Consider the following 115,343-nt stretch of genomic DNA (forward strand, 5'->3'; position numbering starts at 1 on the left):
GAGCGCGATCTTGCCGAACCAGCTCGGGACTGCCAGCAGGATCGCCGGCAGCGGTGGGTAGATGAACTCGAAGTACTGGTGGATATCGCCGGGATAGAGCGGCCCACCCTTCAAGACCTGCTGCCCGGCCCAGTACCACAGGCCGTAGTCCTTGGTCTTGCCGTGCCCGAAGATCTCGGGACCAAGGACATCGGCAGCCAGGATGAAGCAGCAGAGCAGGAAGAGCAGGTCGAGTGGCGCACGCAACGACAGGGTTCGGAGTGCGCCGGATCGAACGAAAGATTTAGGTGAGGTCACGATGTGGTCCAGTCAGGGGCCATAGCACCTAGCAGACCAACGAACGCTTGGAGAGTCCTGATCACCCGAATTTGTACCCGCCGCGCACAAGCGGCGGGTTTGCGGAGGAGTTGCCTCAAACGAGGCTTTCTGCCTACCTGCGCAGCAAGCCGCCGAGCGCGCCGCGGACCAGCGTGCGGCCGATCGAGCCACCAAGCTGGCCGGCGACGGACTTGCCGATATTGGCCGCCATCCCCCCGATTACCTGATTGGTGACCGATCGGGTCACGTCGCGGGCGATGACCTGGCCCGTCGAGAGGCGGCCGCGCTTGACGTTCGTGCCGAAGATGGTGCCGACCATCGAGCCGATCTGGCCGAGGATGCCACCGCCTCCAATGCCGCCGGCCGCGCCGGGATCGGCAGTCGCCGCCGTGCCGGCAATGCGCTTCTGGATGATCTCGTAGGCGGACTCTGCATCAACGGCGGTGTCGTATTTGCCCTTCACCGGGCTTGCATCCATGATCGCCTTGCGCTCTTCCGGCGTGATCGGTCCGATCCGGGCCGATGGCGGCCGGATCATCACCCGCTCGACCATCGCCGGCGTGCCGTTGCCTTCGAGAAAGGACACCAGCGCCTCGCCCTTGCCGAGCTCCATGATCACCTTGGCGGTGTCGAGCTTCGGGTTGGGGCGGAAGGTCTGGGCCGCAGCGGCGACCGCCTTCTGGTCGCGCGGGGTGAAGGCGCGCAGCGCGTGCTGCACCCGGTTGCCCAATTGTCCGAGCACGCGGTCGGGCACGTCGACCGGGTTTTGAGTCACGAAATAAACGCCGACGCCTTTGGAGCGGATCAGGCGCACCACCTGCTCGATCTTGTCCATCAGCGCCTTGGGCGCGTCGTTGAACAACAGATGCGCCTCGTCGAAGAAGAAGACCAGCTTCGGCTTGGGCAGGTCACCGGCCTCGGGCAGCTCCTCGAACAATTCCGACAGCATCCACAGCAGGAATGTCGCGTAAAGCCGTGGGCTCTGCAGCAGTTTGTCGGCGACGAGGATGTTGACCATGCCGCGGTCGTCGCGGTCGGTCTTCATGAAGTCCTTCAGCGTCAGCGCCGGCTCGCCGAAGAATTTGGTGGCGCCCTGGTTCTCGAGCACCAGAAGCTGGCGCTGGATGGTGCCGACCGTGGCCTTGGTGACATTACCAAAACCCTGCGCCGCCTTCTTGATCTCGGCAAGCGGACTGTCCTCGGCATCCGTCCCCTTCTTGCCCGCATCGGGCACGATGGCATCGAGCAGCGCGCGCAGATCCTTCATGTCGATCAGGGTCAGCCCGTTGTCGTCGGCGACGCGAAAGGCGACGTTGAGCACGCCTTCCTGCACGTCGTTCAGGTCCAGCATACGTGCGAGCAGCAGCGGGCCCATTTCTGTGACGGTCGCACGGACCGGGTGGCCCTGCTCGCCGAACACGTCCCAGAACACCGTCGAGAACTGGTCGGGCTCGAACGTCAGTCCCATCTCGGTGGCGCGCTTGACGATGAAATCCGCGGGCACGCCGACCTCGGAGATGCCCGAGAGGTCGCCCTTGATGTCGGCCGCGAAGACCGGAACACCGGCGCGCGCAAATCCTTCCGCCATAACCTGCAGCGAGACCGTCTTGCCGGTTCCGGTTGCACCTGTGACGAGGCCGTGGCGATTGGCGAACGCCAGCGTCAGCCAAGCCTGCTCGTTTCCTTTACCGACGAAGATTTTGTCGTCGGTATCACCGAGCTTGCTGTCCTGTGCGGTCATTATTCCCTGATCTCTCTGCCCTGTTTCGCATATCGAAACTCGAATGCACAGTTCCGTAGTTTAACGCATGTCGCGCGCTGATTGAAACCATTCGACGCGCTCCGGGCATGCGACATCGTCGGAAATATGCAGGTGGACATCCGCCGAAAGTAGGAAGGACGCATTCGCATCGCGGCATTTTTTTGCCGATTTCATCTCCGCTCTTGCATCACTGCAACACTTCTCGCGCGTTCGAGAATGAATCGGAACGTTGATGGCGTTCATCGCTTGTATTTCACACCACACCGGCTCAAGATCATTTTCGAAAGCAATACTCCGGCATGTGAACCGGCTGAGGGGCGGCCATATGGACGAGCTAATCGGGCGGCTGGCGACAAACGCCAGCATAGATAGTGCTGTCGCCGAAAAGACCGTCGGCATTATCTTGGGCTTCCTCCGCAACGAGGGTCCTTCCGACAGCGTCCAGGTCCTGATCGACCAGATTCCAGGTGCAGAAGCGGCAATCGAGGCATCCGGCACCGGCGGAGGACTGTCGCGGCTGATGGGCGGCGGCCTGATGGCGGTCGGCACGCGCCTGATGGGCCTGGGACTTGGCATGTCCGAGATTCAGAACATCGCCCGTGAACTTTTTCGCTTCGGCCGAGACAAAATCGGAGCGGATCAGATGGGCAAGATCATCGCGGGGACCCCGGGCCTCAGCCAGTTCGCCTGACGCCTGCGCATTTCACATCGAGTATCATGACATATCCGATCTCCGAGATTGAGGGCCTGTCGGCCTTTGCCGCCAACAAGTTGAAGGCGCAGGGTATCCGCACCACCGACGCGCTGCTTGAGGCGGCTTCGACCGTGAAGGGCCGCAAGGCGCTCTCCGTGAAGACCGGCATCAGCGAGCAGTTGCTGCTGGAATGGGCCAACGTCTCCGACTACATGCGCATCCCCGGCATGGGCAGGGCCAAGGTCGGTCTGGTCCGCGCCGCCGGCGTCACCACCGTGCGCGAGCTCGCCTACCGTAACCCGGCAAGGCTCGCCCAGAGCATGCGGGACGCCAACGAGAAGAAAAAGCTGCTCCGCATCCTGCCCTCGGAGAAGTCGGTCGGCGACATCATCGCCAAGGCGAAGAAGCTGCCGCCGAAGATTTCGTATTAGGACTGCTGCTCTCCGCATACGGGTGGGCGCTACTCTCTCGGCATTGTTTTGCCCGATGAGCAACAATGCATCCCAACTCTGCCGTCATACCCCGCGAAAGCGGGGTATCCAGTACGCCGCGGCTCCTCCGTATCGCGGCACTGTCTCTGGATACTGGATTGCCCGCTTTCGCGGGCAATGACAGCGAGGGTGTGCGACGCCCTGTCCAAACGCTGGCAACCCACGCCTTCCCGTCTTGACTCCCCCTCCCCGACCGCTAAAGCGGGCCGCATGAATGCCTCGCCCTCCCCATCCGTCCCGGCGGCCGGTTCAGTCGGGCTTGACGTGCTGCGGACGTTACTGGAGCGGCCGATCCCGGCGGTGATGGGCGTGCTCAACGTCACCCCGGATTCATTCTCCGACGGCGGCGAATTCATCGCGCCCGAGCAGGCACTCGCGCGGGCGCGGGCGATGATCGAGGTGGGGGTCGACATCATCGATATCGGTGCCGAGTCCACCCGGCCCTACAAGGGCGCCCGGCCGGTCACCGCGGCAGACGAACTGGCCCGGCTCAAGCCGGTGCTATCGGACATCGTGGCGCTCGGCGTGCCGGTCTCGATCGACAGCATGAAGGCCGAGGTGGTGGCCTTTGCGCTCGATCAGGGCGCTGCGATCGCCAACGACGTCTGGGGCCTGCAACGCGACGCCGGCATGGCGCCGCTGGTGGCCGCGAGGAGCGTCCCTGTCATCGTCATGCATAACCGCGACAGGGTCGATCCCGCCATCGACATCATTGCGGACATGAAGGCGTTCTTCCAGCGCTCGCTGGATATCGCGGCACAAGCCGGCATCGCCCGCGACAAGATCGTGCTCGATCCCGGCATCGGCTTCGGCAAGACGGCAGAACAGAGCATGATTGCACTGGCACGACTTCGCGAGCTCGACATGTTCGGCCTGCCGATCCTCGTTGGTGCCTCGCGAAAACGCTTCATCGCCTCGGTGTCGCCGTCGGAGCCGACCGAGCGGCTCGCCGGCTCGATCGCCGCACATCTGCTCGCCGCACAACGCGGCGCGAAAATCATCCGCACCCACGACGTCGCCGAGACCTTGCAGGCCCTGCGAGTGGCGCACGCAATCGAGAGCAAGCCATGACCGATACGATCTTCGTAACCGGCCTGTCGATCCATGCCCGCCACGGCGTGATGGAGCACGAGACCGAGGTCGGCCAACGCTTTGTCATCGACCTCGAGCTCTATACCGACCTGTCGGAGCCTTCCCGCAGCGACCGGCTCGCCGACACCGTGTCCTACGCCGACGTCGTGGCGACCACCACCGCGGCCTTCAAGAACACCAATTACAAGCTACTGGAGCGCGCGGCCGGCGCGGTGGCCGACGCCATCCTGTCGCACTTTCCGCGCATCCGTGCGGTCAAGATCACCGTGCACAAGCCGCATGCGCCGATCGCCGCGATCTTCGACGACGTCGGCGTCATGCTGACGCGCTCGCGGCACCCCTGACATGGCGAGCGTCCTGATTGCGCTCGGCGGCAATGTCGGCGATGTCCGCGCGACCTTCCAGAAGGCAATCGCCCATATCTGCGGCATGGCGCAGGCCGCTTTGATCGCGCGCTCGTCGGACTATGCGACGCCGCCCTGGGGCGACGAGGACCAGGCTCCCTTCATCAACGCCTGCATCGAGATCGAGACCAGCCTTGATCCGCATGCGCTCCTGTTCGTGATGCAGAAGGTCGAGCAGAAATTCGGCCGCACGCGCGATAAAGAGCGGCGCTGGGGCCCGCGCACGCTCGATCTCGACATGATCGCCTATGACGATGTGTCGATGCAGAAGCCTGACCTGACCCTGCCGCATCCGCGCCTATTCGAGCGCGCCTTTGTGCTGGTGCCGCTGGCCGAGATCGCGCCCGACCGCGTGATCGCAGGCATTCGTGTCCATGACGGTCTCGCCAGCGTCTCGACACAAGGCATTGAGCGGCTTCCGGATACCGGTTAACCAAAAACAACCGTTTGCAGGGACGGCCGGCCGTGGCAATTTCGCCTGCGAACAACAAGATTTTCGGGAGCCCTTCGCCGCATGACCTCCGCGACTGACGACCTGCCGCTGGCGGCGGATTTTCCCAAGGCGACCGTCGACGACTGGCGCAAGCTGGTCGATGGCGTGCTAAAGGGCGCGCCGTTCGAGAAGCTGGTCGCCAAGACCTATGACGGACTCAAGATCGATCCGCTCTATCCGCGCGCCAAAGGTGTTGCGCCCGTGGTGGGCCGGCCGGCGGCGGCGCCCTGGCGGATCATGCAGCGGATCGACCATCCCGATGCAAGTGCGGCGAATGCGCAGGCACTGACCGATCTCGAAAATGGCGCGACGGGTCTGGCGCTGGTGTTCGCCGGCGGCAATGCCGCTCACGGTTTCGGGCTGGAACCGACCGCCGACGCAGTCGCAAGGATCTTGAAGGACGTCCATCTCGATGCCGGCATCGGCCTCGAGCTCGAGATCGGTCCGCAATCGCGGATGGCGGCGATCCACGTCGCGGAATATGTGAAGAGCAAGGGCATCGATCCCGGGGCCTGCGACATCCGCTTCGGGCTCGATCCGCTCGCGGCCTGCGCGGTGTGGGGCCACAGCCCCTATACCTGGGATGAGATCGTTCCGGCCATCACCGGCGGCGTCAAGGGCCTCTCCGCGCTCGGCTTCAAGGGGCCGTTTACATCGGCCGACGGACGCGTGATCCACGATGCCGGTGGCTCGGAGGCGCAGGAGCTCGCCTTCGCGCTCGCCTGCGGCGTCGCTTATTTCCGCGCGATCGAGGGCGCGGGCGTTCCTCTGGAGCAGGCGCAGGGCATGGTCTATGCGCGGCTTGCCGCGGATGCAGACCAGTTCCTCACCATGGCAAAATTCCGCGCATTGCGGCTGCTGTGGGCGCGTATCGAGACGGCGTGCGGGCTCACGCCAAAACCGCTGTACATCGCCGCCGATACCGCTTGGCGCATCCTGACGCAGCGCGATCCCTATGTGAACATGCTGCGCGCGACCATGGCGACGTTTGCGGCCGGACTTGCCGGCGCCAACGCGGTCACCGTGCTGCCGCATACGCTGGCGCTCGGCCTGCCCGATCCATTCGCACGGCGCGTGGCGCGCAATACTCAGCTCGTGCTGCTGGAAGAGAGCAACCTCGCCAAGGTCAGCGATCCCGCGGCAGGCGCAGGCGGCATCGAGACGCTGACCGGCCAGCTCTGCGACGCGGCTTGGGCGCTCTTCCAGGAGAGCGAGAGAGCCGGCGGCGCCTTCGCTGCGCTTCAGCAGGGCCTGTTCCAGAGCAAGGTCGCGGCTGCGCGAAAAGCCCGCGACGCCAACATCGCAAAACGCCGCGACGTGCTGACCGGCGCCAGTGAGTTTCCGAACCTGCACGAGAACGAGACTGCGGTGCTGAAGGCGACGCCGATCGCGCTGGCGCCCTATGGCGAGCAAAAATACAAGTTCGACCCGCTGCCGCCGATCCGGCTTGCGGAACCGTTCGAGGCGCTGCGCGACAAATCCGATGCGGCCTTGAAGGCACACGGCGCGCGGCCGAAAGTCTTCTTGGCCAATCTCGGCACGCCCGCTGATTTCACGGCGCGCGCGACCTTTGCCAAAAGCCTGTTCGAGACCGGCGGCATCCAGGCTGTCGACAGCGAGGGCTTCGCTGATCCGGCCCAGCTAGCTGCGGCCTTCAAGGCCTCCGGCGCCGGGCTCGCCTGTCTTTGTTCCAGCGACAAGGTTTATGCGGAACACGCCCAAGCCGCGGCGCAGGCCCTGCAAACCGCCGGGGCCCGACTTATCTATCTGGCAGGCCGCCCGACCGATGTCGAGGCGGCGCTGCGTGCAGCCGGCGTCACCGGCTTCGTCTTTGCCGGTGCCGATGCGCTTGCGACGCTGCAAGACACGTATCGACGGATGGAGCAGCCATGACGGAAGCAGGCAAACCCGTTCTCACCGGCGGCTGCCAATGCGGGGCAGTGCGCTTTGGAGTCATGACGGCGCCGAACAGGGTTTCGATCTGCCACTGCCGGATGTGCCAGAAGGCCAGCGGCGCGCCGTTCGCCTCTTTTGCCGACATCAACAAGACGGACTTCGCCTGGACCAAGGGAAAGCCGTCGTTCTTCCGCTCCTCCTCCATCGCCGAGCGCGGCTTTTGCGCCGCCTGCGGCACGCCGCTGAGCTTTGGCCGCATCGACGGCGATCGGATCGAGATCATGACCGGCGCGTTCGACCGCCCGGACCACGTGGTGCCGACGCGGCAGTTCGGCACCGAGTCCCGTCTCGGCTGGGTGGTCGGGATCGCCAATCTTCCAAGCCAGACCACGCAGCAGAATTACGGACCGGAGAAGATGGCGACCATCGTCAGCCATCAGCATCCGGACCATGATTGAGGCGCCGCCATGTTTCAGCTGCTCGGACAAACGTTGCTCGGTCTGGCAGAATGGAAGATTGGGAAGCTGTTCGCGCGGCTGCTCTGGGTTGGGACCGGCCAAATTACTCAGAGCCGCTTGGACGATCCCGTCTACAAGAAAAATGTGCAAAAGCTGATTGAGCGCAATCGCAGGTTTGAGGATCCCAAGGAATGACCCGCATTCCCAATTTCGCCGACGTCGCCTTCGAGCGCGCCGCCGCCGGCGCCCCGACCGGCAGCGCCGAGCCGTGGCTGACGCCCGAGGGCATTCTGGTGAAGCCCGCTTATAGCGAGGCCGATCTGGCCGGGCTCGACTTCCTCGATACCTATCCGGGCATCGCGCCTTATCTGCGCGGCCCCTACCCGACCATGTATGTCAACCAGCCTTGGACCGTCAGGCAATATGCCGGCTTCTCCACCGCGGAGGATTCCAACGCGTTCTACCGCCGCAATCTCGCGGCCGGACAGAAGGGCCTCTCGGTCGCGTTCGATCTCGCCACCCATCGCGGCTATGACAGCGACCATCCGCGCGTCGGCGGCGACGTCGGCATGGCCGGCGTTGCCATCGATTCCATCTACGACATGCGCACGCTGTTTGCGGGCATTCCGCTCGACCAGATGAGCGTGTCCATGACCATGAACGGCGCGGTGCTGCCGATCCTCGCGCTCTACGTTGCGGCCGCCGAGGAACAGGGCGTGCCGCCGGAGAAGCTCTCAGGGACCATTCAGAACGACATTCTGAAAGAGTTCATGGTGCGCAACACCTACATCTATCCGCCCGCGCCTTCGATGCGGATCATCTCGGACATTTTTGCGTATACCTCGCAAAAAATGCCGAAATACAATTCGATCTCGATCTCCGGCTATCACATGCAAGAGGCCGGCGCGACGCAGGACCTCGAGCTCGCCTATACGCTGGCCGACGGCGTCGAATACCTTCGTGCCGGCCTTGCGGCGGGCCTCGATGTCGACCGCTTCGCGCCGCGGCTGTCGTTCTTCTGGGCGACCGGGATGAACTTCTTCATGGAAGTGGCCAAGATGCGCGCCGCGCGGCTGCTCTGGGCGAAGCTGCTGAAGCCTTTCAATCCGAAGGATCCGCGCTCGCTGTCACTGCGCACGCATTGCCAGACATCCGGCTGGTCGCTGACCGCGCAGGACGTCTTCAACAACGTGATGCGCACGACTGTGGAAGCGATGGCGGCGACGCAAGGCCACACCCAGTCGCTGCACACCAATGCGCTCGACGAGGCGCTCGCTTTGCCGACCGACTTTTCGGCGCGCATTGCCCGCAACACCCAGCTCTTCCTGCAGCACGAGAGCGGCACCACCCGCATCATCGATCCCTGGGGCGGCTCGTATTATGTCGAGCGTCTCACCCGCGACCTCGCCGCCAAGGCCTGGGGCCACATCCAGGAGGTCGAGGAGCTCGGGGGTATGGCCAAGGCGATCGAGGCCGGCGTACCGAAGCTGCGCATCGAGGAAGCCTCGGCCAAGACCCAGGCCCGCATCGACGCCGGCAAGCAGGCGGTGATCGGCGTCAACAAATACAAGCCGACGGACGAAGCTCCGATCGATATCCTCAAGGTCGACAATACCAATGTCCGCCGGCTCCAGATCGACAAGCTGACGCGGCTGAAGTCCGAACGCAACCAAAAGGACGTCGAGGCCGCGCTCGCCGCGCTGACGCGCTCGGCGGGCGAAGGCAACGGCAATCTGTTGGCGCTGGCCATCGACGCTGCGCGCGCGAAGGCAACCGTCGGCGAGATCTCGGACGCGATGGAGAAGGTGTTCGGCCGGCACCGCGCCGAGATCAAATCCATCACCGGCGTCTACAAGCGGGAGGCGTCCAGCATGGGTAACCGGGTCGAGAAGGTTCAGGCGCTGATCGACGCCTTCGAGGAGGCGGAAGGCCGCCGTCCGCGCATCCTGGTCGCAAAAATCGGTCAGGACGGTCACGACCGCGGCCAGAAGGTGATCGCGTCGGCCTTCGCCGATATCGGCTTCGACGTCGACATTGGGCCGCTGTTCGCGACCGCCGACGAAGCCGCGCGCCAAGCGGTCGAGAACGACGTCCACATCCTCGGCGTCTCCTCGCTTGCCGCCGCCCACCTCACCGCAGTGCCGGAGCTCAAGGCCGCGCTGAAGAAGCAGGGCCGCGACGACATCATGATCATCGTCGGCGGCGTGGTGCCGCCACAGGATTACGATGCGCTCTACGCGGCCGGCGCGGAAGCCATCTTCCCGCCGGGCACGGTGATCGCGGACGCGGCCGAGGAGCTGATCCGCAAGCTGAACGCCCGGCTCGGGCATAGCGAGGCGGCAGAGTAATTCGGCCGCCGCTCGGCAATCCGCCCATTCTTCACCGAGACCGCCGACAACGACGCCGCCATGACCGCAATGGTGAAGGGGGTGACTGCATCGCTCATGGTCGCAAAGATGAAGCGCGATGCGAGCGCGACTGCGACGACTGGTTCGCGGAATTGAAGCGGAGCCTGCTCAGATGGGCGCGGTGACGTTTGCGTCCTCAACCGAGGCGGGCAAGACTCCCGGCCTCGCCTTCCACTATTCCACGCATGAGGGCCGCGTTGCCCGCAGAGCGCTGGTAGCGCTACCTTGCAGCCGCGCTGCAAAGCCGACTAGAATGTCGCCATAGACAAGAGCGCCCGACGTCGTGGGCGCCGCTGGGAGGCATTGATGTCCAAGATTACGCGCCGCAGCTTTGCGGCTTCATCTGCCGCAGTCGCGGCATCCGCCGCATTCGGTCTCACACCCGTACGCGCGCAAGCCTATCCAGCGCGGCCCGTCACCGTGATCGTTCCCTGGGGCGCGGGCGGCGGCACTGACGCGACCGCGCGCATTGTCGCAGCGCTTCTGGAGAAGGATCTCGGCCAGCCCTTCAACGTGGTCAATCGCACCGGCGGCTCCGGCGTCGTCGGCCATACCGCGATCGCGACCGCGCAACCTGATGGCTACACCATCGGCATGCTCACCGTCGAAATCTCGATGATGCACTGGCAAGGGCTGACCGAGCTGGCGCCGAAGAGCTACACCCCGCTGGCGCTGATGAACGAAGACCCCCCGGGCATCCAGGTCTCCTCCTCCTCGCCCTACAAGACGGTGAAGGAGCTCGCGGAAGCCATCAAGGCGGCCCCTCCCGGCAAGTTCAAGGCCTCCGGCACCGGCCAGGGCGGCATCTGGCATCTGGCGCTGGTCGGCTGGATGCAGGCGATGGGCCTGCCTGCCAACCAGGTCGCCTGGGTGCCGTCCAACGGCGCCGCACCCGCGATGCAGGACCTCGCCGCCGGCGGCCTCGACCTCACCACCTGCTCGGTGCCGGAAGCCCGCGCCATCATCGAGGCCGGCAAGGCCAGGAGCCTTGCTATCATGGCGCCGGCGCGCAATCCCATCTTCAAGGACGTGCCGACGCTGAAGGAGGCGATGGGCATCGACTACGCGACCGGCGCCTGGCGCGGCATCGCCGGGCCGAAGAACCTGCCGCCGGAGATCGCAACGAAGCTCACCGCGGCGCTGCAGAAGGTCTACGACTCCGCCGAGTTCAAGGACTTCATGAGCAATCGCGGCTTCGGCACCGTGTGGGGCGATGCCGGCCAGTTCGCAAGCTTCATGGACAAGGGCGACGCCCAGATGGGCGAAGCGATGAAGGCGGCGGGTCTGAGCAAGGCGTGATCTTGTCACCTCTCCCCGCTTGCGGGGAGAGGTCGAATTTGAGCGCAGCCCAAATTCGGGTGAGGGGGAGTCTCTCCAAGTCCAGCTTTCACCGCCAGCGCGGACGCAGCCCCGGACTCCACCCTCTCTCCGTAAGAACGGGGTGAGGGATAAGAAATCTCATAGGATCCTCCCATGCGCCTTCCCGACTCCGTCACGGGATCGTTTCTCGTCGTGCTCGGCACCGCAGCCGCCTATGGCGGCTGGCTGCTGCCGCCGGTACCCGGGCAGCCGGTCGGCCCCAACGTATTTCCGCTCGTGATCGGCATTGGGCTTGCGCTGTGCGGGCTCGCGATCGTGTTCGGGATCGGTCACACCTTCGAAGAGGCGGAAGAGCTGATCCCGCTCGAGGATGGCCAGGCAGCGGCTGCCCCGCCGCCTCAGGGAAAGTTGTACGGCCTGCGCGCGCTGCTGCCGCCGGCGCTGTTGCTGTTCTACGTGGTCGCGGCCGACCGGCTCGGCTTCATCATCACCGCGGCGATCATGGTCTACGTCACCTCGACCGCGTTGGGGGCAAAGTGGAAGCTGGCGCTGCCGCTCGCAGCGCTGGCGCCGTTCGCCATCCACCTCATCTTCGGCAAGCTGCTGCGCGTGCCGCTTCCCGCCGGCCTGTTGCCGACACCCTGGTGACCCCATGCTGAAAACCCTGATTGAAGCGTTCGCACTGATCTCCACCTGGGAGGTCATCATCGCGATGTTCGCAGCCTCGGTGTACGGGCTCGTGATCGGCTCGCTGCCGGGCCTGTCGGCGACGATGGCAACCGCCCTGCTCGTCCCCGTCACCTTCTATCTCTCGCCGATCGCGGCGATTGCGACCATCGTGGCGGCCTCCTCGATGGCGATCTTCTCCGGCGACATCCCCGGTGCGCTGCTGCGCATCCCCGGCACGCCCGCCTCCGCCGCCTATGCCGACGAGGCTTACGCCATGACCCGGAAGGGACAGGCCGAGTTGGCGCTCGGGGCCGGCGTGTGGTTCTCGGCCGTGGGCGGCATCGCCGGCGTGCTGTCGCTGATGATTCTGGCGCCGCCGCTAGCCGAGATCGCGCTCTCGTTCTCGACCTTCGAGTATTTCTGGCTGGCGCTGCTCGGCCTGATGTGCGCGACGCTGGTGGCGCGCTCCTCGCCGGTGAAGGCGATCGCCGGCATGTTCCTCGGTCTGCTGGTCTCCTGCGTCGGCATCGAAAATCCCGGCGGCGTGCCGCGCTTCACCTTCGGCCTCACCGATCTGTTCGGCGGCATCGAGCCGATCCCCGCGCTGGTCGGCGTGTTCGCGGTCGCCCAGGTGATGCGCGCGATGCTGACGCCCGAGCCGCCGCCGCTGCCGCGGCGCAAATTCGGAAGCATCATGGCCGGTCAGTGGAAGCTGACCAAGAAATACCATTGGCAGATGACGCGCGGGAACATCGTCGGCATCATCATCGGCGTGCTGCCCGGAGCCGGCGCCGACATGGCCGCCTGGGTGTCCTATGCGATGTCGAAGCGCTTCTCCAAGGAACCGGAGAAATTCGGTACCGGCCATGTCGAGGGCCTGGTCGAGGCCGGCGCCAGCAACAATGCCAGCATCGCCTCGGGCTGGGTGCCATCATTACTGTTCGGCATTCCCGGCGACACCATCGCTGCGATCGCGATCGGCGTGCTCTACATGAAGGGGCTCAACCCCGGACCGACGCTGTTCACCGAGAAAGCGTCGAGCATGTACGCGATCTATCTGATGTTCATCATCGCGAACATTTTGATGATCCCGCTCGGAATCGCCATGATCCGGGTTGCCGCCTACATCCTGCTGGCACCGCGCTCCGCCATCATGCCCATCATCATGCTGTGCTGCGCAGTCGGCTCGTTCGCTATCGGCAACAACATGTTCGGCGTCGTCACCGTCGCCGCCTTCGGCGTGATCGGCTATGTCATGGAAGCCAACGGTTATCCCGTCGCCGCGATGGTGCTCGGCATCGTCATGGGCACCATGGTCGAGCAGGCCTTTGTCACTTCGCTGATCAAGTCGGACGGCAGCATTTTGCCGTTTTTCGAGCGCCCCGTGGCCGCGATCCTCGCCGCCATGGCGATCGGGGCGCTGCTGTGGCCGGTGATGGTCTGGGCGTGGCGAAAGCTGAAACCGGTGCGGACCGGAGTGGCGGCGACATCCCGGTGATATCGGGCGGGCGGCCCTCGCCTGCCCCACGCGGGCGTTGTAAAGCAGGGCATGGTTGAGAAAAAGCCTTCACTGGACATCAAATCCCTCGCCCATGACCTTCGCGCCGGCAGCCGCGCGGCGCTGGCGCGGGCCATCACGCTGGTCGAGAGCCGGCGCAGCGACCATCAGGCGCTGGCGCGCGAGCTGGTGCAGATGCTCTTGCCTGACACCGGCAGAGCGCTCCGCGTCGGCATCACCGGCTCGCCCGGCGTCGGCAAATCCACCACCATCGACGCGCTCGGCATCCATCTGATCGAACAGGGTCACAAGATCGCGGTGCTCGCAGTCGATCCGTCCTCAGCCCGCAGCGGCGGCTCGATCCTCGGCGACAAGACGCGGATGGCCCGGCTCTCGGCTTCCGACGATGCCTTCATCCGACCCTCGCCGTCCTCGGGCACGCTCGGCGGCGTCGCGGCCAAGACACGCGAGGCGATGCTGCTGTGCGAGGCGGCCGGCTTCGACGTCGTGCTGGTCGAGACCGTCGGCATCGGCCAGTCCGAGACCGCGGTCTGCGACATGACCGATTTCTTCCTGGCCTTGATGCTGCCAGGCGGCGGCGACGAATTGCAGGGCATCAAGAAGGGCCTGGTCGAACTCGCCGACATGATCGCGATCAACAAGGCCGACGGCGACAATCTCAAGCGCGCCAACATCACCGCCGCCGATTATCGCGGCGCGCTGCATATCCTGACGCCACGCTCCGAGCACTGGCATCCGCCGGTCGAGACCTATTCGGCGCTGACTGGCGACGGCATTGCGAAGATCTGGCAGAAAGTCCTCGATCACCGCAAGGCGATGAATGCCTCCGGCGACTTCGCCGCACGGCGGCGCGAGCAGCAGGTGAAATGGATGTGGTCGATGCTGGAGCAACGCATGCTGGCGCGGTTGCGCAGCGAGGCGTCGGTGCGAACCAAGGTCCGGAAGATCGAGACCGAGGTGGCCGACGGCCATCTCACGCCGGCGCTCGCCGCCGAAAAGATCCTGGAGTTGCTGCAATGAGCGACAAGCTCCGCGTTCTCCTCACCGCCTTCGGCCCGTTCCCCGGCGCGCCCTACAATCCGACCCAGCCGCTGGTCGCCCGGCTGGTGCAATTGCGCCGTCCCGCACTCGACGATGCCGCGATCTCCAGCCACATCTTCCCAGTCACCTATGCCGCGGTGGACCGGCAATTGCCGGAGGTGCTCGCGAAAGAGAAGCCCGACGCGCTGCTGATGTTCGGCCTCGCCGCACGCACGCCCTATCTGCGCATCGAGAGCCGCGCGCGCAACGCCGTCACCATGCTCTGGCCCGATGCCGCCAACACCCGCTCGAGCAAGCGCGGCATCGCCGGTAATGCGGACGCGCTGATTTTCGGCCCGCACACCGCAAGGCTGCTGCGCGCCGCCCGCCTCACCGGCATCGACGCGCGGCCCTCGCGCGACGCCGGCGCCTATCTCTGCAATTACCTGAGCTGGCGCGCGATCGAAAACGTCAGGGGCGGCGGGCCAAAGCTCGCCGCATTTATCCATATTCCCCTGCTCGCGCGCAGTGGCGCCGTGCGCCGCAAGGGCGCGCCGCGGATCACGCTGGAGGAACTGGTGGACGCCGGGGAAGCGATGCTGATGGAGATGGTACAGTTGGCACGGAAGGCTCGGAACACGACTGTGTAAACATTTAACCCTACCGCGAACAATCCTCACGGCCCCAGCCGCGCGGTCCCGTTTTTGCGCTACCTAACCGCTGCGGACCCCCGCGTCCGCCGGAGGACGCGTCATGGACCTCAATCGCCGCCATCTCATTGGAGCATCGACCGCAGGCCTCGCCGGCGCGCTCGCGATACCAGCCGACGCCGCGCGTGCGGCGCCGCTGACGTCGCTGCTCGGCCGCGATGCCACGCAATATGGCGTGCGGCCCGGCAGCAGCGAGGATCAGACCCGCGCGCTCCAGCGGGCGATCGACGAGGCTGCGCGGGCGCAGATGCCGCTAGCGCTGCCACCCGGCATCTACCGCAGTGGGTTGCTACGCTTGCCAAACGGCGCGCAACTGATCGGCGTGCGCGGCGCGACAAAATTCGTCTTCACCGGCGGGGCCTCGGCGATCCAGAGCGACGGCTCCGATGCAATCGGCCTTTCCGGCATCACCTTTGACGGCGGCGGCATTCCGCTGCCGACGCGGCGCGGGCTGATCCAGATCCTCGGCGGACGCGACGTCCGCATCACCGATTGCGCGATCACCGGCTCCGGCGGCAGCGGCATCTGGCTCGAGCAGGTCTCCGGCGACATCTCGGGCAACATCTTTACCAACATCGCGGTGACGGCAGTGGTGTCGTTCGACGCCAGGGGTCTCAGCGTCTCCCACAACACCATCACCGGCACCAACGACAACGGCATCGAGATCCTGCGCACGGCCATCGGCGATGACGGCACGCTGGTCACCGATAACCGCATCGAGGACATCAAGGCCGGCCCCGGCGGCTCCGGCCAGTACGGCAACGCCATCAACACGTTCCGCGCCGGCAACGTCATCGTGCGCGGCAATCGCATCAAGAACTGCGATTACTCCGCCGTGCGCGGCAACTCGGCCTCGAACATCCACATCACCGGCAACAGCGTCAGCGATGTGCGCGAGGTCGCGCTCTATTCGGAATTCGCTTTCGAGGCCGCGGTGATCGCCAACAACATTGTGGACGGCGCCGCGGTCGGCGTCTCCGTCTGCAATTTCAACGAAGGCGGCCGCATCGCCGTGGTCCAGGGCAACATCATCCGCAATCTGATCCCGAAGCGGCCGATCGGCACCGCGCCGGATGACGATGCCGGCATCGGCATCTACATCGAGGCGGATTCATCTGTCACCGGCAACGTGATCGAGAACGCGCCGTCCTACGGCATCGTCGCCGGCTGGGGCAAATATCTCCGCGACGTCGCGATCACGGGCAACGTGGTCCGCAAGGCACTGGCCGGCGTCGGGGTGTCCGTCGTGCCCGGCGCCGGCACCGCGCTCGTCAACAACAACATGATCTCGGAAACCCCGCGCGGCGCCGTGGTCGGGCTCGATCATGCGCGCGCCGTGACGTCCGATCTGTCGGTGGACGGCGCCCAGCGGTTTGCGCAATTGGTGGTCGGCGGGAATGCGGTGCGGCGATAGCTGCCGCTGCTCGCCTCCTCCCGAACGCTAGAACGCGTTCCGCAGCAGTGGATACTTCGCTTCGAGCCCGTCGAGGCTGAAGGTGAACTCAACCAGGCGCTCGGGGGCTGCGACAATTTCGGCTGCCGGCGGAGAGAACTGCGGCAGAAGCGCCGCCATCGCAGCCAGCGCCTTGGGCGCTGCCGTCGCGGCCGGCACCTTGGGCCCCGTCATCGCGACGGGCGCGGTGGGCGGCGCCATGGCAGCCGGCACTTGGAGCGGTGCCATCGGGGCAGGCGCGGCGACCCGCGCGGCCGGGGCTTCGGAGATGTCGGCGAGAACGCCCGGCTTGGGATCGAGCCTGACCGGCACGGCGGTCTCCGGGACGATGTGCACGGCCTTCGGTTGCACTGTCTGCGCCTGCTGCTCGCGCGGAAACATGCGGGGCATGGTCGCCGGCGACCAGCCGAATGCGGGCGACACGCTCGCGGCCGCCGTGGCGACGTCAGCGCCGGTGGCAAGGGCGCGCCAGGTCTGGACGGCGAGCTTCGCTTCCTGGATGTTTTCGAGAAATGCGATCTCGGAGTGATAGCGGCGCCAGCGCCCGGTCTCGAACATCTCGGAGAGATGCACCAGCCGCTGCTCGGCGAGAGCGCACCAGCGTGCCGCAATGTCGCGGCCAATAGCCACGTCGCGAATAGCCTCTTGGCGATGTGTCATAAATCAGCCCGTCAGGAGAAAATACGGACGCGACGCAACGCACACGAATCAATTTAGACGCGACGTGAATATTTTGTGGAAAAGTTTTGACTTGTCCAGCAACGACGATGTTTTCGTCGCCAAACTCCGTAGTCGTGCGGAGATTCAAGCGGTTTTGGAGTCAAGCTTCGCACAAGCATAGCGCGCTTGCGGCGTGCCGGCGGAGCAGTGGCGATGAGTGAGCCACGATCTCTCAACCGGAAGCTGATCTCGCGCAGGCTTCGAGGGATTGGACGCCCAAAAAGAAAAGACCCGTCCGGGGGGACAACCGGACGGGTCGAGCCATATGGGCGCTTGGGGTGGATGGGCGCTCGCGCCTGATATGACTTATGGGGAGGGATAACCGCTCCCACATAATTTGGTCGTGGCAGCGGGCCGAACGTTCAATGCGGCGTTTGATTTTTCAACCTTCGCGCCGCGCGCAAAGTTGTCGCAGCCGCTATCGCGTCGCCGGCCTATCCGCCTGAGAAACCGTGGCTTTATCCTCGGTGCTCGACAACGAGGGTTGCTCTAATGCGCGGATGCCAGGCTCGTCGCGACGCTTCTCGATATCTTCACGTTTTGTTGTACCGGATGCGGCCGCGACCGGCGTCGCGCCGGCGGCGGGAACGGCCATGACCGCGGCAAACGCGTCGGCCCCGCCATCGCCGAACAGATCATCACGCCCGGGTGAACCGAGGTCACGCGCCGTCTTCGCCAGCGTCGTGCGCAGCGCTTCCGGCTTCAAGGCGGAGTTGCGCTCGAGCAGCAGCGCTGCGACGCCGGAGACATACGCGGCCGAGAACGAGGTGCCCGACGTCATCTGGTATTTGCCGTCAGGCGCTGGCAGGAAGATATCGACGCCGGGAGCCGCGACCGCGATGTAGTTGCCACGGTTGGAGGCGGTGAACAGCCGGTCCTGCTGGTCGGTTGCGCTGACCGCGATCACGTTGGGATTGGCGGCCGGATAGAGCGGCGGCGACTTCGCGCCGGCATTGCCGGCGGCTGCGATCAGCACCAGGCCACGCGCGGCGGTCGCCGCGATGGCCCGCTCGATCACCGCGTCTTTGGGACCGGCAAAGCTCATGTTGACGATCTGCGCGCCGTGCTCGGCGGCATAGTTCAGAGAGCGCAGGATGATGTAGGACGAGCTCTCGGCCCCGCCGGTGGTGCCGCCGAAGGCGCGGATGGCGATGATGCGCGCCTCGGGCGCGCTGCCCATCAGCTTGGCATGCGCCACGATGGCGCCTGCAATGCCGGTGCCATGAATGTGCGGGCCTTCGGCGCTACCGAGCGCATCGAAATTATCGGCAATGGAATTGGCAAGTTCCGGATGTCGGGCGTCGATGCCGGAGTCGATCACAGCAACCGTCACATTGGCGCCATGCGCGAGAGTATGTGCCTGCGGCAGGCGGAGCTTGGCCAGCGCATATTGCGCGGGATCTCCCTCGGTCGGCACCGACGATTTCTGGTCCTGAAGCAGGTAGCGGAAGTTCGGCTGGACCGAACGCACGCTGCCGTCGGCCGCGAATTCACGCCGCACCGTCGCGGAGGGCCGGCCGTCGGTGATGCGGAACAGTCCGAACGTCGCCCCGATCAGCGGAAAATTCTCGGAGGACACGCGCGTCAGGCCATGGCGACGCGCAAGCTCGTCGGCCTCGGTCGACGACAGCCCGCCATCGATCTCGGCGACGAATTCGTCGGCGAAGGTACGCAAATCCGCGGCGACGGGCGCGTTGTTGCCGCGCCGCTTTCCGGCGGTCTTCTTGCCCGATTTGCCCGAGCCATCGCCGCCTGCGTTCTGCTGCGCCAGGCATTCGCCGGCGGCGTCGCGATCGGGCGCGGTACAGGCGGGATAGAGGTTCGGGGAGTAGCGCGCATAAGGCAGCACCGGCGTCGGCCCCATCCGCGCCGAAATCCTCGTCGTCACGATCGGACCGGGACCGCGGCCGACGGCCACCGCTCTGGCTGCAACGCCCGGACTGACGCGTGCGGCGATGCCAGGAGAAATGGTCGGCATTCGGGAGGGGACGCTGATCGTCGGCGTGCGCATGATCGCCTGCGCCTGCGCAACCTCGACGCCGAGACAGGCGGCGAGCAAAAGCGCGGCTGCGACCGACGAAGCGCAGACCCCGGCTCTTACTCCACTTTCGGACTTGCGCGTCATCAGCTTGGAAGCGCCTTACGGCGCCGCGACGGCGAGGTTGACGAACTTCTCGCGCTGCATCTTGCCAAGCAGCGAGTTGAGTTCGTCACGGCTCATCGCCTTGTCGAACTGGAGGCGGAACATGCCGCCCTTGGCATCACCGATGATCGAAGCCTGGTAGCCGTCGAGCAATGCGGTGATGTCGGCGACGCGCGCCTCGGGCGTGAAGCGTACCAGCGCGCGCGCTGGCGGGACGGTCGTGCCGAGGTCGCGTGTGATCGGAGCGCTGGTCGAAAGCGAAGCAGTCTGGAAGGTCGCAGTCTGGGTCTGCGTCAACACCGCGCCGATGATTCCGGCTTGCAGCACGAGGGCCATGGCGCCAAGGCTCGCCGACCAGGCGAGAGTGCGCGGCGACAGGCTCGCAAAGAAGGTGGCGATGCGCGCCGACAGCGGCAGCGAACCGGCCGCCCGCGCGGGCTCGGCGTCGATCGCCGCGAACAGCTTCTGCATCGCGCGCGCCGACGGAGCACCCAGGCTCTCGTTCAGATGAATGGTCTCTTCATACTCGCCGCGGATCGCGGCATATTGCTTCGCGAGCTCGGGATCGCGCGCTAGCGCCTCGTCGACGCGGCGCGCATCGCGCGGGTTCAGCGTGCCGGCGGCGTGCCACGGCAGCAGCAGTTCAATTTCACCGGGCTCTTGCTCCAGCATCTTCTTGCTCAAAGCCATCATGGCCAGCCTCGCTCAATGCCGGCTGCCTTCAGCAGTTCGGCCAATTTCTTGCGCGCATAGAACAAGCGCGTCTTCACAGTGTTCTCCGGGATGCCAACGATTTCGGCCACCTCTTCCACGGATTTCTCGTGGTAGTAGACGAGATCGACGATTTCCCGATGATCCGGCGAGAGGCCCGTCAGACACTCCCGCAACGCTTCACTGGTATCCTTCTTCTGCACCGCCGTTTCCGGATTGTCGGACGTGTCCTCGATCGCGTTCGCGGCGTCGTCGTCCAACTCAAAATCCTTCCTGCGCCGAAGCGCAGACAGGGCCTTGAATCGGGTAATGGCCAGCAGCCAGGTGGAAACGGCGGATCGGCCCTCGAACTTGCCGGCTTGACGCCAGACGTCGAGAAATACCTCACTGATGAGGTCTTCCGCCGCCTGCTCGTCCCGCACGAGCCGAAGGCCGAACCGATACACCCTTACATGGTGCCGCCCGTACAGCACCTGCATGGCGAGCCGGTCGCCTTGAGCGATCCTGGCGATCAGGATCTCGTCCGAAGCCGCTTGTGTCACGCTCAAAGGCCGTCTCGCAAGATTGGTCGGGTCGATGCGGCAGACGGTTCGACGGGAGGGGTAAAATTGTTCAGCCTACCGCAGTCATACGGGAGGCTGTGTGATCTACCCCACATACGCGAAATTTCCTTTTGCCACCCGCGGCTGGGCGCCGCGCTCAAGAACGGTAACATAGTAATGAAGCACTTTCCTGAGCAATGCCGTCCAGCATAGAGAAGCCGACGTGCATGGAACCTTAGCAGCCTAGCACGACATATGTCTTCCGAAGCCCTGCTTTGGCTCGACCGCGTCGCACACGACGCCTCACGGCCGGCAAATTCCTCGGCCGCTCGACGTCCCCGCTCCTGCGCTGCACAGCGTGGATTCGGTTTCGAAGGATACCAAACCTAAAGGCTTGCCACGTAGATTTTTGGGCTGACATCCACCATTGGGCGGGACCATGAGCACGGCTGCGACGTCCTTTCCCGAGAGGAATGCCGCTGAGGCCGCGGATCTCGCCCTGACGACCGCGGCTGCGGCACCCGAGGTCCTGGCGCGCCGGATCCGGCAGCGGCGCCAGATGTATGTCGGCCAGGTGGCGAGCTACTCGCTCGGCGCCTCCGTCCTGCTGCTCTACGCCTATGACGGCGTCATCTCCATGGGCGTTCCGTCACTGTTCTGGCTCGGCGGCCTTCTGACCATCGGAACCTTCACCGTGCTGTCGGAAGCGGGCTTCGGCGACCGGTTCGAGGATCATTACCTCACCGTCTTCCAGATCTCGGCGCATATGTCGCTGCAGCTGCTGTTCCTGCTCGCGGTGCCGACAGTCGGAGTTGCGTTCCTTGCCGTGCTGTTTCTGATCTTCGCCTTCGGCACGCTTCGTATGACATCGAGCCAGGCGATGCTCACCTGGGGCCTCGCCACTTGCGGGCTCGCCTTGGTCTTCCTCGCCTCGGACTTGCCAATCGGACTGCCGGTTACGACCCAGCTGCAACGGGCCGCCTCGATGCTGTGCTTCGTGCTGGTGATTGGCCAGTGCGCCTTCCTCGGCCTGTTCGGCGCCACGCTGCGCAAGATCCTGTACCGGCGCAGCATCGAGCTGAAGGCCGCCTATCAGCGCATCGAGGAGCTGGCGGAGCTCGACGAACTCACCGGCTCCTACAACCGCCGCTGCATCATGCGGCTTCTCGACGCCGAGATCGAAAAATCGCGGCAGACATCGACCCCTTGCGCGATCGCACTCATCGATCTCGACTGGTTCAAGCGCATCAACGACGCCCATGGCCATCCCGTCGGCGACGAGGTGCTGCGCACCTTCGCAATCACCATTTTCGCCAACATCCGCCCGGCCGACTGCTTCGGCCGCTACGGCGGCGAGGAATTCTTGCTGCTGCTGCCGGCGACGGACGGCGATGCGGCATCGCGCACGCTCGATCGGCTGCGCGGCATCGTCGCCGATCTGGACTGGAGCGCATTCTCCCCGGGCATGCGCGTGACCATTTCCGCGGGCGTCGTGACGCTGCGCGACAACGATACCGCCGACACGTTTCTCGTGCGCGCCGATAGCGCGCTCTATTCCGCCAAGGCACAGGGGCGCAACCGCATTGCAACCAGCTGATCAATCCATTTTCTCCCGGCGCGACCGAAGCCGCTGCCGGGCCGAACGCGCCAGGACAGGGCAATGAGATCTAAATCCGCCAAATCATCCGAGAATCTGCTCGAGGAATTGCAAACCGCGCTCTCGCACGGCACCGTCGCGCACCGGGTCGAGACGCTGCGCCGCGTCACAGATCTCTTCGTGGGCAACGCCTCGGACTATTCCGACGACCACGTTCGTGTGTTCGATGACGTGTTCCAATGCCTGATCGAGCAGATCGAGACGTCCGCCAAGGCGCTGCTCGCCGACCGCCTCGCACCGATCGCGGCTGCGCCGCCGAAGATCATCCGCACGCTCGCGCTCGACGAGGTGATTGAGGTTTCCGGCCCGGTGCTGTCGAAATCCGAACGGCTGGACGAGGAGATCCTGATCGAGATCGCGCGCACCAGGGGTCAAGCCCATCTCAAGGCGATCTCGCTACGGCGGGTGCTGTCGGAAGCGCTGACCGACGTGCTGGTGACCCGCGGCGACGAGGACGTGGTGCAATCGACCGTCAGCAATCCGGGTGCGCAACTGTCGGAGGGAAGTCTCGCCGACCTCGTGACCCGCGCCGAGCGTGACGACGACCTCGCCAGTTGCATCGGCCTGCGGCCCGACTTGCCCCGCCATCATTATTTGAAGCTGGTCGCAAAGGCCTCCTTGGCCGTGCGCAGGAAGCTGGAGGCCGCGCACCCCGAGTTCGCGGACGACGTGTCCAGCGTGGTCCAGGAAGCGGCCCAGCGAATCCGCGCCGCCAGCATGACCAGGCAGACCGAGAGGGCGCGCGCGCTGGTGAAGTCGCTGCATGAGGACGGCCGCCTCACCGAGCTCCAGGTCGCCACCTTCGCGGAGCAGGGCAAGTTCGACGAGACCAATGCGGGGCTCGCGGCGCTTGCGGGCGTCGCAGTCGAGACCGCCGAGACCATGATGATCGAAAGCCGGATCGAGGGCGTGATGATCCTCGCCAAGGTCGCGGCCATGCAATGGTCGAGCGTCCGCGCCATCATTGCCCTGCGCGAGAAGCTCTCAGGCGGCTCGCAGACCGACATGCTGACGCTACGCGACGCTTACGAGGCGCTGCGCAGCTCGACCGCGCAGCAGGTGCTGCGCTTCCACCGCATGCAGCAGGGCGCGACGCCGGCGGCGTGAAGCCGGCGAGCTAGTAGCGTAGGACCCTCGCCCCCACGAGCGCGCCAATTGCCGCCACCAACGCGGTGGCGAGCGTGTACCAGGTCGCGACGAACAGCGGCGAGTCGTCGGTGCAGTGTGAAGCGTACAGCGTCGCGGCGAGCCCGGCCGACACCAGGCCGGCGAGAGCCCCGGCGAGCGCCGGATGGGACGGCGCGCCGTGACGCAGGCCGAACAGGGCCCCAGCAAGCAGCGGCAGCGACATCGCAGGGATTGCGAACAGGCATACCCTGGAATTCTTGCCCACCAGTCGCATCGTCATCGGCATGGCCGGCGCCATCATCGCCTCGCTGCCGATCGCCACCGCGAGCAGCCCGACCGGCAGCAGCAGTAGCCAGCCCCAGCCACGCAGCAAGGCCTCGGGACGCGACAGATGCAGGCTGACGATGATCGCCGGGATCGCGAGCGACAGCGTGACCGCGAACTTCATGTCGAAGAACGGGTTGTGCATCGCGCTCATCACGTCGTGACGCACACCGAGAAAGGTGGCGAAGATCAGGATCGACAGCGGCGCAGCGACCAGCAGCGCCATGGTCAGCACCGCGCCGACGCGCGGCGGACGATGGGCGTTGTCGGCCGCGAGCGAGCGAATGAGTTGATCGGTGTCCATGACTACTGGTCCCGCAGTTTGGCAGTCAGCGCGGCAAGTCCGCGATGTAGCGCGACCCGCACCGCGCCCTCGCTCATCGAATATTTCACCGCCGTGTCCTTGATCGACGTGCTGTCGACCGCGATCGACTGCAACACGTCGCGCTGGCGCTGCGGCAGCGTATTGAGCTGGCTGGCGACTTCGCCGGCCGAGACCGTCTCCTGCGGCGCCTCGCCCGGCAGGGTCTCGGCGAAATCGTCGATGTTGACGAAGATCCGCCTGCCCCGTCGCCGCAGCATGTCGATCAGCTTGTTGCGGCCGATCGCAAACAGCCACGGGGCGAAGGGGGCTTCGCTGTCCCAAGTGTGCCGCTTCAGATGCACCGCCAACAAAATCTCCTGCACGATATCCTCGGCCTGGTCGGGAGGCTGCCCGGCCCGAGCCAGGCCGCGCCTCGCGGCAGCGCGCAGCACAGGCGTGACCGCCTTCAACAGGCGCTGATACGCCGCGTCATCGCCTGCCATGGCCGACCGCATCAGGCCGGTCCACTCGTCCTCACGTCCGCGCACGCGCGCCCCTCACCATGCAATTCGGCCGCTCTTTCAGTTTGTTACGCTGGCATCAGCCAGATCACGAATTCGTGATCTTGCTTGGCCACGCGACCGATGCGGCCGTCAGGATCTGCGACGGCTCATAACACCGATCGGTCCAGTCCGCACCCCGCGGCCGGCTGCGAAGGCAGCGGTTTTGCCGCGCTTTTGCCCGGTGTGGCCCGAAGATTCCCATTTTCTGCCCCGCTGTGGTCACGCCCCAGGGTCTCTGTTCAGTCCCGGGACGGGCGGAATTTGGGGAGATCGTCAACATGATGAAAGCCAGCGGGCGCGCGGCCCTGATTCTCCTGGCCGGGCTTTTCTTGCTGTTCGGGGGCGTTGCACAGGCGGCGCCGAATTCAGCCGCAAGCAGCAAGTCGGACAGCGCGGGCAAACAGGCCGACACGGTCAAGCCGACCAAGCAGCGGCATCACACGTCGCGTCACCGCGACAACACCAAGACGGCAGAAAAATCCGACGACAAGGCCGACAAGAAGGACGCCGCGGCAACGGCCGATGAGACGAAGGCCGACAATCGTGACGCGCCGACCTCGAGCCAGATGCCGCCGGAAATCGCCAACGCCAACGCGCAACTCGCCGCCGCCGATACGCCGACCGCGGCTGCCGCTTCCGCAATGACGGGCCGGGCCAACGACAACGTCCAGGCCGCGGCCGATAATACCGCCGCCCCGAACGCCGAGAGCCAGGTCGTCGCACCCGATCAGCTCAACGACATCGACCGCGCCCTGCAACAGGACAACACGCCGGCGCAGAGGGCGGTGATCGACGCGCAGCCGCGTCCGGCGCCGGTGATGGCAAGCAGCCAGCAGAGCTCGGCCTGGGACCAGAGCTCCCTGATCGGAAAAATCTTCATCGGCGTCGGCACGCTGCTGACGCTGGCCTCCGCCGCGCGTATGTTCATGGCGTGATTTTGGCCTGATCGCCGGCCCGCGGGACCTGGTCCGGAACGCGCATCTGGCCGCGTGTTCCGGCCGTCCTCGCGCCGATGGCTTTGCGGCCTCTTGAAGCCCACCGCGCGAGCGGGCACATTGCCCGCTCAACCAAAAGCGTGGGTGGAGCATGAGCACGTTCGAACACATCATCGTCGAAAGCAAAGGCGCGGTCGGCATCATCAAGCTGAACCGGCCGAAGCTGCTCAACGCACTCTCCTTCGGCGTCTTCCGCGAGATCGCCGCGGCCGTCGACGATCTCGAAGCCGATAACGCCATCGGCTGCATCGTCGTGACCGGCAGCGAGAAGGCGTTTGCTGCCGGCGCCGACATCAAGGAGATGCAGCCGAAAGGCTTCATCGACATGTTCTCGGAGGATTTTGCCGCGATCGGCGGCGATCGGGTCGCGCGCTGCCGCAAGCCGACGATCGCCGCGGTCGCAGGCTATGCGCTCGGCGGCGGCTGCGAGCTCGCGATGATGTGCGACTTCATCATCGCCGCCGACACCGCCAAATTTGGTCAACCCGAAATCACGCTCGGCACCATCCCCGGCATCGGCGGCACCCAGCGCCTGACCCGTGCGATCGGCAAGTCCAAGGCGATGGACCTTTGCCTCACCGGCCGCATGATGGATGCGGCCGAAGCCGAGCGCAGCGGCCTGGTCAGCCGCATCGTTCCCGCCGACAAGCTGATGGACGAGGTGATGGCCGCGGCCGAGAAGATCGCCGCGATGTCGCGGCCCGCGGTCGCGATGGCCAAGGAAGCGGTCAACCGCGCCTTCGAGACCACGCTCGCCGAGGGCATGAGCGTCGAGCGCAACCTGTTCCACTCGACCTTCGCACTGGAGGACCGCTCCGAGGGCATGGCGGCGTTCATCGAGAAGCGGAAGCCGGTGAACAAGAACAGGTAAAGGCAGGCGAGCGGTCAGCCTGGTGTAAGGCTCTGCCGCTTTCCCGCAGAATCCCTGTGACGTGCCTGCAACAAGCACGGAATACATGGGGGTTTCCCCCGCGGCAGTTTGCCTGCGGGACCTCGGCTGGTTAAACAGCTAAGAGAGCCGCCGTCGGCGGGGGCGGACAGCCGGGATTTGCGGGATTACATGATTGGGCGTGCCGCCAGAGCTGGTCGCGTGATGACGCGGCATCGATCGGGCGTGGCTCCTGTGCTCGCGACATGGACCACGCTGGCGCTGTGTTGCGCCCTGCCCTCGGCCGCACGGGCGGAAGCGCTGCCGGAGGCGCTCGCCAAGGCCTACCAGACCAATCCGCAACTCAATGCCGAGCGTGCGCGGCAGCGCGCCACCGACGAGAACGTGCCGCAGGCGCTCGCCGGCTACCGGCCACAGATCGTGGCAAGCCTCAGCGCCGGGTTGCAGTCGGTGCGCAACCTGCTGCCCGACAACACCATCCAGACCGCCAATCTGAAGCCATGGATCATCGGCGTCACCGTGTCGCAGACCCTGTTCAACGGTTTCCGCACCGCCAACAACGTGCGCGCCGCCGAACTCCAGGTGCAGTCTGGCCGCGAGGCGCTGCGCAACGTCGGCCAGGGTGTGCTGCTCGACGCGGTCACCGCCTACACCAATGTCCTCGCCAACCAGTCGCTGGTCGAGGCGCAGCGCTCCAACGTCGCCTTCCTGCGCGAAACGCTCTCGGTCACCCAGCGGCGCCTCAACGCCGGCGACGTCACGCCGACCGACAGCGCCCAGGCCGAGGCGCGGCTCAACCGCGGGCTTTCCGATCTCAACGCCGCGGAAGTCGCGCTGGCGGTGAGCCAGGCGATCTACGCGCAGGTGATCGGCAATGCGCCGTCGCAGCTTCGGGCCGCCGAAGTCGTCGACCGCTATCTGCCGAAGAGCCGCGAAGACGCGCTGACGATGGCGATCCGCCAGCACCCAGCGGTGATGGCGGCGGGCTTCGACGTCGATGTCGCCTCCACCAACATCCGCGTCGCCGAAGGCGCGCTGCTGCCGAGCGCCAGCGTCCAGGGCAGCGCCAGCAAGAGCCGCAACAACGACCCGACGCTCGGCACCTTCGCCGAAGATCAGGCCTCGATCGTCGCCAATGTCACCGTGCCGATCTACGACGGCGGCCAGGCCGCCGCACAGACCCGGCAGGCCAAGGAAATCAGGGCGCAGAGCCGGCTCGTGCTCGATCAGGTGCGCAACCAGGCGCGCACGGCGGCGGTCAGCGCCTGGGTTGCCAATGAAGGCGCCAAGATCGCGGTCTCGGCTTCGGAGTCCGAAGTGAAGGCGGCGACCGTCGCGCTCCAGGGCGTGCAGCGCGAGGCCGCCGGCGGACAGCGCACGACGGTGGATGTGCTGAACTCGCAGGCCGATCTGATCCAGGCCAAGGCCCGCCTGATCGGCGCCAATCGCGACCGCGTGATCGCTTCCTACACGCTGCTCAGCGCCGTCGGCCATCTCGACGTCAAGACCTTGAGCCTGAACACGCCGGACTATCTGCCCGAGGTGCACTACCAGCAGGTCCGCGACGCCTGGCACGGCCTGCGCACGCCATCGGGGCAGTAGTTTCAATCGTCTGGCTTGGTGCCGATGAAAAGCCGCCGCATCCATCTGATGGGAGCCTCCGGCTCCGGCGTGACGACGATCGGCCGCGCGCTCGCGAGCCGGCTTGCGCTGCCGCATCACGACAGCGATGATTATTTCTGGCTGCCGACGGCGCCGCCCTACCAGACCACGCGCCCCGCTGCCGAGCGTCTGCGCCTGATGCGCGAGATGTTTCTGCCGCGGCTCGATTGGGTGCTGAGCGGAACGGTCACCGGCTGGGGCGACGAGTTCATCCCATTCTTCGATCTCGTCGTCTTTGTGACGACGCCGCGCGAGCTTCGCTTGCAGCGCCTGCGTGACCGCGAGGCTACGCATTTCGGAGCGGATGCCGTCGCACAGGGCGGCTGGCGTCATGAGGAGGCGGAGTCGTTCGTCGACTGGGCCTCGCACTACGAAGCCGGCGATCGCGAGGGTCGCAGTCTCGCAAGAGATGAGGCGTGGCTCGCGAAGCTGCCCTGCCCGGTCGTGCGCGTCGACGGCTCACGCCTGCTTGCGGACCTCGTCGAGCAGCTATGCAGCGAAGCGCAGCGGCTGCCGGGCTGATGTGATACTGTCACGATGCCACTGCCAAATAATAATACAGGGAGAGAAACCATGCTCAGCCGACGCAGCGTCCTGCTTGCCTCCCTTGCCGCCGGAGTTGCCATGTCGAACAAAGCCCACGCACGTGCCGCGCAGCCCGCCACTCCGGTCAATTTCGACGTCCCGGCCCATGCCTGCGACTGTCACACCCACATCCATGGCGATGTCGAAAAATTTCCGTTCTTCGCGGGCCGCGTCTACACGCCGGAACCGGCTTCGCCGGAGGAGATGGCCGCGCTGCACAAGGCGCTGCATATCGAGCGCGTGGTGATCGTGACGCCGAGCGTCTACGGCACCGACAACTCGTCGACGCTGTTCGGCATGAAAGCGCGTGGCGCGGCCGCGCGCGGGGTGGCCGTGATCGACGACAAAACGACCGAGGCCCAGCTTGACACGATGCAGGCAGACGGCTTTCGCGGTGTCCGCCTCAATCTCGCGACCGGCGGCGTCAACGACCCCAATGTCGGCCGGCCGCGCTTCACCGCCGCAGTCGAGCGCATGAAGGCGCGCGGTTGGCACGTGCAGCTCTACACGACGCTTCCCATGATCTCGGCGATCAAGGACCTCGTCGAGACGGCGCCAGTACCCGTTGTATTCGACCATTTCGGCGGCCTTGAGGCCTCGCTTGGGCTGGAGCAGCCGGGATTTTCCGACCTGGTCGCGCTGGTGAAATCCGGCAAGGCCTATGTCAAGATTTCCGGCGCCTATCGCTCCTCGAAGCTCGCGCCCGATTATCAGGACATGGTGCCCTATGCCCGCGCACTGATCGCGGCGAATGCGGACCGCATCGTCTGGGGCACGGACTGGCCGCATCCGGATTCGAGCCGTGTCGAGGGACGCAAAGCCACCGACATCGCGCCGCTCTACCAGATCGACGACGGCCGCCTGCTCAACCAGCTTCCGGTGTGGGCGCCGGATGCAGATGTGCGCAAGAAGATCCTGGTCGACAACCCGGCGCAACTCTACGGGTTCTGAGTCGCGCCAAGCGCAATTCGGTTCAACGACCGCGACACGGTTCCACAATGAGGCGTGGAACTGTTGTCGCGAAGGCACAAACTCGTTGGACTCACACGAACGTGTTTGTGCTCTCGTCCGTTTCTCACCCTTCTGGTTGAGGCGGCGATTCTTTTTCGGGGCTACGCACACGCACAGATTTCATTTGTTCGTGCGGGTGCATGCCTTTATCGCATTATCTTGCCGCGCTTTTTTCCGGCATTGGAATTGGTTTCACCGTGGCCGCCCCCATCGGACCGATGGGCATGCTGTGCATACAGCGCACATTGGCATCCGGCATGGCCACGGGCCTCGCAACCGGCTTCGGCGCCGCGACCGTGCATCTCACCTACAGCGCTCTCGCGGTTTTAGGACTGGGCTCGCTGGCACAGCCCCGGGTCGAGGCCAATGCCGCCGGCTTCGGCACCGTCTCGGCGCTCACGCTGCTGTGGTTCGCGATCCGGACCCATCGCGGCTCGGTCGCGCTCCAGACGACCGACGTCGTCGACAACGTGCATCTGGCGCGGGCCTATCTCAGCGCCATCGCGCTTGGGTTCACCAATCCGCTGACCGTCATCCTGTTTCTGGCTGCGCTGCACGCCTTTTCAATGCAGACCGCGGCAGCCCCGCTGATCGCCGGTGTCTTCGTCGGTTCCGCGATCTGGTGGACCGTGCTCAGCACGATCGTGGCAATGGCGCGGTCACGGCTGACGCCGCGCATGCTGTCGATGAGCAGTCGGTTGGCCAGCTTGATGCTGCTGGGCCTCGGCACCATGATGCTGGTGCGGATCGCGCAGCGGATGCTGTGATTGGCGGCGTCAGCGTGCGCGGCGGGAGAAGAAGGAGATCAACACCGGCAGCGTCACCAGGATCACGATAGGGGCGAGCATCATGCCTGTCACCACGACGACCGCAAGCGGCTTCTGCACCTGCGAGCCGATGCCTTCCGACAGCGCGGCCGGCAACAGGCCGATGCCGGCGACGACGCAGGTCATCAGCACCGGCCGAAGCTGCAATTCGCCGGTGCGTATCACCGCGGTCATGCGGTCCATGCCCTCTTCGATGAGTTGGTTGAACTGCGACAGGATGATGATGCCGTCCATCACGGCGATGCCGAACAGCGCGATGAAGCCGATCGCCGCCGAGACACTGAAGGCGGTACCTGTGATCAAGAGACCGAGCACGCCGCCGAAGATGGCCATCGGAATCACGCTCATGGCGAGCAGCGTGTCGGTCATCGAGCCGAAATTGAACCAGAGCAGGACGCCGATCAGCGCCAGCGAGATCGGCACCACGATCGACAATCGCCGGATCGCGTCCTGGAGATTGCCGAATTCGCCGACCCAGTCCATGTGCGCGCCGGGCGGCAGTTGCACCTGAGCGGCGATCTTCTGCTGCGCCTCGCGGATGGCGCTGCCGAGGTCGCGTTCACGTACCGAGAACTTGATCGGCAGATAGCGCTCCTGCTGCTCGCGATAAATGTAGGCCGCACCCGAGACGAGGCTGATGGTGGCGACCTCGCTCAGGGGGATCTGCGTGACGGTGCCGTTCGGTCCGGGCGCACCGATCCGCAAATTCTGGATCGCCTCGGCGCTCCTGCGGAATTCCGGCGCAAGACGAACGATGATCGGGAAGTGGCGGTCGCTTCCTGCCTCGTAGATGTCACCGGCGGTGTCGCCGCCGATCGCGACCTTGATGGTGGCGTTGATGTCGCCCGGCGCGAGGCCATAGCGCGCGGCCTTGGCACGGTTGATATCGATCTGGATGGTCGGCTGCCCCAGTGAGGTGAACACGGCAAGGTCGGTGACGCCCTGCACGGTTGATAGCACCGACTTGATCTTGTTGGCGGTGTCGGTCAGCGCCTGGAGATCGCTGCCGAACAGCTTGATCGAGTTCTCGCCCTTCACGCCGGAAACGGCTTCGGAGACATTGTCCTGGAGATATTGCGAGAAGTTGAACTCGACGCCGGGGAAGCGATCGTCAAGCTGCTTGAGCAGTTGCGCGGTCAACTCTTCCTTGTCGCGGGTGCCGGGCCATTGGCTGGCGGGCTTGAGGGGCGCGAAGAACTCGGCGTTGAAGAAGCCGGCGGCGTCGGTGCCGTCATCGGGGCGGCCGTGCTGCGACACCACGGATTCCACTTCAGGCCGCGCGCGGATCACCTTGCGCATTTCGTTGACGTAGGAGTTGCCTTCCTGAAGCGAGATGGTCGGCGGCAGCGTGGCGCGGATCCAGAGATTGCCCTCCTCCAGCTTCGGCAGGAATTCGAGGCCAAGCAAGCGGCTGAGCGCAACCGTCATCAGTACGAGGCCGAACGCGCCACCGAGCATGATGCCGCGGTTGGCGACCGCCCAATGCAGCACCGGCATGTAGATCCGATGCAGGATCAGCATCACCCTGGTCTCGGTCTCATGAACATGCGCCGGCAGAATGATCGCCGACAGCGCAGGAGTGACGGTGAACGTCGCAAGCAGACCGCCGGCCAGCGCGTAGGCATAGGTCCGGGCCATCGGTCCGAAGATGTTGCCCTCGACGCCGGAGAGCGTGAACAGCGGCAGGAAGGCCGCGATGATGATGGCCGCGGCGAAGAAGATCGAACGAGAGACATCGGCCGCCGCGCTGAGAATGGCGTGGCTTTTCATGCCGAACAGCGTCTCGGACGACATCTGCTCGGATTCCGACATCGGCGTCGTCTGCGTCAGGCGCCGGAAGATCGCCTCCACCATGATGACGGTGGCATCGACGATCAGGCCGAAATCGATCGCGCCGACCGACAACAGGTTCGCCGATTCCCCCCGTAGCACCAGGATGATCACCGCGAAGAACAGCGCGAACGGAATGGTGGCGCCGACGATCAGCGCACTGCGGAGATCGCCGAGGAATATCCACTGCAGCAACACGATCAGCAGAATTCCGATCACCATGTTGTGGAGCACAGTGTGGGTCGTGAGGTCGATCAGGTCGCCGCGGTCATAGATGCGCTCGATGCGCACGCCGGGCGGCAGGATGCTGGAGTCGTTGATGGTTTGAACGAGTTGGTGGACGCGCTTGATGGTTGGCGAGCTCTGCTCGCCGCGGCGCATCAGGACGATGCCTTGCACGATGTCGTCGGACTCATCGAGGCCGGCGATGCCGAGACGGGGCTTCTGGCCGACGGTGACGGTGGCGACGTCCTTGACCAGCACCGGATTGCCGTTGGTCTGCGAGACCATGGTGTTGGCGAGGTCGTCGATCGAGCGGATCAGGCCGACGCCGCGCACCACGGCCGATTGCTGACCGATATTGACGGTGTTGCCGCCGACATTGACGTTGGAATTGCCGACCGCCTGGAGCAATTGCGGCAGCGTCAGGCCGTTGGCGACCAGCTTGTTGAAGTCGACCTGGAGCTCGTAGGTCTTGCTCTTGCCGCCCCATCCGGTGACGTCGATCACGCCGGGCACGGCACGGAAGCGCCGCTGGAGGATCCAGTCCTGGATGGTCTTGAGGTCGAGCACGCTGTAGTTCGGCGGGCCGACGAGACGGTAGCGGAAGATTTCGCCAATTGGACTGAGCGGCGAGATCTGCGGCTGCACATTGCCGGGCAGCGGCGCGAGCTGCGCCAGGCGGTTCAACACCTGCTGCAATGCCTCGTCATAGGTGTAAGCGAACGAGAACTGCAGTTTGACGTCGGAGAGGCCGTAGAGCGAGATGGTGCGAATGGTCGTCACGTTCTTCAGACCCGCGACCTGGGTCTCGATCGGAATCGTGATGTAGCGCTCGATCTCCTCCGCCGACAGGCCCGGGCTCTGCGTCACGATGTCGACCATCGGCGGGGTCGGATCCGGATAAGCCTCGATGTTGAGCTGGTTGAACGCAATCAGGCCGCCGATGAGCACGGCGACGAACATCCCGACCATCAGGAAGCGCCGGTTGACGGCAAGGGCGACGAGGCGATCCATTCAGGTCTTCAGCTTGTCTTTTTTTCCCGGCCCGTCGATCAGCTGCCGGACGCCGCGCGGTCGATGAACAGGCTGCCTTTGGTGACCACCTGCTCGCCGGGCTTCAGATTGCTGGTGACCTCGACGAGATTGCCATTGATGAGACCGATCTTGATCTCCCGCAGCTCGACCGACTTGTCCTCGCGTGCCACCCAGAGCCGGACCTTGTCGGCTTCGTAGATCAAGGCCTGCTTCGGTACCGCCGGCGCGGCGCGGTCGCCGGACGAATAGATCGTTACGTTGGCGAACATCTCCGGCTTCAGCAGACCGTCCTTGTTGTCGATGGTGGCGCGGACCAGCAGGCGACGGGTGTTCGGATCGATCGCGGCGGCGACGTAGTTGACCTTGGCGGTCAAGGGACGGCCCGGGAGCGCCATCACGTTGACGGTGATGTCCTGCCCGATGCACACGGCAGCCGCATCGCTCTCGCGCACGAAGGCGGTGAGCCAGACCGTGGAGAGGTCGCCGACGACGAAGACCGGATCGCTGGCGCCCGAATTGACGTACTGGCCGGGGCCAATTTTACGCTGCACGACCGTGCCTGCGATTGGCGAATAGATCGTGACTTCCGGATTGATGACGCCCTTGTCCTGGAACGCCTTGATGGTCTCGTCGGTGAAGCCGAGGATCCGCAGCTTGTTGCGCGCGGCTTCCAGCGCTGTCGCCGAGGAGCGCATGTCGTTCAGCGCTTGAACCTGGGTCGCTTCCGCCTGCTGATAGTCCTTCAGTGGGATGGCATGGCCCTCGTAGAGGTCCTTGGCGCGCTTGAACTGGATATCGGCAAGATCGATCGCCGACTTGGCCTTGTTCTGCGAGCTCATCGCCGCAATGAAATCGTTCTGGGCCTGCACGGTGTCGGCGGCCTCGATCGTGAACAGCGGTTGGCCTTGCTTCAGCACCTCGCCTGGCTTGGCGAGCAGCTTGGTCACCCGGCCTGCATAGGGTGAAAACACCGGCGTCGAACGGTCCTCGTCGACTGCGACCTTGCCCTCGGTGACATACTCGGCGCGGAAGGTCTTGGCCTTGACCGGCTCGATCGTCAGCGTCGCCCATTCGGACGGCGTCGGCGTGAAGTTCTGCGCATTTCTGCGCGATTGGCTGGAGATCTCGGAGTGGCTCTTCTCCTTGGCTCCCGCATAGAGGAAGCCGTAGGCCCCGGCACCGGCAAGAGCTAGTAAAACTACGGATGTAATTACCCGTTGTTTTGTAAGCACCTGCAAACGCTTGGTATTTTCAACTACCATGGGGCCCGGTCATGTCTGCGATGATACCAGCGGATGCCAGCGTCATCGGTCGCGCTAATAGTGCCGAATTGTGATTTCAAACAACCTAAAAAACGCCGGCCGCCTTTCGGTTTGCGTTAAAAATTTGCGACACGTCAGCTTCACGTCAGTTTGTCACCGGCCACTCTGCCGGATGACTGCCGAGCGGCATCGCCGGACGGCTCCATTGCGCAGGCGTCTTCGACAGCAGCGCCGAATGGCGCACCGCCTTCAACGTGCCAAAGCCAGATGGCATGCTCTCGATGAATGCAGCGTGTACGGCCTCGCCCGTAATATCCGGGGTATTCAGGCCCTTTTCGAGCCGTCCGAGATTCCACAGCCAGCGCCCGGTCTGCGCCAGCGACACGCGCACGTGCCAGCTGCCGCCTTCGCGGGCCTGGCGGGCCTTGGCCATCATCGCGCCGAACGCCATCAGATAGCCGGTGGCGTGGTCGAGCATCTGCGCCGGCAATTCCTTCGGTCCATCGATGCCGGCAGCCTGTCCTTCGGCATGGTTGAACCCGGTCGTGGTCTGCACCAGCGAATCGAAGCCGCGCCGTTCAGCCCAGGGACCGGCATGGCCATAGGCTGACAGCGTTAGGTAGACGATGCCGGGGTTGATTGTCGCTGCGTCCTCCGGCGTGAAGCCGAGAGCGGCAAGCGCGCGCGGGCGATAGCCTTGCGAGAAGATATCGGCGTCTCTCAAGAGCTCGCGCAACTGCGCACGCCCGGCCTCGCTTTTCAGCTCGATGAAGGTGGTGAGCTTGCCGCGCCCGGTGTCGATGGTCAGCCACGGAATGGCCGGCAGTTCGGGGCCTGACACGAGCAGCACATCCGCGCCATGCGCGGCGAGCGTGCGGCCGGCGACGGGCCCCGCGATGACGCGAGAGAGATCGAGCACGCGCAGGCCTGCGAGCGGGCGATCGCCTTTTGGCAATCGTTGCGGCCATGGCTTCGGCGGGGCCTCGCCGATCTTCTCGATCGAGACCAGCGGCAATTCGGCGAGCGCGCGGGCCTGCGGCAGCGCCGACCATTCGTCGTACGAACGCATCAGGGCAACGACGCCGCCCGCGGCGTAGGTCGCAGTCTCGAAATCCTCGCTCTTCCATTGCATCAATGCGGCCTGCACCTTCTCGCGCTCGGGTTCGCAGCCGAGCACCTTGCAGACGGCGTCGCGATGATGCGGGAAATTGGTGTGGCAGCGGACGAAGCGGTTGTCGCCGGTTCTGTAGACGCCGGCGATGGCGTCCCAAGCGGGCGGCGGCGGCTTGTCGTCGACGCGCAAGTAGCGCTCGGAGCGGCATTCGGCGACGGCATGGCGCAGGTCGACGCTGACGTCCTGCGCTTCGCCGCTGCGCAATCTCCAGATTTCGGCGGCGGCAAGGCCGGCGGCGGCGATCGTTGTCTGGCCGGCAATTGCGACGCGAAATGAGGACGGGATCTGCGGCTCCTCGCCCGTCAGCCGGACGCGCGCGAGCGCGGCGGCGTCACCGCCAGCGGAGGTCCAGATGTTGCTGAGAATCTCGGTGGGGCTTTGCATGACCCTTCTCTCCCTTTAGTTTGCGACCATCGCATTAGCACACAAGGACATGCAATGGCCGCCATCGATCCTCTCACCGCAGGCGCCGTGTTCATCGCAACGGCGGCCACCGACGCGGTCTATGTCATGTTTACCTCGGCCGTGATCGCGCGCAAGCGCGTGCCCGCGGCGAACTGGAGCGCGGTCTGGTACATGCTCTCCTCCTATGCGGTGATCAGCTACACCGAAAACGCTTTCTATGTGGCTTTCGCGGCGATCGGCTCCTGGGCCGGCGCCTACGTCTCACTGACATTCCTGCACCGCCCGCCCGGCGGCCCGCCGGTGGGGGCGGCACCGGAGTGAGGGCCGCTGTTTCCACACGGTCATTGCGAGCGAAGCGAAGCAATCCAGAGTCTTTCCGCGGTGGCAGTCTGGATTGCTTCGTCGCAAGAGCTCCTCGCAATGACGATGTGGAGGCTTTTGGGCATCTCTCGAAACAGCTACACTAGCTGCGACCAACAAAAAAGGAAAACCAACCAATGGATCTCGGTCTCAAAGGCAAGAACGCCATCGTACTTGGCGGGACGCGCGGCATCGGGCGGGCGATTGCGGCGACGCTGGCCGGCGAAGGCAGCAATGTCGCGGTGTGTGCACGCAACGCGGACCAGGTTGCCGCCACGGTTACGGAGTTGAAGGCCAGCGGGATCCGCGCGACCGGCGGTCCGGTGGATGTCACGGACGGCGCGGCACTGAAATCCTGGATCGAGAATGCTGCAAAGGAGCTTGGCGGCATCGACATGCTGTTCTCTAACGCGGGCGCAATGGCACAAGGCCATGATGCCGCGTCGTGGGAGCAGAATTTTCGACTCGACCTGCTCGGCGCCGTGCACGCGTTCGACGCCGCGCGGCCGTTCCTCGAGGCTAGTGGCGACAAGGGTGGCGACGCCGCCTTCGTGATCATCTCATCGATCTCCGCGGCGCAAGCGGACACGGCGAGTTCCTACGGCCCGATCAAGGCTGCGTTGATCCACATGGCCAAGGGGCTGGCACGGCAGTACGCGAAGAAGAAGATCCGCGTCAACGTGGTCTCGCCAGGCACGGTCTATTTCAAGGGCGGCGTCTGGAATACGATCGAGCATAACATGCCCGAGCGCTACAATGATGCGATGAAGCGTAACCCCACCGGCCGCATGGCGACGCCGCAGGAGATCGCGAGCGCAGCGGTGTTTCTGGCGAGCCCGGTGTCGGGGTTCACCACGGGCTCCAATCTGGTGGTGGACGGCGCGATCTCGAACCGGGTGAATTTTTAGAACAAACTCGTCATTGCGAGCGTAGCGAAGCAAATCCAGTATTTCTCCGCGGTGACAGTCTGGATTGCTTCGCTGCGCTCGCAATGACGGGGCGAGAGGGGCGCGGCCCCCACCCTCAATGAAAATCCCGCGACGGCGGCAGGATGCGGACATTGCGGGGATGACGGATTTTTTGCGCGGGCGCATCCGTGTGGGCGCGGGGGTCGTCGTTGAGCGGTTCGACCACGGTGGCGCCTGCCGGCACCGGATGCTTGCGGCCGAGGGCGTCGTTGGCAAGGCCGACCAGATCGTGCGAACGGTCGATCATCCGCTGGGCGATCAGATGCGTCACCTTTTCGGGACTGCTCTGGATGTAGCCCTCGACCAGGATGAGGCGTGCGCCCATCACCTCCTTCCGGTACTGCTCCATGATCTTCGGCCACACCACGACATTGGCGATGCCGGTTTCGTCCTCCAGTGTCATGAACACGACGCCGCTGGCGCTGCCCGGCCGCTGCCGTACCAGCACGACGCCGGCACAGCGGACACGGCGCCGCTCGTTGTCGTGATTGATGTCCTTGCAGGCGACGATGCGCTCGCGCGTAAACATCTCCCGCAAAAATTCAATCGGATGGCCTTTGAGCGAAAGGCGAATGGTCTGGTAGTCCGCGACCACCTGTTCGGCGCGCGGCATCACCGGCAACGGCCTGGCGTGCTCGTCCGGCTGCTCGCGTGCGGTGGCCACCTCGAACAGCGGCAGCGGCACATCGTCGGGCAGGCGCCGCACCTGCCACAGCGCCTCGCGGCGATCGAGCCCGAGCGAGCGAAACGCGTCGGCATCGGCAAGCAGGATCAGCGCGCGCTTGGGCAGTCCGGTGTCGCGGGCGAAATCTTCCAGCGAGGTGAAGGGCCGGCGGTTGCGCGCGGAGACGATGCGGTCGGCCCAGTCGGGCGCTCTCTCCACACGGTCATTCCGGGACGCGCCTCTTTTCAGCCTTTCCTCATCCTCATCGAGCCAATGAAAACCGTCGATCTGGCGGAAGCCCAGGCGCACGGCGCAATATTTGCTACTTCCTTCTTCCAGCGTGTTCTGCGCAAAACTGTAGGACACATCGATATCGCGCACCTCGACGCCATTCTTGCGAGCGTCGCTGACGATCTGCGCCGGGGCGTAAAAACCCATCGGCTGCGAGTTCAGGAGGCCGCAGCAGAATGCATCAGGGTGATAATGCTTCAGCCATGAGGAGATATAGACAAGCTGCGCGAAGCTTGCGGCATGGCTCTCCGGAAAACCGTAGCTGCCAAAACCCTTGATCTGTTCGAAACAGTTCCTGGCAAAATCAGGCGCATAACCGCGTGCGATCATGTTGCCGATCATCTTGTCTTCGAACTTGCCGATGGTGCCGACATTGCGGAACGTTGCCATCGCACGGCGCAGGCCGTTGGCCTCCTCGGCCGTGAACTTCGCGGCCTCGATCGCGATCCGCATCGCCTGCTCCTGGAACAAGGGCACGCCGAGGGTCTTGTGCAGCACCCTGTAAAGCTCGTCCTTGTCGCCATGCTCCGGTGACGGCGATGGATAGTTCACTTTTTCCAAGCCGTTCCGCCGCCGCAGATAAGGATGCACCATGTCGCCCTGGATCGGACCAGGCCGCACGATCGCGACCTCGATGACGAGATCGTAGAAGGTCCGTGGCTTCAGCCGGGGCAACATGTTCATCTGGGCGCGGCTCTCGACCTGGAACACGCCGAGCGACTCCCCGTCGCACAGCATGTCGTAGACTTTGGAATCATCCTGCGGGACGCTCGCCAGCATCCAACGTTCGCCCTTGTGCTGCTCGATCAGATCAAAGCACTTGCGGATGCAGGTCAGCATGCCCAGCGCGAGCACGTCGACCTTCATCATGCTGAGTGCGTCGACATCGTCCTTGTCCCATTCGATGAAGGTGCGATCGTCCATCGCGGCATTGCCGATCGGCACATAGGTGTCGAGCCGGTCCTGCGTGAGCACATAGCCGCCGACATGCTGGGACAGATGACGGGGGAATTCGATCAGCTCGGTCGCGAGCTCGACTGCGAGGTTGATCATTGAATTTTGCGGATCGAGGCCGGCCTGCCTGACCTGCATGTCGTTGAGGCCCTTGCCCCAGCTTCCCCAGACGGTGTCGGCAAGGGCCGCGGTGACGTCCTCGGTCAGGCCCAGCGCCTTGCCGACGTCGCGGATGGCGCTGCGCGGGCGATAATGAATGATGGTGGCGATGATCGCAGCGCGATGGCGGCCGTAACGGCGATAGACATATTGCATCACCTCCTCGCGCCGCGAATGCTCGAAATCGACGTCGATGTCGGGCGGCTCCAGCCGCTCCTTGGAGATGAAGCGCTCGAACAGCAGATCGACCTTGGTCGGGTCGACCGAGGTGATGCCGAGCACGTAGCAGACCGCCGAATTCGCCGCCGATCCCCGCCCCTGGCACAAAATGTTCTGGCTGCGGGCGTAATGCACGATGTCGTGCACGGTGAGGAAGTAATGCGCGTATTTCAGATCGGCGATCAGCGCGAGTTCTTTCTTCAGGGTGGCGCGCAGCTTGTCGTCGATCTTGCCGCCGAAATATTTGTCGACACCGGCCCAGGTCAGATCCTCCAGATGCCCCTGCGCGGTCTTCCCCGGTGGCACCGGCTCATCCGGATACTGGTATTTGAGCTGGTCGAGCGAGAAGGTGATCTTGTCCGCAAAGCGCATGGTCTCCGCGATAGCTTCGGGGAAATCGCGGAACAGCCGCGCTATCTCCCTGGGCGTCTTCAGAAATCGCTCGGCATTGGCTTCCAGCTTCCGGCCGACCGCCTCGATCGTGGTCTTTTCCCGGATGCAGGTCAGAACGTCCTGGAGGGGACGGCGCGCGGGGTGGTGATAGAGCACCTCGTTGGTCGCAAGCAGCGGCACTTTTGCTTTTGCGGCGAGATCATCGAGCTGCGCGAGGCGACGGCGATCGTCGCCGCGATAGACCAGACTCGCCGCCAGCCACACGCCCTCGGCGCGACTTGCCTTCAGCTTGGCGAGGATGTCCTGCGCTTGCGCCGCATCGAAGCGATGCGGCAGCGTCAGGATCAGGAGCTGGCCTTCGGAAAACGCAAGGAGATCGGCGAAGGTGAGATGGCATTCGCCCTTCGCGATCCGCGTGATGTCGTCGCCGCGCTTGCCCCGGGTGAGAAGCTGGCACAGCCGGCCATAGGCGGCGCGGTCACACGGATAGACCAGGATATCCGGCGTGCCGTCGATGAAGACGATGCGGGTGCCGATCAGAAGCTTCGGCTTGTGCAGCACCTTGTCATTGTCGAGCTCCTTGTAGGCACGCACCACACCGGCGAGCGTGTTGTGATCGGCAATGCCGATCGCGGGAATGCCCAGGATGCTGGCCTGGTGTACATAGTCGCGCGGATCCGAGCCGCCGCGCAGGAAGGAGAAATTCGTGGTGATGCCGATCTCGGCATAAGCGGGCGTGTTCATGCGAAGAGACCGTGCACATACCAACCGGGAGGAGCGGGCTTGCCGTCGTCGTCGAAGCACTCCCCCTCGTAAAGACCGTCGCGAAAGATCCAGAAGCGTAGGCCTTCGGCATCCTCGATACGAAAATAATCCCGTGTCAGTTGCTTGCCGTCCTGCCGCCACCATTCCATGGCGATGCGCTCGGGGCCCTCCACCCGCACCACCGCATGCTGCGCGCGGCGCCAGGTGAATTGATGCGGCGGCCCGTCGGGCACGGTCGCGAACGGCACATTGATCGGCTCAGGCTTGTCGAACAACCGCAACGGACGCAGCGGCGGCTCACCCTCGGTGCGCGCGGGCCATTCGGCCTGCATGGCCACGGCGAGATGATGCTGGGCAGGCGCCGCCAGCACCGCACATTCAGGGATATGGGTATCCTCAGGCAGGTGCACGACGACGCGCTTTCCGCCGATGCGCGCGGCGATGCGGTCGATCAGCGCGGCAAGCTCGTCATTGTCGTGGACATGGGCGTCGAGATCGCGCTGCTCCTGCACCACGATCTCGGTGCGGCTTGCCGACAGCCGCACCATGTCGAAGCCGAAGCCGGGATCGAGGGGATCGGCGAGTGCATCGAGACGCTCGCGGAACAGCCGGTCGACGACCGCGCTCCGCGTCACGGGACGTCCGGTTTCGACCATGATGGCGCGCACCGCGCCGTCGGTACGGAAGAATGTGGCTTCTAACCGTCGCGCGCCCTTGCCCTGCTTCTCCATCGACGCGATCAGCGTGTCGGCGAGGCGCGACAGCGTCATCGCGATCATGGTGTCGGTCGCGATCGGCTCGGCAAAGCGTTTCTCTACGATGTAATCGGGCAGCGGCTTTCGTGGATTGATCGGCGCATCGCCCTGTCCCAGCGCGTGCGCAAGCAGCGTGGAGAACCGCGCACCGAACCGCGCCGTGATTTCGCTCGGCGTGCGCGAGGCGACATCGCCGATGGTTTTCAGGCCGGCGCGGCGCAGGCCGGTGCTGATGGCCTCACCCGCACCAAGCGCGGACACTGGAAACCGGCTGATTGCCGCCGCCTCCCCGCCATTGGCAACGATGCTACCGGATGCCTGCCGCGTCAGCGTGCGCGCGCAGACCGAGGTGCCGGCGATCGCCGCGCTGACGGCAAAGCCCTGGCGATCGAGGGCACGGACAAGGGTTTGCAACAGCGTAGCCTCGCCGCCGAACAGATGCGCGCAGCCGGTGATGTCGAGGAACAGCCCGTGCGGCGGATCGAGCGCCACCAGCGGCGTGAAGCGGTCGCACCAGTCGGCGATGTCGCCGATCGTCTTGGCATCGGCCACGGCATCGGCATCGAACACCTTTAGATCCGGACACATCGCCCGGGCATTGGCCAAGGGCTGGCCGATATGCAGCCCGAGGCGCTCGGCGGCCTCGTCCAGCGCATGGATCACCAGCGCGTTGCTGTCCTTGGCGACGACGATGCTGGGCTCATTGTTTTTATGCAGTCCGACGTTGCCGAAGAACCGCTGGATCCGGTCGAGAGGCAGGCGCGGCAGCCACAGGCTGAGGATACGTCGACGATTCAGAGAACTGGCACTCATCACATTTCCATTCCATGATCCACCGGCCGCACGGGCCATGACGATTGCGCAAGAGCTCGGCATCGAAGCGCGGCGCGCCCCAGGCGCTCCACATCGCGCCCGGCGGCGAATGCGCCGCGCGCAGCATCCATCTGGTCTCCGCGGTCGATGGCAAAGGTTGTGCGGCCATCCGCAGCAGCAAGCCGGTGACACCGGAAGACTGCGCAGCCAGCGTCAGCTTGCGGCTCGCCACAAGATCGAACTGCCTGGTCTCACCCCAGAGCTCGAGCACGACGGCGCCCAGCGCGTCGCAGGCGAGCGCATCGGCCGACGTGCGCAACGCACTCTCCACGTCGGCGGCGCGCACCATCACCATACGGCGCGGATCGAGACCGATCTCGGTGAGCCCGCTCATCGACAGCGCACCGGTTTCAATTTCTGAAAAATCCTGCCGCACCCACAGCAGCGGTTTGCGTGCCGTCATGCGCCCCGCAAGTCCGGTGACAAAGCCGGTCGCGGCCGCGCCCTGACGTCCTTCGCAAAATACCTCGTGGATTGCCGCGCGTGCGAGCCCGCCCTTTAGCGCGCTGTCGGCCTCGCGATGGCCGAGCGCGACACGGTCGCGATGATGCACGACCTCCGCCGTCTCGATGCGCTCGATCTGGCCGCGCAAGGCTGCAAGCGCGCTTGTTCGTGCGCCGCTCATATACGCCGCTCCTCAGGAGTGATTGCCGGTGGCTCTCAAAAAGAGAACCAGCGGCTAGCTCATTTGTTCATGATATGTTCTAATATAAAGCTAACGACGCCCCAGGAGTCAATCGAATTGGCGGGCCTTGGGATTCATGAGCTGAATCAAAGGGATCCAATATGGACGTGCAACGCAAGCTGGAAATCCTGGCCGACGCCGCCAAGTACGACGCGTCTTGCGCCTCCAGCGGCACCGAGAGGCGGGATTCCAGCGACGGCAAGGGCATGGGATCGACCGCGCCCGGCATGGGCATTTGCCATTCCTACGCGCCGGACGGTCGCTGTATCTCGCTGCTCAAGGTGCTGCTGACCAACGCCTGCAATTACGACTGCCTCTATTGCGTCAACCGGGCCTCTTCCAACGTGCCACGCGCCCGCTTCACCATCGACGAAGTCGTCAAGCTGACGCTCGACTTCTACCGGCGCAATTACATCGAAGGACTGTTTCTCTCCTCCGGCATCATCCGCAACCCCGACTACACCATGGAGCAGGTGGTAAGCGTCGCGCGCAAACTGCGCGAGGAGCATCACTTCCGTGGCTACATCCATCTCAAAACAATCCCCGAGGCCGACGATACATTGATCTCCGAGGCCGGCAAATATGCCGACCGTCTCTCTATCAACATCGAGATGCCGCAGGAGACGAGCCTGCAGCAATTCGCGCCCGAGAAGGACGTGCGCGCGATCCGCCGCACAATGGGCCGACTGCGGCTGAAGCTGGACGAGGCCGAGGAAAGCCGTAGCGCGAAGACGAAAGCCAAGCCGCAGCGCTTCGCACCGGCCGGCCAAAGCACGCAGATGATCGTCGGCGCCGACGCGGCCTCCGACCACACTATCCTCCACACCAGCGCCAATCTCTACAGTTCATACAGGCTGAGGCGCGTCTATTATTCCGCGTTCAGCCCGATCCCCGATGCCAGCCGCGCGCTGCCTCTGCGCGCGCCGCCCTTGCTGCGCGAGCACCGACTCTACCAGGCCGACTGGCTGATGCGGTTCTACGGCTTCGACGTCGGCGAGATCGTCGACGACAGTGCGATGCTGCCGCTCGACATCGATCCAAAACTCGCCTGGGCGCTGCGCCACCGCGACCGCTTCCCGCTCGACGTCAACCGGGCCAGCCGCGAGGAATTGTTGCGCGTGCCGGGCTTCGGCACCAAGGCGGTCGAGCGCATCATCGCGGCGCGCCGCACGACCACCATCCGCGTCGCCGATCTCGCGCGGCTGCATGTGCCCCGGAACAAAGCGCTGCCGTTCATCGTGCTGAGCGATCACCGGCCCGCGCCGCACCGCCTCGACGAGGCACGGCTGATCGAACGGTTCAAGCCGAAGGCCACACAACTGGGATTTGGCTTCTGATGCAGTACATCACCCTCGAGAACGAAACCGATTTCGACGGCTGGCGCAAAGCCGCGCGTAGCCTCGTGCTTCACCAAATGAAACCGGTCGATGTCACCTGGACCGTGCAGGGCGGCGAAGCGGAGCTGTTCGCGCCACCCTCGCCGTCTCCGCTGCCGGCCGGTGGCGATAGCACCTTCAACGTGCCAGCAAAATTCGTCGAGCTCGCCAAGGCCGCGATCCTGCATCGCGATCCCGAGCGTTTCGCGATCCTCTATCGCCTGCTGTTTCGGCTGAACGACAATCACGACCTCATCGAGGTCGCGACCGATCTCGATGTCGCGCAAGTCACGGCCATGGCAAAGGCGGTCTACCGCGACGAGCACAAGATGCATGCCTTCGTGCGCTTCCGCGAGATCGGCAGGGAACGCGAAGCACACTACGTCGCCTGGTTCGAGCCGGAGCATCATATCGTCGAGCTCGCCGCGCCGTTCTTCGCCAAGCGCTTCGCCGATATGCCCTGGTCGATCCTGACGCCGGATTTGTGCGCGCATTGGGATGGCCACGCGCTCTCGTTCACGTCAGGCGTCGGCAAGAGCGAGGCGCCGAACGAAGACCGGCTGGAGGAAACCTGGCGGCGCTACTATGCCAGCATCTTCAATCCGGCCCGCCTGAAGGTGAAGGCAATGCAGACCGAGATGCCGAAGAAATATTGGAGGAACCTGCCCGAGGCTTCGATCATTAAGCCCCTGATTGAGGACGCCGAGCGCATGACCGGCGCCATGATCGCCAATGCCCCAACCGATCCGCACAAGCCTCAAAAGCGGCCGGAGGCTCCGATGAAACGCAAGACCGCTGCCGACGATCTCGAAGCGCTCCGCGAGGAGGCCGCCCACTGCCGCGCCTGCCATCTCTACAAGGACGCCACCCAGACCGTGTTCGGCGAGGGTCCGAAGTCCGCCAATATCATGCTGGTCGGCGAACAACCTGGCGACAAGGAAGACCTCGCCGGCCATCCCTTTGTCGGTCCAGCCGGCCAGATGCTCGACAAGGCGCTGCAGGAGGCCGGCGTCGACCGCAAGAAGGTCTATGTCACCAACGCGGTGAAACACTTCAAATTCGTGCCGCGCGGCAAGATTCGCCTGCATCAGAAGCCGAATACGCCGGAGATAAAGGCCTGCCGGCAGTGGTATGAGCGGGAGGTCTCCGTCATCCAGCCCGATCTCATCGTCGCGATGGGCGCGACCGCCGCGCAGAGCGTGTTCGGCAAGATCACCCCGATCGGAAAGAACCGCGGCCGGCTCATCGACCTGCCCGACGGTCACAAGGCGCTGGTGACGGTGCACCCGTCCTATCTGCTGCGGCTGCCCGATCCGGAAGCCAAGGTGCTGGAATATCGGCGCTTTGTCGAAGATTTGAAGATCGTCGCCGGGTTGCAGAAGAAAGCCGCGCGCGCCGCCTGAATACGGGCGGGAAAACCCCTTTCATGCCTCGCCTGTCATCCAGCCTTCAAATCCATCGCGGACAATAGCCCCTACAGAAAGTTAAGGGGCCTCCAGACATGACCGATGTTGCATTCGACCGCGCGGTAGCCGATCCCGCGCCGATCCAGCCGGCCTCGCGGCCAAATCTCGACAAGGGCTTCAATCCGCTGACGATGATCCTGTTCTTCGGCATCCTCGCCGCGGGCCTGCTCTATGTGGCCTACAGCATCTATTCGGATGTCGATGCGACCGGCACGCGGGTCACGAGCTATCTGCCCTACATCCTCTTGTTTGTCGCGCTGCTGATCGCGCTCGGCTTCGAATTCGTCAACGGCTTCCACGACACCGCCAACGCGGTAGCGACCGTGATCTACACCCATTCGCTGCCGGCCGAAGTCGCGGTGATGTGGTCGGGTTTCTTCAACTTTCTCGGCGTGCTGCTCTCGTCCGGCGCGGTCGCCTTCGGCATCGTCTCGCTGCTACCGGTCGAGCTGATCCTGCAGGTCGGCTCCAGCGCCGGTTTCGCGATGGTGTTCGCGCTGCTGATCGCCGCGATCCTTTGGAACCTCGGCACCTGGTATTTCGGCCTGCCGGCCTCCTCCTCGCACACGCTGATCGGCTCGATCATCGGAGTCGGCGTTGCGAACGCGCTGATGCGCGGCCGCGACGGCACCTCGGGCGTGGACTGGGGCAAGGCTACGGAGATCGGCTATGCGCTTCTGTTGTCGCCACTGGTCGGCTTCATCTGCGCCGCCGGCCTGCTTCTGCTGCTCAAGCTGATCATCAAGAACCCGGCGCTCTATGCCGCCCCTGAGGGTCACAAAGCCCCACCGATCTGGATTCGCGGCCTGCTGATCCTGACCTGCACCGGCGTCAGCTTCGCCCATGGTTCGAACGACGGCCAGAAGGGCATGGGCCTGATCATGTTGATCCTGATCGGCACCGTGCCCACAGCCTATGCGCTCAACCGCGCATTGCCGGAGTCGCAGGTCGCCCAGTTCGCGAAGGTCTCAGATGCCGCCTCCAAGGTGGTTGCGGCCAAGGGCGCCGGCCATGCGATCATCGGCGATCCCCGTCCTGCGGTGACGCAGTACGTCACCTCGCATCACATCAGCGAAGGCACCTACCCTTCGCTGTCAGTGCTGGTGAAGGATGTCGGCGAGCAGGTCGCGAAATACGGTTCGCTGAACAAGGTGCCGGCGGAAGTCGTCGGCAACACCCGCAACGACATGTACCTGACTTCGGAAGCGATCCGATTCCTGATGAAGGACAAGGAAAACGACCTCAGCAAGGAAGAGGTCGCGACCTTGAACGCCTACAAAGGCGGGCTAGACAGCGCGACCAAGTTCATCCCGACCTGGGTGAAGGTCGCGGTCGCGATCGCGCTCGGTCTCGGCACCATGATCGGCTGGAAGCGCATCGTCGTCACCGTCGGCGAGAAGATCGGCAAGACCCATCTCACCTACGCGCAGGGTGCCTCCGCCGAGCTCGTCGCCGCCGCCACGATCGGCGCCGCCGACGCGTTCGGCCTGCCGGTCTCGACCACCCACGTGCTGTCGTCCGGCGTCGCCGGCACCATGGCCGCGAACGGTTCGGGTCTCCAGGTCGCCACCATCAGGAACATGGTGATGGCCTGGGTGCTGACCTTGCCCGTCGCTATCCTGTTGTCGGGCACGCTGTACGTGATCTTCTCGCGGATCTTCTGAAGCCGATCAGTCACTCGAAGACAAAGGGCCCGTGCGATGCGCGGGCCCTTTTTCGTTTGTGCTTTCGGCTTGATCTTGCGCTTGGCCTTACGATGCCGCGAGCGATTCCTCGACCAGCTTAACCCAATACGATGTGCCGTAAACGATGGCGTCGTCGTCGAAATTGTAGGCGGGGTGATGCAGGCCGGCGCTGTCGCCGTTGCCGCAGAAGATGAAGGCGCCGGGGCGCGCTTCCAGCATATAGGCGAAATCCTCGCCGCCCATCAGCGGCGACATCTCGAGCACATTGGCCTCGCCCGCAACTTGCCCCGCGATGCGACGTGCGATCTCGGTCTCCGCGGCGTGATTGTTCACCACGGGATAATTCCGCTTGTAGTGCAGATCGATCTTGGCGCCTGTGATCTGCGCCACGCCCGCCACAACCTCGTGGACGCGCTTCTCCACCAGCTTGCGCACCTCCGGCGACAGCGTGCGGATGGTGCCCCTCAGTGTCGCGGTTTGTGGAATCACGTTACGGGCATTGCCTGCGTGGAACTCGCAGATCGAAATCACGGCCGATTCCAGCGGATCGACGCTGCGCGCAACGATCGACTGCAGCGCCGTGATCACCTGTGCACCGACCAGAACGGAATCCACACATTTGTGCGGCCGCGCGGCATGGCCGCCGAGGCCCTCGATCATGATATCGACCTCATCGGTCGCCGCCATGATCGGACCCGGCCGGATCGCGAACGAGCCCACCGGAATGCCCGGACCGTTGTGCATGCCGTAGACCTGCTCGATGCCGAAGCGCTCCATCATGCCGTCCTTGACCATGGCCAAGCCACCCGCGCCGCCCTCCTCGGCCGGCTGGAAGATCACCACCGCATCGCCGGCGAAGTTGCGGGTCTCGGCGAGATAACGCGCAGCACCGAGCAGCATCGCGGTGTGGCCGTCATGGCCGCAGGCGTGCATCTTGCCGGGAGTCTTCGAAGCGTAAGGCAGGTTGGTCTGTTCCTCGACCGGCAGGGCATCCATGTCGGCACGCAGGCCGATGGCCTTGAGGCCCTCGCCGGCCGGCTTGCTGCCCTTGATCACGCCGACCACGCCGGTCTGGCCGATGCCCGTCACGACCTCATCGCAGCCGAATTCGCGCAGGCGGTCCGCGACGAATGCTGCGGTGCGGTGGACGTCGTAGAGCAGCTCCGGATGCTGGTGGATGTCCCGGCGCCAGGCCTGAATATCGGGTTGAAGGTCGGCGACGCGGTTCACGATGGGCATGGAGGGTCTCAAGCTTTGTTGAAAATGCAGGCCTGTCTACCATGCAAGCACCAGTCCACCCAACTGGCGGGGATCTGGGGTAGCTCTGTCCTCCCGTCATGGCCGGACTTGTCCCGGCCATCCACGTCTGACTATTAGAACGGAAAGTGCGTGGATGCCTGGGACAAGCCTGGGCATAATGCCTATTGGGTGGAAGCAGAATGCCAAGGCGGCTCGAAGGTGAGTTTGACTATATTGTCGTTGGGGCCGGCACGGCGGGCTGCATCGTCGCCAACCGGCTGTCGGCCAATTCCAGCAATCGCGTCCTCCTCCTCGAAGCCGGCGGCGACGACAACTGGATCTGGTTCCACATTCCCGTCGGCTATCTCTTCGCCATCGGCAATCCGCGCTCGGACTGGATGTTCAGGACCGAGGCCGAGCCCGGCCTGAACGGCCGCTCGCTCGCCTATCCCCGTGGCAAGGTGATCGGCGGCTCCTCGGCGATCAACGCCATGATCTCGATGCGTGGACAGGCCGCCGATTACGATCACTGGCGCCAGCTCGGCATGACCGGCTGGGGTTATGACGACGTGCTGCCGCTGTTCAAACGGCTCGAGGATCACTTCCTCGGCGCAAGCGAGCATCACGGCGCCGGCGGCGGCTGGCGCATCGAGGCGCCGCGGCTGTCCTGGGACATACTCGATGCCGTGGGCGATGCGGCCGAGGAGATGGGCATCAAGCGCATCCCGGATTTCAATACCGGCGACAACGAAGGCACCAGCTATTTCCACGTCAATCAGAAGCGCGGCCGGCGCTGGTCGTCGGCGCGCGGCTTTCTCAAGCCGGTATTGAACCGCCCGAACCTGCGGCTCGAAAAGCATGTGCTGGTCGATCGTCTGATCATCGAACAGGGCCGCGCCGTCGGCGTGCGCTTCATCCAGAATGGCGAGATCATCGAGGCGCGTGCGAAACGCGAGGTGGTCCTCTCGGCAGGCGCGATTGGCTCGGTACAGGTGCTGCATCGCTCCGGCATCGGACCTGCCGACTGGCTGTCGCCGCTCGGCATCGACATCGTGATGGACAAGCCCGGCGTCGGCCGCAATCTGCAGGATCATCTGCAGCAGCGCGCGATCTACAAGGTCGAAGGCGTGCGCACACTGAACGAGACCTATTACAACCTGGTTCGACGCGGCCTGATGGGCCTCGACTACGCCTTCCGCCGCCGCGGGCCGTTGACCATGGCGCCGTCGCAGCTCGGCATCTTCACCCGCTCCGATGCGACGCGCGCACGCGCCAACATCCAGTTCCACGTGCAACCGCTGTCGCTCGACAAGTTCGGCGATCCCCTGCACCGCTTTCCCGCGATCACGGTGAGCGCCTGCAATCTCCAGCCGACATCGCGTGGCACCGTACGTCTGCGTTCGGCGGCGCCGGACGAGAAGCCCATCATCGCGCCGAATTATCTTTCAACGGACGACGACCGTCAGGTCGGCGCCGATGCCATCCGCACCACCCGCCGCCTGATGCAGCAGAAGGCCTTGGCAAAATACCGCCCAAGCGAATATCTGCCCGGCCCCGCCGTCGGCGACGACGATGCCTCTCTTGCCAAGGCCGCCGGCGACATCGGCACCACCATCTTCCATCCCGTCGGTACCGCGAAGATGGGCGCAGCAAATGATCCGATGGCGGTGGTCGACGAACGCCTGCGCTTCTACGGTCTCGGCAGCCTTCGCATTGTCGATGCCTCGATCATGCCGACCATCACGTCTGGCAACACCAACACGCCGACCGCGATGATCGCCGAAAAGGGCGCAACAATGATTTTGGAGGATTCGAAGTGAATGCGTAGCCTGATGGGGCGTAGCGAAATCCGGGAGAGGACGCTCGATTGGTCCCGTATTCCGCTACGCTCCATACGGGCTACGCGTCCAACCACCTCACGAAAACGTCATCGCGTCCGGGAATAACACCCCCGCTCCCCCAATCACCTCCCCGAAGCCCAATTCCGGGCGAAGTGGAGCTGCGCGATGAGCGGACACGATCACGGCGAGGACGGCTTAAGCCGCCGCAAGGTGTTGGAATGCATGACCTGGGCCGGCACCGGGGTGCTCTGGACCATCACCGGTGGCGTCCCGCGCTCGCTCGGCATCATCGATTCCGCGCAAGCCGCGACCGCGGCCGCGCCCGGAATGACCTTCCTCCAGATCAGCGACAGCCATGTCGGCTTCGACAAGCCGGCCAATCCCAACGCGCTCGGCACGCTCGAGGAAGCCATCAACAAGATCAACGCGATGCCGGTCAAGCCGTCCTTCATGATCCACACTGGCGACATCACGCATCTCTCCAAGGCCGCCGAGTTCGACAATGCCGATCGCATCATCTCGCAGAGCAAGCTCGACGTGCATTACGTGCCCGGCGAGCATGACTTCCTCGACGAGGACGTGAAGTTCTATCGCGAGCGCTACGGCCGCGGTACCAAGGGCGCAGGCTGGTATTCGTTCGACGCCGGCGGCGTGCACTTCATCGGCCTCGTCAATGTCGTCGACCTCAAGGCCGGAGGCCTCGGCAATCTCGGCGCCGAGCAGCTCGCCTGGCTCGAGGACGATCTGCGCGGCAAGTCGAAATCGACGCCGATCGTGCTGTTCGCCCACATCCCGCTCTGGACCGTCTACCCCGAATGGGGCTGGGGCACCGAGGACGGCGCCCGCGCGCTGGAACAGGTGAAAGGCTTCGGTTCGGTCACCGTGCTCAATGGCCACATTCACCAGGTGATGCAGAAGGTCGAAGGCAACGTCACCTTCCACACCGCACGCTCCACCGCCTTTCCGCAGCCGGCGCCGGGAGCTGCCCCCTCGCCCGGACCGATGAAGGTCGAGGACGCAAAGCTCCGCGCGATGCTCGGCGTTGCCAGCATTAACTTCAAGCAGAACGAGCAGCGGCTCGCGATCATCGACACGCCGCTCCAGAGTTGATGCAGGACTAACGGAAGCTGACAATGAAGACTCTCAATCGCCGCGACCTCGGTGTCGCCTTCGGTCTTGCTTTGGCCGCGGCCATGCTGTTACCCGCCACAACCGCCCATGCCGACGACATGGAGGTGCATATCGACAATTTCGTCTTCCAGCCGGCCGAGCTCAAGATCAAGGTCGGCACCACCGTGACCTGGACCAACCGGGACGACATCCCCCACACCGTGGTGTCGGCCGGGAAGTTCAGGTCCAAGACCCTGGACACTGACGACAAGTTCTCGTTCACCTTCACCAATGCGGGCGACTACAAATATTTTTGTTCTCTGCACCCGCACATGACGGGGATGATCAAGGTTGAGTAACACCTCGAACCAAGGCATCAAAGTCTTGCCCGGCCGGTGGTCCCACACCGGCCGGGCCCGTGTGCCTTCGGTCACACTCAGGGACGAAACGAATAGGGACGAGACGAACAGCGACGAAACCAAGCAACGAGCAGAACAAGAGGCAAAGCGAGGAGCGATGCCCGCCAACGACGATTTGCAGAAGGCGCAACGCTTCCGCGAGGCGGCGCTCCCCCATCTCGACGACGTCTACACGCTCGCGCGCTATCTCTTGCGTGACCCCTCCGATGCCGAGGACGCGGTGCAGGAGTGCTATCTGCGCGCGCTGAAGCATTTCGACAGCTATCGCGGGCCGGCGATAAAGCCTTGGCTATTCGCGATCCTGCGTAACGTCTGCAATGCCGAATATGCACGGCGCGCACACAGGCACAGCGCGATCGAGGATACGCCCGGCGCTGCCGAGCAGACGCCGATCTGGCAGGAGACCGAGGCCAGCCCCGAAACCGAAGTGCTGCGCAGCCGCGATGCGGGCGCGATCCGCAAGCTGATCGACGCGCTCGCCGAGCCGTTCAAGGAAACGTTCGTGCTGCGGGAGATCAACAACCTGTCCTATCGTGAAATCGCCGAGGCCGCCGGCGTGCCCGTCGGCACTGTGATGTCCCGCCTCGCCCGCGCCCGTGCCATGCTGCGCGCGGCCTGGACGGCGGATGAGGAGCAAGCAAGATGACCTGCGACGAAGCAAGAATCCTGCTTCACGCGCTGCTCGACAACGAGCTCGATGCCGGCCACGCGCGCGAGGTCGAAGCCCATATCGCCGGCTGCCCGGCCTGCGCTGCGGAGTTCGCCGCGCAGCGCGAGATGCAGCGCGTGCTCGCAGACGCCGATTTGCGCTACACCGCACCGGCGAGCCTGCGTGCGCGTATCGAGGCCTCGCTGCCGCAGCCGCAGCATCAACAGCCGAGCCGCCGCTCCGTGCTGCGCGGCTTTGCGATGGGCTCGGCAGTCTCCGCGCTCGCCGCCTCCGGCGTCGTCGCATTGGTGCTGCGCCAGGACGACCAGCAGCGCATCCTGTCGGAGGTCGTCTCCGCGCATCTGCGCTCGCTCCAGGCCGGCCACCTCATCGACGTGGTCTCGACCGACCAGCACACGGTGAAGCCGTGGTTCAACGGCAAGCTCGACGTCGCCCCACCCGTGATCGACCTCACCGCGCAAGGTTTTACGCTGGTCGGCGGCAGGCTCGACTATATCGACGCCCGTGCCATCGGTGCCGTCGTCTACAAGCGCCGGCAGCACGTCGTCAATCTGTTCGTGTCGCAGACATCGAACGCGGAATACCGCGCGCCCAAGACCGAAACCATGCAGGGCTTCAACTGCCGGCGCTGGGGCAATCGCGGCCTGAGCTTCTGGGCCGTCAGCGATCTCGGCGCAGACGAGCTTGCCGAATTCGTCGACAAGTTCGAGGCGGCGATGAACGGTTAGCCTCTGCGCATCCAGTCATTCGAGCGGAGGAAACCGTTCGAAGACGGGCAGTTCGTGAGCCCGCTCCATCCAGCCAATCCGCTCGGCGACTTGAATGTGCATCGTCGCCGGTATGGCATCGGGGTCATCATAGGTGCCGCTCTGGACATCGATGATATCAGGCATCAGGTTTTCGTTGATATAGAACAGCCCCGTGCCGCAATCGGCACAGAAGTGACGTCGTCCATGCTCGGATGATCGATAGATCTTCGGCTGACCGCGCACGACTTTGACGGCTTTGAGCGAATACATCGCCCAGCCCACCATCGGTGCCCCGGAGTGACGGCGGCAATCCGCGCAATGGCAGAGCGCATGCACCATCATGTCGCCGTTCACTTCATAGCGGATGGCGCCGCAATGACAGCCGCCAGTCAAAGGCATCGCCCACTCCTCTCCCGGTTAGGTCAATGCCGGAAAATAAGCGTCGATTTGGAATTTCGGGAGACGGACTGCTTCAGCAGGTCGCACGTCGCGACATCAGGCCGCAGCAGAGGCCTCACGCAGACCTTCGCACCGCATTGTCCACCAGCGTCTTGCCGAGCGACCAGATCGCGCCGGGAACCTTGTGGCTGCCGGCGATGACGTCGTCGAACGCGCGCTCGATCCAGCCGCAATCTTCCTCGGTGATGGTGAGCGGCGGCAGAAGCTTGATGGTGTGGCTGCCATGGCCGGCGACTTGCGTGAGGATCTTGTGGTCCTTGAACAGCGGCACGGTGATGAGCTGGCAGAACAGGCCCTTATTGGCCGCCTCCAGCACGTTCCAGGACGCCCGCAGCCGCAGCGATTTCGGCGGGCCGAACTCGACGCCGATCATCAGGCCCTTGCCGCGGACTTCCTTCAACAGCTCGTAGCCAGGCACCATGCGCGTGAGCGCGAGGCGCAGCTCGGCACCGCGCTTGGCGGCGGACTCGATCAGCTTCTCGGACTCCATGATGTCAAGCGTGGCGATGCCCGCAGCCATCGCCAGGTCGTTCTTGGAGAAGGTCGAGCCGTGCACGACGGCGCGGTCCATCTGGTTGAATATCTTGTCGAAGATGCTTTTGCGCGTCAGCACCGCGCCGACCGGCACATGGCCGCCGGACAGCGACTTCGACAGCAGCACCATGTCGGGCTCGACGTTCCAGTGCTCGACCGCGAGGAAGCGGCCGGTGCGGCCCATGCCGGTCTGGATCTCGTCGGCGACGAACAGCGTGCCGTATTTCTTGCAGAGCGCAGCTGCACCCGGCAGGAACTCGTCGGTGGGCATGTTGACGCCCTTGCCCTGGATTGGCTCGACGACGAAGGCCGCCACCTCGCGCGAGGCCAGCGCCTTTTCGAGCGCGGCGAGATCGTTGAACGGGATCGAAGTGCATCCCGGCAGCAGCGGCTCGAAGCCGGTGCGGAAGTTCGAATCACCGGTCAGCGACAGCGCGCCATAGGTCAGGCCGTGATAGCCGTGGGCACAATAGACGATCCCCGGACGACCGGTGGCGCCGCGGGCGAACTTGATCGCCGCTTCGACGCATTCGGCGCCGGAATTGGCGAAGAACGCCTTATCAAGATAGGGGACGTATTTCAGGAGCCGCTCGGCGAGCACGCCGGCGAGCACCGAGACGTCGAACTGGACGAGGTTGGGCAGGTCGGCATCGAGCACGCTCTTGAGCGCCTCGCGCATGACAGGATGATTGCGCCCGATCGCAAACACGCCAAAACCGGACAAGAGGTCGAGATAGCGCGCCCCGTCGCGGTCGTAGAGATACTGTCCCTGCCCCTTCTGGAAGCCGACATCGTAGCCGATGGTCTTCAGAACCCGAACGAACTGCTCGTTCAGATGCCGATTATGCAGGGCGCTGCGCTGGGCCTGGCGGTCCGCGAACAGCTGAGACATGTCTGGATTTGGGCTGTGCATCCGCTACATACTTCGGTTGAGGGCCGTCTCGTCAACTGAAAACGGAACGTCGCTGAAAACGGTCTGTGCGGCCTTTTGCCCTTTTTCGGACCATCTTCGCAAGCAGAGCTTTAGACCATGTTGCACTGCCAAGGAACTATCATGCGTTTAGCCCTTTACACCGGACTAATACTGGCTGGCGGTTACACCTGCCTGAACCCGGCGCTCGCGGCCGATCCGACCGGCGACTGGCGGGTTGCCGACGGCGTCGCCAACATTCGTGTCGCCCAATGCAATGGCAGCATGTGGGGCGCGGTTTCCTGGGAAAAACAGCCCGGGGGCCGCGACGAGAACAATCCGGACGCGTCGAAAAAGACCCGGCCCACGCTGGGCATGGCGACCCTGATCGACATGAAGAAAAAGCCCGGCGCCGATCAATGGGAAGGTCAGGTCTACAATGCCAAGGACGGCCAGCTCTACAGCGCAACCATCACGCCGGTTGGCACCGACCAGCTCGAGATCAAGGGCTGCGTGATGGGGTTCCTGTGCGGTGGCGAGACCTGGACCCGGGTCAGCCCCCCGATTCCCTTGAGCTCCGCCAACGCCATGGCCAAGGGCGCGCCGAAGCCCACCGGCGCGGCGTCGAAAGCCCCGGGAACGACCGGCGCTACGGTGGCGCAGCCTGCGCCCGCAGCCCCGAAGGCCGCCGGCACCGCCAAACCCGGTCAGAAGGGCGCCGCCGACCAGGTCGGCGACATCTGCCTACTCCCTGAGATTGCGGGGTTTGCCCATTAGGGCAGGCTGAAACAGCAGCACGGCGGCGAGCGTCGTCACCAGCGACAACGCCAGCAGCTTGCCCATGCTGGACGTGCCGGGATGGCTCGACAGCCAAAGGCTGCCGAACGCGGTGGCCGTTGTCAGCGCGCTGAAAAAGATCGCGCGCGTCAGGCTGGTCTGGAGCAGGTTTGTCCTGCCCGAGCGCCAGGCCACGACATAGTAGATCTTGAAGGCCACGCCGACGCCGAGCAGCAGCGGGAACGCGACGATATTGGCGAAGTTGAGCGGCAAGCCGATCAGCACGCAGATCTCGAGCGTGACCGCGCCTGCCACCAACAGCGGCACCAGCGTCATCAACACGTCGACGAACCGGCGCAGCGTGATCCACAGTAATAGGCCGATCACCAGCAGCGCATAGATTCCGGCATGGATGAACGCCTTCACCACGGTGTCGCCGGATTTCAGGATGGAGACCGGACCGCCGATCGCGGTCGGCTCGGCAACGAGCACCGCCGCCGCAAATTTGCGTAGCGTGTCGTTGTCGTTGGGATCACCCTTCGGCAGCGCCTCGACGCGGATGATACCGTCCTTGCTCTTCCAGGCGCTGACGAGATCTGCCGGCAATGACTTCAGGGTGACCGGCTCGGCCTGCAACGCGTTCCGGAGCTGGTCGAACACGATCTTCATCGGCGCGACGAACACGTCCTGCGCCTTGTTCCGTGTGGCTTCATCGGCATTGGCGAGCTTTTCCAGCGCATCCGCGAGCCGACGCGAGGCAACCGCACCCGGGCCCTTCGCATCGCCTGCGGTCCGGCGCAGATTGTCGACCGACGATTTCAGCGCATCGACGTTTTCCTTGTCCGACGGCGCGGCGTCGATCTGGTCGGGATTGAGCGCGGGGTTCAGCACCTTGGCGCCCTGCGCGAGCAGCTTCAGCTTCGGCGGCTGGTCTTCAGGAACGAAGCTGTTGAGCGACATCACCCGCAACACCTCCGGCACCTTCTCCAGCTTCGCCTCCACCTGCCTTGCCTGCTCTTCCGACGTGGTCATCACGTTGATGGCATTGGCGCCCGTGTTGGGATCCTTGCGCAAGTCGAGGAAGGTCGCGATCGACTCTGCCTTCGGGTTGCGCAGATTCATCGGGTTGAAGTCGAACTTCATGAAATAGAGCAGCGGCAGGCCGGCGACCGCCAGAAACATGGTGCCACCGACGACCAGCACGCGGTGCTTCTCCAGGAAGTGATCGAGCGGCGCCAGGAAGGCATAGCCGACCGGCTCTTTCTCACCGGGCGGGTTCAACAGCTTCAGCATCGCCGGGAGCACGGTGATGCTAGTGAGGAACGCGACCAGCATGCCGACGCCGGCGATCTGGCCGAGTTCGGCGATACCCTTGTAGTCCGTGGGGATGAAGCAGAGGAAGCCAGCCGCGGTCGCCATTGCCGCCAGCGACAACGGAATTGCCGAGCGCTTGGCGGCCAGGATCAGCGCACCGGAGAGATCGTTGTGCTTGTAGCGCTCGGAGCGATAGCGGACGCTGTACTGGATGCCGAAATCGACGCCGAGGCCGACGAACAGCACGGCGAATGCGATCGACAGCAAATTGAGCGAGCCCACCATCATCAGGCCGGCGGCGGTGGTCAGCGCAAGACCGACGAAGAGATTGACGAACACCGCGAAGATGATCTTCGCCGAATGCAGCGCCAGCCACAGGATGAGCAGCACGACGAGGACCGTGCCGATGCCATTGACGACGGCGCCTTCCTGGACGGTTGCATATTCCTCGTTGGCGATCGGGACCGGCCCGGTCAGCCGGACTCGCGCCTGATATTTGGTGGCAAAATCCAGATCGGCTGCGGCCTTGCGGATCGCGTCGGTTGCGCCCTTGCCGGGCTCAAGCGCGTTGTAGTCGAGGATCGGCTTGAACTCGATGAAGGCGCGCTTGTCCGAATCCGTCAGCGGCTCGTCACTGACGAGCTGGCGCCAGGAGAACGTCGCATTGCCCTTGTTGAGCACGGTCTCGACCGTTTGCGCGATCTGGTTGAAGGGCCGTTCGGTGTTGTCGAGCTTGACCTGCCCGCGCTTGACGCCGGCAAGTCCCGTCTCGAGCGCGCCGGTCAGGCCGCGGATCGAGGGATCGCCCGCCATGATCTCGATCAGGGGTGCTGCGGATTCGAACTGGCCGGTGACCTTGGCAACTTCCTCTGTCGGCAGGAACAACAGACCATTCTTCTCGAAGAACTCGCCGGTGCCGAGCTGCTGCATCGACTGGAATTCGGTCTTGTTGTCCTTCAGCTTGGCATAGAGCGCGTCCGACGCCGCGGTCGCCATCTCCGGCGTCTTGGCTTCGACCACCGCCGTAATCGTCGCATCGCGGTCGAAGGCGCGATCGAACTGCTGGTCGCGTTGGCGCCAGTCCAGATTTTGGGCAATCAGCGAGTTGATGTCGGTGTTGATGGCGAAATGCTGGGACGTGTAATAGCCCGCCCCCACCGCCAGCAGGAGCCCGAGAACGACGACGAGGGAGGCAAACCGGGTGCAGGCCCTGACGATGGCAACGACGACGCTTTGCAGCACTACTTTTCTTTCTGCGGTTAACAGCTTGCCGGAAACGCCCGCTGTTTAACGGAGTTCCCGGCCGAAACCTATTGCTGTTTTGAGTGGTTATCGCCGTCAGAAGCTTCGAGGTAAACGGCGGAAGACCATGGCATTATCATGCGGGCCATCGGTATAGCCGAGGAGTTGAGGCGGGAAAGTGACGAAGCGTGCGCACAAATGTCGCCACGTTGCTGCCACGGGCACCCTCTACTATAATACCGCCAAACTGATCCGGCAGGGAACCAAAGTTCATTCCACCTTTCCTTACTGCCGATTTTTTGACACAAAGTACTGCACCTCCATGCACCGGGGCCCCGGCAGGGGTGGGCGGCTACCGCGTGCGCCGAACCGATGGTGCGGATATTGCAACTCATTGGTTCGTATCGGGGTGTCCCCTGAACTTGAGAGCGGATTGGTGCAACTTGCGTGATGGCCGTCCAATGGAAGTTTATCTGGCGCAACCGCGCGGCTTTTGCGCGGGGGTAGTGCGTGCGATCGAGATCGTGGAACGGGCGCTGGAGAAGTACGGCCCGCCCGTCTACGTGCGCCATGAGATCGTGCACAACAAGTACGTCGTCGAGAGCCTGAAGAACAAGGGCGCGATCTTCGTCGAGGAACTGTCGGAGGTGCCGCCGAAGGCGGTGACGGTCTTCAGCGCTCATGGCGTCGCCCGCAGCGTCGAGGAAGAAGCGGCCGCGCGCGACCTTCCGGTGCTCAATGCCACCTGCCCCTTGGTCACGAAAGTTCACAATCAGGGGAAGCGCTACATCGCCAGGGGCCGCACCCTGATCCTGATCGGCCATGCCGGCCACCCCGAGGTCGAGGGTACGATGGGCCAGGTTCCCGCCCCCGTACTGCTGGTCCAAAGCGTTGAAGAGGTTAAGGCCCTTGAGCTGCCGGCGGATACGCCAGTGGCCTATATCACCCAGACCACCCTGTCGGTGGATGACACAAAGGACATCATTTCGGCCCTGCAGGCCCGCTTTACAGATATTCAAGGCCCGGATATCCGGGATATCTGCTATGCGACACAGAACCGCCAATCTGCGGTAAGGGACTTGAGCAAGCTGGTCGACGTGATCTTGGTGGTGGGCGCTGCCAATAGCTCGAATTCGAACCGGCTCCGCGAAATCGGCACTGAGGCCGGTGTCGCGAGTTATCTGATTGCCGACGGCAGCGCGCTCAATCCGGAGTGGTTGAAAGATGCCAGAACCGTCGGTGTCACGGCTGGCGCTTCGGCGCCCGAGGTACTCGTGGATGACGTGATCGAAGCAATGCGGCGGATCGGACCGGTCAAGGTCTCGGTGCTCCCGGGCCGCGAGGAAAACATCGAATTCCGGCTTCCGGCCGAACTGGCTGCGAGCTGACCCACCCGAATTTCAAGCCCAGAAAGAAACTTGTAATGGCTATCCCCTTCTTCAAGGAAATGCGTATCGGCGGCTATTTGATCAAGCAGAAGCTGCTTGGCCGCAAGCGCTATCCGCTCGTGCTGATGCTGGAACCGCTGTTTCGCTGCAACCTCGCCTGCGTCGGCTGCGGCAAGATCGATTATCCGGATGCGATCCTCAACCGCCGCATGACGGCGCAGGAGTGCTGGGACGCGGCCGACGAGTGCGGTGCGCCTATGGTCGCCATTCCCGGCGGCGAGCCGCTGATCCACAAGGAGATCGGCGAGATCGTGCGCGGCCTCGTCGCGCGCAAGAAGTTCGTCTCGCTCTGCACCAACGCGCTGTTGCTCGAGAAGAAGCTCGATCTGTTCGAGCCCTCGCCCTACCTGTTCTTCTCCGTGCATCTCGACGGCCTGAAGGAGCACCACGACAAGGCCGTGTCGCAGAAGGGCGTGTTCGACCGCGCCGTCTCCGCGATCAAGGCGGCCAAGGCCCGCGGCTTCACCGTCAACGTCAACGCCACCATCTTCGACGGCCACCCGGCCGAAGAGATCGCCAAATTCCTCGACCTGACCGTCGAGCTCGGCGTCGGCGTCTCGATGTCGCCGGGCTACGCCTATGAGCGCGCGCCGGACCAGGAGCACTTCCTCAACCGCACCAAGACCAAGAAGCTGTTCCGCGACGTCTTTGCGATGGGCAAGGGCAAGAAGTGGAATTTCATGCATTCCGGCCTGTTCCTGGACTTCCTCGCCGGCAACCAGGAATACGAGTGCACGCCCTGGGGCATGCCCGCGCGCAACATCTTCGGCTGGCAGAAGCCCTGCTATTTGCTCGGTGAAGGCTATGCAAAAACCTTCAAGGAGCTGATGGACACCACCGACTGGGAGACCTACGGCACCGGCAAGTACGAGAAGTGCGCCGACTGTATGGCCCATTGCGGCTACGAGCCGACGGCGGCGACCGCCGCCATCAACAACCCGCTGAAGGCGATGTGGGTGTCGCTGCGCGGCATCAGGACCACGGGTCCGATGGCGCCGGAGATCGACATGTCCAAGCAGCGTCCTGCGCAGTACATCTTCTCCGCGGAAGTGCAGAAGCGCCTGTCGGAGATCCGCAAGGACGAGGCCGCCGCCGCACAGGAGAAGGCCGCACGGAAGGCGTCGACCGCCGCGTAAGCGCGCTAGTCCCACCAACAAGAAAAGGCCCGATCGCCAATGGCGACCGGGCCTTTTGTTTTTAGTGATCGCAGAACCCGCTCAGGCCGCCTCGGAGACCAGCGCCTCGCTGTCGACCAGTTCGGTGCCGATCAGGAAGTCGCGGCAGCCGCGCAGGCTGCGTAGCGCGCGGTTGAAGTCGAGGCCGGTCGAGACCAGTCCGTGCAGCGCAGTCGGGTTGCGCGCGATGCCGCGCAGCACGGCCAGCACGTCGATCTGGCCATTCGGCTTGATGGCGGCGCGGGCGAGCGCCGGCAGCGCGCGATGGGCGGGATCGCTGATGACGCGGACCGCGGCGAACGGCAAGCCGGCCTCGGCGGCGTAGGCCGCCGCGATGTGGCTTTCCATGTCGACGGCGGCCGCTCCCGTCTCCGAATGCAGCGCCGCCTTGCAGGAGCGCCCCGTGACCACTTCCTCGGCACCCGCGAGGCTGCCGCGCACAACGCGGCGGCGCCCCGACGTCAGGCGGTCGATGAGGTCGTCGCCGAGCGAGAGGCCAGCGGCCCAGCGGGTATCGCCCGCGAGCACCTCGGTCGCCAGCACGACGTCGCCGGAGCGCAGCGTCGGGTCGAGCCCGCCGGCCACGCCGAAGGAGATCACACCGCGAATCGTCTCGGGATCCAGCACCGTCAACAGCGCCCGCAACTGGGTGGGGCTGCTCGACGAACAGATGACCGCCATGCCAGGCCCGGCCGCGATGCGGGCCTCCTGAACCAGTCCAGTCACGATCAATATCGGCCGCGGATCAACGGTTTGACCCGCGGTAAGATAGTCCCCCGTCCCCAAAGTCACATTCCGACCCCTACCACCCTGCTGTTGGTGTTCCGCAAGTTCCGATACCGCGCCAACGCCCACAGCGGGAAGAACTTCGGATAACCATGGTACCGTAGATAGAATACACGGGGAAAGCCTGTGGCGGTGTACCGCTGTTCGTCCCACAGTCCTTTTTCGTTCTGTGTTGCAATCAGGTACTCCACCCCGCGGGCGACGGCCGGGTGATCAACCTCGCCAGCAGCCATCAAGGCAAGCAAGGCCCATGCCGTTTGCGAGGCGGTCGAGGGGGCGGCCTCCCATCCCCGATAGTCCAGCCGGTAGCTGACGGCATCCTCGCCCCAGCCGCCGTCCTGGTTCTGGATCGAGGCCAGCCAGCCGGCCGCTTTCCGCATCATCGGGTCGTCATGGCGGACGCCGGCCATGTTGAGGGCGCACAGCACCGACCAGGTTCCGTAGATGAAGTTCATGCCCCAGCGGCCGTACCAGGACCCTTCCGGGTGCTGGGTCTTGCGGAGGTAGGCGATCCCGTCCGCGACATGCTTGCTGGTCTCCGCGGTCTCGCCGAGCTGGGCCAGCATCGAGATGCAGCGCGCGGTGACGTCCTCGGTCGGCGGATCGAGCAGCGCGCCGTGGTCGGAGAACGGGATGTTGTTCAGATAATATTCGAGGTTGTTGACGTCGAAGGCGGCCCAGCCGCCGTCGTCGCTCTGCATGCCCTCGATCCACTCCCGGGCACGGTCGATCGCGGCGTCATAGCCGGTCGCACCGTGCTCCCGGCGCATCCGGTCCATCGACATCACGACCACCGCGGTGTCGTCGAGATCGGGATAATGGGCATTGTTGTACTGGAAGGCCCAGCCGCCCGGGCGTACGTCGGGCCGCTTCACCGCCCAGTCGCCCTTCACCTCGAGCTCCTGCTTCGGGATCAGCCAGTCGAGACCCTGCTTGGCGGCCGGCACCGCCTTGTCGCCGCCGGCTTCGAGCAGCGCGTGGGCGGTCAGCGTCGTGTCCCACACCGGCGAGACGCAGGGCTGGCAATAGGCTTCGTCGTCCTTGATCACGAGCAGCTTGTCGATGCCCCGGCGCGTGATCGCGCGCGGCGGGAAGTTCTCGTCCTTGCCGAGCGCGTCGTACATCATGACGATGTTGGCCATCGGCGGATAGATCGCGCCCATGCCGTCCTCGCCGTTCAGCCGCTCCTCGGTGAAGGCGAGCGCCGCGTCGATGGCGCGTTTGCGCAGGCTCTTGGGAAACATCGGCTCGACCACGCGCAAAATGCCGTCGAGCGCGCGGAACAGCACGAACCAGGCCATGCTCTGGTGCGGCGCCTTGGCGGTCATGCCGATCGAGCGCGGATCCTGCAGGAACAGCTCGTCGATGCCGACGCCCTTGGGATTCTTCGCCCGTGGCTTCAGCGCGGCGATGACCATCAGCGGCACCATGGTGGTGCGCGCCCAGTAGGAGATCTTGTTGATGTGGAACGGCGACCAGAACGGCAGCAGCACGATCTCGATCGGCAGCACCGGTACCGCGCGCCAGGTCACGACGCGAAACATCGCAAGCATGAAGCGCGTGAAGACATTGCTGTGAATGGCGCCGCCGCGGGAATGGATCGCCTCGCGCGCACGCACCATGTGCGGCGCGTCGATGGAATCCCCGATCATCTTCAGCGCGAAATACGCCTTGACGCTGGCGCTCATGTCGAACTCGCCGTCATGCACCAGCGGCCAGCCGCCATGGGCGCCCTGCACGCGGCGAAGATAATTGGCGATCTTGGCTTCGAGCACGGCATCGACCGGCTCGGCGAGATAATGGCGCAGCAGGACGTATTCGGCCGGAATCGTGCAATCTGCCTCGAGCTCGAACACCCAATGGCCGTCGGGTTGCTGGAAGCCGAGGACGCCTTCGGTGGCCGACGCAATGCTCGATTCCAAGTTCCTGAATTCTTGGGCTTCGCGGCTGGTCGCGTTCACGGAATCCATCTCGCTCGATTGCTCCGATAGTCGATTGAATGGGCCGAAATTGACCGGGACAAATGCCCGTCAGGGCCGCCTGTCACTATCCCTTGGCGGCCAGAACCAGATCGGCGGCGCGATCACCGGATCGGACCGATCCCTCGATGGTTGCAGGCAATCCCGTAGCAGTCCAATCGCCTGCAAGAAACAGGTTTTTCAGCGCAGTGACCGGCCCTGGACGCAGGGCATTCTGCGCCGGCGTCGCCGCAAATGTGGCACGGCGCTCGCGCACGATCTGCCAAGGGGGCAGCTCGCCGGAAACACCGCCCGCCTTGCAGACGTCGTTCCAGATCGCCTGCGCGAGTTCCTCGCGCGGCATGTCGACCAGACGGTCGCCGTTGCTGATGGTGACGGACAGCCGGTTCGGGAACGAAAACAGCCATTCCACGACGCCGCCGATCACGCCGAGGATCGGTGCCGATCCCGCCGGCGGCTCGACGCGGAAATGCGCATTCACGATGGCGCGGAATTCGGTCGGCGTCTTCAGGCCCGGCAGCAGGTTGGAGGCAGCGCGCGGCGGCACCGCCATCACGACGACGTCGCCTTCGCTGATCTGGATCACATCCTCGCCGCCGAAATTCAGCGCGCCGACCTTGCCGTCATGGGTCGCAAACGAGCGCAGCTCATGGCCGAGCTGAACGCTGTGCCCGCGCCCCTGCAGGAACGTCACGGCGGGCTCGATCAGTACCGCGCTGAGCCCGTCGCGCGCGATCAGGGGACGGCAGGCCTGCCCGCCGGCGAGCAGCGTCTCGCGCACGATCGCGCCGGCAAGCCCCGCCGAGCCTTCGGGTGGATCGACGTTGAGGGCCGCGAGCAGCAGAGGCTGCACCAGGCGCTGATAGAGAACGCCTTCGCACGGAATTGACTTGCCGACCAGCGTCTCTTCCGATGCCCAGATCAGCGGCGCCAGCTTCAGATAATCGGTCAGCCCAGTGTCGGGGACGCGGCGGCTCTCGTCGAGCACCCAGGTCGGGAGCCGGCCGTCGCCGAGGTCGATCTGCCAGCGCTGCCCGGTCTTGAGATCGACGAAGGGAAACTGCGCGCGCTCCGGACCGACGAGGCCCGCCTCGGTCCCGATCGAACGCGCATAGGCGCGCGCATGGCTATTGCCGGACAGCAGCAGATGGTTGCCGTTGTCGATGGTGAGATTGGTGGCGCCGTCGTAATAGGAACGGCAACGGCCGCCGGCCTGCTGCGTCGCTTCGTGCACGGCGACCTTGAAGCCGGCATTGGCAAGTCGCACGGCGACGGAGAGGCCGGAGATTCCAGCGCCAATGATGTGAGCTGTTTTTTGCATCAGATGAGAGCGTATCGGAGCAGGATGGCGATACGTGTGATCTTCGACACACGCACCGGCTCGCGCGGCGCGTTGAACCCGCGCGCGATCAGGAGATCCAGAATGGCATGATAGTATTTCGACATCATCCGCGGCGCGCGCACCGCGCGGCGCCGGTTGCGGTTCATGATCTCGTCCGACTTCTCGAAATACACCTTTGCGCGCTGCGCCAGTGGCAGGCAGACCTTCGGCAGCGCGCGCTCGACGATCACGCGGTCCGGATCGTTGGAGGTGATGCCGGCATGCAGCAGCGCTTCGCGCGGCAGATAGAGCCGGCCGAGGCCCGCGTCCTCGTCGATGTCGCGCAGGATGTTGGTGAGCTGGAGCGCGCGGCCGAGATGATGGGCGAGCTCGATGCCGTCTTCTTCTGGCAAGCCGAAGACCCGGACCGACAGCCGCCCTACGGCGCTCGCGACGCGATCGCAGTAGAGATCCAGCGTCGCCATGTCGGGCGCGCGGATGTCCTGCGGCACGTCCATCTCCATGCCGTCGACGATGGCGAGGAAATCCTCGCGCTTGAGGCCGAAGGTCTTCACCGAGGTGACGTAGTCCTTCAGCCGCGGCGGCGGATTGCCCTGGTAGAGCGCATCGATGTCGTTGCGCCACGCCTGAAGGGCGGCGAGCCGTTCGTCGCGCGGGCCATCGGAATCGGCGATGTCGTCGACCTGGCGGCAGAAGCTGTAGATCTGGAACATCGCTTCACGCTGGTCGTGCGGCAGGATGCGCATCGCGGCGTAGAACGAACTGCCGGATGCGGTCGAGCCATAATTGGCGCCGGGCGAGGTCGCCTCAAGCGTCATGTGCAGTCCCCGGTCTGGAAATGGCCTTGCGTCCGACCGTGCGGCGGCCGACTTCGCCGATCATGCCGGCGAGGCTGAAGGTGAGGAGCTCGAGCTTGTTCAGGTGCACGCGCTCGCGCAGGGGATCGCGCACCTTCAACAGGCGCACGATGCGGTCGGCATAGGCCTGGATCACCGAGACCTCGACGCCGAGGCGGAAATCCCGGATCTCCGCAGCTAGCGACCTGCCCTCGGCGAGCAGCGCTTCGTTGCGGACGGCGAGAGCCTGAAGGCAGGCCAGCATCGCCGGTGGCGACTGCGCCAGTCCGAGCTGCTCGACCGAGGCGCCACTCGCGGCCAGCGCATCGCGCGGCAGATAGACGCGGTTGAGCTCGCGGAAATCCTTGCCGCAATCCTGGAGGTGGTTGTTGATCTGCAGCGCTGCGCAGAGCGCATCTGACGCGGCCCAGGTCGAGGTGCTCTCACCATGGACGTCGAGCATGAAGCGGCCGACCGGCATCGCCGAGTAGCGGCAATAATGGATGACCTCGTCCCAATTCTCGTAGCGCAACTTGGTCACGTCCATACGGAACGCGATGAGCACGTCGAGCGCGTGGCGCGACGCCATGCCGCGTTCGGCCAGTGCGTGCCGCAGGCTGACGGCCTCGGCCTGGGTGTCGCCTTTGCCGAGCAATTCCGCCTCGAGCAGGTCGAGATAAGCGAGCTTCTCGTCCGGCGGCAGCGTGGCGTGGTCGGCGATGTCGTCGGCGGTGCGGACGAAATTGTAATACGCCAGGATCAGCGCGCGATGACGCGGATGAATGATCCAGGACGCGACGGGAAAATTCTCGTCGCGCTCACCCTTGCCGGATCGCAATTCGCTCGCAGAGGTCATCGAGGGCTGGTCTACAATCGTTTGGACAGGAAGGGCTTTTTCGCTCGCGCGAGCCCGTGCGGGCGATGCCGCCGCGGCCCCCATATAGGGGAATACGGCCGCAAAACCAATCCTGTCTCTCGATGGCTGCCCTTTGCGGATCAGGTCCGAAAAGGCGGCCCCGGGGCCGCCTTTTGTGGGCCAGTGGCCGAGCTTACTGGTTGTGGTTCTTCAGGACCTGGTCGCAGGCCTGAGAGATCTTGGCCCGGTTCTCCTTGAGGCAGGCCAGGATGGTGAAATCACCCTGGTCGATGACCGGACGGCAGAGCTTCTGCACATCGCGCGAGCAGGCCTTCTGCTCGGCGTCCGTGCCGCGCCCTTGCTGGGCGAACGCTGCGGTCGAGAGGGAGGCCGACAGCAAGGTGAGAGCGACGAGAAGCTTACGCATTGTATTCCTTCATTCTGACGGCAGAATCGCACCAATCCCGGACAGCACAGGGCGACGACCGGAGCGGATTGTTCTGATGGCAAGTCGCCGCGGGAGGAGCGGCCTCGGAGAAGGCACAAGCACTGGCAAATGCGGCCAAATTGGCGCCACGTCCACCAAATCAGGGCTTCCCTGCGTCTTCTCTGGCAAATGTAAGAGACTGATACTACGTCATAATTCAGGTGCGCCGCGTTTTGCTGCGCACCTGTTGCAGAGCTGCATCTCTCGATACCGCCTCGGGACCAAGAAACATGCCGAAATACGACAAATCGAGAGGTGGAAGCATGGCGCAAGGCGTCGTGAACTGCCATCTCTGGCAGTCGGGCATTGAACCTGTCACTGGCTCGGAACACTAAACTTTCGATGTAGCGAGACGTTCTTCGTGAGAAGCGGACGTCGTTCTAAACGGGATATTTTGAGATGAAATTCTTTGGACGGACTGAACTGGCAATCAAGGCGGCCGGCATCGGCGCTGCGCTGCTCTTCTCGGTTTCGACAAGTCAGGCTCAGTCGTCCGGACCGTTTGCAGGTTTCGAGGGCGCATGGACCGGGACGGGTACGGTGTCGCTGTCCGACGGCTCGACCGAGCGCATCCGCTGCAAGGCGGACTACAAGGTTGCCGGCACCGGTCTCAGTCTCAAGCAGGCGTTGCACTGCGCCTCCGACAGCTACAAGTTCGACCTCACCAGCGATGTGACCAGCCAAGGCGAGCGCATCTCCGGCAATTGGAGCGAGACCAACCGCAACATCTTCGGCAATCTCCAAGGCACTGCCGGTGGCGGCCAGATCGAGGTGTTCGTCGAGGCCAACGGCTTTGCCGCCAATTTGTCGCTGCGCACCAACGGCACCAAGCAGACGGTGCAGATCTCATCCAAGGGCGAGATTCGCGGCGTCAACATCACGATGACGAAGGGCTGACAGCTCTTACCGCTTCGAAGCGACAAGCCCCGGTTCTCGCGAACCGGGGCTTGTTGTTTTTCGGAGGCGCGGCGCAATCGTCCGGACCGCGCCGATTCCGTGTCCGATGGATGCAGCCGCTCAGATCGCCGGCTTGTCGGTGCCCTGAAGCTTGGCGTGCAGATTGATCAACCACATCGCCGTCGGCCGCAGGATGAAGAGGTCGGCGACGAGCGCCATCACCATCGAGAAGGCGCTGAGCCAGCCGAACAGCCGTAGCGACGGCAGATCGGAGAACACCGTGACGACGAGACCGCAGGCCAGCACCAACGTGGTCAGGATCAACGCCGGGCCGACCAGCACGGTCGCGCGCTCCACTGCGAGCGCCGAGCCGACGCCCGGCTTGCTCTCGAGCCTGAGGCGGTTGAGGAAGTGGATGGTGGCGCTTAAGCCCAGGCCGAACGAAACGGTCAGAGCTACGACACTGGCAAATTGCAGTCCCTCGTCCATCGCCCACAGCACTGTTCCCGACATCACGACGGGGAAGATGCCCGGCAGGATGCAGGCGAACATCACGACCCAGGAACGGAAGGCAAGGCCGATGAAAATCGCGACCAGCGCGAATTCGACGGTGAGCCCGCGGTTGAGCTTCTCGATCATGCCGGCCGAATTGCGCGCGGCAATCGCGGCAAGACCCGTGACCGCCACTTCATAGCCGGGATGCTTCTTGCGGACGGCGTCGAGCTCGGTATCGAGCTTGTCGACGATCGGCAGGAGCTGGCTGGAATCCTTGTCCGGCACGCGACCTGCGACCACGACCGCGTCCTGCTCGGCATCGATGAACCGGCGCACCAGATGCTCCGGAATGACGCTGACATATTCCTTCAGGGTCGCGACGTCGGCGCTGCCGGCCTTGTCCGCGAGCCAGCGGCGCAGGGTCTCGACCGACCAGACATTGCCGACACCGGCGGCCTTCTCCACCGTCGCGTGCACGTCCGCGATGGTCTGCAGCGTCTCCGGCGAATAGAGCGATTCACCCTTGGGGAACTGGATCAGAACGTTGACCGGGTTGGCGCCGGTGAGCTTGGCGTCGAGCCGGTCGCTGGCCGCGACCGCTTGGCGCTTGTCCGGCACCTGGTCGGCGAGCCGGTAGCGCGGCTCCAGATTTGCGTAGATGACGCCGAGGCCCGCCACGAACACCACCGCGATCAGGCTGAACAGGCCGGGACGGCCCACCATGCGCACCGCGATCCAGTAGCAGAAATTACGCAGCGCTTGTACGCCGGCATCCGCGCTCTGGAACTTGGTCGCAAAGACCTTCTCGTTGCGCACGAGCAGCACGCCGAACACCGGCACGAGCGACAACACCGCAACCAGCGCGATGATGGTGGCGGCGAGACCCGCCTCGCCGAACTTGCGGATCAGATCGGAGTCGGAGAACTGGAGCGCGATGAAGGAAATGCCTGCGGTGCCGTGCGTCAGCACGCAGGCCGGTCCCACCACCAGCACCGCGTTCTTGAATGCGGTGAACTTGTCCTGGCCCGCGATCAGCCGGTCGCGCGCGGCGAAGGTGAGCTGCATCGAGTCCGAGAAGCTGATGACCATGATGAGCGGCGTCATTACGTTCAGGAACATGTTGAGATTGAAATTGGCCCAGCCGAGCGCGCCGAGCGCCAGCAGGATCGCGATCATCGGCGGGAACGCCGCCGCCACCATGAACGAGATTTTGCGGAAGAAGATGATGGCGATGACACAGCCGGCGAGAATGCCGAGGATGTTGTAGGTGAGCCCGTCGCGCTCGACCGCGTTGCGGATCTCGAGCTGCATCACCGGCACGCCGGAAAGCTGCACGTTGAGCCCGGTGTCACTGAGGTCTTCCTTTATCAGCGCGCGGATGTCGGCGACGGTCTTGGTCAGCTTGTTGGAGGCGACCACCTCCGGATCGAGCGACAGCACGATCAGCGCCAGCGTGCCGTCCTCGGACAACAGCTTGCCGCGGATGATCTCGTTGGCTTTGACGCCCTCGATGAACTTGTCATAGGCCTCGCCCTCGGGCAGCTCGGGCGGGAACAGTGCGGCGGGAAGCTTGCCCGGAGCGGGCGCCTGACGCGCGGAGAACAGCGAGACCAGTCCGCGCGTACCCTCGACCAGCTGCATGTCGGTGACGAAGTCGCGCAGCTTCTCGAGGTTGTTCCGGGCCAGCAGGGTCTTGCCCTCGACTACGACGAGGACGTCGAATTCCTCGGCCGGGAACTTCTTGGTCACCGCTTCGTACTGGCGGAATTCCGGCGTGTTGGACCGGAACAGCTGCGAGAGCGAATCGTCGATCTTGATCCGGTGGATGCCGAACACGGCGCCGACGATCAGCACGAGCAGGACGACGCAGGAGACGATGGGCGCCCGGACTGCGATCAGCCCGATGCGCTCCAGCCCGAAGGCGATCGAGGACGCAGGTCCCTGCTCGACCTTGTCGACATGAACCTCACTCTCGCTGTGCTTTTCGAGCATGCCTTGTCCAGTTCCTAAATCGGCTCGGGTCTGTGAGCTTGTCGCGCCCCGCGAACGGCTTGAAAATGCCATACCAATGGGAGGCTTGCCCTTTGAAAATGCGCAGAAAATCGCTGCGAGGGGTTTAGCAGGTCAATCGCCCTTCTCGCAAGCAGGCGGAGTGTGGCCGAATCGATCAAGATGTGGCGATTTTGCCTTAATGCCCTTCATTCGGGCAAAGCCGTGCCAATTCGACGCGGCGCGCGGTCTGCGCTCTCGTCCTTCAGCGCCACACCGGTCACTTCCCGCGCGAGCCCCTCGCGGACCAGCCAGGCGATCTTGAAGGCAGCCTCGTCATAGCTCAACCCGGCCTTGTGGATGTTCGACACGCAATTGCGCTCGGCATCAGTGCGACCCGGCTTGGGGGCGAAAGTTAGATAGGCGCCGAGACTGTCGGGCGCCGACAGGCCCGGCCGCTCGCCGATCAGCATCGCGACCATGCGCGCGCCGAGAATGGCGCCGATCTCGTCGCCGAGCGCGACGCGCGCGCCTGAGGCGACGACGACATGGCCGATCGCGACACCATCGTCGGCCGCGAGCAACGGCAGCAGGCGCATCACCAGCGCGGCCGCATGGGCGTGGACCGCCGCCGCCGACAGGCCGTCGCCAATCACGAGTGCGAGTTGGCACGGCTCCGAGGCGCTCCGCGCCAAGGACTCGGCTGATCCGGCATCGAGCCGTCTGCCCAGATCGGGCCGCCGCAGATAGTCCCCGCGGTCGACCGCCCGGCTGTTCGCCTCGGTGACGACGAGGCCAAGCGCGCAGAGATCCGCGACCAGCCGCGGCGCATCGAACACGGCGTGTACGGCATCGCGGGCGCGGGCGTGGTCCAGTGTGAAATCGAGCAATGCCCGCGTCGGCAGGCTCGCGCCGCTGCGCCCGAGCGCGACGCGCGCGGGCGTAAGCGACCGCAGATCGAGGGTCGGACGACGCGGGATGGCCGGATCAGACATGTTGTGTCATTCGGCGGGAACGGAGGCCTCGCGTAGCCGGATCGAATAGTTCGAGGCGTTCTGCTGGCCGGTCGAGGCCGCCCGCGCAAAGGTGATGAGATGGTGCGCGATCAGGGTGCAGCCGATCAGGCCTTCGAGATCGCCGCGCTTGATGCGGCCCAGCGCGAACTTCCAGAACACGCGCTTGTAGTCGCCGAGCACGCCGACCTTCCAGAAGATGTTTCGCAGCATGACGAGGCCGCGCCTGATGTTGGTCCAGGTCTTCATCTCGTCCGGCGTTGGCATCTTGAGGCGGTGCACGTAAACGTGGTCGCATTGATACTGGAAGCGCCCGTAGACCTTCTCGGGCTCGTAGGCGACGGCCATGGCGTGCTTCCAGGACGCAACGACGTCGTCGTAGGGCAACAGGAAGTCAACATTGGAATCGCGCCCGTCGTCCTCGACCAGGCGCCCCTCGCGCTCCAGACGGTCCCACAGCGGCGTCTTCGGCAACGCCTGAAGCAGGTTGATCGTGAGCAGCGGAATTCGGGACTCCTCGACAAAGGCGAGCAGCGCCTCCGAAGTGTTCGGCTTGTCGGTGTCGAGCCCCATGATGATGCCGGACACGACCTCCATGCCGTAGGAGTTGATGGTTTGCACGCCCTCGAGGATCGGGACCATCATGTTGTGGTCCTTGTGCATCGCCTTCAGCGCATCGGGGTCGGGCGTCTCGATGCCGCAGAAGATGGTGACGAAATAGGCCTCGCGCATCTTCTCGAGGATTTCCGGCCGCTTGGCGATGTTGAGCGTCGCCTCGCAGGCGAGCCGCACCATGTAGCCGGTCCTCTTCTGCCATTCGATCAGATGCGGCAGGAGGTCGAGCGCCGCCTTGCGGTTGCCGATGAAATTGTCGTCGACGAAATAGACCGTGTGGGTCATGCCGCATTCCCGCAGGCGGTCGAGTTCGGCGATGATCTGCTCCGGCGACTTGAGGCGCGGGTTGCGGCCATAAAGGCCGGGGATGTCGCAGAACTCGCACTGATAGGGGCAGCCGCTGGAATACTGGATGCTGCCGAGGAAGTATTTCTTCACGTCGGCGAGCTCGTAGGCCGGGATCGGAAACTCCGTCATCGGCACGCGGTCCTTGGTGGTCAGAACCACCTGGGTCTCGGGACGCGAGATGTCGCGCGACAGTATTTCGAGCAGCTGATTGGTGGCGTCGCCGAGCTCGCCGACATGGAGATAGTCGAACGACGGATAATAATCCGGGCAGGCGCTGACGGAGGGGCCGCCGAGCGCGACCGGCAGATCGAACTCGTGGGCGCGGCGGCAGATATCGTTCATCTGCTGGCGCTGGATGTGCATGCCGCTGACGAAGACCGCCTCGGCCCATTCGAACTCTTCTCTGGTCGTACGGCGAAGGTTCTCGTCGACGAATTTGACCTGCCATTCCTCGGGCAGATAGGCCGCGAGCAGCAAAAGTCCCTGCGGCGGCATGAAGGCGCGGACGCCATCGGTTAGTGGGTAGGAATGCTCGAACGTCCCGAACGACGATGTGTATCGCGGAAACACGCAGAGAATCCGCCGGGACGTCCCGTTACTTTCAGCTCGCATCAAAGCTCCCCCGCCACGCTCGACTTAGCTGCGGAAATTGCCAGACAGCTACATAGCGTAATGCTGCCGCCGGAATTTCTCAATATTGTGGCAGAGCTTAATTCCCTTGGGCACCAATGGTTTCCTCGGGCCGCCGGGTGCTTCCGCCACGTCACGCGATCAACCGTGAGGCAAAATCGGGCAGCAGGCCTGCATCGCCGGCAAGACGGAAATCGGGGCCCGCAATGCCCGACTGCGCCAGCCAGTCGTCGAATTCCGGCGCACGACGCAATCCGAAGACGTCGCGGACATAGAGCGCGTCGTGAAAAGACGTGGATTGATAGTTCAGCATGACGTCATCGGCGCCGGGGACACCCATGATGAAGGTAACGCCGGCGGCAGCGAGCAGCGTCAGCAGATTGTCCATGTCGTCCTGGTCCGCCTCGGCGTGGTTGGTATAGCAGATGTCGATCCCAAGCGGCAGGCCGAGCAGCTTGCCGCAAAAGTGATCCTCCAGCCCGGCCCGGATGATTTCCTTGCCGTCGTAGAGATATTCCGGGCCGATGAAGCCAACCACGCTGTTGACCAGGAGGGGCGCAAAGGCGCGGGCCACCGCATAGGCGCGGGCCTCGCAGGTCTGCTGGTCGACGCCGTGATGGGCATTGGCCGATAGCGCCGAGCCCTGCCCGGTCTCGAAATACATCACGTTCTGCCCGACCGTGCCGCGCTTCTGCGACAGCCCGGCCTCTTGGGCCTCCTTGAGGAGCGCGAGGTCGACGCCAAAACTGCGGTTGGCGGCCTCGGTGCCGGCGACCGACTGGAACACGAGGTCGATCGGCGCCCCCTGCCCGATCAGCGACAATGTCGTGGTGACATGGGTCAGCACGCATCCTTGGGTCGGGATCTTGAGCCGCGCGATGACCTCGTCGAGCAGCCGCAGCAATTGGCCAATCACGGCCGGGTCGTCGCTCGCCGGGTTGATGCCGATGCAGGCATCGCCGGCGCCGAGCAGGATGCCGTCGAGGATGGAGGCGGTGATCCCTCTGGCGTCGTCGAAGGGATGGTTGGGCTGGAGCCGGGTGCTCATCCGGCCCTTCAGACCGATGGTGTTGCGGAAAGCGGTGGTGACCTCGCATTTCCGCGCCGCCAGGATCAAATCCTGGTTGCGCATCAGCTTCGACACCGCCGCCGCCATCTCCGGGGTGATGCCGCCGGCCAGCTTGCGTAGGATTTCGGGCGTCGCGGCGTCCGATAGCAGCCAGTCGCGAAAGGCGCCGACCGTCAGCGAAGCCACCGGCGCGAACGCCTTGGCGTCGTGGCTGTCGATAACGAGGCGGGTGACCTCGTCGGTCTCATAGGGGATGACGGCTTCCTGTAAGAACTGCCCGAGAGGGACGTCGGCCAGCACCATCCGCGCCGCGATCATCTGTTCGGCACTGGCGGCGGCGATCCCGGCCAGCCGGTCACCGGAGCGCGGCGGCGTCGCCTTGGCGAGCAGGTCGCGCAAATCCGGGAACGTGTACGTCGTGGCGTCGATGGTGTGGCGGTAGACCAAGGGTCTCTCCGGGGTTCGTCGGCCAAAGGCCGACTCCAGGGCAATCCCAAGACTATACCTTCAGATCAAGACGCTGAAATATCGACCTTTCTTTCGACCGAGGGCGAAGGAGGCCAAACCCGGCGTTAACGCCGCGTCCATCTTCATTCTGCATAGTTTTGCATTGATTTGTACGACTGCGCTCTCCGGCCGCTCCCGGCCATTCGGGCCCCTGAAACCATGAAAACCGACCAATCTGGGAATGCCGCCGGCCTCGCCGGCCGCTTCACGCTTGCCAACAAGCTCTACGCGATCTTCGCGCTGTTCGCGCTGCTCACGGCCGCGATCGCGATGCTGTCCGACTACAACAGCCGCCGCGGTGCCGAGCTGACCACCGCGATCGAGACCGCGAACGCCGCCGCGCTGAACGTTGAGCGGGTCAACTCGCTGGTCTATGCGGTCGTGATGGAATCACGCGGCGTCTACATGTCGACCGAACCGGCCGTGGTGAAGAAATACGGCGAGGGCCTGCTCAAGTTCAACGCCCAGATCCTCGACGTCGTGAAGCGCTGGGAGACCATCGTCAAGGCTGACGATGCCGAACAGTTCGCCACCTTCAAGAAGCGCATCGAGCAGTTCGTCGAGTTTCGCAAGGAGCTGGTGCGCCGCGGCGTCGAGATCAATGCGGCCGCGGGCCGCGAATGGGGCGACAACGACGCCAACCGCGCCGTGCGCTCGGCGCTGAACAAGGATCTCGAGGCGCTGTCCAAAGTCTATTCCGAGCGCGCGAGGCAAATCGCGCACGAGACCGAGACCAATCGCATCCTGTCCTTCGTCCTGACCTGCCTCGCCGGCGTGGCGCTCGCCCTCGTCGTGATCGGCATCGTCATCATCGCCCGCTCGATCGCACGCCCGCTCTCCGCCATCACCGCGACCATCAAGCAGGTCGCTGACGGCGCCGAGAACGTCGTGGTGCCCCACTCTGACCGCGCCGACGAGATCGGCGCACTGGCGCGCGCGATCCAGATCTTCCAGGACGCGATGGGGCGCAACCGCAACCTCGCCTCGCAGGTCTCGCAGGACTCCGCCGCGCGCGAGGAGCGCGCCCGCCACATCGAGCAATCCGTCGACGCGTTTCGCGAGGCGATCGGCGCGATCATGCGCGGCCTCGGCGACAACGCCTCCGTCATGCGCGAGACGGCGCAGACCATCACCCGCGTCACCGCGGACGCGAGCAGTCGCGCCGGCACGGCGGCGAACGCCACCGAACAGGCATCGCACAACGTCACGGCGGTGGCAGGCGCGGCCGAGGAGCTGTCTGCGTCGGTGGTGGAGATCGGCCGGCAGGTGCGGCAATCCGCCAGCGCGGTCGAGCAGACCGGGCAGCGCACCGAGAAATCGATTGCCGAGATCGAGAGCCTGGCGGCCGCCACGCAACGCATCGACGGCGTGCTCAGCCTGATCCAGGCGATCGCCGAGCAGACCAATCTGCTCGCGCTCAATGCCACCATCGAAGCGGCGCGCGCGGGCGATGCTGGCCGCGGCTTTGCCGTCGTCGCACACGAAGTGAAGGCGCTCGCGGGGCAGACCGCGAAAGCGACCGCCGACATCAGCGAAAACGTCTCGATGATCCAGTCCTCCACCCGCAACGCGGTCGACGCCGTCCGCGAGATCGGCGGCGCGGTGCGCGAGATCAACGACGTCACCTCGGCGATCGCCGGCGCCATCGGCCAGCAGGACGCCGCCACGCGCGAGATCTCGTCCAACGCGCAATCGGCTGCCCAAGGCAACGAGACCCTCGTCGCCAACATCAGCTCGCTCCGCGACGCCATCGGCGAGACCGATACTGCAGCCTCCTCGGTGCTGAGGGCTGCGAGCAGCGTGACCGAGACGGCGGAGACGCTGTCGCGCGAGGTGGAGAAGTTCTTCCAGAACCTGCGCGCAGGCGCGGCGGACGGCCGCATCGCCAAGGCCGGGTAGCCGCACGTCCATCGCCAACAGAGCCGGCGGTGGGGTCGCTCCATCAAAAACGCGAAAACAACCCCATGCACAGTAGCCGGGGACAGCGATTTCAATGGCTTGGCTACCGCCCCGTCTTCTGCGGATTTGACGAATCTACTTGCTCCGTCGGGCAAAACAGGAGCATGATGTCAATGTTGGAGCTTTCCGCGCTGGGCCGGCAGGATCTCGAAGCCGATCTTCACAGAGACCGCGCGATGCCTCTCTCCGCAATCCCATCTTCCAGGTCATGATCGCCAATCATGGCGAGTTCACCTGTCTTTCGGGCAGGGAATGCCTGCGAACAGAATGGCGGCAGCTGACGATATCTGTTCAGCCATGGAACCATTGGGTTCCCAGTCTATTGCCTCACTGACACATCACATTTGGGAGAAACACGATGAAATTTTTCACAGCCGCTCTGGCGGCCGCAGCAAGTACCCTTCTCGTGACCGCCGCTGCTGCAGCCCCGCTGTCTCCCACCCTGTCTGTCGCTCCGGACAGCAACATTCAGAACGTGCGCATGGTCTGCAACGAAGACGGTCGTTGCTGGCGTGAGCGCGGCGAACGCCGTGTCATCATCCGCGAAGGGCGCGATTCCTACGGATATGCGCCTCGCGAGCGCTACATCGAGCGGCGCGGCTATGAAGAGCGCAGCGGCATCGGCTTCCGCGCTCCCGGCGTGAGCGTCGGGATCGGCACCGACCGCTACTGAGATACGAATCCTGTGAATGCAAAAGCCGCGGAGCAATCCGCGGCTTTTTTGAACTCACTGGACGTCAACAAACTCGCCGCTTTTCCCGGCCTAGCGAGGAGCTGTGATCAGGCAGCCATTCAAAGCACGAACACCGGAAGAATTGATTTCGCTATTGAGCGCCGTGGCGATGGCCATTCTCGCCGCGATCATTGTCATGGTGCTGTATTATGGTCGCGAGATCATCATCCCCATAGCGCTGGCCGTCTTGCTCAGCTTCGTGCTGGCGCCCCTGGTTCGACTGGTTCAGCGTCTGCGCATTCCACGCAGTTTGGCTGTGGTGAGCGTGGTCGTGATCGCCTTCGCATTCATATTTGCGATGGGCAGTCTCCTTGCTACCCAACTCACGCAGCTGGCTGGCGATTTGCCGCGATATCAGTCCACAATAAGCGAGAAGATCCAATCCTTCCGTGAGACCACCGCTGGTCGAGGCACGCTCGAGCGGGCTTCGAGCATGTTGAAGGACCTCAGCAAAGAACTCGACAAGCCCAAGGAGGCCACGAATTCGTTGGGGACCATAGCAGCTCCGAAAGCGGCCGCGCCGAGGCCCGTTCCTGTGGAAGTGCTTCAGCCCGATCCCGGCGCGCTGGAGAGCTTGCAAACGCTGATTTCACCCTTGCTTCATCCGCTCGCAACGACCGGGATCATCGTCATATTCGTGATCTTCATTTTGCTTCAACGCGAGGATCTTCGTAATCGTCTGATCAGGCTGGCCGGTTCGGATGACCTGCAGCGCACCACGGCTGCCCTTGATGACGCGGCGAGCCGCCTCAGCCGGCTTTTCCTTATCCAGCTTCTCGTGAACGGCAGCTTCGGCATCGTCATCGGAATGGGTCTCTGGCTGATCGGCGTTCCAAGCGCGATCCTGTGGGGTATTCTGGCAGCAGTGCTGCGCTTCGTGCCCTACATCGGGGCGGTCATCGCCGCCGCCTTTCCTCTCGCTCTCGCGGTCGCGGTCGATCCAACCTGGACGATGCTGCTTTGGACGATCGCGCTGTTCGTGGTGGTGGAGCCCGTCGTCGGCCATGTGCTGGAGCCGATGGTCTATGGACACAGCACGGGACTGTCGCCGGTGGCCGTTGTGGCTTCTGCGACGTTCTGGACGGCGCTCTGGGGTCCGATCGGCCTCGTTCTGGCGACACCACTCACGGTGTGTCTCGTCGTACTGGGCCGCCATGTCGAGCGGCTGGAGTTCCTGGACGTCATGTTTGGAGACCGACCAGCACTCTCTCCGCCTGAGATATTCTATCAGCGGATGCTCGCCGGCGACCCGACAGAAGCATCTGCAAAAGCCGAGGAGTTCTTGAAGGAGCGATCTCTCAGCTCCTATTACGACGAAGTCGCCCTGCGAGGACTGCAACTGGCTCAAGCGGATGCCGAGCGCGGCGCTCTGGATCCCGACCGGCTGACCAAAATCAGGGATGCGGTCCAGGAATTTGCCAATAACATTTCGGAGCAGGATGAGCGTCCGCCGCCGAAGGTCGGCCCGACCACAGATGTCGAAGCTACATCTGCCATAGAGGGCGTGGCTGAGGACGCGCCTTATGAGAGTCTGCGGGTTCTGCGCAAGGAGGACTTGCCCACTGGATGGCAAGGCGAACATCCCGTCCTCTGTGTGGCCGGGCGAAATCCGATCGACGAAGCCGCTGCGATCATGCTGGCTCAACTGACCGGTGCGCATGGCTTGTCGGCACGAGTTGAAGCAGCGGAAGCGCTATCGACGGCGAATATCTTCCGGCTGGAGACCACCGGGGTCGCCATTGTCTGCCTCGTCTATATGGATGCAAGCAGCCCCGCCCACATGCGTTACTCGGTGCGACGCCTTCGCCGTAAATTGCCGAAGGCCACAATCATTCTGGGTTGCTGGATGAAGGACATCGACCCAGCGGCGCTGGAAAGCCTGCGGGAAGGTGCCAAGGCGGATCTGGCTGCTGCAACTCTGGGCGGGGCGCTTAAACTCTGCATAGAGGCGACGGGTGTGGACTCCCTTGGCACTGGAGCCGAAGGCCCGGCTTCGAAGATCACGGCCGCTTAGCAGTTTGTACGCTAGACATGGCTGATTTCAGCCAACGAGGCGCCAGGTCTCCACGCGTCAGGCGCGCTTCCCGCCGATCGAAACAAACGCCATGAGGCAGGGTTCGGGCAATGGGTTGCGCCAGCGATGGCGCGTTCCGTTTTGCACGATGCAATCACCCTGACGCAAATGGACCTTCTGGCCGTCGTCCAATTCCAGCGTCATCTCGCCGCGAACCACGACTCCGTAGTCTATTGTATCCGATGTGTGCATCCCTGGAGCGCCGCGCTCAAAATGATCTCCCATGCCGGGGATCTTGTCCGACATTTCTCTAAGCCCACTCTCGAACGTGACGCCAGGCGGCGGCTTCCAACCTTCAGGACGCTTCGGCGGATACGAGATCAATCGAAAGATGGTCCCCGCAGGCCCCGGAAACGCCTTCGTTCCTGCCGACATCGGATCCGGCTCCAGGCCAGTCAGTCCTGGCACTCCCTCAGTCATATACAGTTCATAGAAAGTCAGTCCTGGATTGGCATCGATTTCCACCAGCTTTGGAGTCACCTCAAAAGACTTCAACACCGACTTGCCGGCTTCATCGCGGCCGGTCAGTGCACGTCTTGGAGGTGGCAAATCACTGGAGTCTTTTGCTTCGGCGGGGTTTGACATCTCCCCCAACGCGCTGCCGGCGGCGAAGACGGACAGCGCCTGCAGCAGGTGTCGCCGACCCCCGCCTTCGAACTGTTCGGACGAAGGCTCCACCTTGTCCGAAGGAGGCTCCGCACGATCCAGCGATTTGTTCTTGTGCTTTTGCCACAAGGGCCAAGGGAAGCTGCTCATCTGCGTTCTCCGCGGTTGCGTGCAATCGCACACCGCTCCAGTGGCACTGCCTCGCAATGACATCGATACTGGCGAACATGCGTGGGCGTAGAACGCTGATAAAAACCGTCGGAAAAAAGCAAGTTGATGAGACCGCCGGAGCAACGGCTGCCCGCCCCACTTGCCTTTCCATTCTTTCAATCTAGACGCGCAGATTTCACTCCGCTATTCGGCTTTGGTCGAGCATGGAGATATGTCGGTTTTCCCAAACATCCGACCACCGTCGCGCCGGTGGGCAACGCCTCGCCGACCGCATGGAGAGCCATCGAAGCGTTTCGCCTATTGTGGAAGGGCCGTGCTGCGCGACCTCCTGGTGCGACGGTTCAGCCAACTGGTCCGGGGGTCCAATCGCCACCAGCAAGCGGCCGAACTTTGACATCGGGAATGACCCCGCGCTCCAGGCTCGGATCGAAATGGCGCATCGTCCGCTCATTGAAGTCGATGATGCGGCCGGGCCGTAGCGGTCCCACGTCATTTATCCTGACGATGACCTTCTTGCCGACGGCCTCGACGAGGGCGTATTTCGGCTTCGCGCCAAATTGGACCCCACCGAATTTCTTGCGCAAGCTCGTCTTGATGGCGGCCGACCAGACCGAGGGGTCATAGCGCTCGCCGGAAGCCGTCTTCGGGCCGCCCTCCTCTTTGCCTGGCTTGAACGGATTGTACATGGATGCCGCGCCAACGATCGTTTCCCCGGAAGCGGCGTTGTCGACAGCGCTTGAGTGAACCCCACCAGCTTCACATCGCGCAATAGAAACGGAAACGGCAAGTGCAATCACGGCGCCGCAGATTGCGGCGCTCGATCGGAACCCCATTATATCTCCTGTGATTTTCGATTGTTCGGTTCCGATGCCGCAAATCGTTTTGCGGATCGAGCCAACCCCTGGCTCCGGAACCGTTTGTAGGAACCTCAACAGTTCCAGCACGTGTTTTACTTGTCGCCGTCTAAGACAGACATTGCGTCAACAGCATGACGACGAGGGCGACAGTGAAATCGCGCGACGGCATGACTCTACGGCGCCACCAATCAGGCCAATCGATGCGCTCGCCTGCCTGACCGTGTTTTCATCCTTATCGGCGTTGGTTTTGGCAGAAGCGATCATTGCTGCGGCGGAGGCAGCCACCTAGCGTGAGAAGGCTTGCTTGCGCGATGTCGCAGAGAGAGAGTTTGCGATGTCCTTGCGCAGCGAGGCCCGCTGCTGAACGCGTTCCCGGACAACGAGCCGGCGCACAGAGTCCCGTCAGCTTGTTCACTCCGTCCGTGTCAGCGGACATGGGACAGAAATGCTGAGCTTGTCTTCCTTCACCCTGCCCGGCATCACGCAACTGCTCACAGCATCTAACAAGCCTTAACGAGCTATTGACCAGCTTCCGAGCCATGTTGCAGAGCCAGACGAAGGACTGCCCTGCTCCGCAGGCTCCGATCGCCTGAAGCCAGGAAGGTGTCCTATGCCGATGCCATACAATTCCGAGAACACCATCGACAGAAGCCGGCGCGCGCTTTTGAGCACGGCAGCGGTTGGAATTGCAGCGGTGATTTCCACGAGCGTGTTTCCGCTGCGTGGAGCGGCGGCCGCGGGCGAAAGCACAATTCGCCCCTTCCACATTGCCGTGCCGGAGGAGGACTTGGTGGAGCTTCGGCGGCGCGTGTTGGCGACGCGATGGCCCGATCGCGAGACTGTTTCCGATCACTCCCAAGGTATCCCGCTGGCGAAGCTCCAGTCCCTCCTCAACTATTGGGGGACGGCCTACGACTGGCGAAAGATCGAAGCGAAGATGAATCGACTTCCGCAGTTCATGACCAACATCGACGGCATCGACATCCACTTCATTCATGTCCGCTCCAAACATCCCAATGCCCTGCCTGTCGTCATAACCCATGGCTGGCCGGGATCGGTATTCGAGCAGCTCAAGCTGATCGATCCACTCACCGATCCAACGGCCCATGCGGGCCGGCCCGAGGACGCGTTCGACGTCGTGATCCCCTCGATGCCCGGCTATGGCTTCTCCGGCAAGCCGGTCGATACCGGTTGGGGTCCCGACCACACAGCGCGCATCTGGGCGGAACTGATGAAGCGCCTGGGCTACACCCACTATGTCGCGCAGGGCGGCGACTGGGGCTCGCCGGTCTCGAGTGCGATGGCACGGCTGGCGCCGGCAGGCTTGCTCGGCATCCATATCAACTTGCCGGCGATCGTCCCGCCCGATATCGCCGCGATCCTCGCGGCCGGCGGGCCTGCTCCGGCAGACCTCTCCGCCAAGGAACGCGCGGCGTTCGATGCATTCAGTGCGGCCGGCAAGATGGGCAACCGGTCCTACGCGCTGATGATGGGAACGAGGCCGCAAACGATCGGCTACGGCTTGACGGATTCTCCCGCGGGCCTGGCAGCCTGGATGCTCGGACATCCCGGCTTCTCGCATTGGAAGTTCGACGACACCGACTCCGAAAAATCCCGCGACGAGGTGCTGGACGACATCACGCTGTACTGGTTGACGAACAGCGCCACCTCCTCGGCGCGACTTTACTGGGAATATAGCGGGCGCAGTCCCGCCCTTGCAGGTCCGGAGAAGACTGCGGAGATCTCACTGCCGGTGGCCATCACGGTCTTCCCGGGCGAGAGCTATCAAGCCCCGGAGACGTGGGCCCGGCGCGCCTATCGCAACCTGACCTACTTCCACGAGGTCGACAAAGGCGGTCATTTTGCTGCCTGGGAGCAGCCGGCGCTTTTCTCCGCCGAGCTGCGCGCCGCATTCAGGCCCCTTCGGCCCGCACATCTGGTCCAGTGACGGTGGTCAAGGCGCCGCCGGCAAGGTGTTCATGCCGCCTTGCTTTGCGCGGGAAAGAAGAAATGGGGCCGTCAGTGATGGCGTTTGCTAGCCCATCACCCCGCCACGCTTGATCAGCTCCTTCCCCACCGCGGCCAGATGCACCTGATCCGGTCCGTCGCCGATGCGGATGAAGCGGGCGTAGACGTAAGCACGCGCCAGGAACGTGTCCTGCGAGACGCCGGCAGCGCCGTGGATCTGGATGGCGCGGTCGATAACGCGGGCGGCCATGCTGGGCACCACGATCTTGGCGGCCGCAATCAGGTCGCGCGCGATCTTGTTGCCCTCGCGGTCCATCCTGTCGGCGGCTTGCAGCGTCAAGAGCCGCGCCTGCGCGATCTCGCAGAATGAGTGCGCGATGTCCTCACGCACCGAGCCCTGTTCTGCGAGCGGCTTGCCGAAGGCCGTGCGGGAGACCGCGCGCTGACACATCAATTCGAGCGCGCGCTGGGCGCAGCCGATCAGCCGCATACAATGGTGGATACGGCCGGGGCCGAGCCTGCCTTGCGCGATCTCGAAGCCGCGGCCCTCGCCGAGCAGGATGTTCTCCGCGGGCACGCGAACGTTCTCGTAGACGATCTCGGGATGGCCGACCGGCGCGTCGTCATAGCCGTAGGTCAGCATGTCGCGGACGATGCGCACGCCAGGCGTCGCTCTCGGCACCAGGATCATGGATTGCTGGCGGTGGCGATCGGGATCGTCGGGCGCGGTCTTGCCCATCACGATCAGGATCTCGCAATCCTCGTTCATCGCGCCCGAGGTGAACCATTTGCGGCCGTTGATGACGTAGTCGCCGCCGTCGCGCCTGATCTCGCACTGGATGTTGGTGGCATCGCTGGAGGCAACCTGCGGCTCCGTCATCGAGAAGCCGGAGCGGATGCGCCCTTCCAGCAGTGGCTTCAGCCAGCGCTCCTGCTGCGCCGGCGTACCGTAATTGGCCAGCACCTCCATGTTGCCGACGTCGGGCGCCGAGCAATTGAACACCTCCGGCGCCCAGAGGATGCGGCCCATGATCTCCTTCACCGGCGCGTATTCGAGATTGGTCAAGCCAGTGTTGTTGGGATCCTGGCCGTGCTCGCCGGAGAGGAACAGGTTCCAAAGCCCCTGCTCGCGCGCCAGCCGCTTCAGGTCCTGAAGGATCTGCGGCGTCCTGTAGCGTGTCGCTTCCGGCTTCACCTGCTCGTAGTAGAGCTCCTCGACCGGCTCGACATGCGTCCGCATGAACCGGCGGACCCGCTCCTGCAGCTCCAGCGAACGTTCGGAGTGTTGAAAATCCATGGGGTCCTCCTGTTCCCTTCTCCCCTTGTGGCAGAAGGTGGCGCGAAGCGCCGGATGAGGGGTTGTATCCGCGAGTTCAAATGTAGAGACGACTCGCGGAGAGATACCCCTCACCCGGCTCGCCGCTTCGCGGCGATCCACCCTCTCCCGCAAGGGGAGAGGGTGCACTGTCTATGCTGCCGCTCGCGTGCCCCTCACGTGCCGCGCAGCAGCTCGCTGGCGACGATCCAGTCGTTGCCATTGAACTGGAGCATATAGCCGTCCTTGATCGGGCGGAAATCCTGCGGCGTGGTGTTGAGGGTGATGCCGGGCATCAGTAGCGATAGCGGCACGTTCTTCAAATTGGCCGCCTGCGCCATGATGTTCTCGCGCGTCAGATTGTCCTTGCACTGCTTCAGCAAGACCACCAATGCCTCGGCGACGGTGTAGCCGTAGAGACCCGCGACGTTGTTGACGTCGGCATTGGGCAGGCGCTTCTTCATGAAATCGATATAGGCCGTCATCGCCGGATCGTCCTTCGGCGCCTCGACGAACGGCTTGAGCGAGCCGAGCGAGAGCACGCCCTTGCCGGCATCGAGGCCGGCCGGGACCATCACGGTCGCCTTGTTGGCACAGCCCGAGGCGAGGAAGCGCGTCGCCTGCCAGCCGACCTCATGCGCTTTCCGAATCGCCTGGGCGCAGGCGCGCGGCGTCACCGAATAGATCATGAACACGTCGGCCTTGGTGTTGGCGAGCGTCAGCACCTGGGAATCGACGGTGGGGTCGGCGACCTCGAAGCTCGACGCCATCGCGATCGCCTTGTCGGCGTCGGCACCAAGCGCTTCCTTGACGCCGCGCAGATATTCCTTGCCGGCGTCGTCGTTCTGATAGAGCACCGCGAAGCGCGCATTCGGGTTCTTGGCGCGGGCATAGGCGACGTCGATCGCGGCCTCGCTGGTGTAGTTCGGTGCCCATGGCAGCGCCATCGACCAGGGCATGTTGGCGGGATCGTTCCACTTCGAGGCCGAGCTGATCAGAAACAGCTGCGGCACCTTGTTGCTGTTGAGATATTTCGCGATCGCCGAGCTTGGCGCCGTGCCCATGGTCGCGAAGATGAAGGCGACGCCGTCACCCTCGACCAGCCGCCGCGCCGCTTCCATGGTCTTCGGCGGCGAGAAGGCGTCGTCGAGCGACAGGAGATTGAGCTTGCGGCCGTTGATCCCGCCCTTCTCATTGACCTCGTCGAAATAGGCCGAGATCACCCTGCCGGTGATACCGAGGGGCGAAGCGGGGCCGCTATAGGGCATGGTGTTGCCGATCTTGATCTCGGTGTCGCTGATGCCGGGACCGTAGGATTTCTGCGCGGAGACAGGCGTGGACAGGCAGGCAGCCAAGGCTGCAGCCAGGACCAAAGCGGCTTTCATGGTTTCTCCCCGGTGATGATCGCCGCGCGACTCGGAAGGCGCGCGGCGTGCTGCTTCTTGCCAGCACGTCAGATCAGCGGAGTTCCGCAAGGCGGTCTTGCGTCGAGTTGCTGATCAGCCGGTGCACAGCCGCCCTCGCGGGCAGCACCATTGACGCAAATCGAGACCGGATGCGCGCCTCAGCCGCGTGTCCGCTCCATCTCCAGCTCGGCCTTGAGATTGTCGAGATCCCTATAAATTGAAGCAACCGCAAGAACGCGGTCGCCCTTGCTATACTTCAGCAGGCAGTCCTTGCCGGAAATGCTACCGTCGATCGCGATGTCGTCGAAGCTCTCGGCGTGGCCGACATAGTTGATCGGCACGTCATAGTGCTGCGACCAGAAGAACGGCACGGCCTCGAAGCGCTCGCGCTTGCCGAGCATGTTGCGCGCCGCGGTCTGGCCCTGCCGCTCCGCCACCACCCAATGCTCGACGCGGATGGTTTGCCGCGAATGCGGATCGGGCCAGCGCGCGATGTCGCCGGCCGCGAAAATGCCGGATACGCTGGTCTCCAGATATTCGCTCACGCTGACGCCCCGATCGGCCGCAAGCCCCGCCTGCTCGGCAAGCGCAAGGCGCGGCTTGACGCCGATGCCGACCACGACCAGGTCGGCCTCGATCACGCCGCCGCTCTTCAACGTGGCGCGCGTGCCGTCCAGCTTTTCCACGGTGTCCTCGAGATGGAAGTTGACGCCGTTCTCCTCATGCAGCGCGCGCACGAAGTCGCCCATCTCGGGACCGAGCACCTTCTGCATCGGCCGTTCGTCCGGCGCGACCACGTGCACCTCGATCTTGCGTGCCCGCAAGGAGGCCGCGACTTCGAGGCCGATGAAGCTGGCGCCAATCACCAGCGCCCGCTTCGCGCTGCCCGCCGCCTTGATGATGGCGCGGCTGTCGGCGACCGAGCGCAGGGTGTAGACATGGGGCTGGTCGGCACCCGGAATCTGCAATCGGACCGGCTCGGCGCCGGTCGCGAGTAGCAGCCGGTCGAACGGCAGCCTGTCGCCGTTGCCCAGCGTCACGCTGCGCGTCTTCGCCTCGATCGCGGCAACATTCGTGTTGAGCCTGAGATCGATGCCGGCGTCCTGATAATAGTCCTCGCCTCGCAGCGGCAGCCAATCCTCCGGCGCGTTGCCCGCGAGGTAATCCTTGGAAAGATTGGGCCGGTCGACCGGCATCGCGCTGTCATTGCTGAGCATGGTGATGGCGCCGGCAAAGCCCTCGCGACGGAGCGTCTCCGCCGCCGCGAAACCCGCCGCGCCGCCACCGATGATGACGAATTTTTCCGGCGTTGGCGCCGTCCGGTGACACGCCGGAGGCTTCGGCATCTCGCGCTTGCGCTGGACGACGATCTTGTCCTGATCGCGCGAGACCTCCCACAACGCCAGCGCATTCAGCGCCGGCGGACGGGTCGCCTCGCCTGACCGCAAGGAGAAGCAGGCATGATGCCAGGGGCAGCGGATGGTGTCGCCCACTACCAGTCCTTCCGCGAGCGGACCGTGATAGTGGCTGCAGGTCGGCTCGATCGCGAAGATCTCGCTGCCGGCCTGCACCAGCAGGACGTCTTCCTCGCCGACATGGCCGAGCAATTTGCCGTCCTTGAACGCGGCGAGCGTCACGCCTCGGCTCAGGTCGGGCCCGCTTGGCTTCTTGTCTTCGGTCATGGCGTTGCCTCCTTGAGCCGTCGCGGATCAATCGTCCGAATTGGCCAGCCCCAGCAGTTCCTGGCGTGTCAACGCATTGTCGCGGAACACGCCGAGCATGCGGCTGGTGACGAGATCTGTCCCGGGCTTATGTGCGCCACGCGTGGTCATGCAGTGATGCGTCGCCTTGATGATGACCCCGACGCCTTCGGGCCTCAGCACGTCGTTGATCGTGTTGGCGATCTGCGCGGTCATCTTCTCCTGGATCTGAAGCCGCTTGGCGTAGATGTCGACGAGACGCGCGAGCTTGGAGATGCCGACGACGCGCCCTTGCGGGATATAAGCGACCCAGGCGCGGCCGACGATCGGTGCCATGTGGTGCTCGCAATGGCTTTCGAAGCGAACGCCGCGCAGGACGATCATCTCGTCATAGCCTTCGATCTCCTCAAAGGTCTTTTGCAGGATTTCGGTCGGATCCTGCGCATAGCCGGAGAAATACTCCTCGAAGGCGCGCGCGACCCGGTCCGGCGTATCGCGCAGACCGTCGCGCGCGGGATCGTCGCCGGCCCAGCGGATCATGGTCCGGATCGCCTGCTCGACCTCCGCCCTTTCAGGCCGCTCGCTCGGCGCCTGCGCGACCGCGACACGTTCCAGCCTGCGCGTTTGCGTCTTCATCGAAAACTCCCCTGCAACGAACCGCATACAGAAGGCGGCCCACAGCTTGGACGGCTGCGATCGGAAAAGGTTCCCGGAATCAGGAAAAATTGGAAGCTGTGAGAGCGGCAAGACAGCGGGACGAGAAATCCGGCGCTATGAGGCCGCTTTCCGCACGTCGAGCACGGCCTGGGCCCATTCGGCCGGCCGCTCCTGCGGCAAATTGTGGCCGGCCCCTGCAAAGACGCGCCGCTCGAAAAAGCCCTCGAATTTGCGTGCATGGTGCGCGGTGCCGGAATTGACGCCGTCGCTGTCGCCGTCGATCGCGATGGTCGACACCTGAACCGGCGGCTGGGCGGCGAGCTTCGCCTCGATCGCCGCATAGGCGGGGTCGCCCGCGACCAGCGCGTAACGATGACGGTAGGAGTGGATCACGACATCGACGAAATCAGGATTGTCGAACGAGATGGCGCTGGTCTCGAACGTCGCGTCGTCGAAGGCCCATCTCGGCGACCACATCAACCAGAGCTGGCGCGCAAAACCGCGCCGGTTGCGCTCCAGCGCACGGCGGCCGCGTTCGTTGTGGAAGAGATATTGATACCAGAGCGCCGCCTCCTCCGGTGGCGAAGCCGGCTCCATCGAGCGCGCGATGTTCTGGATGTTGTAGGAATTGCCCGAGACGAGCGCGATCACGCGCTCCGGATGCAGCACCGAGACCACGCAGGCTGCGCGCCCGCCCCAGTCGTAACCGCCGACGACCGCGCGCGCAATTCCAAGCGCATCCATGAAGGCCAGCAGATCGGCGCCCAGCGCCGCCTGCTCGCCGGAGCGCAACGTCGCAGCGGAGCGGAATCGCGTCGGCCCGTAGCCGCGCAGCCAGGGCACCAGCACCCGGGCGCCCGCTTGCGCCATGATCGGCGCGGTCTCGGCATAGGCGTTCACGTCGTAGGGAAAGCCGTGACCCATGATGCAGGGCCAGCCGTCCGGCGCGCCGTATTCGCGATAGGCGATGTCGAGGATCGGTGGTGACCGTTTTTTGTTGCATTAGAAAGCGGAGCTATTTTTGCGGCCCGGATAACGTGATGTCACGCTCGGCGCGGAACACGTTGCTGTAGAGGTTGGCGATCCACTGCCGACCGATCTCGGTCTTGTTGAGGTAACCGATCTCGGTCTGGATGTGCGGCGCGACGCTATTCCAATAGAACTGCGGATAGCGGTTCACGATGTCGGCCGGCGAATCGTAGCCGAGCTGGCGGTTGATGCCGACTTCCTCGAACTCGTAGTAGAGCGCATTGGCCTTGCGCAGATAATTGGGGTCGCCGAGCTGGCCGATGAAGTCGGCCGCGCGCAGGATCGAGGCCTCGTCGTCATAGTCCTGGCCTTCCCGGGCCGGAAACCGGGTGCCCTCGATGGCGCGGGCGATGCGCTCCGGATCGAGCCCCGGAATGTGTCGCAGCCGCCGCGAGACATAAAGCTTGGAACGGTCGACATGATACATCATCAGGCTTGCATCCGAGGCGCCGCGCGGCAGTGACACCTTGGTGCCGGCTGCATCGATGACGAAGCCATCGGTGTCATCCTCCTCGAACAGGCCGCGCACATAGCCGATGTCATGGGCCAGGCAGGCGATCAGGACATGGACATAGTCTTCCGCCGACAGATGGGCGTGAAGATATCGGCCGCTGAGGATGGAGTGACCCGCCAGCGTCACCAGCATCGTATGCTCGATATTGTGATAGAGCGCGTCGCTATTGCCGATGCATTCCATCGCCGTGCGGGTTGCGCTCTCGACGATGCGCGCAGAGGGCTCGTCGAACCGGCGACGCATGAACGAGCCCAGCAATTTTTCAAGGGAGTCCGCCGCCAGTTTCGGTAACGTCATCATGGATGCAGCCCCGTCTGTCGGTGGTTTTCCACGCCAATTCCCGACGTCTCATTCTCGTCCTCGAGCAGGCGCCAGCATAGCCCATCTTGGCCGACTGGCCAAACCCGGGGGCGCAAACTCGGAAATATGTTGCGGTTTGTGCCCCGCGATATCGCGGTTGCGGTGCAGACCCGCCACACCCGGGATGGGTGTCGCGGGCAGGACCCGCAATCATTCCACCAACAGCACGTCGACGGCGACGTCGAGCTTCTGCTTCGGCGAGCCGACGATGATGCCGTCGACCGGCGAAACGTCGGAGAAGTCGCGGCCGACTGCGAGCACGATATGGTCGCCAGCAACCATAAGATCGTTGGTCGGGTCGAAATCGACCCAGCCAAGCTCGTCCCCGCACCACAGCGACACCCAGGCATGGGTGGCGTCGGCGCCCTGCAGGGGCGGCTGGCCCGCCGGCGGAATGGTGCGCAAATATCCGCTGACATAGGCCGCGGGCAGGCCCAGCCCGCGCAAGCCCGCAATCATGACATGGGCAAAATCCTGACAGACGCCATGGCGCTTGACGAAGACCTCGTTGAGCGGCGTCGAGATCACCGTCGCCTTGGGGTCGTAGCGAAATTCGGTGCGGATGCGATGCATCAGATCGACCGCCCCGGCAAGGATGCCCGCGCCGGGCGCAAAGCTTTCCGCCGCATAGGCGCTGACCGGTCCCAGCACCGGCACTAGCGGGCTCGCAAAGACATAGCCGACCGGCGAGGACGGCCCGAGGCTCGTCGCCTCGAAGGCGATGTCGCGAATGTTCTCCCAGGCCGGGCTGACAGCGGCGCGCGCCGGCGGCTGGCGCGACACCTTCACGCGAGAGCGGGAATCGATGCGCAGGGTGCGATGCGCGGCGTCGATCACGACACTCTCGGTCAACGTGCCGAAGAAATCGCGCCGGACGCTACGCTCCGCAGGGCGCGGACGGATCTCGACCTTATGCGAAATCAGCTCCTGGCCATTGCCGCTCCTCGGCTCCAGCCGCAGCGTGCAGCGCGCGAAGCTAACCGGGCTCTCGTATTCGTAGGTGGTGACGTGACGGATATCGTAGATCACGCCAGCCCCGTCAGCTTTTCCGGCCGGCTCGCATTGGGACCGTGCGGGAAGTAGTGCTGCCCGACCGCCTCGGCGAGGCTGAGCAGATCCTGCTCCAGGGCGAACAGCGTCTTGACCTCGAGCTTTTCGGCCTGCGCGGTCGCGAGCATCGCCTGCAGCGCGACCGCAAGCCGCTGCGGCTTCTCGATCAGGCCGTGCTCCTTCAGGCTCGGCAGTGCGGCGATGTGTTCGTTCAGCGTCGTCACCTGGAACGCCACGGAACGCGGATTGTAATTGTCGAGCACGGCGAGGTCTCGCACCGGCGCCAGGATCGGCGCCAGCAGATAGCGCGAGCGGTAGGTGATTTGGCAATCCACCAGCGTCAGCAGGATATCGAGATCCTCGTCGCCGGCCTCGTCATAGGCAAACTGCCGGGCAAAGCGCGTGGTGTTGATGGCCCGCTCGGTGCGCCGACCGATATCGAGGAAGCGCCAGCCGGCGGCGCGGTTCATGTTCTCATGCGCAAGGCCGGCAAAGCTCGCGAGCTCCTGCAAGGTCAACTCGGCCGCGCTCAGCACGCTGTCGTCGTCCTCGACCTCGACGGCCAGCCGCTCGACCATCTCCGTGATGACTTGCCAGGCATCGGGCGACAGCCGCTCGCGCAAGGAGGTCGCCGTGCGCTGGGCCGCGCGGACCAGCGACAGTGCCGAGCCGAAACGCTCCGGGCTCTGCAGCGCTTCGGCAACGATGCGGCCGGGCGCCGCGCGCGAGGTCTGCGAGATCGCGCCCCAAGTCACCAGCAGGCGCTGGATACGTTCCGCCGATTGCAGCGAGGCCGCGGTGCCCTTGTTGGGCCCGCTCGGGGAGCCCAGCGCCCGCACCAGCCGCAGCGTCGCCTCGGCGCGTTCGAGATAGCGGCCGAGCCAGAACAGATTGTCGGCGGCGCGGCTCGGCAGCACGCCGGCGATACGGCGGATGCGCACCTTGTCGATCGCAGGCAGCAGCGTCGCGGTCGAGACCTGCTTGTCCGAGACCACCCAGACGTCGGCGGAGCGCGCGCCGTCGCCCATCGACACCGCGCGCGCATCCGGCTGCTCGGCGATCCGGCAGAAGCCGCCGGGCATGATGGCCCAGCCGTCCGGCGTCGCGGCTGCGAACACGCGCAGCACGAAGGGACGCGGCGTGATTTGCCCCTGTTCCCACACCGGCATGGTCGAGAGCCGCACCACCTCCTGGCCGACATAGTCCATGCCGCGCGCAGCGATGGCGTCGCTCAGGCGCCGGCGCCCGGCGGCGTCGAGTTCGCTCGCGAGCACCGGACCGTTGCTGTCGAAACCGGGAACGCCGCGCCGATACGCGCCTTCGATCGCGACCTCGTCGAGCCGCGACAACACTTCGTCGCGCGCCGAGCGCTGGCCGCACCACCAGGTCGCGATGTGCGGCATCTTCAGCTCTTCGCCGAGCAGCCGGCGGCTGAGCGCCGGCAGGAAGCCGAGCATCGCGCGCGCCTCGAGGACACCCGAGCCCGGCATGTTGGCGACGACGACGCCGTCCTTGCGCAGCACGTCGATCAGGCCGGGGACCCCCAGCCGTGACGAGGCATCGAGCTCGAGCGGATCGAGCGAATTGGAATCGACACGGCGCAGCAGCACGTCGAGGCGCTTGAGGCCTGCAACCGTGCGGATGTGGATATGATTGTCGCTGACGGCGAGATCGTCGCCCTCGACCAGCAGGAAGCCGAGATAGCGCGCCAACGTCGCGTGCTCGAAATAGGTCTCGCTGAAGCTGCCCGGCGTGAGCACGCCAATCCGCGGCTCGTCGCGGTCGGCGCGCGCCCGAAGACTGTCGCGAAACGCCTCGAAGAATGGTGCGACGCGCGGGACGTTCATCGACTTGTAGAGATCCGAGAAGGCGCGCGAAAGCACCAGGCGGTTCTCCAGCGCATAGCCCGCACCCGACGGCGCCTGCGTGCGATCGCCGAGCACCCACCAGCGTCCGTCGGGCCCGCGGCCGACATCGGCGGCATAGAGCGAGAGATAGCGCCCGCCCGGCGGCGGCACGCCGCAGGCGGGACGGAGATATTCGGGGCTCCCCGCGATCGCGGCCGCCGGCAGCGCGCCTTCGGCGACGAGGCGGCCCTCGCCATAGATGTCACGCAGCACGAGCTCGAGCAACTCGGCGCGCTGGGTGATGCCGTCGGACAGCTGCTTCCAGTCGGCCTCGTCAATCAGCAGCGGCAGATGGCTGATCGACCAGGGCCGGTCGGCGCTCTCGCCGGGCGCGCGATAGGTGACGCCGGCCTCGCGGAGATGACGGTCGGCCATGCCAAACCGCCGCTCAACCTCATCGGGCGCGAGCGCACCGAAGGCATCGAAGAAGCGGCTCCAGACCGCGCGGGGCTTGCCGTCCGGGCCGAGAAACTCGTCGGGGATGTCGGGCAGGCGCCTGTAGTCGCGGACCCATTGCGCGAAGCGGCGCTGGCCTTCGCGCTGGCCATCACGTTGACCTTGCGCCTGACCCGCCTTGTCGTCCTCTTCGGCTGCGCCCTCGGCCATGCGCCACTCCCTGCCCCGGCATCATACTCATTGCAGGAGCGGGGTCCGCAAGTCGAGGGTCAGCGGAAACTCATTTGTGCGTTCCTCGGGCGGCGGCTGCATCGGACCCGGCGTATGGCCATGGTCCTGGAAGCGCGCCAGCCGCCGCGCCTCGGCCTCGTAGGTGTTGACCGGCTTGGTGTCGTAGCTGCGGCCGCCGGGATGGGCGACATGATAGACGCAGCCACCGAGCGAGCGGCCGTTCCAGGTGTCGATGAGGTCGAAGGTCAGGGGCGCATGAACGGGAATGGTCGGGTGCAGGCCTGAGGCCGGCTGCCAGGCCTTGAAGCGGACGCCGGCCACGGCTTCACCAGAGCGGCCGGTGGCGGTCATCGGCAGGCGGCGGCCGTTGCAGGCGACGATATGGCGGCCCGCGACGAAGCCTTCCGCCTTGACCTGAAGCCGCTCGACCGACGAGTCGACATAGCGCACGGTGCCGCCGGCCGAGCCCTCCTCGCCGAGGACGTGCCAAGGCTCCAGCGCCTGCCGCAGCTCCAGCGTCACGCCGCCATGATGGATGCGGCCGAACGCGGGGAAGCGGAATTCGAGCTGGGCCAGATACCATTCAGGCTCGAACGGATAGCCGGACTGCTTCAACTCGGTGAGCACTTCGAGGAAATCCTCCCAGATGAAGTGCGGCAGCATGAAGCGGTCGTGCAGCGCGGTGCCCCATCGCACGAACTTGCCTTGTTGCGGCTCGCGCCAGAATTTTGCGATCAGCGCGCGGATCAGCAGCTGCTGCGCCAGCGACATGCGTGGATCCGGCGGCATTTCGAGCGCGCGGAATTCAACGAGACCGAGGCGGCCGGTCGTGCCGTCCGGTGAATAGAGCTTGTCGATGCAGATCTCGGCGCGATGGGTGTTGCCGGTGATGTCGACGAGGAGATGCCGGAACAAGCGATCTACCAGCCACAGCGGCGCCTGAGTGCCCGGCGGCGGCACGTGCGTGAGCGCGACCTCGAGCTCGTAAATGCTGTCGTGGCGGGCTTCGTCGATGCGCGGCGCCTGGCTGGTCGGGCCGATGAACAGGCCGGAGAAGAAATAGGACAGCGACGGATGCCGCTGCCAGTGCAGCACCAGGCTCTTCAACAGATCAGGCCGGCGCAGGAACGGCGAGTCCTGCGGGCTCGAGCCGCCGACCACGACGTGATTGCCGCCGCCGGTGCCGGTGTGGCGACCATCGACCAGGAAGCGATTGGCACCGAGGCGTGTCTTGCCGGCATCCTCATAGAGCCCGACGGTGATGTCGACCGCCTCGCGCCAGTTCTTTGCCGGCTGGACGTTGATCTCGATCACGCCGGGATCGGGCGTCACCTTGATCACGTCGACACGCGGATCGAATGGCGGCGGATAACCCTCGACATGGACCTGGAGCTGCATCTCCTCGGCAGTCGCTTCGAGCGCCGCGATCATCTCGAGATAATCCTCGATCTGCTCGACCGGCGGCATGAAGGCGCAGAGCACGCCGTCGCGGACCTCGACCGACATCGCGGTGCGGACGGGGACCGAGGTGTTGAGCTGTTCGGGCTCGAGCCGCTCCGGCGCGTCCGGACGCGCCGGAAGGCTGAACACCGGCAGCTTGCCGCGGGCCTCCATCGGATCCCGCTCGACGATGTAGGGATATTGATCGGGCGGGACATAGCCGAGCGAGTCCAGCGGCAAGCGCAGGCCGAGCGGCGAATCGCCCGGCATCAGGAACAGATGACTGCGCCGGAGCTGCCAGCGCTCGCTGCGCCAGCGTGGCGCCGCATTCCAGCGCTGCACCGGCAGCACGAAGCCGCGAGGGTTGTTGAGCCCCTGCTCGAACACCCGCGCCATCCGCGCGCGGGCCTCCGGATCGGATAATTTGGAATCGGAGGGATCGACGTTGACGGGAAGCTCAGATTCCTTCTGCAGCCAGTACGCGGTGTCCTCATAGGCTGGCATGATGTAGCCGGGATCGAGCCCGAGCCGCAGCGCCGTGCCCTCCACGAACGCCTGGACGTCCTTGGCCTGCGCCGACCGCGGATTTTCGATGCTGGCGATGAGGTCGGCATTCTTCCAGATCGGCACGCCGTCCTTGCGCCAGTACAGGCCAAACGCCCAACGCGGCAGGCTTTCGCCGGGATACCATTTGCCTTGCCCGAAGTGCAGCAGGCCGCCGGGTCCGAAACGCGCGCGCAGGCGGCGGATCAGATCGTCGGCGAGCCCGCGCTTGGTCGGGCCGACGGCGTCCGTGTTCCACTCGGCGCCTTCGAGATCATCGACGGAGACGAAGGTCGGCTCGCCGCCCATGGTCAGACGCACGTCCTGGGCCGCAAGATCGCCGTCGACCTGCTCGCCGAGATCGTTCAGCCGTATCCAGGATTCGTCGGAGAACGGCTTTGTGATGCGCGGCGCCTCGCGAATGCGCTTGACGCTCATGTCGAAGGCGAATTCGACCTCGGCGAAGCCTGCGCCGCCGGAGATCGGCGCCGCCGAGCGGTAGTGCGGCGTCGCGGCGACCGGGATGTGGCCCTCGCCCGCAAGCATGCCCGAGGTCGCGTCGAAGCCGATCCAGCCCGCGCCCGGCAGGTAGACCTCGGCCCAGGCGTGCAGATCGGTGAAATCGTTCTCGACCTCCGGCGGCCCCTCGATCGGATCGATGTCGGGACGGACCTGGATCAAATAGCCGGAGACGAAACGGGCGGCGAGACCGAGGCGACGGAAGGTCTGGATCAGAAGCCAGGCGGAGTCACGGCATGAGCCGGCCGCGGAGGAGAGCGTCTCCTCCGGCGTCTGCACGCCCGCCTCCATGCGGATGACGTAGCCGATCCTTTTCTGCAACTCCCTGTTGAGATCGACCAGGAAGTTGACGGTGTTCGGGGCTTCGTGCGGGATCGTATCGAGATATTTCGCGAACAGCCGATCGGGCTTGACGGTCTCGAGATAAGGCGCGAGTTCCGTCTTGAGATCTTGCGTATATTCGAACGGAAAGCTGTCGGCATAGGGCTCGACGAAGAAGTCGAACGGATTGACCGTGGTCATCTGCGCCGTGAAATCGACCTCGATCTTGAGCTCGGTCGTCTTCTCCGGAAAGACGTAACGGGCGATCCAATTGCCCAGCGGATCCTGCTGCCAGTTCACGAAATGATTGGCCGGAGTGACCTTGAGCGAATAACTCAGGATCGGCGTGCGGGTATGCGGCGCCGGCCGCAGACGGATGGTCTGCGGGCCGAGATCGATCGGACGGTCGTATTTGTAGTGCGTGACGTGGTGTAGTGCGACATAGATCGACACGGGGTGCGGTACTCCAGCAGCTTTTTTGAGCAGAACACCGCTGGTGACCTCGATCAAGCACTAACAACGGGCAGACCGTGCCTACGGCACGGGCTGCGCCTTTGCTACATCGTCGCGCCCAGTACCCAGGGCGCGAACTCGGCGCCGCCGAAATCAAAACTCTCGCTTTTGGTGGGCTGGCCCGACGCGGTCTTGAGGATGAGATCGAAAATGCGCTGGCCGCATTGCTGGACGCTCTCCTCGCCTTCGAGGATGGTGCCGCAATTGACGTCCATGTCCTCTTCCATGCGCTTGTACATGGGCGTGTTGGTGGCGAGCTTGATCGAGGGCGCCGGCTTGCAGCCGAACACGCTGCCACGGCCCGTGGTGAAGCAGACCAGATTGGCGCCGCCGGCGACCTGCCCGGTCGCGGCGACCGGATCGTAGCCGGGGGTGTCCATGAACACGAAACCCTTCTTGGTGATGGGTTCGGCGTAGCGCAGCACCTCGACGAGGTTGGTTGTGCCGGCCTTCGCCATCGCGCCGAGCGACTTCTCCAGAATGGTGGTGAGGCCGCCGGCCTTGTTGCCCGGGCTGGGATTGGCGTTCATCTCGGCGCCTTCGCGCGTCGTGTATTCGTCCCACCAGCGCATGAGATCGACCAGCTTCTCGCCGACCTCGCGGCTGACGGCGCGGCGCGTGAGCAAATGTTCGGCGCCATAGGTCTCCGGCGTCTCCGACAGGATCACGGTGCCGCCGTGACGTACGATGAGATCGCTGGCCGCACCCAGCGCCGGATTGGCGGAAACACCGGAATAGCCGTCCGAACCGCCGCATTGCAGCGCCACGGTCAATTCGCTCACCGGAACGGACTCGCGCTTGACCTTGTTGGACTCCGCGAGTGCCTCGCGTACGAAGGCAATTCCGGCTTCCACCGTCTTGCGGGTGCCGCCGACCTCCTGGATGTCCATCGCACGCAGACGTCCCGCGAGCTTCTGCTCCTCCATCAGGCCGCCGATCTGGTTCACCTCGCAGCCGAGGCCGAGCACGATCACATGAGAGAAGTTCACGTGCCGTGCATAACCGCCGAGCGTGCGGCGGAGCAGCGCTAAGGGCTCGTTCTGCGTCATGCCGCAGCCGGTCTTGTGGGTCAGCGCGACCACGCCGTCGACATTGGGGAAGTCGGCCAGCGGATTGTCGCCGGTGAACGGATTCTTCTTGAAGACGTCGGCGACGAGGCTTGCGACATGCGCGCTGCAATTCACCGAGGTGAGGATGCCGATGTAGTTGCGCGTGGCGACGCGGCCGTCCGGACGGCGGATGCCTTCGAAACTCGCCGGCAGATCGAAATTCGGCGTCGGCTTGACGTCGACGCAATAGGCATAGTCCTTGGCGAAATCGCCCATGCCGCAGTTCTGCACGTGCACGTGCTGGCCCGGCGCGATCGGCACCGTCGCAAAGCCGATGATCTGGCCGTAGCGTATCACCGGCTCGCCCAATGCGATCGGCTTGATCGCGACCTTGTGGCCGGAAGGAATGCGCTCGACCGTCGTCACGCCGTCGGCCACCAATGTTCCCGGCGGCAAGCTCGCGCGCGCGATCAGCACGCCATCATCGGGATGCAGGCGAATGACGGGGCTGATGGTCATGGGAGGTCTCCTTCAGACGAATAGTGAGTAGCGAGTGGCGAATGGAAAAGGGGAGCAGCTCATTCGCTACTCCCCATCGCCATTCGCGAGTTCTCAGGCCTTGCCGCCGGAATCCTTCCGGGTGGCGTTGACCTGCATCTTGGCGTAGGTCGTCATCAGGCCGACCTCGTTCGAGAGCGTCACCAGCTTGAAGCCCATGTTGATGGCGCGCGCGGCACCTTCGGCGCCGCTGCAATGGATGCCCGGATTGAGGCCGCGCTTGCCGCACTCCTTGATGATCTTCTCGTAGATCGCAAGGATCTCGGGCTCGGTGCGATCGAGCTTCGGTTCGAGGCCGTAGGAGAAGCCGAGGTCGGACGGGCCGATATAGACGCCGTCGATGCCTTCGACGTCGAAGATCGCTTCCATGTTCTCGACGGCGGTTTTGGTCTCCATCATCGGCAGCAGCACGATGTCGTCGTTGGCCGTCTTCTGGTAGGAGCCGGCGGTGCCGTACATGCCGGCGCGGATCGGGCCGTTGGAGCGGACGCCCTTCGGCGGGTACTTGGCATAGGAGACGAGGTTCCTGGCTTCCTGCGGCGTGTTGACCATCGGGCAGATCACGCCATAGGCGCCGCCATCGAGCACCTTGCCGATGATGCCGGGTTCGTTCCAGGGCACGCGGACCATCGGCGTGATCGGGTGCTTGTCCATCGCCTGGAAGCACTGCACCATCGACAGATAATCCTGCACGCCGTGCTGCATGTCGACGGTGACGCTGTCGAAGCCGCATTGCGCGATCATCTCGGCCGAGAAGCCGGAGGGAATCGCGAGCCACGCGTTGACCACGGCCTTGCCCGACTTCCAGATTTCCTTGACCTTGTTCGCCACGTTGCCTTCCTTCTTTGTTTTGGACCTTCGTCACCATGACGAGCGCCGCGACAGCACGATGCCGTTACTAGCGCGAACCCGACCGCCGCGCTACGCTCGCGATGACGCAAGGTTTCACTTGGCAAAGGCGGCGCAATCCGTCCCGGCGCGCCGATTTTTGCGCATCGGCTGCGGGGCACTTTGAGCGAAAAAATGCGGCGATGTCCATGATTGTTGCCGCGCGCTCGCGCATATCTGCTTTCACTCCTCGGCACTTGCCTCCTCGCCCGCGCCGAGCCCTGCGAGACTTTGTTCGAGCTCGCTGAGCATCTCCTGCAATTCGACGAGCTTGCGCGCGCCAAAGCGTCGCGTGATCTCGGCATAAATCGCTTCGGAGGACGGCGCGACGGAAGCCATCAGCTTCACGCCCTTTTCCGAGATCGAGACCATGCTGCGGCGCTGGTCCGCCTTGGCGGTCTTGCGCTCGATCAGATTGCGCGCCTCGAGATCACGCAGGATGCGCGACAGGCTCGGGCCGAGCAGGAACGCGGTGCGCGCGAGTTCCGTGACCTCGACCGTGTCGATCGCCGCGAGCGCGCGCAGGATGCGCCATTGCTGCTCGGTCAGGCCATGCGTGCGCAGCGAGGGACGGAATTGCCGCATCACCGCCTCGCGTGCCCGCAGCAACGACATCGGCAGCGAACGCGAGAAGTCGCGCATCGGCACCTGCCGCACGGCGGGCTCACTTCCGTTCGCAGGATCAGCCGGTCTCTTCGTCATGACGCCCTTTCAAGCCGCGAAACGTTTGCAGTGCAGCAAGCCAATTTGCGATTGACGCATTCACTTAACATGTTAAGTATCTTCCGGCACGACGATTTGTAAGATTACACATGGCGCTTTCAAACGACGATATCCGAGCTTGTGCGAACCGTCTGCACATGGCGCTTTCAAACGACGATATCCGAGCTTGTGCGAACCGTCTGCACCACGCGGAAAAGACCCGTACGCAGATCCGGCAGCTCTCGCAGGACTTTCCCGACATCAGCATCGCTGACGCCTACGCGATTCAGAAGGCCTGGGTCGACGTCAAGGTCGCCGAGGGGCGCATCGTCCGGGGACACAAGATCGGCCTGACCTCGAAGGCGATGCAGAGCGCGCTTGGCATCAACGAGCCGGATTCCGGCGTATTGCTCGACGACATGTTCTTCGCCGATGGTGGCCTCGTCCCGACGGAGCGCTTCATCGCGACGCGCGTGGAAGCCGAGCTCGCCTTCGTCATGAGCAAGCGCCTCGCGGGCCCCGACTGCACGCTGTTCGACGTGCTCAACGCCACCGACTTCGTCGTGCCGGCGCTGGAGATTCTGGACACGCGGATCGAGCGCGTCGATCCCCAGACCAAGGCGACCCGAAAGATCTTCGACACCATTGCCGACAACGCTGCCAATGCCGGCATCGTGCTCGGCGGACGGCCGATCCGCCCGCTGGACGCGGACCTGCGCTGGATCGGCGCGCTCTGTTTCAAGAACGGCCAGCTGGAAGAGACCGGCCTTGCCGCCGGCGTGCTCAATCATCCCGCGACTGCAGTCGCCTGGCTCGCCAACAAGATCGCACCGCTCGGCCTTGCGCTTGAGCCCGGGCAAATCGTGCTCGCCGGCTCCTTCATCCGTCCGATCGAGACCCGCAAGGGCGACACAATTCAAGCCGATTATGGCGCCTACGGCTCGGTGAGCTGCTACTTCGCTTAGACGACCAAAAAGACAGGGAGTGAAACCGCGATGCCGCATTTCACGATCGAATATTCGGCCAATCTCGACGACCGCCTCGACATCGGCGCGGCGTGCGAGGTGGTGCGCAAGGCCGCGGTCGAGACCGGCATCTTCCCGCTCGGCGGCATCCGCGTCCGCGCCGTCAGATGCGAGCATTATGCGATTGCGGACGCGCGGCAGGATTACGGCTTTCTCGACATGGTGCTGCGCATCGGCGAAGGCCGCGATCTGCCAACCCGCAAGAAAGCCGGCGAACAAATCTTCCAGGCGCTCTCCCGCCATCTTGATCCCGTCTTCGCAAGCTCGAAATTCGCGCTCTCGTTCGACATGCAGATCAACGACAAGGATACGAGCTGGAAGCGCAACAACATCCACGACGCCCTGAAAGCGGAGGCCGCCTATGGATAAGCCCACGCCGAAAACCGACGTATTCCAGGCCAATCGCGACCGCATCGCACCGCTGCTGAAGACGCTGCGTGCCGACGGTATCGGCCACATGATCGACGGCAAGATCGTGCCGTCGATCTCCGGCGAGACGTTCGAGACGAAATCGCCGGTCGACGGCGCGACGCTGGCGAGCGTCGCCCGCGGCAATGCCGAGGATGTCGATCGCGCCGCCACCGCTGCCGCACTCGCCTTCAAATCCTGGCGCGACATGGGGCCGGCGATGCGGAAGAAGCTGCTGCATCGCGTGGCCGACGCCATCGAGGACAATGCCGAGGACATCGCGGTGCTCGAATGCATCGACACCGGCCAGGCCTATCGCTTCATGGCCAAGGCCGCGATCCGCGCCGCCGAGAATTTCCGCTTCTTCGCCGACAGATGCGGCGAGGCGCGCGACGGCCAGAACACACCGAGCGACGAGCATTGGAACGTCTCGACGCGCGTGCCGATCGGCCCGGTCGGCGTGATCACGCCGTGGAATACGCCGTTCATGCTCTCGACCTGGAAGATCGCCCCTGCCCTCGCGGCCGGCTGCACCGTCGTGCACAAGCCGGCGGAGTGGTCGCCGGTCACGGCGGCCATTCTTGCGAAGCTCGTCAAGGAAGCCGGCGTGCCCGACGGCGTGCTCAATACCGTACATGGCTTTGGCGAAGAGGCCGGCAAGGCATTGACCGAGCATCCCGCCATCAAGGCGATCGGCTTCGTCGGCGAAAGTTCGACGGGCTCGGCGATCATGGTTCAGGGCGCGCCGACCTTGAAGCGCGTGCATTTCGAACTCGGCGGCAAGAACCCGGTGATCGTGTTCGACGACGCCGATCTCGACCGCGCGCTCGATGCGGTCGTGTTCATGATCTACTCGCTCAACGGCGAGCGCTGCACGTCGTCGAGCCGCTTGCTGATCCAGGCCGGCATCGCCGAAAAATTCGTCGAAAAGCTGACCGCACGGGTGAAAGCGCTGAAGGTCGGCCATCCCCTCGATCCCGCCACCGAGATCGGGCCGCTGATCCACGAACGTCATCTCGCGAAGGTCTGCTCCTATTTCGACGTCGCACGCCAGGACGGCGCGACGATTGCCGTCGGCGGCAAGGCCTATGATGGCCCGGGCGGCGGATATTATGTCGAGCCGACCCTGGTGACCGGCGCACACGGCAAGATGCGCGTGGCGCAGGAAGAGGTGTTCGGCCCCTTCCTCACCGTGCTGCCCTTCAAGAACGAAGCAGACGCGATCGAGATCGCCAACGACATCCGCTACGGCCTGACCGGCTATGTCTGGACCAACGATGTCGGCCGCGCGTTGCGTGTCGCGGATGCGCTGGAAGCCGGCATGATCTGGCTGAACTCGGAAAACGTCCGCCATCTGCCGACGCCGTTCGGCGGCATGAAGGCCTCCGGCATCGGCCGCGACGGCGGCGATTACTCGTTCGATTTCTACATGGAAACCAAGCACGTCTCGCTGGCGCGGGGCACGCATAAGATTCAGAAGCTGGGAATCTAACGCCCGCGGTTCCTCGGCGCGCGGAGCGCCAACGAGGAATGGCTGGGTCTAGAGAGGGGAAACGCAATGCCCGTACCGCAACATATCTTCGAGCCGCCGTTCAACATCATCCGCTCCAGCCACGCCGTGCTGGACGTCACCGACCTGAAGCTCAGCCGCGAGTTCTATGAAAGCGTTGTCGGCCTGCATGTCGAGGACGCCGACGACAAGGTCGTCTACTTGCGCGCCGCCGAGGAGCATCAGCATCACTCGCTGGTGTTGCGCAAGGCGGCCGCGCCTGCCTGCAACCGCCTCGGCTTCAAGGTCGGCAACGACGGGGATCTCGACAAGGCTGCGAAGTTCCTGTCCGAGAACGGCCTTGGCTACGCCTTCGTCGATCAGCCGTTCCAGGGCCGCACGCTGCAGTTCACCGATCCGTTCGGCTTCCAGATCGAGCTATATGCGTCGATGGACCGGCGGCCGCATCTGCTGCGCCGCTACGACCTCTACAGGGGTTGCCATCCGCAGCGGCTCGACCATTTCAACGTGTTCGCCGCCGAGGTGCAGGACACCGTCGAATTCTATGCCCGGCTCGGCTTTCGCCTCACCGAATACGCCGAGGAGGACGGGCCGAACGGGCGCATAGCCGCGGCCTGGATGCATCGCAAGGGCAATGTCCACGATTTCGCCATCACCAACGGCAAGGGCCCGCGGCTGCACCACTTCGCCTACTGGACGCCGACGGCGATGAACATCATCCACCTCTGCGACGTCATGGCCTCGCAGGGCTTCGTGAAGAACATCGAGCGTGGCCCCGGGCGCCACGGCATCTCGAACGCATTCTTTCTCTACGTCCGCGACCCCGATGGACACCGTCTCGAGCTCTACACCAGCGACTATTTCACCGGCGATCACGACCACGAGCCGCTGCGCTGGTCGCTGCGCGATCCGCGCCGCCAGACATTGTGGGGCGCGCCGGCCCCGCGCTCGTGGTTCGAGCAGGGTTCGCCGTTCGCCGGGCAAGCCGTGCGCGAGCCGAAGTTCGTGGCCGACGTGCTGGTGGCGGATTAAGCAATGACACTCCCTCGCCTCGCCACCTATTCCGTCAAGGGTGCCGTCAGCTACGGCGCCGTCGTTGACGGCGGCATTGTCGATCTCTCCGCGCGCCACGCCAAGGACTATCCGACGCTGCGCGAGGTGATCGCGGCGGGAAAGCTCGCGAGCCTCGCCGAAGAGGCTGCCGGCCGCACGCCCGATCACACACTCGGCGACATCATCTGGCTGCCGCCGGTGCCCGCGCCGGAAAAGATCATCTGCATCGGCGTCAACTATCCCGACCGCAATGCCGAGTACAAGGACGGCCAGGACGCGCCGAAATATCCGAGCATGTTCATGCGCTCGCCGCGCTCCTTCGTCGGCCACGACACGCCGCTGGTGCGCCCGCGCGCCTCCGCGCAGCTCGACTATGAAGGCGAGATCGTGCTGGTGATCGGCAAGCAAGGCCGACACATTCCGGAAAGTTCGGCGCTCGATCACGTCGCCGCGCTGACGCTCTGCAATGAAGGCTCGGTGCGCGACTGGCTGCGCCATGCCAAGTTCAACGTCACGCAGGGCAAGAACTTCGATTCCAGCGGCAGCCTCGGCCCGTGGCTGGTGCCCTACACGCAGGAATCGCAGGTCGCCGACATCCGCCTCACCACGCACGTCAATGGCGAGCTGCGGCAGGACGACCGCACCAGCCGATTGATGTTTCCGTTCCGCTATCTCATCAGCTATATCTCGACCTTCGCGACGCTCGTTCCCGGCGATATCATCGTCACGGGCACGCCGACCGGCGCCGGGGCACGGTTCGATCCGCCGCGCTATTTGAAGCCTGGCGATGTCGTCGAGGTCGAAGCCGAGGGCATCGGAACCTTACGCAACGGCGTCGTCGACGAAGCCTGAACACCGATTGAAATGGAATAGTGCCATGACCACCCTCACCGGCGGCGAAGCAATCGTAAGCGGCCTCGTCGCCCACGGCGTCGACACCGTGTTCGGCCTGCCTGGCGCGCAGGTCTACGGCCTGTTCGACGCCTTCCACCAGGCGCAGCTCAAGGTGATCGGCGCGCGGCACGAGCAGGCCTGCGGCTACATGGCGTTCGGCTATGCGCGCTCCAGCGGCAGGCCCGGCGTGTTCAGCGTGGTGCCCGGCCCCGGCGTGCTCAACGCTAGCGCCGCGCTGCTCACCGCGTTCGGCTGCAACGAGCCGGTGCTATGCGTCACCGGCCAGGTGCCGATGCAGTTTCTGGGCAAGGGCCGCGGCCATCTGCATGAGATGCCGGACCAGCTCGCGACCTTGCGCACCTATGTGAAATGGGCGGATCGGATCGAATATCCCGGCAACGCGCCGACCACCGTCGCGCGCGCCTTCCAGGAGATGACGTCCGGACGGCGTGGCCCCGCTTCGGTCGAGATGCCCTGGGACGTCTTCACCCAGCGCGCCGACACCGCGGCTGCGCAAGTGCTGGAGCCGCTGCCCGCGCCGCAGCCCGACCCTGACATGATCAAGCAAGCGGCCGCGCTGATCAGGAACAGCAAGGCGCCGATGATCTTCGTCGGCAGCGGCGCGATCGAGGCGCGCGAGGAGATTCTCGAACTCGCCGAGATGATCGACGCCCCTGTCGTCGCCTTCCGCAGCGGCCGCGGCATCGTCTCCAACGCGCATGAGCTCGGCCTGACCATGGCGGCAGCTTACAAGCTGTGGCCGACAACCGATTTGATGATCGCAATCGGCACGCGCGCCGAGCTGCCGGCATCGGGTTTCCGCTGGCCGTATCAGCCGAAGGGGCTGAAATCCATTCGTGTCGACATCGATCCAGCCGAGATGCGCCGGCTTGCCTCCGATGTCGCTATCGTCGCCGACGCCAAAGCCGGCACGGCCGATCTCGTCACAGCCGTGACGAAGGCCGGCTATGCCAGGACCAGCGGCCGGCGGGGAGAGATCCGCGAGGCGACTGCGACGGCACAAGCCGAGATCCAGCGCATCCAGCCGCAGATGGCGTATCTCAACATCCTGCGCGAGGTGCTGCCGGCGAACGCGATCGTGACCGATGAATTGTCCCAGTTCGGCTTCGCCTCCTGGTACGGCTTCCCGATCTACGAGCCGCGCACTTTCATCACATCCGGCTATCAGGGCACGCTCGGCTCGGGCTTCCCGACCGCGCTCGGCGCCAAGGTCGCCAATCCCGAAAAGCCGGTGGTGGCGATCACCGGCGACGGCGGCTTCATGTTCGGCGTGCAGGAGCTCGCCACCGCCGTGCAGTTCAACATCGGCGTGGTGACGCTGGTGTTCAACAACAACGCCTATGGCAATGTCCGCCGCGACCAGCGCGAGCGCTTCGACGGCCGCGTGGTGGCCTCGGATCTGGTCAATCCGGATTTCGTCAAGCTTGCAGAGTCCTTTGGCGTCGCATCCGCGCGCGTCACCGCGCCTGACCAGTTCAAGGCGGCGATGGAGAAGGCGCTGGCCCATGGCGGGCCTTATCTGATCTCGGTGGAAGTGACGCGGGATTCGGAAGGCAGCCCGTGGGCGTTCATTCACCCGCCGAAGCCGTAAACGAAGCATCGTCGTTCCGGAACTCTTTCCTTCTCCCCTTGCGGAAGAAGGTGGATCGCTGACGCGCAGCGGCGGCGAGACGGATGAGGGGCTGTCTCCGCGGATGGAGACCCCTCATCCGCCTTCCCTTTCGGGAAGGCACCTTCTCCCACAAGGGGAGAAGGAAGATCAGCGCGTCCTGCGGAACGTCAGATTGACCCGCTTGCGGCCGAGCAACGCATGCTCGCCGTCGGCGAGCGGCGCGACGCCGTGATAGGCCAGCCTGCTAGGGCCGCCCCAGGCCACGACGTCGCCATGCACCAAGCGGAAGCGGCGCGGCTTGTCGCTGCGTGCCAGGCCGCCGAACAGGAAGGTCGCAGGTAGCCCAAGTGAGACCGAGACGATCGGCGCCGAATAATCCAGCTCGTCCTTGTCCTGATGCAGCGACAGCCGCGTGCCAGGCTCATAGCGGTTGACGAGGCAGGCATCGGGCGCAAAGCCATTAAAGCCGCCCTGCTCCGCCGCGCGGCGGGCGAGATCGCGGAGCACGGGTGGCATCGCCGGCCACGGCGCCCCGGTCCGCGGGTCGATGGGATCATAGCGATAGCCGGTATGATCGGTGATCCAGCCGCGCTCGCCGCAATTGGTCATGGCGACCGACATCAGATGCCCGCCGGGCGTGGTCATGCGCCGGAACGGCGACTGCGCCACGATGGCGCGCACCGCATCGATCAACTCGCTTTCGATCGGCTTGACGAAGCCGCGCAGCAGCACGGCGCCGTCGGCGATCTTCTCGCGCGACGGCTGAGCTTCGGCGACATTATCGAACAAATCCCCCATCAGCGGCAGCGTTTATTTCGCATCGTGAAAGATCACACCCAGCGTGTAGCGCTGGCCAGAGCGAATCCGGCTGACGCCATGGCGGAGATTAACGCGGTAGGTGCCGCGTGTCCCCTGCACTGGACGATGATGCACAGCGAAGGCAACGGCGTCGCCCTGCGCGAGCGGAACCACTTCGGCGCGGGACTGCATGCGCGGGCGTTGCTCGGTCAGCACGAACTCGCCGCCGGTGAAATCGCGTCCCGGCTCGGACAAGAGGATCGCGACCTGGAGCGGGAACACGTGCTCGCCATAGAGATCCTGATGCAGGCAGTTGAAATCGCCGGCCTCATATTGCAACAGCAGCGGCGTCGGCCGCGTTTGGCCTGCCTCGTGGCATCGTTTCAGGAACGCGGCGTGAGTGGCGGGATAGCGAATGTCGATCCCCATCGCCTCGTTCCAGCGATTGGCGACGCCCTGGAGATGCGCGTAGAGCGCCGGGCGCAACTGCGCGATCAGATCGGGCAGCGGATAGGAGAAATATTTGTATTCGCCGCGGCCAAAGCCGTGGCGGCCCATGACGATACGGCTGCGGAAGTTGGTGTCGTCGGGATAGAGCGCGGCGACGGCGCGGCACTGCTCCGGCGTGAGCAGGCCCTTCAGGACGGCGGAGCCGTGGGTGTCGAGCTCGCCGGTGATTTGCGGCCAGTCGAGGGCATCGACATGGGCGGCAGTATCCGCTGACGGGGATTGAGGCGATTTGCGTGCTGTTGCTGTCATGGCTCTCTGACCTTCGCAGGACCGCCCCGTCCTCTACCACCCGATTTCCGTCTCTCTCCCCGTCATTGCGAGCGGAGCAAAGCAATCCAGAATTCCTCCGCGGAACCAGTCTGGATTGCTTTGTCGCAAGAGCTCCTCGCAATGACGAAGGAGAGACTTTAGCCCCGCACCGGCAGCGTCACCACGTCATAGCCGTGCTTGATCGTGCGCTTCAGCACGGGGTCCTCCAGCTCGAAATCGAAGCGATCGGCGGGACGGATGCCGCCCTTCGCCGCAAACGTACCGCCGAACATGGCGCAGCCGTCGGGGAATTTCCCACCGTCGAAGCCACGCGCGATGAGGTCGACGACCGGCAGCATCGCGTCGAGCGTGCCCTCCTGGTAGAGCACGCGCTCGCCCTTGATCGTGGCCCAGGAGCGCAGGATCATCCTGTCCCAATGGCCGATGACGTCCTCGAGCTCCCACACGGTGGATGCGATCGGCTTGTCGCACATCTGCTTGGACACCGTGACGTTGTAGGCTTCGACCTTGCGGTCGGTGTGGTCGGAACCGCAGCCGACGAAAATGCGACCCTGCCAGCCGATCAGCACGAACTCGACCTCGCCGGAGGAATCGCCGCCGGTGCATTCGATGCTGTCCTCCTGCGTCAGCCGCCGCGCCGAGGCACGGTAGTAGATCGGCGTCGAGGCCGGCGGCGCGATACCCATCTCCTGCAGCTCGGCAATGTGCTTGTCGCGCGCGACCGGATCGCGGCCGGTCCAGCCGGCGATGACCATCTGGTCGATCGCCAGCGTCAGCGGCGTGGTGGTGTCCTGGGCGTCAACGGTGAAGGTCAGGTCAAACACGAATTACGGCCTCCATGCCGGCAGCAAGCTCGAAGATACGGCGGTCCGATCCGCCCGCGCCCGCCAGCATCAGGCCGACGGGAATTTCGCCCTCGCGATGCGCCGGCAGCGAGATGGCGCAACCGTCGATCATGTTGATCAGGGTGCAATTGCGGAGCGCCCGCAGGTTTTCCCTGGTGAACTCCTTGTCGTCGGCGAGATCGGCGATTTTCGGCGGCGTGTTGGCGGTGGTCGGCAGCACCAGCGCGTCATAGGGCGCGATCCGCGCATTGACGCGGGCGATCAGCGAGCGGCGCTCGTGGAGAAGATCGATGTAGTCCGCCGCGCTCTGCGCCTCGCCGCGCATGATGCGCACGGAGACTCGGGGATCGTAGACGTCACCCTTGGATGTGAGGAGGTAGCGGTGCCAGGCGTAGCTTTCGGAAGCCGCAAAGCCGCCCTTGGCGTTCATCGGTCCGATGTCGTGGAATTCGGCCATCTCCATGCGCTCGATGATCGCGCCGTGATCGGCAAGGCTCTTGAGCGCACGCTCGAATGTCCCGGCCACAGCCGCGTCGAGGTCATCGAGCGCGATCGTGGTCGGCACCGCCAGCCGCATGCCCTTGACAGGTCGCGGCTTCAGCGGGCCGATCAGCTCGTTGGCGAGCACGGCATCGAGAATGGCACAGCAACTGACCGATCGTGCCAGCGGCCCGATGCTGTCGAGCGAGAACGACAGCGGCACAGCCCCGTCGAGCGGCACGCGCCGCTGCGTCGGCTTGTAGCCGACGATGCCGTTATAGGCCGCCGGAATCCGGCAGGAGCCGCCGGTGTCGGTGCCGAGCGCGCCATGCGCCATGCCGTCGAGCACGGAGACCGCGGCACCCGAGGACGAACCGCCGGGCACGTGGCCCTCGGCCCGGTTCCAGGCGCCCTTTGGCGTGCCGTAATGCGGATTGATGCCGATGCCGGAATAGGCGAACTCGGTCATGTTGGTGCGCCCGATCACGACGAAGCCGGCCTTGCGCAGCCGCGCTACCGTGGGGGCATCCTGCTCGGCCGGCGAGGAATCATCAAGCGCGCGGGAGCCGGCGCGCGTCACCTGGCCCTTGATGTCGAAGAGATCCTTGATCGAGACCGGGATACCGGCGTAGCGCGACGGCGCCGCCTTCACCTTGCGCAAACCGTCCATCGCATCCGCCGCCACAAGCGCGGCGTCCCTGTCCACATGGATGAAGGTACGCTGCCCCTCGCCGGCCGGATCGGCGATTTTGGCGATGCAAGCCTCGACCAGCTTGCGGGAGCTGGTGCGGCCGCTTTCGAGGTCTTCGGCGAGCTTCTTCAGTGTCGAAAAATCGGGCATGTCTGTCTCACGGAATATTTGCGCGCAATGTATAGCGCTGCCTCACTTCGACACAAGCATTGTGCGCATGATGGCATGCATGCGCATTGCTGGACCGTTGACGCGCCATGGTCGATTGTCGCATCAAGATCGCAACAGCCGGGCTTCGCTTGGCCTTGGGAGGACCTGCCGAGATGGCCGAACCGCATCGCGCGCGACCGAAACCGACGCCGGAGACCCAGCATTTCTGGGACGGCACCAAGGCGAGCGAGTTGCGCCTGCAGCGCTGCGACGCCTGTGCGCATGTCTATTTCCCGCCGCGCCCGTTCTGCCCGTCCTGCGCCTCGCGCAAGGTCAGCATCTTCAAGGCGAGCGGCAAGGGCTTTCTCTACAGCTACGTGATCAACCACCGTCCCGCCGCGCCCGGCTTCACGCCGCCTTACGCGATTGCGGTAGTCGAGCTCGAAGAGGGACCGCGGATGATGAGCAACATCATCGACTGCCCGCAGACGCCGGAGGCGCTCGAACTCGACATGAAGCTCGAGGTGGCCTTCGAGGCGCTCGACGACAAGATCACCCTTCCCGTATTCCGTCCGGCGAAGGGGTAAGCCCATGCGCAGCAATCAGGTTGCCGTCGTCGGCGCGGCCGAGACCACCGAGCTCGGTGTCATCCCCAACGCCTCGCAGCTCCAGCTTCACGCGGATGCGGCGCTCAATGCAATTGCCGATGCCGGGCTGAAGCTGTCCGACATCGATGGTTTCGCCACCGCCGTCGAAACGCCGCAGCAGGTCTGCCACTATCTCGGCATCAAGCCGACCTGGGTGGACGGCACCTCGGTCGGCGGCTGCTCCTTCATGCTGCACGTCCGCCATGCCGCCGCAGCGATCGAGGCCGGCCTGTGCAAGACGGTGCTGATCACCCATGCCGAGAGCGGCAAGTCGATGATCGGCAAGGCACCGCGCTCGATTCCTGCCGACAGCCTGCAAGGCCAGTTCGAGGCGCCGTTCGGTGTCTACGGCCCGCCCAGCATGTTCCCGATCCCCGTGCTTCGCTTCATGAAGACCTATGGCATCACGCACGAGCAGCTCGCCTCGGTCGCAGTGGTGCAGCGGGAGTGGGCGGCGAAGAATCCGCGCGCGATGATGAAGGATCCCATCACGGTCGCGGACGTCCTCAACTCGCGCATGATCGCCTATCCGTTCCGCCTGCTGCAATGCTGCCTCGTCACCGACGGCGGCGGCGCGCTGATCCTGACCTCGGCGGACCGTGCCAGGGATTTTCCGCGCAAGCCCGTCTACATCATGGGCACCGGCGAGAGCGTGGAGACGCCGATGGTCAGCCAGATGGAGACGTTCAACTCCTCGCGCGCGTTCAAGACCGCGGGGCCCCTCGCCTTCAAGGAGGCCGGCATCGCGCATAAGGACGTCGACCATCTCATGATCTACGACGCCTTTGCGCATCTGCCGCTGTTCGGCCTCGGCGACCTCGGCTTCATGCCGCACGAGGACACCGGAAAGTTCATCGCCGACGGCAACACGCGGCCCGGCGGCAAGCTGCCGCTCAACACCAATGGCGGCGGCCTGAGCTACATGCATTCGGGCATGTACGGCATGTACGCGCTCCAGGAGAGCGTGCGGCAGATGCGCGGTATCGCGCCGGCGCAGGTCGCCAACGCGAAGATTTCGGTGTGTCACGGCGTCGGCGGCATGTTCGCCGCGTCGGGCACGATCGTGTTTACGAACGAGAGGTAATCCACATGACGAAATCACTGCAAGACAAGGTCATCATCGTCACCGGCGCAGGCCGCGGCATCGGGCGCGAAATCGCGCTGCTCTGCGCCGGCGAGGGCGCCAAGGTCGTCGTCAACGATCCCGGCGTCGCCGCGGACGGCGCTGGCACCAGCGCCGCGCCCGCCGAGGAAGTGGTCGAGGAGATCAAGAAGCGCGGCGGCACCGCCGTCGCCAATTTCGAGTCGGTGGCCGAAGCCATCCCCGCCAGCAGGATCGTGAAGACCGCGACCGATCATTTCGGCCGGCTCGACGGCGTGGTCAACAATGCCGGCATCCTGCGCGACATGATCTTCCACAAGATGAGCGTGGAAGCGTTCGAGGCCGTCATCAAGGTGCATTTGATGGGCTCGTTCTACGTCAGCCACGCCGCGGCACGGATTTTCCGCGAGCAGGAGTCCGGCTCGTTCGTGCACTTCACCTCGACCTCCGGCCTGATCGGCAACTTTGGACAAGCCAATTACGCCGCCGCCAAGCTCGGCATCGTCGGCCTGTCGAAGTCTATTGCGCTCGACATGGGCCGCTTCAACGTTCGCTCCAACTGCGTCTCGCCGTTCGCCTGGACCCGCATGATCGGGACCATCCCGACCGAGACCGAAGCCGAGAAGGCGCGCGTCGAGAAGATCAAGCAGATGGGCCCGGAGAAGATCGCGCCGGTCTGCGCCTATCTGCTCTCCGATGCCGCCAAGGACGTGTCCGGGCAGATCTTCGGCGCGCGCATGAACGAGCTGTTCCTGTTCAGCCAGAACCGTCCGCTGCGCTCGGTGCACCGGAGCGAGGGCTGGACGCCGCAATCGATCGCGGAACACGGCATGCCGGCGCTGAAGGGATCATTCTACAAGCTCGACCGCTCCGCCGACATCTTCCCGTGGGATCCCGTGTAAGGATCCCGTCGAGCCGCACTTCCGGCATTCCTGCTCTGCGATCTCCGGCTGCCTTGTCCGGAGATCGCTCCGCTTTACGCCCGATTGCTGGCGGATCATTTCCTCCCAACTTTGGGAGGAAACCATGACAAGAATGCTGACCGACTCCGACGACACGACTGCAGGCAGCGGCCTCGCCCGCCGCACGCTCCTCAAGGGCGCCGCGACCGTTGCCGCATCCGCCCTGCTCGCCTCACGCGCGGACGCCCGCGACTTCGGCGCCAATGCCGAGCCGCAGCGCTATCCCGATCCTGACATCATTGCCATCGATCCCAAGCGCTTCAAGGCGAAGGTCGGCAACACCGCAATCAAGCGGCTCTATACCGGCTGCCTGTGGGCGGAAGGGCCAGCGTGGAATGCGCAAGGGCAATATCTGGTCTGGAGTGACATCCCCGCCAACCGGCAGCTGCGCTACCTCGATGACGACGGCCACATCTCCGAGCAGTTCCACAAGCCGTCGAACGAGGCCAACGGCAACTCGTTCGACACCGAGGGGCGCCAGCTCAGTGCCGAGCGCACCCGGCTCGTCCGCTACGAGCACGACGGTTCGGTGACGACCCTGGCCGAGCAGGCCGGCGGCAAGCCGCTCAACGGCCCCAACGACATGGTGGTGCATCCCAACGACAAGGCGATCTGGTTCACCGATCCCGGCTACGGCGCGATCAGTATCTACGAGGGCAAGCTTGCCAATACCGGCTCGCTGCAGCCCCATCAGAAGGAAGCGGTTTATCGCATTGATCCGCAGAGCGGCCAGGTCGCGAAGGTGGCCGACGAGCCGTTCAAGCCGAACGGCATCGCTTTTAGTCAGGACTACAAGAAGCTCTATGTCTGCGACACCGGCATCACGCATTATCCTGAAGCCAAGAACGTGGTGT

At 64.5% G+C, this 115,343-nt stretch carries 97 protein-coding genes and 1 pseudogene (2 of these 98 only partly in view); 51 read left to right on the plus strand and 47 right to left on the minus strand.

Going from position 1 to position 115,343, the window contains the following annotated elements:
• The 3 genes from IVB07_RS25920 to IVB07_RS25930 form a co-directional block, all read right to left on the minus strand.
• A protein-coding gene (locus tag IVB07_RS25920; RefSeq protein WP_026233257.1) for a glycosyltransferase family 87 protein crosses the window boundary here: on the minus strand, positions 1–297 show its beginning. Its footprint begins 1,032 nt before the window's first position; the window shows 297 of its 1,329 coding nt (coding positions 1–297); its start codon is at positions 295–297; its stop codon lies off the left edge, out of view.
• Positions 298–430: 133 nt separating this feature from the next.
• Positions 431–2,059: a helicase HerA-like domain-containing protein gene (locus IVB07_RS25925; RefSeq protein ID WP_247363434.1), complete on the minus strand. Its 1,629-nt coding sequence runs from the start codon at positions 2,057–2,059 to the stop codon at positions 431–433.
• 60 nt (positions 2,060–2,119) lie between these two features.
• Positions 2,120–2,323: a hypothetical protein gene (locus IVB07_RS25930; protein ID WP_247363435.1), complete on the minus strand. Its 204-nt coding sequence runs from the start codon at positions 2,321–2,323 to the stop codon at positions 2,120–2,122.
• Positions 2,324–2,405: 82 nt separating this feature from the next.
• Between IVB07_RS25930 and IVB07_RS25935 the strand changes: the two genes are divergently transcribed.
• The 15 genes from IVB07_RS25935 to IVB07_RS26005 all read left to right on the plus strand — a co-directional run bounded on the left by IVB07_RS25935 (position 2,406) and on the right by IVB07_RS26005 (position 16,668).
• The gene (locus tag IVB07_RS25935; RefSeq protein WP_018456871.1) at positions 2,406–2,771 is read left to right on the plus strand and encodes a hypothetical protein; all 366 of its coding nucleotides are present in this window, start codon (positions 2,406–2,408) and stop codon (positions 2,769–2,771) included.
• Between the two features lie 26 nt (positions 2,772–2,797).
• Entirely contained in the window at positions 2,798–3,205 is a 408-nt protein-coding gene (locus IVB07_RS25940; protein ID WP_018456872.1) for a DUF4332 domain-containing protein, read from the plus strand.
• 270 nt (positions 3,206–3,475) lie between these two features.
• Positions 3,476–4,336, plus strand: a complete 861-nt coding sequence (gene folP / locus IVB07_RS25945; RefSeq protein ID WP_026233258.1) for a dihydropteroate synthase — start codon at positions 3,476–3,478, stop codon at positions 4,334–4,336.
• Positions 4,333–4,701: a dihydroneopterin aldolase gene (folB, locus tag IVB07_RS25950; RefSeq protein ID WP_018456874.1), complete on the plus strand. Its 369-nt coding sequence runs from the start codon at positions 4,333–4,335 to the stop codon at positions 4,699–4,701. Before folP ends, folB begins: the two co-directional genes overlap by 4 nt.
• A gap of 1 nt (position 4,702) precedes the next feature.
• Positions 4,703–5,194: a 2-amino-4-hydroxy-6-hydroxymethyldihydropteridine diphosphokinase gene (gene folK / locus IVB07_RS25955; protein WP_018456875.1), complete on the plus strand. Its 492-nt coding sequence runs from the start codon at positions 4,703–4,705 to the stop codon at positions 5,192–5,194.
• Between the two features lie 81 nt (positions 5,195–5,275).
• The gene (locus IVB07_RS25960) at positions 5,276–7,147 is read left to right on the plus strand and encodes a methylmalonyl-CoA mutase subunit beta (RefSeq protein WP_018456876.1); all 1,872 of its coding nucleotides are present in this window, start codon (positions 5,276–5,278) and stop codon (positions 7,145–7,147) included.
• Positions 7,144–7,608: a GFA family protein gene (locus IVB07_RS25965; RefSeq protein WP_007608185.1), complete on the plus strand. Its 465-nt coding sequence runs from the start codon at positions 7,144–7,146 to the stop codon at positions 7,606–7,608. Before IVB07_RS25960 ends, IVB07_RS25965 begins: the two co-directional genes overlap by 4 nt.
• A gap of 9 nt (positions 7,609–7,617) precedes the next feature.
• On the plus strand, positions 7,618–7,803 hold the full coding sequence (locus tag IVB07_RS25970; RefSeq protein WP_018456878.1) for a hypothetical protein: 186 nt from the start codon (positions 7,618–7,620) through the stop codon (positions 7,801–7,803).
• On the plus strand, positions 7,800–9,956 hold the full coding sequence (gene scpA, locus IVB07_RS25975; protein ID WP_018456879.1) for a methylmalonyl-CoA mutase: 2,157 nt from the start codon (positions 7,800–7,802) through the stop codon (positions 9,954–9,956). Before IVB07_RS25970 ends, scpA begins: the two co-directional genes overlap by 4 nt.
• 366 nt (positions 9,957–10,322) lie before the next feature.
• The gene (locus tag IVB07_RS25980) at positions 10,323–11,315 is read left to right on the plus strand and encodes a tripartite tricarboxylate transporter substrate binding protein (protein ID WP_018456881.1); all 993 of its coding nucleotides are present in this window, start codon (positions 10,323–10,325) and stop codon (positions 11,313–11,315) included.
• 174 nt (positions 11,316–11,489) lie between these two features.
• Positions 11,490–11,984, plus strand: a complete 495-nt coding sequence (locus tag IVB07_RS25985) for a tripartite tricarboxylate transporter TctB family protein (protein ID WP_007608177.1) — start codon at positions 11,490–11,492, stop codon at positions 11,982–11,984.
• Between the two features lie 4 nt (positions 11,985–11,988).
• Positions 11,989–13,503: a tripartite tricarboxylate transporter permease gene (locus IVB07_RS25990; RefSeq protein WP_018456882.1), complete on the plus strand. Its 1,515-nt coding sequence runs from the start codon at positions 11,989–11,991 to the stop codon at positions 13,501–13,503.
• A gap of 51 nt (positions 13,504–13,554) precedes the next feature.
• Positions 13,555–14,544: a methylmalonyl Co-A mutase-associated GTPase MeaB gene (gene meaB, locus IVB07_RS25995; protein ID WP_018456883.1), complete on the plus strand. Its 990-nt coding sequence runs from the start codon at positions 13,555–13,557 to the stop codon at positions 14,542–14,544.
• Entirely contained in the window at positions 14,541–15,194 is a 654-nt protein-coding gene (locus tag IVB07_RS26000; RefSeq protein WP_018456884.1) for a pyroglutamyl-peptidase I, read from the plus strand. The genes meaB and IVB07_RS26000 overlap by 4 nt, the downstream gene beginning before the upstream one ends.
• A 103-nt stretch (positions 15,195–15,297) precedes the next feature.
• Positions 15,298–16,668, plus strand: coding sequence for a TIGR03808 family TAT-translocated repetitive protein (locus IVB07_RS26005; RefSeq protein ID WP_018456885.1), 1,371 nt, complete (start codon positions 15,298–15,300; stop codon positions 16,666–16,668).
• A gap of 27 nt (positions 16,669–16,695) precedes the next feature.
• Here the strand turns inward: IVB07_RS26005 and IVB07_RS26010 are convergent, their stop codons facing one another.
• From IVB07_RS26010 to IVB07_RS26025, 4 genes are all read right to left on the minus strand, one after another.
• Entirely contained in the window at positions 16,696–17,337 is a 642-nt protein-coding gene (locus tag IVB07_RS26010) for a TIGR03809 family protein (protein WP_018456886.1), read from the minus strand.
• 508 nt (positions 17,338–17,845) lie between these two features.
• Complete coding sequence (locus IVB07_RS26015; RefSeq protein WP_026233259.1) at positions 17,846–19,552, minus strand: S8 family serine peptidase; 1,707 nt, start codon at positions 19,550–19,552, stop codon at positions 17,846–17,848.
• A 15-nt stretch (positions 19,553–19,567) separates the two neighbouring features.
• Positions 19,568–20,263 (minus strand): hypothetical protein, encoded by a 696-nt coding sequence (locus IVB07_RS26020; protein WP_026233260.1) that lies wholly within the window; start codon positions 20,261–20,263, stop codon positions 19,568–19,570.
• Complete coding sequence (locus tag IVB07_RS26025; protein WP_007593582.1) at positions 20,260–20,829, minus strand: sigma-70 family RNA polymerase sigma factor; 570 nt, start codon at positions 20,827–20,829, stop codon at positions 20,260–20,262. The genes IVB07_RS26020 and IVB07_RS26025 overlap by 4 nt, the downstream gene beginning before the upstream one ends.
• A 433-nt stretch (positions 20,830–21,262) precedes the next feature.
• Here IVB07_RS26025 and IVB07_RS26030 point away from each other — a divergent pair, with 433 nt between their 5' ends.
• Positions 21,263–22,420 carry a GGDEF domain-containing protein gene (locus IVB07_RS26030; RefSeq protein WP_247766741.1) on the plus strand — a complete coding sequence of 386 codons (1,158 nt, stop codon included), beginning with the start codon at positions 21,263–21,265 and terminating at the stop codon, positions 22,418–22,420.
• Between the two features lie 63 nt (positions 22,421–22,483).
• Positions 22,484–23,587, plus strand: coding sequence for a DUF2336 domain-containing protein (locus tag IVB07_RS26035; RefSeq protein ID WP_026233261.1), 1,104 nt, complete (start codon positions 22,484–22,486; stop codon positions 23,585–23,587).
• 10 nt (positions 23,588–23,597) lie between these two features.
• Here IVB07_RS26035 and IVB07_RS26040 read toward each other — a convergent pair whose 3' ends face one another.
• Complete coding sequence (locus IVB07_RS26040; RefSeq protein ID WP_018456891.1) at positions 23,598–24,236, minus strand: DUF1109 domain-containing protein; 639 nt, start codon at positions 24,234–24,236, stop codon at positions 23,598–23,600.
• Between the two features lie 2 nt (positions 24,237–24,238).
• On the minus strand, positions 24,239–24,784 hold the full coding sequence (locus tag IVB07_RS26045; protein WP_018456892.1) for a sigma-70 family RNA polymerase sigma factor: 546 nt from the start codon (positions 24,782–24,784) through the stop codon (positions 24,239–24,241).
• Between the two features lie 293 nt (positions 24,785–25,077).
• Between IVB07_RS26045 and IVB07_RS26050 the strand changes: the two genes are divergently transcribed.
• The 6 genes from IVB07_RS26050 (at position 25,078) to IVB07_RS26075 (ending at position 30,708) form a co-directional block, all read left to right on the plus strand.
• Entirely contained in the window at positions 25,078–25,734 is a 657-nt protein-coding gene (locus tag IVB07_RS26050; RefSeq protein WP_018456893.1) for a hypothetical protein, read from the plus strand.
• Between the two features lie 151 nt (positions 25,735–25,885).
• Positions 25,886–26,665, plus strand: a complete 780-nt coding sequence (locus tag IVB07_RS26055) for an enoyl-CoA hydratase (RefSeq protein ID WP_018456894.1) — start codon at positions 25,886–25,888, stop codon at positions 26,663–26,665.
• A 222-nt stretch (positions 26,666–26,887) separates the two neighbouring features.
• Entirely contained in the window at positions 26,888–28,285 is a 1,398-nt protein-coding gene (locus IVB07_RS26060; RefSeq protein WP_204510676.1) for a TolC family outer membrane protein, read from the plus strand.
• Positions 28,286–28,309: 24 nt separating this feature from the next.
• Positions 28,310–28,867, plus strand: a complete 558-nt coding sequence (locus IVB07_RS26065; protein WP_018456896.1) for a hypothetical protein — start codon at positions 28,310–28,312, stop codon at positions 28,865–28,867.
• 51 nt (positions 28,868–28,918) lie between these two features.
• Entirely contained in the window at positions 28,919–29,881 is a 963-nt protein-coding gene (locus IVB07_RS26070) for an amidohydrolase family protein (RefSeq protein WP_018456897.1), read from the plus strand.
• Positions 29,882–30,138: 257 nt separating this feature from the next.
• Positions 30,139–30,708, plus strand: a complete 570-nt coding sequence (locus tag IVB07_RS26075) for a LysE family transporter (RefSeq protein WP_231188709.1) — start codon at positions 30,139–30,141, stop codon at positions 30,706–30,708.
• Between the two features lie 9 nt (positions 30,709–30,717).
• Here the strand turns inward: IVB07_RS26075 and IVB07_RS26080 are convergent, their stop codons facing one another.
• The 3 genes from IVB07_RS26080 to IVB07_RS26090 all read right to left on the minus strand — a co-directional run bounded on the left by IVB07_RS26080 (position 30,718) and on the right by IVB07_RS26090 (position 36,675).
• Entirely contained in the window at positions 30,718–33,834 is a 3,117-nt protein-coding gene (locus IVB07_RS26080) for a CusA/CzcA family heavy metal efflux RND transporter (protein WP_018456899.1), read from the minus strand.
• A gap of 38 nt (positions 33,835–33,872) precedes the next feature.
• Positions 33,873–35,117, minus strand: a complete 1,245-nt coding sequence (locus tag IVB07_RS26085) for an efflux RND transporter periplasmic adaptor subunit (protein WP_018456900.1) — start codon at positions 35,115–35,117, stop codon at positions 33,873–33,875.
• 145 nt (positions 35,118–35,262) lie between these two features.
• Positions 35,263–36,675: a CoA transferase gene (locus IVB07_RS26090; RefSeq protein ID WP_018456901.1), complete on the minus strand. Its 1,413-nt coding sequence runs from the start codon at positions 36,673–36,675 to the stop codon at positions 35,263–35,265.
• Between the two features lie 54 nt (positions 36,676–36,729).
• On the opposite strand from IVB07_RS26090, the gene IVB07_RS26095 reads away from it, so the two are divergent.
• Complete coding sequence (locus IVB07_RS26095; protein ID WP_007593600.1) at positions 36,730–37,017, plus strand: hypothetical protein; 288 nt, start codon at positions 36,730–36,732, stop codon at positions 37,015–37,017.
• 176 nt (positions 37,018–37,193) lie between these two features.
• The gene (locus IVB07_RS26100; protein ID WP_018456902.1) at positions 37,194–37,964 is read left to right on the plus strand and encodes an SDR family oxidoreductase; all 771 of its coding nucleotides are present in this window, start codon (positions 37,194–37,196) and stop codon (positions 37,962–37,964) included.
• Between the two features lie 115 nt (positions 37,965–38,079).
• Here IVB07_RS26100 and IVB07_RS26105 read toward each other — a convergent pair whose 3' ends face one another.
• From IVB07_RS26105 to IVB07_RS26115, 3 genes are read right to left on the minus strand one after another with little or no spacing between them, the layout of a single operon-like run.
• Complete coding sequence (locus IVB07_RS26105; RefSeq protein WP_247766743.1) at positions 38,080–41,448, minus strand: error-prone DNA polymerase; 3,369 nt, start codon at positions 41,446–41,448, stop codon at positions 38,080–38,082.
• A complete protein-coding gene (locus IVB07_RS26110; RefSeq protein WP_247766744.1) occupies positions 41,445–43,037 on the minus strand; it encodes a DNA polymerase Y family protein in 1,593 nt (530 codons plus the stop codon). Before IVB07_RS26110 ends, IVB07_RS26105 begins: the two co-directional genes overlap by 4 nt.
• On the minus strand, positions 42,934–43,722 hold the full coding sequence (locus IVB07_RS26115; protein WP_247766746.1) for a DNA repair protein: 789 nt from the start codon (positions 43,720–43,722) through the stop codon (positions 42,934–42,936). Before IVB07_RS26115 ends, IVB07_RS26110 begins: the two co-directional genes overlap by 104 nt.
• 161 nt (positions 43,723–43,883) lie before the next feature.
• Between IVB07_RS26115 and IVB07_RS26120 the strand changes: the two genes are divergently transcribed.
• From IVB07_RS26120 to IVB07_RS26130, 3 genes are all read left to right on the plus strand, one after another.
• Positions 43,884–45,119, plus strand: a complete 1,236-nt coding sequence (locus IVB07_RS26120) for a putative DNA modification/repair radical SAM protein (protein ID WP_018456906.1) — start codon at positions 43,884–43,886, stop codon at positions 45,117–45,119.
• Positions 45,119–46,561, plus strand: a complete 1,443-nt coding sequence (locus IVB07_RS26125) for a UdgX family uracil-DNA binding protein (RefSeq protein WP_018456907.1) — start codon at positions 45,119–45,121, stop codon at positions 46,559–46,561. The genes IVB07_RS26120 and IVB07_RS26125 overlap by 1 nt, the downstream gene beginning before the upstream one ends.
• A 98-nt stretch (positions 46,562–46,659) precedes the next feature.
• Positions 46,660–48,288, plus strand: a complete 1,629-nt coding sequence (locus IVB07_RS26130; RefSeq protein WP_018456908.1) for an inorganic phosphate transporter — start codon at positions 46,660–46,662, stop codon at positions 48,286–48,288.
• A gap of 87 nt (positions 48,289–48,375) precedes the next feature.
• Here the strand turns inward: IVB07_RS26130 and IVB07_RS26135 are convergent, their stop codons facing one another.
• Complete coding sequence (locus tag IVB07_RS26135; RefSeq protein WP_018456909.1) at positions 48,376–49,548, minus strand: M20 aminoacylase family protein; 1,173 nt, start codon at positions 49,546–49,548, stop codon at positions 48,376–48,378.
• Between the two features lie 200 nt (positions 49,549–49,748).
• Here IVB07_RS26135 and IVB07_RS26140 point away from each other — a divergent pair, with 200 nt between their 5' ends.
• From IVB07_RS26140 to IVB07_RS26160, 5 genes are all read left to right on the plus strand, one after another.
• Positions 49,749–51,368: a GMC family oxidoreductase N-terminal domain-containing protein gene (locus IVB07_RS26140; protein ID WP_018456910.1), complete on the plus strand. Its 1,620-nt coding sequence runs from the start codon at positions 49,749–49,751 to the stop codon at positions 51,366–51,368.
• Between the two features lie 186 nt (positions 51,369–51,554).
• A complete protein-coding gene (locus IVB07_RS26145; protein ID WP_018456911.1) occupies positions 51,555–52,499 on the plus strand; it encodes a metallophosphoesterase in 945 nt (314 codons plus the stop codon).
• A gap of 23 nt (positions 52,500–52,522) precedes the next feature.
• Entirely contained in the window at positions 52,523–52,858 is a 336-nt protein-coding gene (locus IVB07_RS26150; RefSeq protein WP_018456912.1) for a cupredoxin family copper-binding protein, read from the plus strand.
• 157 nt (positions 52,859–53,015) lie between these two features.
• Positions 53,016–53,564, plus strand: coding sequence for a sigma-70 family RNA polymerase sigma factor (locus IVB07_RS26155; RefSeq protein ID WP_018456913.1), 549 nt, complete (start codon positions 53,016–53,018; stop codon positions 53,562–53,564).
• Positions 53,561–54,316, plus strand: coding sequence for an anti-sigma factor (locus tag IVB07_RS26160; protein WP_018456914.1), 756 nt, complete (start codon positions 53,561–53,563; stop codon positions 54,314–54,316). The genes IVB07_RS26155 and IVB07_RS26160 overlap by 4 nt, the downstream gene beginning before the upstream one ends.
• A gap of 15 nt (positions 54,317–54,331) precedes the next feature.
• Here the strand turns inward: IVB07_RS26160 and IVB07_RS26165 are convergent, their stop codons facing one another.
• Positions 54,332–54,736, minus strand: a complete 405-nt coding sequence (locus IVB07_RS26165; RefSeq protein ID WP_018456915.1) for a GFA family protein — start codon at positions 54,734–54,736, stop codon at positions 54,332–54,334.
• A 115-nt stretch (positions 54,737–54,851) separates the two neighbouring features.
• On the minus strand, positions 54,852–56,243 hold the full coding sequence (gene hpnO / locus IVB07_RS26170) for an aminobacteriohopanetriol synthase HpnO (protein WP_026233264.1): 1,392 nt from the start codon (positions 56,241–56,243) through the stop codon (positions 54,852–54,854).
• A 141-nt stretch (positions 56,244–56,384) separates the two neighbouring features.
• Between hpnO and IVB07_RS26175 the strand changes: the two genes are divergently transcribed.
• On the plus strand, positions 56,385–57,017 hold the full coding sequence (locus IVB07_RS26175) for a DUF2147 domain-containing protein (protein ID WP_018456917.1): 633 nt from the start codon (positions 56,385–56,387) through the stop codon (positions 57,015–57,017).
• On the opposite strand, the gene IVB07_RS26180 is transcribed toward IVB07_RS26175, so the two are convergent.
• Positions 56,985–59,573 carry an MMPL family transporter gene (locus tag IVB07_RS26180; RefSeq protein WP_018456918.1) on the minus strand — a complete coding sequence of 863 codons (2,589 nt, stop codon included), beginning with the start codon at positions 59,571–59,573 and terminating at the stop codon, positions 56,985–56,987. The two genes, IVB07_RS26175 and IVB07_RS26180, sit on opposite strands and share 33 nt — an antisense overlap.
• A gap of 461 nt (positions 59,574–60,034) precedes the next feature.
• On the opposite strand from IVB07_RS26180, the gene ispH reads away from it, so the two are divergent.
• Positions 60,035–60,961 (plus strand): 4-hydroxy-3-methylbut-2-enyl diphosphate reductase, encoded by a 927-nt coding sequence (ispH, locus tag IVB07_RS26185; RefSeq protein ID WP_035993095.1) that lies wholly within the window; start codon positions 60,035–60,037, stop codon positions 60,959–60,961.
• A gap of 35 nt (positions 60,962–60,996) precedes the next feature.
• Positions 60,997–62,157, plus strand: a complete 1,161-nt coding sequence (hpnH, locus tag IVB07_RS26190; RefSeq protein ID WP_007593619.1) for an adenosyl-hopene transferase HpnH — start codon at positions 60,997–60,999, stop codon at positions 62,155–62,157.
• Positions 62,158–62,238: 81 nt separating this feature from the next.
• Here the strand turns inward: hpnH and IVB07_RS26195 are convergent, their stop codons facing one another.
• The 6 genes from IVB07_RS26195 to IVB07_RS26220 form a co-directional block, all read right to left on the minus strand.
• Complete coding sequence (locus IVB07_RS26195; protein ID WP_026233265.1) at positions 62,239–62,988, minus strand: phosphorylase; 750 nt, start codon at positions 62,986–62,988, stop codon at positions 62,239–62,241.
• Positions 62,985–64,952: a squalene--hopene cyclase gene (gene shc, locus IVB07_RS26200; protein WP_018456921.1), complete on the minus strand. Its 1,968-nt coding sequence runs from the start codon at positions 64,950–64,952 to the stop codon at positions 62,985–62,987. The genes IVB07_RS26195 and shc overlap by 4 nt, the downstream gene beginning before the upstream one ends.
• A gap of 76 nt (positions 64,953–65,028) precedes the next feature.
• The gene (hpnE, locus tag IVB07_RS26205; RefSeq protein WP_018456922.1) at positions 65,029–66,282 is read right to left on the minus strand and encodes a hydroxysqualene dehydroxylase HpnE; all 1,254 of its coding nucleotides are present in this window, start codon (positions 66,280–66,282) and stop codon (positions 65,029–65,031) included.
• Positions 66,282–67,121 carry a presqualene diphosphate synthase HpnD gene (gene hpnD, locus IVB07_RS26210; protein ID WP_018456923.1) on the minus strand — a complete coding sequence of 280 codons (840 nt, stop codon included), beginning with the start codon at positions 67,119–67,121 and terminating at the stop codon, positions 66,282–66,284. Before hpnD ends, hpnE begins: the two co-directional genes overlap by 1 nt.
• A complete protein-coding gene (gene hpnC / locus IVB07_RS26215; protein ID WP_018456924.1) occupies positions 67,111–67,995 on the minus strand; it encodes a squalene synthase HpnC in 885 nt (294 codons plus the stop codon). The genes hpnD and hpnC overlap by 11 nt, the downstream gene beginning before the upstream one ends.
• A 193-nt stretch (positions 67,996–68,188) precedes the next feature.
• Positions 68,189–68,422 carry a hypothetical protein gene (locus IVB07_RS26220; protein WP_007593627.1) on the minus strand — a complete coding sequence of 78 codons (234 nt, stop codon included), beginning with the start codon at positions 68,420–68,422 and terminating at the stop codon, positions 68,189–68,191.
• A gap of 459 nt (positions 68,423–68,881) precedes the next feature.
• Here IVB07_RS26220 and IVB07_RS26225 point away from each other — a divergent pair, with 459 nt between their 5' ends.
• Complete coding sequence (locus IVB07_RS26225) at positions 68,882–69,379, plus strand: hypothetical protein (protein WP_018456925.1); 498 nt, start codon at positions 68,882–68,884, stop codon at positions 69,377–69,379.
• Positions 69,380–69,499: 120 nt separating this feature from the next.
• Here IVB07_RS26225 and IVB07_RS26230 read toward each other — a convergent pair whose 3' ends face one another.
• The 4 genes from IVB07_RS26230 to IVB07_RS26245 all read right to left on the minus strand — a co-directional run bounded on the left by IVB07_RS26230 (position 69,500) and on the right by IVB07_RS26245 (position 75,985).
• Complete coding sequence (locus tag IVB07_RS26230; RefSeq protein ID WP_018456926.1) at positions 69,500–71,866, minus strand: MMPL family transporter; 2,367 nt, start codon at positions 71,864–71,866, stop codon at positions 69,500–69,502.
• Between the two features lie 206 nt (positions 71,867–72,072).
• Positions 72,073–72,858: an ethanolamine ammonia-lyase subunit EutC gene (eutC, locus tag IVB07_RS26235; RefSeq protein ID WP_018456927.1), complete on the minus strand. Its 786-nt coding sequence runs from the start codon at positions 72,856–72,858 to the stop codon at positions 72,073–72,075.
• A 6-nt stretch (positions 72,859–72,864) separates the two neighbouring features.
• Positions 72,865–74,451, minus strand: coding sequence for a B12-binding domain-containing radical SAM protein (locus IVB07_RS26240; protein WP_247766747.1), 1,587 nt, complete (start codon positions 74,449–74,451; stop codon positions 72,865–72,867).
• 151 nt (positions 74,452–74,602) lie between these two features.
• Positions 74,603–75,985 carry an ethanolamine ammonia-lyase subunit EutB gene (locus IVB07_RS26245; RefSeq protein WP_247363438.1) on the minus strand — a complete coding sequence of 461 codons (1,383 nt, stop codon included), beginning with the start codon at positions 75,983–75,985 and terminating at the stop codon, positions 74,603–74,605.
• A gap of 219 nt (positions 75,986–76,204) precedes the next feature.
• Here IVB07_RS26245 and IVB07_RS26250 point away from each other — a divergent pair, with 219 nt between their 5' ends.
• The 3 genes from IVB07_RS26250 to IVB07_RS26260 all read left to right on the plus strand — a co-directional run bounded on the left by IVB07_RS26250 (position 76,205) and on the right by IVB07_RS26260 (position 80,751).
• The gene (locus IVB07_RS26250) at positions 76,205–77,944 is read left to right on the plus strand and encodes a HAMP domain-containing methyl-accepting chemotaxis protein (protein WP_018456930.1); all 1,740 of its coding nucleotides are present in this window, start codon (positions 76,205–76,207) and stop codon (positions 77,942–77,944) included.
• Between the two features lie 418 nt (positions 77,945–78,362).
• Positions 78,363–78,677, plus strand: coding sequence for a hypothetical protein (locus IVB07_RS26255; RefSeq protein ID WP_018456931.1), 315 nt, complete (start codon positions 78,363–78,365; stop codon positions 78,675–78,677).
• Positions 78,678–78,780: 103 nt separating this feature from the next.
• Positions 78,781–80,751, plus strand: a complete 1,971-nt coding sequence (locus IVB07_RS26260; RefSeq protein ID WP_026233267.1) for an AI-2E family transporter — start codon at positions 78,781–78,783, stop codon at positions 80,749–80,751.
• A 57-nt stretch (positions 80,752–80,808) separates the two neighbouring features.
• Here the strand turns inward: IVB07_RS26260 and IVB07_RS26265 are convergent, their stop codons facing one another.
• A complete protein-coding gene (locus IVB07_RS26265) occupies positions 80,809–81,567 on the minus strand; it encodes a cupin domain-containing protein (protein ID WP_018456933.1) in 759 nt (252 codons plus the stop codon).
• 362 nt (positions 81,568–81,929) lie between these two features.
• Positions 81,930–82,421 carry a septal ring lytic transglycosylase RlpA family protein gene (locus IVB07_RS26270; RefSeq protein ID WP_085352210.1) on the minus strand — a complete coding sequence of 164 codons (492 nt, stop codon included), beginning with the start codon at positions 82,419–82,421 and terminating at the stop codon, positions 81,930–81,932.
• Positions 82,422–83,055: 634 nt separating this feature from the next.
• Between IVB07_RS26270 and IVB07_RS26275 the strand changes: the two genes are divergently transcribed.
• Positions 83,056–84,393, plus strand: a complete 1,338-nt coding sequence (locus IVB07_RS26275) for an epoxide hydrolase family protein (RefSeq protein ID WP_247363440.1) — start codon at positions 83,056–83,058, stop codon at positions 84,391–84,393.
• An 87-nt stretch (positions 84,394–84,480) separates the two neighbouring features.
• Here the strand turns inward: IVB07_RS26275 and IVB07_RS26280 are convergent, their stop codons facing one another.
• The 12 genes and pseudogenes from IVB07_RS26280 to hpaR all read right to left on the minus strand — a co-directional run bounded on the left by IVB07_RS26280 (position 84,481) and on the right by hpaR (position 101,511).
• Positions 84,481–85,710 carry an acyl-CoA dehydrogenase family protein gene (locus IVB07_RS26280; protein WP_018456937.1) on the minus strand — a complete coding sequence of 410 codons (1,230 nt, stop codon included), beginning with the start codon at positions 85,708–85,710 and terminating at the stop codon, positions 84,481–84,483.
• A gap of 194 nt (positions 85,711–85,904) precedes the next feature.
• Entirely contained in the window at positions 85,905–87,113 is a 1,209-nt protein-coding gene (locus IVB07_RS26285) for an ABC transporter substrate-binding protein (protein ID WP_018456938.1), read from the minus strand.
• Between the two features lie 179 nt (positions 87,114–87,292).
• Positions 87,293–88,816: an FAD-dependent oxidoreductase gene (locus IVB07_RS26290; protein WP_204510659.1), complete on the minus strand. Its 1,524-nt coding sequence runs from the start codon at positions 88,814–88,816 to the stop codon at positions 87,293–87,295.
• 27 nt (positions 88,817–88,843) lie between these two features.
• Positions 88,844–89,470, minus strand: a complete 627-nt coding sequence (folE, locus tag IVB07_RS26295) for a GTP cyclohydrolase I FolE (protein ID WP_018456940.1) — start codon at positions 89,468–89,470, stop codon at positions 88,844–88,846.
• Positions 89,471–89,605: 135 nt separating this feature from the next.
• A pseudogene (locus tag IVB07_RS26300) lies at positions 89,606–90,494 on the minus strand (alpha/beta hydrolase).
• A 12-nt stretch (positions 90,495–90,506) separates the two neighbouring features.
• Positions 90,507–91,334 carry a metal-dependent phosphohydrolase gene (locus tag IVB07_RS26305; RefSeq protein ID WP_026233269.1) on the minus strand — a complete coding sequence of 276 codons (828 nt, stop codon included), beginning with the start codon at positions 91,332–91,334 and terminating at the stop codon, positions 90,507–90,509.
• Between the two features lie 210 nt (positions 91,335–91,544).
• Positions 91,545–92,423, minus strand: a complete 879-nt coding sequence (locus IVB07_RS26310; RefSeq protein WP_247363444.1) for a transglutaminase family protein — start codon at positions 92,421–92,423, stop codon at positions 91,545–91,547.
• The gene (locus IVB07_RS26315; RefSeq protein ID WP_085352205.1) at positions 92,420–94,957 is read right to left on the minus strand and encodes a circularly permuted type 2 ATP-grasp protein; all 2,538 of its coding nucleotides are present in this window, start codon (positions 94,955–94,957) and stop codon (positions 92,420–92,422) included. The genes IVB07_RS26310 and IVB07_RS26315 overlap by 4 nt, the downstream gene beginning before the upstream one ends.
• 27 nt (positions 94,958–94,984) lie before the next feature.
• Positions 94,985–98,254 carry a transglutaminase family protein gene (locus IVB07_RS26320; RefSeq protein ID WP_247363445.1) on the minus strand — a complete coding sequence of 1,090 codons (3,270 nt, stop codon included), beginning with the start codon at positions 98,252–98,254 and terminating at the stop codon, positions 94,985–94,987.
• Positions 98,255–98,358: 104 nt separating this feature from the next.
• Positions 98,359–99,882 (minus strand): altronate dehydratase family protein, encoded by a 1,524-nt coding sequence (locus IVB07_RS26325; RefSeq protein ID WP_018456946.1) that lies wholly within the window; start codon positions 99,880–99,882, stop codon positions 98,359–98,361.
• A 93-nt stretch (positions 99,883–99,975) separates the two neighbouring features.
• Entirely contained in the window at positions 99,976–100,752 is a 777-nt protein-coding gene (locus tag IVB07_RS26330; protein ID WP_018456947.1) for an aldolase/citrate lyase family protein, read from the minus strand.
• A 240-nt stretch (positions 100,753–100,992) separates the two neighbouring features.
• A complete protein-coding gene (gene hpaR / locus IVB07_RS26335; protein WP_018456948.1) occupies positions 100,993–101,511 on the minus strand; it encodes a homoprotocatechuate degradation operon regulator HpaR in 519 nt (172 codons plus the stop codon).
• 158 nt (positions 101,512–101,669) lie between these two features.
• Between hpaR and hpaH the strand changes: the two genes are divergently transcribed.
• The 6 genes from hpaH (at position 101,670) to IVB07_RS26365 (ending at position 108,013) form a co-directional block, all read left to right on the plus strand.
• The gene (hpaH, locus tag IVB07_RS26340) at positions 101,670–102,476 is read left to right on the plus strand and encodes a 2-oxo-hept-4-ene-1,7-dioate hydratase (RefSeq protein WP_018456949.1); all 807 of its coding nucleotides are present in this window, start codon (positions 101,670–101,672) and stop codon (positions 102,474–102,476) included.
• Positions 102,477–102,506: 30 nt separating this feature from the next.
• Positions 102,507–102,905 carry a 5-carboxymethyl-2-hydroxymuconate Delta-isomerase gene (locus tag IVB07_RS26345; RefSeq protein WP_247363446.1) on the plus strand — a complete coding sequence of 133 codons (399 nt, stop codon included), beginning with the start codon at positions 102,507–102,509 and terminating at the stop codon, positions 102,903–102,905.
• Positions 102,898–104,436, plus strand: coding sequence for a 5-carboxymethyl-2-hydroxymuconate semialdehyde dehydrogenase (hpaE, locus tag IVB07_RS26350; protein ID WP_247363447.1), 1,539 nt, complete (start codon positions 102,898–102,900; stop codon positions 104,434–104,436). The genes IVB07_RS26345 and hpaE overlap by 8 nt, the downstream gene beginning before the upstream one ends.
• 66 nt (positions 104,437–104,502) lie before the next feature.
• The gene (gene hpaD, locus IVB07_RS26355; protein ID WP_018456952.1) at positions 104,503–105,486 is read left to right on the plus strand and encodes a 3,4-dihydroxyphenylacetate 2,3-dioxygenase; all 984 of its coding nucleotides are present in this window, start codon (positions 104,503–104,505) and stop codon (positions 105,484–105,486) included.
• 3 nt (positions 105,487–105,489) lie between these two features.
• Positions 105,490–106,359, plus strand: a complete 870-nt coding sequence (locus IVB07_RS26360) for a fumarylacetoacetate hydrolase family protein (RefSeq protein WP_247363448.1) — start codon at positions 105,490–105,492, stop codon at positions 106,357–106,359.
• A 25-nt stretch (positions 106,360–106,384) separates the two neighbouring features.
• Entirely contained in the window at positions 106,385–108,013 is a 1,629-nt protein-coding gene (locus tag IVB07_RS26365; RefSeq protein WP_247363449.1) for a thiamine pyrophosphate-dependent enzyme, read from the plus strand.
• 168 nt (positions 108,014–108,181) lie between these two features.
• Here the strand turns inward: IVB07_RS26365 and alkB are convergent, their stop codons facing one another.
• The 4 genes from alkB to IVB07_RS26385 all read right to left on the minus strand — a co-directional run bounded on the left by alkB (position 108,182) and on the right by IVB07_RS26385 (position 111,778).
• Positions 108,182–108,835 (minus strand): DNA oxidative demethylase AlkB, encoded by a 654-nt coding sequence (gene alkB / locus IVB07_RS26370; RefSeq protein ID WP_198959272.1) that lies wholly within the window; start codon positions 108,833–108,835, stop codon positions 108,182–108,184.
• Between the two features lie 9 nt (positions 108,836–108,844).
• Complete coding sequence (locus IVB07_RS26375) at positions 108,845–109,591, minus strand: 2OG-Fe(II) oxygenase (RefSeq protein ID WP_085352195.1); 747 nt, start codon at positions 109,589–109,591, stop codon at positions 108,845–108,847.
• Between the two features lie 158 nt (positions 109,592–109,749).
• Positions 109,750–110,436 carry a DUF2848 domain-containing protein gene (locus tag IVB07_RS26380; RefSeq protein ID WP_085352194.1) on the minus strand — a complete coding sequence of 229 codons (687 nt, stop codon included), beginning with the start codon at positions 110,434–110,436 and terminating at the stop codon, positions 109,750–109,752.
• Positions 110,429–111,778: an amidase gene (locus tag IVB07_RS26385; RefSeq protein WP_085352193.1), complete on the minus strand. Its 1,350-nt coding sequence runs from the start codon at positions 111,776–111,778 to the stop codon at positions 110,429–110,431. Before IVB07_RS26385 ends, IVB07_RS26380 begins: the two co-directional genes overlap by 8 nt.
• Positions 111,779–111,951: 173 nt before the next feature.
• On the opposite strand from IVB07_RS26385, the gene IVB07_RS26390 reads away from it, so the two are divergent.
• The 4 genes from IVB07_RS26390 to IVB07_RS26405 form a co-directional block, all read left to right on the plus strand.
• On the plus strand, positions 111,952–112,365 hold the full coding sequence (locus tag IVB07_RS26390) for an OB-fold domain-containing protein (protein ID WP_085352230.1): 414 nt from the start codon (positions 111,952–111,954) through the stop codon (positions 112,363–112,365).
• 4 nt (positions 112,366–112,369) lie between these two features.
• A complete protein-coding gene (locus IVB07_RS26395; protein WP_085352192.1) occupies positions 112,370–113,509 on the plus strand; it encodes a thiolase in 1,140 nt (379 codons plus the stop codon).
• A gap of 5 nt (positions 113,510–113,514) precedes the next feature.
• Positions 113,515–114,429, plus strand: coding sequence for an SDR family oxidoreductase (locus IVB07_RS26400; protein WP_085352191.1), 915 nt, complete (start codon positions 113,515–113,517; stop codon positions 114,427–114,429).
• A 124-nt stretch (positions 114,430–114,553) separates the two neighbouring features.
• Positions 114,554–115,343, plus strand: the 5' portion of a protein-coding gene (locus IVB07_RS26405) for an SMP-30/gluconolactonase/LRE family protein (RefSeq protein WP_026233273.1). It continues 323 nt past the right edge of the window; only the first 790 of its 1,113 coding nucleotides appear in the window; the start codon lies at positions 114,554–114,556; the stop codon falls past the right edge of the window.

The sequence above is a fragment of the Bradyrhizobium sp. 172 genome (genome assembly GCF_023101065.1).
GTDB lineage: Bacteria > Pseudomonadota > Alphaproteobacteria > Rhizobiales > Xanthobacteraceae > Bradyrhizobium > Bradyrhizobium canariense_D.

What these genes read in the sequence shown, in the direction of transcription:
- ispH (WP_035993095.1), top strand. Translation starts at nt 60,035, where the DNA reads ATGGAAGTTTATCTGGCGCAACCGCGCGGCTTTTGCGCGGGGGTAGTG.
- IVB07_RS26120 (WP_018456906.1), top strand. Translation starts at nt 43,884, where the DNA reads ATGGACGTGCAACGCAAGCTGGAAATCCTGGCCGACGCCGCCAAGTAC.
- IVB07_RS26285 (WP_018456938.1), bottom strand. Translation starts at nt 87,113, where the DNA reads ATGAAAGCCGCTTTGGTCCTGGCTGCAGCCTTGGCTGCCTGCCTGTCC.
- IVB07_RS25965 (WP_007608185.1), top strand. Translation starts at nt 7,144, where the DNA reads ATGACGGAAGCAGGCAAACCCGTTCTCACCGGCGGCTGCCAATGCGGG.
- IVB07_RS26055 (WP_018456894.1), top strand. Translation starts at nt 25,886, where the DNA reads ATGAGCACGTTCGAACACATCATCGTCGAAAGCAAAGGCGCGGTCGGC.
- IVB07_RS26165 (WP_018456915.1), bottom strand. Translation starts at nt 54,736, where the DNA reads ATGCCTTTGACTGGCGGCTGTCATTGCGGCGCCATCCGCTATGAAGTG.
- IVB07_RS26360 (WP_247363448.1), top strand. Translation starts at nt 105,490, where the DNA reads ATGACACTCCCTCGCCTCGCCACCTATTCCGTCAAGGGTGCCGTCAGC.
- IVB07_RS26140 (WP_018456910.1), top strand. Translation starts at nt 49,749, where the DNA reads ATGCCAAGGCGGCTCGAAGGTGAGTTTGACTATATTGTCGTTGGGGCC.
- IVB07_RS26280 (WP_018456937.1), bottom strand. Translation starts at nt 85,710, where the DNA reads ATGGATTTTCAACACTCCGAACGTTCGCTGGAGCTGCAGGAGCGGGTC.
- IVB07_RS26390 (WP_085352230.1), top strand. Translation starts at nt 111,952, where the DNA reads ATGGCCGAACCGCATCGCGCGCGACCGAAACCGACGCCGGAGACCCAG.
- IVB07_RS26375 (WP_085352195.1), bottom strand. Translation starts at nt 109,591, where the DNA reads ATGACAGCAACAGCACGCAAATCGCCTCAATCCCCGTCAGCGGATACT.
- IVB07_RS26255 (WP_018456931.1), top strand. Translation starts at nt 78,363, where the DNA reads ATGAAATTTTTCACAGCCGCTCTGGCGGCCGCAGCAAGTACCCTTCTC.
- hpaH (WP_018456949.1), top strand. Translation starts at nt 101,670, where the DNA reads ATGGCGCTTTCAAACGACGATATCCGAGCTTGTGCGAACCGTCTGCAC.
- IVB07_RS26060 (WP_204510676.1), top strand. Translation starts at nt 26,888, where the DNA reads ATGACGCGGCATCGATCGGGCGTGGCTCCTGTGCTCGCGACATGGACC.
- IVB07_RS26115 (WP_247766746.1), bottom strand. Translation starts at nt 43,722, where the DNA reads ATGAGCGGCGCACGAACAAGCGCGCTTGCAGCCTTGCGCGGCCAGATC.
- IVB07_RS26040 (WP_018456891.1), bottom strand. Translation starts at nt 24,236, where the DNA reads ATGGACACCGATCAACTCATTCGCTCGCTCGCGGCCGACAACGCCCAT.
- folB (WP_018456874.1), top strand. Translation starts at nt 4,333, where the DNA reads ATGACCGATACGATCTTCGTAACCGGCCTGTCGATCCATGCCCGCCAC.
- IVB07_RS26240 (WP_247766747.1), bottom strand. Translation starts at nt 74,451, where the DNA reads ATGCGAGCTGAAAGTAACGGGACGTCCCGGCGGATTCTCTGCGTGTTT.
- IVB07_RS26365 (WP_247363449.1), top strand. Translation starts at nt 106,385, where the DNA reads ATGACCACCCTCACCGGCGGCGAAGCAATCGTAAGCGGCCTCGTCGCC.
- IVB07_RS25935 (WP_018456871.1), top strand. Translation starts at nt 2,406, where the DNA reads ATGGACGAGCTAATCGGGCGGCTGGCGACAAACGCCAGCATAGATAGT.
- IVB07_RS26155 (WP_018456913.1), top strand. Translation starts at nt 53,016, where the DNA reads ATGCCCGCCAACGACGATTTGCAGAAGGCGCAACGCTTCCGCGAGGCG.
- IVB07_RS26395 (WP_085352192.1), top strand. Translation starts at nt 112,370, where the DNA reads ATGCGCAGCAATCAGGTTGCCGTCGTCGGCGCGGCCGAGACCACCGAG.
- IVB07_RS25970 (WP_018456878.1), top strand. Translation starts at nt 7,618, where the DNA reads ATGTTTCAGCTGCTCGGACAAACGTTGCTCGGTCTGGCAGAATGGAAG.
- IVB07_RS26005 (WP_018456885.1), top strand. Translation starts at nt 15,298, where the DNA reads ATGGACCTCAATCGCCGCCATCTCATTGGAGCATCGACCGCAGGCCTC.
- IVB07_RS26290 (WP_204510659.1), bottom strand. Translation starts at nt 88,816, where the DNA reads ATGACCGAAGACAAGAAGCCAAGCGGGCCCGACCTGAGCCGAGGCGTG.
- IVB07_RS26020 (WP_026233260.1), bottom strand. Translation starts at nt 20,263, where the DNA reads ATGATGGCTTTGAGCAAGAAGATGCTGGAGCAAGAGCCCGGTGAAATT.
- hpaR (WP_018456948.1), bottom strand. Translation starts at nt 101,511, where the DNA reads ATGACGAAGAGACCGGCTGATCCTGCGAACGGAAGTGAGCCCGCCGTG.
- IVB07_RS26070 (WP_018456897.1), top strand. Translation starts at nt 28,919, where the DNA reads ATGCTCAGCCGACGCAGCGTCCTGCTTGCCTCCCTTGCCGCCGGAGTT.
- IVB07_RS26400 (WP_085352191.1), top strand. Translation starts at nt 113,515, where the DNA reads ATGACGAAATCACTGCAAGACAAGGTCATCATCGTCACCGGCGCAGGC.
- IVB07_RS25925 (WP_247363434.1), bottom strand. Translation starts at nt 2,059, where the DNA reads ATGACCGCACAGGACAGCAAGCTCGGTGATACCGACGACAAAATCTTC.
- IVB07_RS26230 (WP_018456926.1), bottom strand. Translation starts at nt 71,866, where the DNA reads ATGCTCGAAAAGCACAGCGAGAGTGAGGTTCATGTCGACAAGGTCGAG.
- IVB07_RS26305 (WP_026233269.1), bottom strand. Translation starts at nt 91,334, where the DNA reads ATGATGACGTTACCGAAACTGGCGGCGGACTCCCTTGAAAAATTGCTG.
- IVB07_RS26225 (WP_018456925.1), top strand. Translation starts at nt 68,882, where the DNA reads ATGAAATTCTTTGGACGGACTGAACTGGCAATCAAGGCGGCCGGCATC.
- IVB07_RS26125 (WP_018456907.1), top strand. Translation starts at nt 45,119, where the DNA reads ATGCAGTACATCACCCTCGAGAACGAAACCGATTTCGACGGCTGGCGC.
- IVB07_RS26270 (WP_085352210.1), bottom strand. Translation starts at nt 82,421, where the DNA reads ATGGGGTTCCGATCGAGCGCCGCAATCTGCGGCGCCGTGATTGCACTT.
- shc (WP_018456921.1), bottom strand. Translation starts at nt 64,952, where the DNA reads ATGGATTCCGTGAACGCGACCAGCCGCGAAGCCCAAGAATTCAGGAAC.
- IVB07_RS26220 (WP_007593627.1), bottom strand. Translation starts at nt 68,422, where the DNA reads ATGCGTAAGCTTCTCGTCGCTCTCACCTTGCTGTCGGCCTCCCTCTCG.
- IVB07_RS25960 (WP_018456876.1), top strand. Translation starts at nt 5,276, where the DNA reads ATGACCTCCGCGACTGACGACCTGCCGCTGGCGGCGGATTTTCCCAAG.
- hpnO (WP_026233264.1), bottom strand. Translation starts at nt 56,243, where the DNA reads ATGCACAGCCCAAATCCAGACATGTCTCAGCTGTTCGCGGACCGCCAG.
- IVB07_RS26160 (WP_018456914.1), top strand. Translation starts at nt 53,561, where the DNA reads ATGACCTGCGACGAAGCAAGAATCCTGCTTCACGCGCTGCTCGACAAC.
- IVB07_RS26345 (WP_247363446.1), top strand. Translation starts at nt 102,507, where the DNA reads ATGCCGCATTTCACGATCGAATATTCGGCCAATCTCGACGACCGCCTC.
- hpnD (WP_018456923.1), bottom strand. Translation starts at nt 67,121, where the DNA reads ATGACGCTTGAGGCGACCTCGCCCGGCGCCAATTATGGCTCGACCGCA.
- IVB07_RS25930 (WP_247363435.1), bottom strand. Translation starts at nt 2,323, where the DNA reads ATGAACGCCATCAACGTTCCGATTCATTCTCGAACGCGCGAGAAGTGT.
- IVB07_RS26000 (WP_018456884.1), top strand. Translation starts at nt 14,541, where the DNA reads ATGAGCGACAAGCTCCGCGTTCTCCTCACCGCCTTCGGCCCGTTCCCC.
- meaB (WP_018456883.1), top strand. Translation starts at nt 13,555, where the DNA reads ATGGTTGAGAAAAAGCCTTCACTGGACATCAAATCCCTCGCCCATGAC.
- IVB07_RS26110 (WP_247766744.1), bottom strand. Translation starts at nt 43,037, where the DNA reads ATGAGTGCCAGTTCTCTGAATCGTCGACGTATCCTCAGCCTGTGGCTG.
- scpA (WP_018456879.1), top strand. Translation starts at nt 7,800, where the DNA reads ATGACCCGCATTCCCAATTTCGCCGACGTCGCCTTCGAGCGCGCCGCC.
- IVB07_RS26145 (WP_018456911.1), top strand. Translation starts at nt 51,555, where the DNA reads ATGAGCGGACACGATCACGGCGAGGACGGCTTAAGCCGCCGCAAGGTG.
- IVB07_RS26030 (WP_247766741.1), top strand. Translation starts at nt 21,263, where the DNA reads ATGAGCACGGCTGCGACGTCCTTTCCCGAGAGGAATGCCGCTGAGGCC.
- IVB07_RS26135 (WP_018456909.1), bottom strand. Translation starts at nt 49,548, where the DNA reads ATGCCCATCGTGAACCGCGTCGCCGACCTTCAACCCGATATTCAGGCC.
- hpaD (WP_018456952.1), top strand. Translation starts at nt 104,503, where the DNA reads ATGCCCGTACCGCAACATATCTTCGAGCCGCCGTTCAACATCATCCGC.
- IVB07_RS26085 (WP_018456900.1), bottom strand. Translation starts at nt 35,117, where the DNA reads ATGGTAGTTGAAAATACCAAGCGTTTGCAGGTGCTTACAAAACAACGG.
- IVB07_RS26325 (WP_018456946.1), bottom strand. Translation starts at nt 99,882, where the DNA reads ATGACCATCAGCCCCGTCATTCGCCTGCATCCCGATGATGGCGTGCTG.
- hpnC (WP_018456924.1), bottom strand. Translation starts at nt 67,995, where the DNA reads ATGACCTCTGCGAGCGAATTGCGATCCGGCAAGGGTGAGCGCGACGAG.
- IVB07_RS26315 (WP_085352205.1), bottom strand. Translation starts at nt 94,957, where the DNA reads ATGGCCGAGGGCGCAGCCGAAGAGGACGACAAGGCGGGTCAGGCGCAA.
- IVB07_RS25990 (WP_018456882.1), top strand. Translation starts at nt 11,989, where the DNA reads ATGCTGAAAACCCTGATTGAAGCGTTCGCACTGATCTCCACCTGGGAG.
- IVB07_RS26065 (WP_018456896.1), top strand. Translation starts at nt 28,310, where the DNA reads ATGAAAAGCCGCCGCATCCATCTGATGGGAGCCTCCGGCTCCGGCGTG.
- IVB07_RS26150 (WP_018456912.1), top strand. Translation starts at nt 52,523, where the DNA reads ATGAAGACTCTCAATCGCCGCGACCTCGGTGTCGCCTTCGGTCTTGCT.
- IVB07_RS26105 (WP_247766743.1), bottom strand. Translation starts at nt 41,448, where the DNA reads ATGAACACGCCCGCTTATGCCGAGATCGGCATCACCACGAATTTCTCC.
- IVB07_RS25980 (WP_018456881.1), top strand. Translation starts at nt 10,323, where the DNA reads ATGTCCAAGATTACGCGCCGCAGCTTTGCGGCTTCATCTGCCGCAGTC.
- hpaE (WP_247363447.1), top strand. Translation starts at nt 102,898, where the DNA reads ATGGATAAGCCCACGCCGAAAACCGACGTATTCCAGGCCAATCGCGAC.
- IVB07_RS26100 (WP_018456902.1), top strand. Translation starts at nt 37,194, where the DNA reads ATGGATCTCGGTCTCAAAGGCAAGAACGCCATCGTACTTGGCGGGACG.
- folE (WP_018456940.1), bottom strand. Translation starts at nt 89,470, where the DNA reads ATGAAGACGCAAACGCGCAGGCTGGAACGTGTCGCGGTCGCGCAGGCG.
- IVB07_RS26385 (WP_085352193.1), bottom strand. Translation starts at nt 111,778, where the DNA reads ATGCCCGATTTTTCGACACTGAAGAAGCTCGCCGAAGACCTCGAAAGC.
- hpnE (WP_018456922.1), bottom strand. Translation starts at nt 66,282, where the DNA reads ATGCAAAAAACAGCTCACATCATTGGCGCTGGAATCTCCGGCCTCTCC.
- folP (WP_026233258.1), top strand. Translation starts at nt 3,476, where the DNA reads ATGAATGCCTCGCCCTCCCCATCCGTCCCGGCGGCCGGTTCAGTCGGG.
- IVB07_RS26090 (WP_018456901.1), bottom strand. Translation starts at nt 36,675, where the DNA reads ATGCAAAGCCCCACCGAGATTCTCAGCAACATCTGGACCTCCGCTGGC.
- hpnH (WP_007593619.1), top strand. Translation starts at nt 60,997, where the DNA reads ATGGCTATCCCCTTCTTCAAGGAAATGCGTATCGGCGGCTATTTGATC.
- IVB07_RS26080 (WP_018456899.1), bottom strand. Translation starts at nt 33,834, where the DNA reads ATGGATCGCCTCGTCGCCCTTGCCGTCAACCGGCGCTTCCTGATGGTC.
- folK (WP_018456875.1), top strand. Translation starts at nt 4,703, where the DNA reads ATGGCGAGCGTCCTGATTGCGCTCGGCGGCAATGTCGGCGATGTCCGC.
- IVB07_RS26265 (WP_018456933.1), bottom strand. Translation starts at nt 81,567, where the DNA reads ATGAGCAGCTTCCCTTGGCCCTTGTGGCAAAAGCACAAGAACAAATCG.
- IVB07_RS25940 (WP_018456872.1), top strand. Translation starts at nt 2,798, where the DNA reads ATGACATATCCGATCTCCGAGATTGAGGGCCTGTCGGCCTTTGCCGCC.
- IVB07_RS25985 (WP_007608177.1), top strand. Translation starts at nt 11,490, where the DNA reads ATGCGCCTTCCCGACTCCGTCACGGGATCGTTTCTCGTCGTGCTCGGC.
- eutC (WP_018456927.1), bottom strand. Translation starts at nt 72,858, where the DNA reads ATGTCTGATCCGGCCATCCCGCGTCGTCCGACCCTCGATCTGCGGTCG.
- IVB07_RS26035 (WP_026233261.1), top strand. Translation starts at nt 22,484, where the DNA reads ATGAGATCTAAATCCGCCAAATCATCCGAGAATCTGCTCGAGGAATTG.
- IVB07_RS26175 (WP_018456917.1), top strand. Translation starts at nt 56,385, where the DNA reads ATGCGTTTAGCCCTTTACACCGGACTAATACTGGCTGGCGGTTACACC.
- IVB07_RS26130 (WP_018456908.1), top strand. Translation starts at nt 46,660, where the DNA reads ATGACCGATGTTGCATTCGACCGCGCGGTAGCCGATCCCGCGCCGATC.
- IVB07_RS26250 (WP_018456930.1), top strand. Translation starts at nt 76,205, where the DNA reads ATGAAAACCGACCAATCTGGGAATGCCGCCGGCCTCGCCGGCCGCTTC.
- IVB07_RS26015 (WP_026233259.1), bottom strand. Translation starts at nt 19,552, where the DNA reads ATGACGCGCAAGTCCGAAAGTGGAGTAAGAGCCGGGGTCTGCGCTTCG.
- IVB07_RS26050 (WP_018456893.1), top strand. Translation starts at nt 25,078, where the DNA reads ATGATGAAAGCCAGCGGGCGCGCGGCCCTGATTCTCCTGGCCGGGCTT.
- IVB07_RS26275 (WP_247363440.1), top strand. Translation starts at nt 83,056, where the DNA reads ATGCCGATGCCATACAATTCCGAGAACACCATCGACAGAAGCCGGCGC.
- IVB07_RS26095 (WP_007593600.1), top strand. Translation starts at nt 36,730, where the DNA reads ATGGCCGCCATCGATCCTCTCACCGCAGGCGCCGTGTTCATCGCAACG.